Raw genomic sequence first — 112,146 nt, forward strand, 5'->3', positions numbered from 1 at the left:
AAGGCCGCACATAGAGCCAGTAACGGCTCAGCGGGGGCCCGCTCCATTGCGAAGATAGTAACGCAAGGTGGAACCCCGCTCAGCCGATACCGCGCAGGCCGCCGGATGAAACTATTGGGTTTGGAAAGCACTCAGGCTCCTTCCCATGCGTACAAAAAGGTGGAGCAGCCTCATGTCGATATTCCGAATCTGTTGGACCGGAAATTCGACGTCCAGAAACCGAATGCCGCCTGGGCCGGTGACATCACGTACATCTGGACAGGCGCTCGTTGGGCTTATCTGGCGGTGGTCCTGGACCTGTTTGCACGCAAACCCGTTGGCTGGGCATTGTCGCTGTCACCAGATGCGGAACTGGTAAAGAAGGCACTGACGATGGCCTATGAATCGCGAGGAGAGCCGGAAGGGGTAATGTTCCACTCAGATCAAGGCTGTCAGTACACCAGCCTGGGGTTTCGGCAATTGCTATGGCGTTACCAGATGACACAGAGCCTGAGCCGTCGAGGAAACTGCTGGGACAATGCGCCGACAGAGCGCTTCTTTAGGAGTTTAAAAACGGAGTGGGTGCCGGAGACTGGCTACCAGAGTTTCCCGGCTGCAAAGCAGGCCATCAATGATTACATCATCGGCTACTACAGCCAAATACGGCCACACCAGAATAACGACGGTTTACCGCCGAATGTGGCAGAAGAGAAATACTGGAATGCTCAAAAGACGGTGGCCAAAATAACTTGACCACTACAGTGAGAGCGATCTGATGCAGGAGCAGTTGGCGCAAGCTCAACAGGAACTCAAAGAAAATGCGCGTCGGCAAGCAGAGCTCGAAATTTCTCTCGCCGAGGCTCGGACCAGCTTGAGCCACTTCAAGGCGATCGCAGAGGCGAAAGACAGCAGTCCCGCAGAGGCGGAGGCTCAGACTCAGAAAAGGTCAAGATAAGGCAGCAGGCGGGCGATGTTTTTTGCGTCGTCCTCGCCGCGGTGTTGACGGCCCTCGAACTTCAGCCCAGCGGATGCGAGCGCGGCACCAAGCCCGGCGCGCCGTTTACTGCCTTTCTGTTGCTGCCACAGGGCCTTGAGATTGATATGAGGGGCGGTGAAAAATACTGGAGTAACGCCGTGCCGCTCACGCTCAACGTCAATCTGATTCAGATCGTACTGGCCCCAACTTGCCCAAGCGTCAAATCGCAGCTCGCCAATATATGCGTCTAGTCGTTGGACAGCCTCTTGATAGCCAGGAGCTTCATCCACCATGGCCTGGGTGATGCCGGTCAGAGATTGGCAGAAATCGCTGAGTTCAGGATTTAGAGTAGGCCTGACAAGCTGATGGGAGGTGCTGGTGACAGTACCCTCAATGGAGGCAAGGGCGCAGCCGAATTCGATGATCTCCATATCCTGTACGGTTTGCGGGCGGTCATCCCAACAGGTGGCTTCTAAATCAACAATAAGGATGGCTTGCAAGGGGTTCCCGTCAGTAAAAAACTTTATAAAAACAACAAGTTAACCCCATTTTGGCGAAAATTTCCAGAATCCCTGCCAACCTTCAAACAGTGTGGGCATTGGCTGCTCGCGCATAGGGATTTCTCTTCAGAAAAGAAAAGGCGACTAAAGATCGTCGCCTCAGCTTGTTGATAAACTCCAGGTCGTGTTCTAAGCGGGCACGGTGGCGAAGCACTAGTAGGTTGTTGAAAAAGGTCATCCCTGACCTTTTTCAACCCGGGTTTGCGGCGCATGTCCGCAAACCCTCAACGACAAATCAAGCACGTAAGTGCTTGATTTGCGGCCCGGCCGTCCACGACCGTCCTAGCAGGCTGTCGAAAAATACTTTTTCAACAGCCTGCTAGGACGGGTATTTCGAAACGCTGTGAATACGTCCCTGTAGGCTCCGTCGCCGACGGTTCGATATACCCGCCCTAGGGAGCCTCTGAAAGCCAGAGACATTACGGACTTAATCAGAGGTTCCCTAGTACTTCGCCTTCAATTCCGACTGCAGGACTTTGTCAGCAACCTGAGGTGGCGAAAGACCGCCGCTTACCAGTGTAAGTGCGCCGATAGAAATTACACGAGCTGCGCTATGCGCTCGCGGGCCGCACCCAGTGCGTTTTCCCTGGACTCGTCGCCGATGGCCAGGCCCTCGGCGTGGACGATTTCGACATCGGTGATACCGATAAAGCCGAGGAACTGGCGCACGAATTGGGTCTGCCCGTGATCCTCGCCGTACTGGCCGCCGCGGGTGATAAACACCACCGCCTTCTTGCCTTTCAGCAGGCCCTCGGGACCGTCCGGCGTGTAGCGGAAGGTCACGCCGGCGCGGGCGATATGGTCGAAGTAGGCGCGCAGTGTCGACGGGACGCCGAAGTTGTACATCGGAATGCCGAGTACCAGGGTGTCGGCGTCGGCGATCTCTTCGATCAATGCATCGGAATAGCCGACGACGGCCCTCTGTTCCGGGGTGCGCTCCGCCTCCGGGGTGTTAAAGGACTGGAAGCGCGCCAGGTCCAGGTGGGGCACCGGCTCCGCCGCCAGATCGCGCCTGACGACCTGTCCGTCCGGATGGCGCGCCAGCCACTGTTCGACGAACTGCTCCGCCAGCTGCGAGGAGGCGCCGTCGTTCTGGAAGATGCTGGTCTGGATCTTGAGTAGCTTTGCCATGGAATACCTCCGCTCGGGCTTGTGTTCAGATGCGGCGATTAAAGCATTGAATTATCCGATTAAAAATTATAAAAATACGCTCAAACCTATCTATTGGGTCGATAATATGGGCGCTAATGGCAGTATCGAGCCGGCACCGCGGATCAGCCTCGAGCAGTGGCGCTGTCTGGTGGCGGTGGTGGAGGAGGGCGGCTACGCCCAGGCCGCGGAGCGGTTGCACAAGAGCCAGTCGTCGGTCAGCTACGCGGTGCAGAAGCTGGAGTCGGTGCTGGATATCGAGGCGTTCGCACTCGAGGGGCGCAAGGCGGTACTGACGCCGGCCGGGGAGATGCTGTACCGGCGCGCCAAGCTGCTGCTGGAGGACGCGGCCGGCCTGGAGCAGGCCGCGCACAAGGCGTCCGCCGGCTGGGAGGCGGAGATCGCGGTCGCGGTGGAGGCGCTGTTTCCGACCTGGCTGCTGCTCGACTGCCTGAACCGCTTCGGCGACGAGAGCCCGCAGACCCGCATAGAGCTGTATGAGACGGTGATCGGCGGCGCGCCGGAAGCGCTGCGGCAGGGGCGCGTGGATCTGGCGATCACCCCCCATATCCCCACCGGTTTCAACGGCGAGCTGCTGCCCAGGCAGGCGCGCGCCATCCCGGTCGCACACCCGGATCACCCGCTGCACCGGCTCGGGCGCGAGGTCACGCTGCGCGACCTGCGCCAGCACCGGCACCTGGTGGTGCGCGACTCCAGCTCCCAGCGCACCAGCCGCACCGTCACGGTGGATGTGGCGCAGCGCTGGACGGTGACCAATATGGCCACCTCCATCGGTGCCGTCTGCCGCGGCTACGGCTTCGCCTGGCTGCCGGAGGAGAAGATCCGCGCGGAACTGGAGGCGGGCATACTGAAGCCGCTGCCGCTGCGCGGCGGCAGCGAGCGCAGGATCCCGATGTACCTGATTTTCGCCGAGCGCGAGGCGCCAGGCCCCGGGGTGCGGCGGCTGGCGGAGATCATCCGCGAACAGATGCAGTCGATGTGCAGCGAGGGCGGCTGAATGGCAGGGCCTATTCTTTCTCTGCAGCCGGTTTGGCGCGTGTCTTCTCGTGCCAGAAGTTGAAGAAATCCTCGGTCACCCGCTGCTCTATCTCGTGGGCCTCCTCGCGCGGGCAGAAGACGGTGACCGTCAGCACATCGTGCCCCAGTTCGTTGGTGGCGATGGTGACCTCCGCATCGGGCCCCGACAGTTCCACCCCCATCCGATGCTCGATCAGCTTGCAGTAGCGCTCCGCCACTTCGCGGAATGACTCGCAGTGCTCGCGCACCCGCTCGGTGATAAATTGCTTCGCCTCAAACGGGTTTACGCCCTTGCTTTCCCGCACAATGGAAAAACTGTGCTCGATATAGCGGCGCATAAAATTCAGGTTCTTGACCGGCTGGGTGAAGAAGGCGCTGTTGGGGATGTACAGGGTCGCGCCGGTATAGCCGTTGCCGAGACCGTGCGGATCTATCTCCAGCAGGGTGGTGCTGAGCCAGTCGCTGTCGATGACCTCGCCGAACTTGTCGCCTATCTTGACCCAGTCGCCGACCGCAAAGGAGCGCATGCCGGCCTGGAAGACGCCGCCGACGAAGCACTGCACAAACTCGCGCAGCGCGATCACAATTGCCACGGAGAAGGCGGCGATGGACAGCGCGAACTCGCGCAGCTCCGCGATCCAGATGGCAATCACGCCGATTACCAACAGCAGGTTGCCGATATTGTGCACCGTGTTGATACGGCGCCGCTTGTCCGCCTTGGCCCAGCTGCTGCGGGCGATGGCAAACGATATCAGCCAGCGCAGAAACAGGACTGCGGCGATGACACATAAAGTAAGAACGAGTTTGTTGTCGAGGACCCGGTCCAGAATTTCTGATCCCATGCGTTGGAAGACCACTGTTGCCGTTGAGGTGAATTCCGCGCGCTCCGCAAGCTTAGCCGACCACGCTCCCCGGCCGGGGGCGGCTGAAGCATGGGGGTATGTGCGCTGCGATTTGCGGCGACACTGTAGCTTTTCGCGGCGGGGAATGTAAGTGGGGCCGGGCGCTATTGTCGCCGACCCGGCGACCTTAGCCGGCGACCTTAGCCGGCGGGCCTAGAAGGAGCGGGCGAGGAAGGTCGATTTCTTCTCTGCGGAGACAGCGCCGCCGCTGAAGTGAAAGGTAAGCTCCGCACTCGACCGCTTCGATCCGCGGCTGCAGACCCGGTAGGGCAGCCAGCTGGCGTTGTTCTCCGCCAGGTCGATCCGGCCGGGGCCGAACAGCGTATAGTCCCCGTCGGCGGAAACCGACACATCGACAAAGCGCTGCTCCTCGACAAATCCCTCCACCTTGATGCGATAGTTGTTGCACACCGTCTGTTCGTCCAGGCGCGTGAACAGCGCGCTGCGATCGCGCCGGATCTCCACCAGCAATTTGGTGGTGCCGGTAAATCCGTAGAGCACCGCGGCGAAGGCGCAGGCCATCACGGCGCCATAGCCGGCCAGCCGGGGGCGAAGGAAGCGGCTGGCCCCGCCCAGCAGCTCGACTTCGGAGGCGAAGCGGATCAGACCTGTGGGGCGATCAACTTTCCGCATCACGCCGTCGCAGGCATCGATACAGGCGCCGCAGTCGATACAGGCGGCCTGTAGGCCGTCGCGGATATCGATACCGACCGGGCACACCTGTACGCACAGGCCGCAGTCGATGCAGTCACCGCTGTCCGCACCGCCTTTGCGCCGGTTCGCGCGGGGTTCTCCGCGGCGGGCGTCGTAACTGACGGTGCGCGTGTCCCGGTCGAACATGACGCTCTGGAAGCGCGAGTAGGGGCAGGCGTGCAGGCAGATCTTCTCGCGCACCAGCCCGGCGTTGGCGTAAGTCAGGCCCGCCATGATCGCCAGCCAGGCGGCAACGGGCGCGGACAGCTGCAGCTGTAGCGCGTCCGCGATCAGTTCGCGGATGGGAATGAAATAGCCGGTGAAGGTGACCGCGGTGGCGAGGGCCAGCAGTAGCCACAGCAGGTGCTTGGCGATCCGGCCGAGGAGCCGCCGTCCGCTCAGCGGGCGCCCCTCCTGCGCGGCCCTTCTGTGCGCTTTGCCCTCGGTCAGGTCCTCGATGCGGATAAACAGCCAGGTCCATATGCTCTGCGGACAGGCGAAGCCGCACCAGATGCGCCCCCAGGCGACGGAGAGAAAGAACAGCAGGCTGGCCGCGGCGATCAGCAGGCCGGCCAGCAGCGACAGATCGCGCCAGGACAGCGCGCTGCCAAACAGGATGATGCGGCGCTGCTCAAACGAAAACAGCAGCCACGGCTGACCGTCGAACTGCACCCAGACGAGGCCGAAGAACAGGGCCATCAGTGGCCAGCTGATCAGGCGCCGCAGGTTCTGGAAGCGGCCCTCGATGAGCCGCACGTGAAACTTGCCGTCGCGCGCGGGAGCGGGCGGGTCGACAGGTACAACGGGAATTTTTTCCATGGTGGCGCAATCCGCTAGACATCTGACGGGCGGCAGATTACGCCAGCGGCGCCAATAGGGTCAGGCATAAAAAAAATAAATATAATAGGTACAGATTTGGTGTGGGGGAGAAAACGGTGGCCGCGGAATTTCGCTACCAGCAGCTGGAAGCCTGGCTGCTGCAGGGTATCAGGGCGCGGCGCTGGCGCCCGGGGGAGCGCTTGCCGTCCATCCGCTCTCTGTGCCGGGAACTGTCGGTTTCGAAGGCCACGGTGCAGCACGCGCTGCAGAGGCTCGAGGCGCAGGGGCTGGTGGAGGCCCGCCCGAAGGCGGGCCATTTCGTGCGCCCGCAGGCCGCCGCAGTCAGGCAGCCGCGCGGCCGGGCGCGGGTCGCGGCGCCGGCGCCGGTGACCGTCAGCGAGCTGTTGCAGGACATTATGGGCAGAAGCGCGGCCTTCGACCTGTTGCCCGACCTGGAGGCCGGAGATCTCCCGCCCGGTATCGTCGCGTTGAACCGCGCCATCGCCCGCTCACTCAGGCGCCAGAAGGGCGATACCTTCCAGTACTACGACGACCCCGCCGGCGACCGCGGACTGCGCGAGCAGCTGGCGATACACCTGTCCCGGCGCGGCTGGGCGGCCGAGCCGGAGCGGCTGTGCATCACCTCCGGGTGTCAGCACGCGCTGTTTCTGGCCCTGATGGCCTGCTGTCAGCGCGGCGACGTGGTCGCCGTCGAGTCCCCCGGCTTCTAGGCTATTTGACTAAATCGAGAGAAATGTTGCGTAATAAACCGCTAACCTATTGATTTATATGAATTCGCTCGGTGTAAATTTGACTCATGGCTTTTAGGTGGAATGCGGCTATGAGAATCATTCTCACATGTGGCGTCATCAAATTCTCGTCCTAAATGCTCGCGCCACTGACCGAGGCTTCCGAGGATTCGATCTCCATCTGTAGATGGAGATGATCCAAAAGGGCTATACCCCCGCTGCTCAGTACCAGCCGTTCTTTCCCGTTCCAGTGCGCCAGTTTGCGCGCGATCAACACGTTCTCTAGTTCTTTGGCAAAGCTGTTACGTAATCCCACAGCCCGCATGATGTGCTGATATTCTTCGTTCTCCCCAATCCTTTCCAGGTGCTCTTTACCGAGGCCTGCTGTGTACTCCGTCAAGATAGACGTCAACAGTGGTATTTGTGTCGTTCCTCGCACCAGGATTACTAGTATGGCCTGTATCTTCATGGCCGCATCTGAAAGTATCTCGTTTTTCCCGATTTCGTTCAGGAAGAAGCATTCCCCAAGCTCTTTCAGCTCGTATCCAATACAGCGGTACAGCAGGTCGTAATGGGGGCGGTTGTCCGAGGATGCCAGTTCGTCATACAAGGGATTGTCCACCAAGTGGCCGTCGGCTGGCGTCTTCTTGTTGATGACCCCACCGTTGATGAGCTCTTGGTAGATTCTTTGGCTTGCTCCGATATCCATAGTTACTGATTCTCCCTTGCTTGCTCTTCTCTCTTGGCTAGATATACGCGTTTGCGGTAGCGGAGTCGCATATCCTTGTGATCAATTTCGGAAAATTCCGCCGGTTGGTGCGTCTGCAGTTGGCCCTTGGCACCTAGAAAGGGCAGGGCATCAAGCAGCAGGTTAAGCCTGTATCCTGGCATGGTCGCACACAGGTATTCATGCAGCACCCGGTATGCATCTTGGTAGTCTGCATCAAAGCCGAACCCTTCCATCGCCTCCATGATCCTACTGACCGCATTGCGCTTGGCAATCTCCGCGGCGCTGGGAGGTTCTTGTACGGGCTTGCGTCCGGCCTTCGGGTGCAGCGTCTCGTTTTTAAGGCGGACCCGCAACAGCTCGTTGAACTCTGCGAGTCCCCGGGATTCGGGCCAGTTCAGTTTCGCGTTGTAGCTACGGTTGTAGCTTTTCAGTCCACCTAGTATCCGCACTGGATTGAATACCGGATCATCTGCGCGTAAAGCCCAGTTTCGCAGTTGCCCAGTCTGGCGCTCTTGGACAGCATCTTTCAGCACATTGAATAACTCTTCGGTGCGGTTGTAGCGGCGACGTTCGTCCTGCGCATACTTTATGTAGGTTTCCAGGCTGTTGGCTATTTCGCCCACATCCTGTGAGTTACCTAGAATATGCAATTGAATCCTGTTGAGCCGGGCCACGTGTTCGGTTTGATTGTGCTGCTGGAAGCGCTCGACAATCTTACGTACCAGCGCCATCGGCGCATAGCTACCGTCGAGCTCTGTGTCCAGCCGGCGTATATCCAATCGCTCATCCAGAAACTGCAGTGTCGGTGTCACATAGCGCTCGTGGATTTTCAATATGGAATCCAGCGCCTCGCGCACTTGATCGGTATGCTCAAGGTCGTTAAAAGCCTGCTCATCCACCTTGGCTGCCAGTGTCTCTGCCTGTCCTTTTAACGCGCGCACCGCGGAGCGGATGCGTGAGTCCACCCCGTGCAGGGTCTGATAGACCTGCTCGAGCATCTCATCAAACTGAGGAATTCCCACGACCCATGGGATCAGGGGGTTGCTGACCTGCTTGTAACACTGCTCAAGCTGCGCCATAAGCTGGTTTAGCTCTGCCGACGACAGCTCCCGGAGCCGGGAATTGTCCAGGTGACGCAGCATCTCCAATACGAAGTCTTTCAGACGGAAGCGGCCAGACTGGGGATCCCGGTAGTTGAGCAGTCCGCAATGCTCCAGATTGTCCAGAGACAGGGCGTCCAGTTGCTTCTGCCGCTCCACCACCTCCAGCCCGGCGACTGATTGCATCAGCAGCTTGTCGTAATCGCTGGTGGTGAACTCCATCGAGGGGTTTTTCTGATCCCGCTCTACCCGGTCCATCAATGTGAAGAACAGGTGCTTGTTCTGCAGCACCTGGATGAGCGTGATATCGACTCTGACTGGCATAGCGCGAGACCTCAGTGCGCCGTCACGACGTCGTGATCGGCTTTGGCTGTGTAAAGTGTCTCGGCCTGCCTGGAGTCGTCACTCTCACGTCCATTTAGGTTATCCAGAGGCCCGGATATCTCCTCCGTTTCCTCTTCCATGGCGGTAGGCGGTATGACGGTGAGGGATTCTTCCTCAGACAGATATACCGCATGGCATTTGCCCACCGCAGTGCCTTCAGTTAGATACTGCAGGTAGATATCGTGCCAGCGCCCAATGTGCTCGGCGATATATCCGTTGTTGTTGGGGTTGGCTACCAGCAGTACAAAGCGGTTCTGCTCCACCACTCGGCGCAGCTCCGGCAGGTTGTCCTCATCCAGACTGCCGATTTCGTCGAACACCACGGGGAGGGTGAAGGTGACGTCCTCCGGTACCAGTCTGCGCATCAGGATCGACAGCAGGACTGCATTGACCATGCCGTTGGTGCCATTGGACTGGGAGGTGGTTTCCTCCTGGCCATTGATCTCGTAGATGAAGTCGACCCCGGTGATGATCCGCTCAAGGTCCAGCTTTGCATATTGTCCCCGTGATGAAACTAAGTACTCCTGGCTAAACGCCAGCAGCCGTCGGTAAAAGGAATCACTTTTCAGATCAGTGCTGCTAACCCGGTAGTCTTTCAGTTCTCGGCGTAGAACATTGAATGCCTCTAGCGTCTCTATTTTGATTTTGACACCCGTCAAGTTGGAAATTTTCACTCCGGCCAGGGTTTCATTGATCCGCTTCTCGAAGCTCTCAATGGACACACCCATGCTATCCAGCATGCTGAGTTCGGCGCTGGTTTTGTGGTTGTGGTTGCTGATACGAACCTGGTGTTCCTGTTCCTTTTTAGCTAGATTTTCGAACTCAGAGCGCAATCTTGAAAACAGCCCGGCGAAAACCTCTGAATCCAGACTCACTTGGTGAAGGGTTTCTGGGTCCACTTCAATGATGCCGGCTTGGGCCAGCTGTCGGTATCTGCGCTCTGCTTCCTGCTGGGCGTCGCGGTATTTGGTGATAGAGCGCTGCAACGGACCATGTTCATCGGCGAGGGCGTTGTAGTCGGTGATCAACTCTCTTTCTAGAATGGTGGCTTTGACCATTTTCGGGAGTTCTGGTGCGGAGCGTTCCGTTAATCGGAGTTCTTGTTCCGTGTCGCGGACCTTGTTCTGCTGCTGCTCGAGCGCGTTCAGCTTCTCCTGCAGTTCCGCCATCGCCTGCATGATTTCATGATGGTGGGCGTTGGCTTCGGCCAGCTCTTCCTCAAGCTTCGCGATCTCGCTTTGCAGATCGAATTCTTGAGCCCGTTTTTCTTCGCGAGCTGCCATATCGCCCTCGTAGCGGTGGAGGCAGGTGAGTTCGCTTTCCATTGCAGTGATTTCTGCCTGCTTATTGGCAACCATCTCCTGTGTGAGTGGACCGCTGGATTTGATAAACCTGTTCAGCTCGGTAATCTTGTCGTCGCAGGTTTTCAGTTTCCCCGTAAGGTCCTCTTTTTCCCACTCTGCTTCTTCGCGGGCGCGGTCGGCGTCGAAGATCTTGATGGGCGTGCTGGGCAGGGGCTCACCAATGAATTCCAACTGGTCACTATTGACTTCAAACAGCAGTGAGAATTCATTGATGGCATCGATGTGCTTACTCATGGGTTCACCGGTCAGCCGCTGGAAGCCTGGGTTTAGGCTGTGTAACACGGTGGCGCTGTGAGAGGGCAGATAACCGAGTAAGGGTTTTTTGTTATCCTGGAGCTGTTCGGTGAGTTGTACCAGGCGCGTTTGGTAGCTCTTCTTATCATCCAATCGACTTTGTAAGGCCTGGTTGGCTTCCTCCCGCGACTTCAGAGCAGTGAGTTCCTCCCTGGTTTCAGACAAGACGTCGTTGAGATAACTGATGATTTGCGACAGCTCTGTGGTCTTACACACCAAGCTGGTTTGCTTTATAGCCTCCTCGGAAGTTACTATGCGCCTATCTATCGACTTCAGGTCATTTCTGACTGTGCTAAGGCTGGATTTTCGGCCAGTCAGAGATTCGCTCACAGCCTTGCGCGCGGACTTGGCACCATTCAGCTGTCCTTCGAGCCCGGTTTTTTCGCCATTGAGTTGTTCCTGCTTTGGTGCTTGGCCTTCTTTTATGGCCTGAATAGACTCTTTCAGCACCCAGTATTTCCGGTGTGCCTTGATGCGTTCCGATTGGTAGGTGCCTTCTGAGGACTTCAGGACTTTCCAGTGATCCATGTTGTTCTTGATGGCCTGGATCAAATCTGCTTCTCGGCGCAGTTGTTCTCTCTCTTCGTGAATACCTTTGATATCGATATTGATGGATTTTTTGTTGATGGAGATTTCACTGTCGATGATATTGGCCATCGCCAGGGGCAGGTTGGCGGTGTCGGCACCTTTGATGTCGAAGGAAAGCTGCAGCATGGCCTTGATGGACTTGAGTAGTGATGGTCCGGGAGGCTGTACTGTGGGGACGATGCAGAAACGAGTTTCGGGGCGTGCCGGATTGACGCGAGTGAACATCGCGGTACGGATACTCTCCGAGTCCGTGAACAGCCGGCCGCCGAGATCAAGCAGGCTTTTGGTGACCTCTGCCAGTGACAGTCCTGGGGGATGCTGTCCCAACCCCTGATTGGCAGAGGAATTGTAATCCCAGAACAGGTGACGAATGGCTTCATACGGGTGCGGGACGTTGATCCGACCGTAACCTAACTCCTCTCTGCTTTGGTGTAGGACGATGCAGAACTGCCCGTGTACGTTCTCTGCTTCCAGGATCAAGAAAGATGCATCGCAGGGAAAGTAGTAGTTGTAACTCTCAATACCGGTATATACCTTACCAGCAGATTTGAACTCGAACTTTTTCTCACAGTTTCGGAAGTTCACCTCTGGCAGCAGGAACAGCTTCAGGGCGTTCAACGCGGAGGTCTTGCCCTTGTTGTTCTTGGATAGGAGGGCAGAGCTCTCGTCAATGGGGATTTCCACATAGGCGCAACTGCCTGAATTGACCAGAATCAGTTTCTTCAGACGGTAGATGTCGCCTTCGTCCAGCAGAGTGAGGGTGTTATCCATGGATTCTTTCCAGATAGGTTTCCTGTTCCAGTTTCTTGCCTTTGGTGTACATGCAGGTTAATAGCGGTGCCAACTCCGGGTGCTTGGCTCTGGCAAGGTGTATGGCGCTACGCTCATCTTGTGTCAGGTGCCACCGGGAGCGTTCGAGGTATTGCTCAAAGTTGCTGGGTGCCAGGAAGCGGGGCGTCATGTCCGCCGGCCCCAGCAGGCTTTTGAGATTTGCGTAGGTCTTTATCCCTCCCATATCGAGATCAAAGAGGGTGTAAACATTTCTGAATTGTCGGTAGTAGGGAAGGTTGCAGGCTTTGGCCGCAGCGTTTCCAGCACCAAAGGCCAGTACCAGCTGTTCGGGCTGGTCCTCTATATCGCAATCTGCAGTGATCAGATCGAGGGTTTCCCGGTACCGGAGAAAGTTCTGCAGGTTTTCCACGATAACCAGGCTGGTATTTTCCGGCGGCGGAGGCGACCAGCGTCTACCGTCCCAGCTCACTGCGACTTCGGGCCTTTGCCATGGGTGATACTGAATCATCAGAGCATTACCTTCCACAGACTGGCTGTGAGATTTACCGGTGTGGGAGGCAGATACACGATCTGTGATCGGAGTAGGGGAGGGGAATTGGGATTCGATGTCGGTAAACAAGGACTCGTCGACGATTCGGACTTGGGTTCTCTGTGCCAGCGGGGATTCAGGAGCCAGGCAGAGAATCAATGTACCCGGGGGAATGCCATTTTTTGACATGGCATTGAGGAGCCGGCGCCAATCTATTGGGGTGCCAGCTCTGATTGCGCTCAGGAACTCGTGGGGTTTGCGCATTTTTTAGGCATTCCTGGGGCTGTTTGAATAGAAGTCACATTCTAAACAGCGATCAAATGATTCGCTAGTAATAAAACATACAGTTCTTTATGATAGCTACGATCATATGATATAGAATCGAGCTATGCTTGAATTGTCACAACATGCACTGAAGCGGTTACGTCTGATAGACCTATATTTGGCGTTTTCAGGTCGTGTCACCCGCGGAGATCTCATTGCGCACTTTGATGTGGGTACCGCAACGGCCAGCCGAACGTTTAAGGAGTATCGCGATCGATATCCTGACAATCTTACGTATTCCGTCAACGAGCGAAGGTATCTGGCTGCCCCTATGTTCAGACCGGCTTTTGAACATGATGTGGATAGGGCCCTTTCCCTTCTGGCTTATGGAGTGGATTATCACGAGATTGCCGGGGTCAGATTTGGCGCCCATGTTCCGACCAATCTCACCGCACCGCTGGACCCATTTGCTGTCAGCGCTATCACGCGCGCCCTAGTATCTGGTACTGGGGTGGACGCGGCTTATGCCTCTGGCAGCTCCGGGGAAACCTACCGGACCCTCTTTCCTACCTCATTATTTCAGGGGGGCGGGGCCTGGTATTTCCGGGCTTTTGACCCGGAGAAAGATGGGTATCGCACATTCCGTTTCAGTCGTGTCAGCTCAGCAGAACCTTCTAGGCGCGATTGTAGTGGTGATCGGATAGCGCCTGATCCTGAATGGGCTCAGCAGGTGACCGTCACAGTAGCCCCTCATCCATCGAGAGAAAATCAGGTTGCGCTAAGGGAGGACCTTGGCCTCTCCGACAAGCCTGTAAAGAACATCATGATCAATGCGGCGGTGTGTGGTTTTGTGTTGACGGATTTACGGGTGGATTGCTCCTTGGGCGGGGACATGAATGCGCTTGAATATCCCTTGCGGCTGATGAACCGCCATGAGCTGATGGGTATTGGCAGCATGGCCATTGCGCCTGGTTTTCGGCAGGACTGAATTCAGTGAATCGTCTTAATAAAAATGTCCCTTGACGTGTTCTGGGAAGGTGGTGTCAAAGCCGCCGTCCAGATTTCGTAGTGATAATCGTTCTCAAATGCACCAGCTCACCGGCCATTGCGCTTTGCGGTTAATTTTTGAACGATCTTTGATGGCTGGGGGTAGCTGGTGGGCTGAGAAGAATCTATATCTTTTTAGCGCTCTTAAGGGAGCTAATCAGAACATCTAACCCTTCGTGGGGGTCAGCATTCAGGACCGCGCAGTACTCCACGAAATCAACGATATCGATCTTCTTACGTTCCTGTTCGATCTTGCCGATGATCGAATGGTGACGGCCGAGCATCCCGGCCGCGGCACGGATAGAAAGCCCCCGCTCTTCGCGTTGTTGCTTGAGCCACTTGCGGAGCTTGTCAGCATCGGGTGAATAGGGGGAGGACTTCATTGTCTCGATAGTAGAGACGAAGTACAATGGCGCGAAATTCGAGACAGCTAGATGTACTATGAAAGCTTTGAGGGTAAAGCCCGAACTCGTCTCACTACTGAAGACCGGGAACTTTGATACCTTTTCTGTACCCCGTTTTAGGGATGCCTACCAGGAACTGGTAGGTGAAGCTTCCAAACCCAAGAAAGTGGTCAGCCAGTTGGTCAAGCGGCACTTGCGCAAGCTGGAAGAGCGGGGAGTCCTGGAACGGATCAATACCGGTAAGCCCCATCCGATCGAGTATCGGATAAAGGATCTCACCCAGCTGGATCCGGTACCTTCCGTTCCAATGAATCTGGATGCTAGGCCCGAACGGGCTGACGAGCCACTGTCCGGCGAGGTAGTTCGTACGCTCAAAGTGAAGTTGAACAAATATCGAACAGATATGCTTTCGGCAACGGGCGCGCTCGAAGAGTATGAGGCAATCGTTCAGGCTCAGCCCGGCCTAAAAGGGGCGATCCAGAAGAAGTATGATCAAACTCGTGAGGAATATGCCAAAACTCTCGGTAAAGTGAGAGCTCTCGAGTCCCTGATCGACCTCCAGCCTAGTCCTTACTCGCTATGAACTTACGCCGTTGGCAGGCCGAGAGCATCTCTCGGGCCTATGCACAGTATTGCTCAGATATTCGCCACTTCATGTGCCTGGCCACTCCTGGGGCAGGGAAAACAATTATGGCGGCTTTGTTGGCCAAGCGGCTGTTTAAAGCCGGAATGATCGACATGGTGTTGTGTTTTTCCCCTGCGATCGTCGTGGCTGAGGATTTTCGGAAGGAGCTGGAAGTACGGACAGGTAAAAGACTGAATGGGCGGCTCGGCGCCGATGGTTGCTCTTTGACCTATCAGGCCATGAGCTCTTTGGATGCTTCCTTTTGGGAAATTCTGGAGAATTATCGAGTCTTCGTGATATTTGACGAAATCCACCATTGCGCGGCCACGGAGGAAGGTAAAAGCAATAGCTGGGGAGAAACCATTTATCGCCATATCCGCGGAAAGTCAGCTTATTCGTTAGCGCTCACTGGCACACCGTGGAGGTCTGACAATATCCCTATCGTACTAGCGGACTACTGCAGGGAATCCGGCAAGGTACATTGCGACTACCGTTATGGATTGGGCCAAGCCATTACCGACGGCGTTTGCCGAGAGCCAAGTATCACCGCTGTCGACAATTCACAAATCTGGGTCACTGAAGGCGCGGAGACCCATTGCTACCGCTCCTTCAAAGAGCTGTTATCGCAGTCAGATTGCAGTTACCAGGATCTCTTGGATAACGATGTCCTGATTACGGAAGTCCTGCGCCGAGCGACGCGTAAACTCGATAGTCTGAGGAAAAGAACTCCAAATGCCGGGGGACTGATAGTCGCGACCTCCGTTTCTCATGCACGGAAAATCGCGCATCTACTGCACGCGGAGTTCAATGAAGCTGCCGAGATCGCCACTTACGCCGAGGACAACCCGCCAGCAACCATCCGCCAGTTCCGCAATAGCACCAGCAAATGGATTATTTCTGTTGGGATGATCAGCGAGGGCACCAATCTGCCGCGACTGCAGGTCTGTTGCTATCTGACGCGCGTTAAGACAGAACTCTATTTCCGCCAGGTGTTGGGGCGCATTCTTCGCGCTACGGGGCAGGAGGGCGAGAAAGGCTATCTATTGATGCCCGCTGAACCGACCCTGATCGAGTATGCCCTGCGCGTATCGGAGGATATTCCCGAAACCAACATTCTGACATTCGAATCGATAGAACCCGCAACCGAGGTCGATGTTGGTTCGAGTTCATCCTCAGATGAGCAAGAGAGGGAGTGGTCAAATACCAGCCCAGCGATCGATATCAGCACCGGCTCTGCTGGTGGAGAAAGCGTCCCTGAAGAGCTAGCCGGTACCCAATCGGCGCTAGCGCAGTCCTACGAAGCCTGTATAAATATTTCTGGGTACTTCGTACAGAAATTGCTGGAGATAAGCGGAACTGATCTTGGTGGTCGCGGCTCTCCATCTGGCAGATTACAGGCTCCCCTGTAAATTTGCGATGGCGAGATTTCAGGTTGAGAGCAGGGGAGTTGACGTGCGTTTGATGCAGGAAGGCGTTTCATAACTTGGGGAAGAGAATTCTTCGGTCAGCCTGGCTAAGGCTACCCGGTTCCAGGCGAGCCACGTCTGATCCTACTCCGATACCCCCTTTGTCTCGAGATTGTGACCACCGCGTTATCAGAGGTAATATAGTGCCCAAACGACACTATATGAGCTCTGAATGAACGAGGAAGAGTACCTACAAGGCTATGACAAGGGGGCATTCGAGGCCCCTTTGCTCACGGTGGACGCAGTGCTGTTCACCTACCATCAAGACGAGCTGAAGGTGCTTCTGGTGGAGCGCTTCAACCACCCGCAGAAAGGGAGGTGGGCCCTGCCAGGAGGCTTCGTCGCAGAGGACGCCGATAAGACCCTGGAGGATACAGTCGTCCGCAAACTCAAGGAAAAGACTGGAGTAGAGCCCCCCTATGTCGAGCAGCTGTATACCTTCGGCGGCGACGACAGGGACAAGCGCGGCTGGTCGGTTACCGTCTGCTATACCGCCCTGATCGCCCACCAGGACTGCCAGACTCATATTGATACGGTTTCCGACGTAGCCTGGGTGAAGGTCGCCCGCGCGGAGAAGATGGATCTGGCGTTCGATCATAGCAAGATCTTGCGCTACGCCCAGGAGCGTCTTCGCCAGAAGGCCCTGTATAGCATCGTACCCGCCTATGCGCTGCCCAAAAAATTCACTCTGCCGGAGTTGCAGCGAGTGCATGAGGCGATCCTCGGCAAACCACTGCAGAAGAAGTCCTTCCGGCGCCGGATCGAGCAGGCGGACCTGCTGATCGATACCGGAGAGAAGCGTTCGGAGGGCGGACGGCCGGCGACGCTCTACCGGATGCGGGCGAAGTCCGGGGACTACACCTTCGTGCGCAATCTGGAACAGTAGTCGCCGCAATCGGTGGCCCGACGGTAAGAGGTAAACGATGTCTTGGCAAGATAAGACCGTAATCTACGTGGACATGGATCGCACCCTGTGCGATTTCGATGGTGCCTATCGGTATTACCAGTGCGAGCGGCCGGACGTCGCCTTTCCGCAGAGTATCCCCGGCTTCTACGCCGGACTGCAGCCGCTGCCCCACGCAGTAGAGACCTATCGCTGGCTGCACGAGCAGGAGGCGTTCGCCGTGTTCGTCCTGACCGCACCCTCGACCATGAATCCCCACTGCTACACGGAGAAGCGCCTTTGGGTGGAGCAGCATCTGGGTTCCGACGTGGTCGACCGTTTGATCATCAGTGCGCACAAGGGGCTCAATCGGGGCCACTACCTGATCGATGACAATGCCGAAGGACGGGGGCAGGAGTATTTCGAGGGAGAGCTGATCCACTTTGGACAGACTCCATTCCCGGATTGGCTGGACGTTAGGCGCTTCTTTGAGCGCCTGTCGGCTGGTGCCGAGGTGGGCGCTTAGATCAAGTCGTACGTCACGTGAGTCATAGAATGGGTTTCTATGACCCATTCTGCGGGCAGATTGTGAGTCATAGAAATCGTTCGGTGGGCGTCGAACAATTTTTGCGCCGTGAAAACCCCGTACCGCCTCAGTTTTCACGGCGCCGGTGGGATGCGATCAAGAGGCGGCGGCCATTGCCATTTCGCTGCGCGGAATGGCCGCGCGCTCGCGGATTGCCTCCAGGTCCTGCTCAACCAGCAGCTCCCCGTTACGGAACACCGGCTGCAGTAGGTTAGGGCGATCTCCCAGATCCTGTTCGCGAATTGTCCCCAGCGTGCCGTCGCCACGGCGGATCAGCGCCAGGCGGCCTTTCTTTGAGCGCTTGCCGATATCGGTCACCGGATCCTTGTAGACATCCCGCCACAGGCCGTTCACCCTGACCGCGCTGGCCTTCATGGCGAACTTCATGGTGTCCCGGTTCACCTTCTGCAGCAGCTCGGCGCCCATGCCGAAGGCAATGTTGTCGGCGCTCTGCTTGCGGGCCTTCATCGCCGCCAGGATGCCCTCGATGGTGTGCAGAGAGATGCCATCACCCTGGATCACCCGGATATAGTTCGGCAGCACCCGGTAGCCCTTGTCGTTGATCCGGGCCCCGAAGATACGCATCAGGCGCTCGATGGTCTGGGTGACCACGTCCACCGGATCGCCGCTGTCCGGGCGGATTACCAGGGCGCCGCCGCTGTTCTCCACCCGCTCCTTCAGTTTGCCGCCCCAGATGTTGTCGATCGCGTTCCACAGATCGTAGCTGTCGCTAACCACTGCCACCAAACGCCCGTCGCCGGCAAACTGGGTCAGCATATTGGCGTAGGCTTCGGTCTCGTGTTCCCGGCCCCAGCTGGTCATGGTGCTGTGCTCTGCGGCTGGAATAGAGAAGCCGGCCATGGGGGCGTTGTAGAAACGGCGGCCGGCGATCAGCGCCGCGATGGTGTCGGTACCCCGGAAGTTTACCAGGTGGGCCAAGCCGCCCAGGCCGGCGGTCTCCTGACTGCTGGCGCCACGGGCGCCGAAGTCGTGCAGCTTGAAGGGCAATCCGTCCAGGTCGTCCGCAGTTTCCTCCAGGTAGCGCTGGATAACCTTCTTTGCCTCGCGGCTCTGGGTGGCCACGGTGGTGGGGTACCAGACGGCTCGAAGCAGGGCGGTCTCCACATAGCTGGTGAGCCAGAAGCACTTGGGATCGGTGTTGATCACCTGGGCCAGTACGTTCCGTACCGGCACCACCATACCTTCCGGTACTGCCTGGACTTCGATAGGCAGGTAGCCCCGGTGCTCCTCAAGAATGTACTCCCAACCCTCGCGATTGAAGGGCACCCCGTGGGCCAGGCAGAGGTCCTCCGCCTCGTCCACGTCGGCTCGGGTGATGGGGCGGGTCAGGTACTGCTTGATAAAGGCCTGCAGGCCGAAGAAGACCGCCTCCTTGAACTGCCCGCCGCGGCTCTCGATATAGCTGCTGACGTACTGGGTGCCCTCTGGGTACTGGAGGTAGTGGCTGGTCTTGTAGCTGTCTACGTTCAAGATCGGGTTGTAGTCTTGCATCGCGGAAATCCTCCGTCGAAGTGATGTTGGTGCCGGTCTGTCCAGCACATTGAGCAGCAGAAGCTGCTGATCATTAGTGACGTTTCGTCTCCAATGATTGGATGGTGTCTTATCGACACTATTATGTCAAGCTCTGATCCATGGAGTTTCGCGTTGAGAAAGCTGAAAGAAGTAACAATCTTTGGATTCCATGTTGCCAAGCCATCATCACATCGATCACATTAGTATCGGGCGCAGTCTTAACAGTGGTCCCCACTCGTAGGGCATATCCATCCTTCGTGTACCTACAGCGAATCTGAGCAAGGGCCGCTATTAAGGGCAAATAGTCCGTGCTAGCATCCGCGCAGCCGCTACATAACAACAAAGTCCGCGGCTGCCGTTCTCCCAGCCATGCAATGTCATGTCCCGAACCATTCTCGGGACTCTTGAATTCAACTATTCGATGTTGAACTGCAATTGCTGGAGGAATTCCCCATGAACGTCAGTCATTTCACCGATCCTGGTGTCGCCGAAAGCTGCCCGACGGCCAGCACCGCAGGTCTCTCCATGCCATCCGAGGAACAGCTGGAACTGCTGTTTTCCCGCACGTCCAACGGGCGTCTCAATCCATCCCTGCGCGACGATTCCCTGGTGCAGTGGGGCAACCCGGTTGGTACCCTCGCTGTTGCCGCGATGTTCCGCCTTTTGGAAACCGGCGATGCCACGGCCGCGCTGGGCTTCGGTGGCGCTGGTAGTCCAGTTGTCTCCCTGGCCATTGCGGATTTGTGCGTCACCGGCGTCGACAACCTGGCGCAATTCCGCCGGGCGGCCATCGGCGAGGGTGGTGAGGTCGATATACCTCGAATGAAGGGGTTTGTGGCCTTGGCCGTACACGGAGCCGCGGAAGACCGCGGCGTTACCATCCTCCCCGACCGGTCGCGCCAGGCCTTCGAGGCGGCCGAGTACGTGGTGAACCGTGCCATGTCGGTGCTCTGGGCGCTACATGGGCCCGTGGAGCACCGTGTGGTGGCTAGGGAGCCCTTGGGGTGGATCGCGGTCAACGCAGAGCGGGACCCGCCCCCGCGCCCGGTCAATATCGGCGCCACCAACTGGCCCTGCGCGGATCTGGATGTCACTGTCAGCCACGATGGGCGCAGTATTCAAAGCCGCATCCGCTACGCCATCGCTGGCGCCACGGATGCCGATCCACGGGTCTCGGTCTTCGACAGCCTGCCGGAAACCCGCCGCCCGCCGGTGATCCCCGACGACTGCCTGATCCTGGTATTCCTGCACGGCCACAGCTCCCGGCTGGAGGAGGCTGGCTCCTTCTATCAGGGGCTCCTCGATGAGCAGGACTATTCCAGTTTCAGCAGGCCTTTTGCGGTGATCAGCTTCGACTTCCCCACCAACGGCTATTCTGAATACCTGGATCACGAGGATATCTCCCCGCTGGAGACGACCACCCGATTCGTACCGGATCACCCGGAGGAACGGCGGTTCGGCATGCTCGAGTACTACGAAAAGCTGGTGGTGGAATTCGTGGAGGAACTGGATCGGCAGATAGTCGCCGACGGCCGCACCAGCATCCTGGATCGCATCGCCGCGGTGGTGGGCGGTAGCATGGGAGGCAACCTGGCGTTGCGCCTGTCCGAGCGGCTGGTCACCAGCGCCAGCTGGCTGGATGCGTTGGTCAGCTGGTCGCCGGCGAGCTCTTACGTGTCCTTCGGCCGATCCGACTATTTCATTCCCAGCCCGGGGGAGCACTTCGATCCCATCGCCAAAGAGGCCCTGGAGCGGCCGCATCAGCGCTGCCAGCATGCAGAATCGGACGATTCCAGGGCGGACTTCATCGGCCTGCAGATGCAAGGTGAGCGGTTGATAAACGACGGTACCCCTGAGTTCGAGGCTGGGGTGCGCCTGCTGTCCTTCTTCCTGCAGCCCCTGGTCGCGGGGCTGGCGCCGGCGATCCTCGGGCCAGGACTCGGTCCGCTGGTTTCGGGGCTGCTCGGCCCCCAGGTTCTGGGTTCGATCGTGGTGGAGGGGGTGGCAAACATCACCACCATCAAGCAATCGGACGAGTGGTTGCGGGATGAGTGCCGGGCCGGCTACGACTCGGCCGCGGCCGCCCAATCCGCCCTGATGACCCTGAACGAAACCTACAACAGCCGGCGCCGGCGCATGCACTGGCGCATCGCCTATGAGCAGCTGCTGTTCAGCCACCAGGACGAGGTGGCCGATAGCCGGGGCCTGCCCTGCTACAACGCTTCCGATATCGCTACCCTGTTGATCGCCGGGGCCAATGACGTGGTGGATGAGCACCGCTTCAATATCTTCGGCGGGGTTAGCCTCATAGCGCCGCTGATGGAGAACAACCCTGGGTATGCGGTGCTGGTGGACAACACCGGCCACTCGATCCACGCGGAGCGGCCACGCTGGCTCGCCCAGCGCATCCTTACCTTCGTCGCCGAGCGTCGGCCGGCGCGGGAAGTGCTGACCGCGCGCAGGGAAGGCGGCCGGTTTACTGAATTCCACTTTGCGCCCCTGTGGAAGCCGCGGAGCTATGAGCAGGTGCTTAACCTGGCTCGAGGCCGTGGTGGGGTGACTCCCTATGAAATTGCAGACAGTGCGGGTAACCGTACCTCGATTATCGGTCGGCGTTACCTGGCCACCCGCCCGGACGATACTCCCGACAACAACCTGCGCGCGCTTCCCCGGACCCGGTTGCCGGTGCCGGAAGAGGCCGTCGAAGGTCCCCCTGGAGGGTTCCAGGTCACCCATGTGCGGATCCGGGAGGCGACCGCCGGGCCGGCCAGTTCCTGGGTCACGCATTTGTGCAATGACGCGCTGGGGCTGCAGGTGTCTAACTTCCATGCGGAAAACGCGGTAGTAGAAGGGCGCGCTCGGTACTTTATCGCGACGGAGGAAGGAGAGATTGATCTGCGGTTGGTAGAGTATCTGACCACGTCTCCGGATGGGATTGAAGAAAACAACCTCAGCAATTTACCCGAGGCGGAAACTGCGTAAGTGGAATGAGACCGGCTCTGGATATCCAGAGCCGGCGTTTAGGTGCCAGAGCCGCACAGCTCCTGTGCACGGAATTTCTCGTTGCGGATGCAGGAAGAGGGCGGACGGGTAAGATCAGCGGCTCAGATCAAAGAATTGTTGAGACGGGAACAGTCGGCGCACGAGGGAGGTTTCACGGCCTTAGTCGAGACAACTCGGAACTGAAGAGAAGGCCCTTCAACCCGGCGCTATCGATTCTCGATACGACTTCGTCGGAGCAAAACAGATCGAACGACACTTCATTCTGGGCCTTGAAGACGTGGTCCTTCAGGGACTCCGGGAAGGTCAGGGATTCGACTTCCACATGGGTTTCGCCGTGCATCCGGTAGGAAATCTGATCGGCCTTTATCGGCCTGCTGTTGAGGCAGTGATACAGGTAACAGCGCCCGCCCGGAAGGTTGCACGGCAAGAACTCTCCGAAGGGGGACAGAAGGTCGTGCAGCACTTCCTCGGCTTTCTGGTTCAGAATCAGGAAGCCGGGTCTCCACATGCCGATGTCCGGCAGCGCTACAGTGTCTTCGTTTTGAAAATAGGCAGCTTCCAAAGGCTTCCAGAAGTCCGCGACCGGCACATCCAGGGTGCCCAGCTGCATTGCGGCCTGCTCCCCGATGTCCGGGTCGAGCAAGTCCAGATAGTCCTCGACGTCCAGCGTAAAGCTCTGGTAATTCTGGCTGTCTTCAAAGATCTTATAAATCATGGCCTTCGTTACCTTAGCGGCGGCTGGGTGACGTAGTCGGGCTGCTGGCCATCGCGCAGAATGTTGCGCAGGGCTATCAGCTTGGCCTGGAATGCCTCGCTGTCGGCGATGACGTTCGTCGAGGTGTGGACCCAGTGCTCATAGTTGTGTGTATGTATCTCGGAGTGCGCAGCGGCATGGGGCATGGCCCAGTGCCCTTTATCCTGCTTCTGCCGGGGCATCCAAACGCCGTTGTCGGGGTCATTGATGCGTATGCCGTGAAAGTGCAGATCGATTCGGGATTGTGCCGCGTATTGGGTTCTCCCCTTGCCCAGCACGATGTGGTGCGCCGTGAAGCGCGGGCCCGGCTGGGGCCGACCATCCGCGCACATGAACCTGGCGAGTGTCTCAGTAGGATGATGTTTTTCAAGTGCCATCGCCCCGCGCAAGGCCCGCTTTTCTTGGCGGGTTGCGCCGTCTCCGGGCCGAAGGGCTGCGCGATATTCTTCCAACTTGGTCTGCACCTGAACCTGCGTCAGGGTGGCCAGCCGCTGGGCCTTCAGGTGTGCGAGCGCCTTATCAAGCTCCTTCTCTCGCTTCCCGCGTTGCTCGGGCGTCTCGTTGGCCGATGCCATGGTCTTGCGATAGTAGGACTTGGCCTTCTCCTCGAAACCGGCGATCGCCCGTTCGAGAGGGCTCATTTCATGGTAGTGAGGCGTGATCCGTCGTCCGTGATCATATTCCATCGCAATTACTCCATTGCTGCTTGATGCGAAGAGCGCATTCTTCAAAACGGGATGTTACAACATTCTCCGAACGCGGAGGAAAGCCTTCCGGCGCGTCGTGATGATCGGCGCTACAGATCCAAGTTCGGCAATAGCCGGGCAATGTTGCGCGCGTCGTCTTCCCCGCGATGTTGCTGCCCCTCGAATTCCAAACCGAGAGACTGTAGTGCGCTGCCGAGGCCCGAGCGGCGCTTCTTGCCGGTTTTCTCCTGCCACAGCGCCTTGAGGTTGATATGGGGCTTGGCAAAAAATGCCGGCGCGCAACCGTGGCGCGCCTGCTCGACGCGGATCTGGTTGAAGTCGTACTGTCCCCAACTGGCCCAGGCGTGGTATTCGAGCCCCTGCAGCCAGTCGTTCAGCAGCGCTGTCGCCTCTGCAAAGTCCGGCGCCACCGCCACTTGTCCGGAATCTATGCCGGTGAGCTGGCAGCAGAAATCGCTGAGTTCGGGGTTGATGGTGGGCCTCACTAATTGGCTGTGGCTGGCCAGGACTTCTCCCTCCAGGGTGGCCAGGGCTAGTCCGAACTCGATCACTTCCATGGTCTCGGCGGACTGTGGGCGATCGTTCCAGCAGGTGGCTTCGAGGTCGACGATCAGCAGGTGACGGATGGGATCCGCATTCGGCGGTGTCATGAAAGGGGCTCCGTTGTTCCAGGGGATTCGCTGAGGCACACCAGGGCGAGCCGCTCGCCTTCCTCTCCGCGATAGGTATCCAGGAAGTGGCAGTTGCCCACGGCGACCGGCCTGGGTACAAAGTTGTGGCCGAGGTAGAGTGCGTCGATGCCGTCGATCCGGAAGGGGGCGAGGGCTTTCGGTTCGGCCTGGGCAATCGTGTCCAGGCGCTCCAGAAATAGTCGTCTGTATTCGGCCGGGGTGCGTTTCGCATCGCCCAGCCCGAGCAAGCGCCGGTACAGCTGGCTGGCCAGGGAGCGATCCCATAGGAACTGCTCCGCGGTATTCGCCACTCGCTCGTCTTCTTCCAATGATACGCCAGAGGACCAGGACTCCTCGATTACGGCCAGGGCGCGCAGCGTTCGCGGCCAGCTGCCGCCGAGGACGTTGGCGTGGATCAGGCCGATGTGCCGGCCGCCGGCGTCTAGCTCGATGGCCCAGGGCCATCGCCTAACTTGGCTCACTAGGTACTGCTGTTGTGCCTGCGGCAGCCTGTAGAACCAGTCGCCGCCGTTGGCACGGTGCCGGAGTGCAGTTTCCGGATTCTCGGACCCGGCGATCATCATCGCTTCGTGGTTGCCGAGAATGCCGAAATAGGTCTTTTGATCGACCATTGCGAGCAGAGATTCGCTGTCCGGGCCTCGGTCAACCAGGTCTCCGAGACAGAAGAGGCGATCGCAAGCAGGATCGAAGGCAACCTCCCGCAATTGCTTATTGAGCTGCTGCAAATGGCCGTGCAGGTCCCCGACGACGAAGTCACGTCCGGCAAGATTCCTGTCGACATTGAGGAACAGACTCATGGAAGACTCACATGATTGACCATAGGCCGCGTTGCCGGCATCGGAGAAGCCGTTGTTTCCGGCCTCATTGCCGGCACTCAGGTGGCCGACGGCTTCCCGGATGGCGAAGTTATCAAAATCACTTATAACTCCCTAAACTCGCTATAAATCGACCGCGGTGGGGTGCGGGTACCTGCGAGCACATCTCATGATGCCGGAAGGTTACGCTGTCCCTACCAAGGATTGGATTATGTAGTAGTGGTCCTCGAACATCTCCTGGGGATCCAGTGCACCCAGTGGCACCCACCTGGCATGGCGGGCGTCGTCGCCGCCCTTTACCTTGGGCAACTGGCTGCAGGGTTCCAGTTCAATATAGAAGGCGTGGGTAATGGTCCTGCCACGGGCGGAGCGATAGGGCTCGTCGAAGACGTCCTGGCGGCGGATCGAGCCCTTGAGGACCGGAGCCGGCACCCTAAGCCGGGTCTCTTCGCGCAGTTCCCGCAGGCAGGCGTCCACCAGCTTCTCGTGCGGATCGACAAAGCCGCCGGGCAGGGCCCAGAGGCCACGTCCCGGGAAGGCGCGCCGCTCCACCAGGAGCACGTGCCCTGACTGAACTACCACCGCATCCACCGTCACATGCGTGGGCGGGTAGGGCGCGGCAGTCCAGGAGGCCTTGTACTTGGTCACGAACTCAGCCTCCTCGCGCATTGCCTGGTAGGCCGGATCAGAGTCCACGAAGCTGTGCAGAGTTTGCGCCACCGGCGGCGGCAGCAGGTGGGAATCCTCCAGATCCCGCAACTGACCAGCCGGATTATCGCCGAACACCCGCTCCCGGATGGGCGTCGCGCTGATGCTCTTGAAATTGTCGACGCCCAGAGAATCCCACTGGGGGAAAAGGTTCAGGTAGAAGCCGGTGTGATCCTTGCGGTGACCGATCAGCGCGATCTTCGGAGGCTTGTGCGGCACCGGGTGATGCGCGGTCACTATTCCAGAGACCGAAGTCTGCACGTTGCGTACCCACAACTCATCGTTATAGGGCACGTCCATCAGCGGCAGGCAGATGAGACGTCGGTTGTCTGCTTCCGGCAAGCAGGCCCGGATATGCGTCTCCCGCTCGACGTGCGTCCAAGGGTTGCGGGGATTGCGTGGTTGGAAGGCTGAGCCGATCAGGACGATCAGACGCGCTGCCCGGGACAGCCCTTCCTCGACCACCTTGAGGTGACCTGTATGAAATGGCTGAAAGCGGCCGATAAAGACGGCGAAATCGTAGTCTTTGGACATGGCAGCAAGCTCCTTGCTGGGGTGAATGACTCTGGTCTATCCAGTGCCGTGATTATTCATCCTTACATTATTGACTTTTAGACACTAATGGTCAAGAAGCAGATACCTTGTTAGCCAACATGCTATGCACGAGATTACATTATTATATCGCTAGATGTCTTGAGGATCTTGGGCTTCAACTCTAAAAAGAATCTGTGACGCTTGGACCTTTTTCTATCCATGGTTCGATATGCAAAATCCGCGCTATTTCTTTTTCACGGCATTGTAGTATTCGGCTTTAGTAGAGCAATACAGATTGAGCAGTTACTCCATAGGGACAAGCACAGAACCGCGCCCTGAACTTGGCACCAATTCTACATATAGAGATTTTCGTCCAACGATGGCAGCAAGCATTAGCCGCTTGTCCTGGCGCTTCTCTGATAAGCGGTTCCACTCTGACCTATCGAGAACAGAAGGATGAGGATTGTCTTCCGGATGGGTGTGCCATTCACCCAGATAACGGACGGTCCCGTGACTCATCGTCCATCGTGACATGGCGATGGTTTCGTGGCCAAATGGCATCCGCTCGAAAAGATAAGGAAACCGCTTATCCAATGCCGTGGGAACCGTGGCTTGCTCAATGAGCATATGGGTTCCATGGACAGAACCGAGCAGAAGCCCACCAGCTTCGCAGTCGGTATCATTGCTCTGAATATGCTGACAAAAAGTTTCCAACGTGGCCTTCGAAAAATGCAGCAGCGTTCTTTTGTCGTTGGTCGCCCAAGAACTCATGAAGTGCATAGGGGACATTCCCGATCCCGCAGCGGATCGCAATCGGGTGTAGCAAGCTGTTGGGTGCGGTCGATCAATCTGGTTCGCAACGCGGGGGAATAAACGCCGTTGATCCAGTCAAGGGTCATCTCAGCACCTAGGCTGGCAGCATGCACCGACACCGAAGCGGGGAATGGCACGTACAAGCCCTCGCATCCATGCCCTGCCAAAATGGCAGGTAGAGGATCAAGGGTGGAACGGAGTTCATCTCTCCTGTTGCTATGCCAAAGACATCGGAAGCACGCACCAGATGCGTTCGTTCTCAGGAGCGCACGGACGGCCGTTCCCGGCCCCTCGATCCAGACCGAGAGCATGGGCATCGGAGGCGGATAGTGGCCGCACAGCCAATGTCCAAGCGATTCTTCTCCAGTGGCGTCTATGAGTAAATCCAACTCTCCCAACTGGGCTTGCCTGACATCCACAGGGAGCGCACGAATCTCGGCACCTGGCGCCAAGCGTTTGAGTTCCTTCGCCATAGCTTCGGCCTTGTTCGACAGCAAGTCTGGAAAACCCAGGCGATGCCGCCCGATGTTCTGCGGGAGAAGGTAATCGAAATCCACCAATGTGAGTTTTCCGCCGCGTGTCCCCGCCCCAGCCTTGACCAGCATGTCCGACAGATATCCGCCGATCGTGCCGCATCCCACAACGGCAAGGTTTTTACCCGCAAGCGTCTTCGACTTTGGTATGTTCCGCTGGGCAAGGTACCGATCGTCAATTCTGACCACCGAGATGGGCTTCGCCTTCAATCCATAGCTCAAATCCTTGCGATCTGCGAGTTGTTTGCTCTTTTGGACCGGACGTTTTTTGCGGTCATAGAAAACCACGAAGCCATACGTCATCAACGGAGACTCGATAATGATCAGATTGCCGTTGGCCTTTTTCCTTTCTCCCTCCTTGATGCGCTTGTGAATCTTGCGCCGGCATTGAGGGTCAAGGGTGCCTTGCCATGCCAAGATGTCCCCAACGGTTTCGGGGGGCCAATGGCCGGTCAGAGGACGGGGTTGGGTGCCAGTCCTTATCCGATAAGTCAGCACAGTGCTATCGGTGACTTGGAAGCCCAGCGACTTCAGCTTCTCAGTTGTTCGGTCTTCGTTGTCGGTGATAAACCAAAAGGGGCTCTCGTTGGCCTGTGCGACTATGCAGTTCTGTTGCCCTAGGTCCTCGCTCTGCATGTCCACGAAGCAAAACCAGCCACGCCAATAAGCGAAGAACTCTTCCGCCAGGTCTTCAATCATCTCCCCCTGCATGATCTGCCCAAAAACAGCCGCTGCACGTTGCAGGCACGCCAGCGACTGTCCGACAGGATCGTAGATATCCAGAACGACAGTACCCTTGGCGAGATAGCAAAGCTCGCCATCTGCACCAAGATGAGGAACCGCTGCGGGCAGCTCAGGAGGGATTTCCAGCAGCCGGATGCGGGGCAAGTCGAAGAACGTGGGATCGAGCTGCACTTCGCATGGACAACCCTTGTCCGCTTGGGGCGGAATCAACCGCCCGTGTAGTCGGAACCAGCCGTCCTTCTTCATGCCGACAAACTCAAAGCCTCGCTGCTTGAAGGCCTCGATCACGTCTGCGACTGCTGCAACGCAGCTCATCCAGCCTTCGTTCGCCCGACAAGTTCGCTCGGACCAGCAGTGGCGGGCGCTGCGGAAATGGTGGCGGCAACGGATACCACCTTGACCCGATCCGGCTCGTTGGGAAAGCGCGGGCCAAACTTACCTTGCATCCAAATGCAGGCCTGTGAAGGGCTGCCGGCGTCGGTGGCTCCGCGCAGCACCTTCTCAAATTCTTCAAACGCCTTGGCCGCTTCTTCGACCCCCGCGTTGCCGAGCCGTTCAGTGAGCGACTCGGACTCTTCCACTGGGTTGTTTACACCCTCCCGTAACTGGGTCGGCAGTGCCGCGACGACATCCAGCAGCGCGAGGTCGTCGCGCCGATCACGTTTCTCAAAGACAGGTGCGGCGGCGGCCATCAACAGGATCGAAGCGGGGCCGCCGTTGGGCCAGCTCCAATCGCGGTATGCCTTCAAATAACGAACCACGCGGCGGAACTGCTCCCCCTTGGCTTCCACTTCGCCCAGGAACCATTCCTTCACAGGCCTGGGGTCAGAGGGCTTCCAGTTGCATTCACGATGGGCCAACAGCACCTTGTCAGCGGGGAGCGCCGTCCAGATATCCTGCTCCGCCATGTTTACAGCTTCTGATAGCGAATCGTAGCCACGCATTTCCATTGACGCCTTTAGAAGCGCAAACTCTTCGTCCGGGATGGCATACAGGGGAATATCGATGTGGGCGAATGTAGCAATGACGATGCGAATACACGTTGGCTTATCGGTGACAAGACTCCAGCTATTTTTTTCGACCAGCGGCTTCAAGGCTTCTTCCGCTGCTGCAAAGAATACCGTCGCTGCAGTGCTAGGGCGCTTAGTCTGAGAGACGAAGCTCATTGGCAGATAGCAGCCATCATCGACATCCGCCTGCTGCGGGTGCTGTGCTGGGGAGTTCAGCGTCTTGTATGCCCACGACCCTTGTGTGAAGAAGCGGGGCTTGGGGACGTTTTCTGTGTATCCGCCTGCCTTCAGCACCCGAGGGATCCCCGAACGCAGGCAGTCTCTGACATCAGAGCGTGCGCTGGCGATACAGGCGCGCTGCTCAGAGGTGAGGTCCAGCTCGTCATGCATGCAGGATTCGTCATCAACGGTGGTAAAGAAAAGTGGGCTCAGGTTCAGCATGCGGTCTCCGGAACATTTTTGTTGGGGCCGTGATAGAAAATGGGTGCGCCGGCTTGGTGCGCTCGAAATGGTTGGAAAAGAGGATCGCCGAGCGCACGCTGCGCCGCATGATTACCGCGATCCTTGAGCGTATTCGTGGCGGCAATGGAAACCCGATCCAGCGCTTTCACGTCCTTGCTTTGATCCGGCGTCGCCTGGTCGTCGATCTGGAAATAATCGTTACCCAACGACTGCCGCAGCATGTAGTCCACGGACGACTCCTGAGCGGAGATCACCAAATCAAAGAGCCCTCCACCCCACTTGCCGAATCCACGATCAAGGCTGGCACCGCCGCGAACGGTTGCACCGATGGTCATCGTGCCGATGGCGAGGACCCGAACCAGCGCATCCGGGTTCGGCGCCAGGAACATCTTGACTTCGTGCAACCCGAACAGGCCGGGGGCGTTGCCCACTAGCCCCCCGTCCGCGAAGACACCGCGGTTATTGCGAGCCAGCGGAAAGTAGACAGGCGCGGCCGCGGTCGCCAACGCAACGTCGACGATCTTCATCCGGTGATCCAACTCAAAGGATGGATGGTGCGGGGTCTTGAAAAACTGCCCACGTCCCGTCGAGTAGTTGACCGCCGGCACAAGAACACGATGCTTCAGGTCACCGATCGTGGATCCTTGAAAGCGCTCTGTCAGCACTTCATTCAATCCCGCTGAGTCATGCTTTGCGGTCAACCAGAATCCCAGGAGCCGTCGCGGAAGGTTGCGACAACCAAAGATGCGGCTGCCCTCGTCTTCAAACAGTGCTTTGAGTTCATGGGCCGGAATTTCTGCAGCCAGCCCCAAAGCCAGCATCCCGCCCGCCGATGTGCCGCAAATCAGATCAAAATGTGAAGCGATAGGGCGACCCAGCACGGCTTCAAGTTCGGCAAGAACCGTAGCCGTATAGAGGCCGCGATAGCCTCCGCCCGACAGGGCGAGCACATGGTAGGTAGGGATGTCAGTCATGGCACCTTAACCTCTCGGGGGAAAGGAGTCGTTGCCATGGCTATCCTTGTCGCGGATACGGCCATCTGGACGATGGATGACGAGTTCGGAATTCTGGTTGCGTGCAATATCCCGCGCAGCATCTATTGCCTGTTGCTGCGTGTCATGCACAGAGGTCGCTCGCTGGTTGCCAGCGCCTTTGACGGCCCAACCGTCTTGATGAGGAACAACATGCTGATTTTTTCCGGCCATGATGGCTCTCCTACAGTGGGGCTAAGGAAGTCCCAGCCCATCGGCTGGGTTGTCAATGGCCGTCCACTGCAGCACAATACGTTGCTCAGTCAGACAACAGGAGGGCCGAGCCAATCCAAGCTGAAGCGACCGTAAAGCCCGCCTCTGTTGTCTGGCTGGACAACAATGTATCAGAGCATGCGCGCCGGTGCAACCCCTGCGCCACATGCGCCTTTTAACTCGACTGGATGCGGGATTGGTGCAACCGAGGGCTACGACCTTCTTCCCGCAACCGCAAGGATCAGAACTCATGCCGCAAACAGGTTTGGGCGTCGCTATCAAGACGCTACGCGAACGCAGAACCCTTTCCCTGCGTGAAATTGGCCAGCTATCGGCAGTGGACCATGCGTATATCCACCGTCTCGAAACGGGCGAAAAAACAAACCCCTCTCCAGACCTGGTTGAAAAGCTATTGAAGGTTCTTAAGCCGTCGGAGAGAGATGCTGTACTCGTAACTTGGCTGGTTGATCATGCAGGAGCTGACCCGAGCCTCGTCGAATATGTGCTGCAAGATCCTTCTATCAGTATCGACGTATTTACGGCTGCGGCTGGAGTCAGGCATAGGGGTAATGCAAGGCCTGATCCTGCAACATTGATTGCCCGAATTAAAAAGGCCTTCGAGGATGACGACGAGGACGATTGAGTATGGATGAAGCGAATGTCAGGCAGAAGGCGCGTGCGTTTATCGCGAAAGTCGATGTTTCTAACATCCAAGAAGATCTTTCCCCCTACGTGACCGCAGCTAACGCCAAGGTCAAGAAAGATGAGCTTGGCGAGGGGGAATCTGGATACACCATTACCAAGCCAAACGGGAAGCACATTATCACGGTGAACTCGCTGGAAACTAATGAACGCCAGCGCTTCACCATCTGCCATGAAATAGCTCATATCGTGCTCGGTTTGGAGTCGAGCCACGAGGAAGTCCCGTCCTGGTCTTATGCCAAACGACATCCTAACGAGATCGCCTGCGACACATTTGCCGCTGAACTGCTGATGCCTTATCAGCTTTGGCTTTCTGCCGTACCCAGGGAAGAGCCTTCCCTAGAGCTTCTCCAGCATATGGCTGATTTATTCGGTGCTTCGTTCCCTGCCGCTGCGTCAAGATTTGCCAGTCTCAGCGATATGCCGTGTGCCTTCGTCACCATGGAGCGCGGTGCAGTACGGTATGCCGCACGCTCCACGTCTTTGAGGCAAGTCGGGGCCTGGATATCGCCGAGATCGGTGATCCCGACCGGCTCAGTGGCTCATCGACTCAGATCTTCCGGGACCAGTACAACTGAGACTAGGGAAGTTTCGCAGGACTTGTGGTTCGATAACTGGGAAAAGGGCCTTGATCTCTGGGAGCTTTCGAGGCATTACGCACGCGTTGACACTACCATCTCGCTGCTATGGTTTGACAGCGAAGATCTGCCAGAGGTCGAAGTAAACCGCTTCGGCGCGCGAATCGAAGACGATGGTGGCTTGCCCGAACTTACGGGCGAGCTTCCCTGGCCAGGGCGAAACCGGCGCCGCTAGCAAAGCCAGACAGCCACGGTTTCCGAACAGTAAACCAAGCTTTTCCCTTGCTGTCAGTTTCGTTGGCCTTAAGGGGGTTTTGCTAGGCTCCGCTCAATGAGTTGCCGGGAAAAGGGGTCCGGAACATCGATGTATCGCATTGCAGATTGAATATCCTTCCAACCGACATGCTCCATCAGAGCCTTGGCATCCCAGCCGTTGCTGTTTGCCCAGCTGGCAAATCCGCGACGCAAGGAATGACTGCTAATGCCAGCATGCTTTGAGGTCCCGGATTCATCGAATACGCGCCGGAGTAGGGCAGAGACACTGTTAGGCTTCAGGCCTTGCTCGGAAAGATGACCCCAACGGTTAATGCCGCGGAAGACCGGACCTTCGCCAATGTCGGCCAAGTGAATCCACTCTTCATAGGCAGAAACGGGGCATAGCCGGCTTAGCGCCGGTACCCTGAACTCCCTTCCCGCATTCTGTCGATCGCCCTTACTCCTGGGCAAGAAGATTGTCAGTCCCTCGCCGGGACTCACCGTCACAAACTCCGCTTGTAGGCGGCAGAGTTCGTCACCACGAAATCCGCGCCAAAAGCCCAATAGCAGCAGTGCTTTGTTGCGGGCATGTGCGAGTGACGACTTGTGATCTCCCCCGGCTGTTGCGGCTTCGCACTCCCGTTCAAGCCAGGAGGTTAGGGCGGTCAACTCCTCCAGCTGCAGTGGGCGCGCCCGCTTTTCTTGTGCCGGGTGCAACTCCCGAATGCCCTTGAGAACCTTCTTGACGATTGGCGCCTTGGTGGGATCTGGGAATCCCTGATCATTGTGCCACTGCGCCAGTGCGGCGAGGCGCAATCTGAGCGTGTTGACGGCCAGGGTCTCCGCATGGTCCACCAGATACCGAGCCACGCTGTCGGCGGTCGCCGGCAGGAAGCCACCCCAGCTCACCTCGAAGTGGTGGATCGCTGCCTGGTAGCTGCGCCGCGTGTTGTCACGGGTGGCCGCGTGGATGTACTGCTCGATCTTGCTCATGGCGATTTCTTCCCGGGTTGCCGGGGTAGGGGTGCTGCTGGATTCACTAGGAATTAACCCGGCGACAGGGCTTTCGTACTGAGAAGTGGTCATTTTACGGCAAAGATGGCATCTAACAATGGATAATTCCTTATTATCTATTTTTATAAAAGTTAGAATGTTGCTCCGGTTCATGGTCTGATTTAGTATGTTTATACATAGTACATACCACAGTACAAAATAATCGGAGATCCCAATGGCGCGCTCAGGTATCAACAAAGTCCAGGTCCAGCGGGCCCGCGATGCGGTGCTGGCCCGAGGCGAGAATCCTTCCTTGGACGCGATACGCATTGAGCTCGGCAATACCGGTTCCAAGACCACTATTCACCGGTATCTCCGGGAGATCGAGGAAGCCGAGAGCACTCGCCTCGACGACGAGCAGCTCCTCAGCAAGACGCTGCAGGAAATGGTGGTCCGGTTGGCGGCGCGCTTGCGGGAGGAGGCAAAAGAACTGGTCTCGGCAGCCGAGAAGCGCCTCAAAGACCAGGAGTCTCAATGGCAACAGGAACGTGAACGACTCGAGCGCTTGCTGACGGAGAGCGGCGAGAAAGCGCATCGTCTGGAGCAATATTTGGCGGACTCCAAGAGTTCACTGGAACAGGCGGCCGCGGAGTTGCAATCCGAAAGGCTCCAAGCGCAACGGCAGGCCCAGCAGATCGAAGACCTGGAAGTGCGCCTGGCGGACAAAGACTCCCACCTGAAATCCCTGGAGGATAAGCACCAGCACGCCCGAGATGCCCTTGAGCACTTCCGCCAGGCCAGCAAAGAGCAGCGGGATCAGGATATCCGCAGGCACGAACAGCAGGTGCAGCAATTGCAGGCCGAACTGCGCCAATCGAACCAGTCCATCATCGTCAAGCAGGGTGAGGTCACTCAGCTCAACAAGGACAATGCCCGCCTGGCCAGCGAGCTTGGCGCAGTTCGCAAACAAGTAGGCAGTCAGGAAGATGCGCTCCGGAAGTCGGAACAGTTGGTCGCCGCCCTGCGCGAGCAAATAAGCCAGGCCAACACGGACCTGAGCGCAAAAGCCAAAGAGCGAGATCTGTATTGCGAGCAATTGGAGCGGGCTCAATTAGAGCTGAAAGAATGTGCGCATCGGCAAACAGAGCTGGAAGTCGCCCTCGCCGAAGCCCGCACCAGTCTGGGCCATTTCAAAGCAGCTGCAGAGGCAAAAGGTGACCTCCCCGGAAGACCTCAATCGGAAGAGAAATCCAGGTAAGGTAGCAGACGGGCGATATTCTTTGCGTCGGCCCCGGCGCGGTGGTGGCGTCCTTCAAACTTCAGCCCGGCAGACGCAAGGGCGGCGCCGAGGCCGGCGCGCCGCTTACTGCCCTTCTGCTGCTGCCACAGGGCCTTGAGATTGATATGGGGAGCGGCTGCAAACACCGGCGAGACCCCATGCCGCGCGCACTCGACATTGATCTGGTTGAGATCGTATTGGCCCCAGCTACCCCAGGTCTCAAATGGCCATTCACCGACAACGGTATTCAGGTGCCGGACTGCTTCGAGATACCCGGGGGCATCATCCACCATTGCCTGTGTGATCCCGGTCAGCGATTGGCAGAAGTCGCTGAGCTGCGGGTTTAATGTGGGCCTGACCAACTGATGAAAAGAGCGGGTCACGATACCGCTCATAGAGGCGAGCGCGAAGCCGAACTCAATGATCTCCATACCCTGCACTGTCTGGCGGCGATCATTCCAGCAGGTGGCCTCCAAATCGACAATGAGGATATTTTGGAAAGCTTGCACGCGGTTTTTGCCGGTAAAAAATGTCGTAGAAACAAATAGTTCACCTTAGTTTGACGAAAAATTCCAGAATCCCCTCCGGTCCGCGTATCAAACTGTTCATTGGCGCATTACTCTCAATCCGTTAAATACCACAAGTAGGCTGGTTCCCATATCGGCGAAAACGGCCATCCACATGGAAGCCTGGCCGGCAAAGGCGAGCAGCAGGAAGATCGCTTTTATGCCCAGAGCCAGCGCAATATTTTGCCTCAGTATGAGGGCAGTACAGCGGGACAGCCTTATAAAGGTGGCGATCTTGCCCAGGTTGTCGTCCATCAGGGCGACGTCGGCGGTTTCGATGGCGGTATCGGTGCCGGCCGCGCCCATGGCGAAACCTATGTCGGCACGTGCGAGCGCCGGCGCATCGTTGATGCCGTCGCCGACCATGCCCGTATGGCTGTGTTCCGTCAGCGCTTCCACCTCGCGCAGCTTGTCTTCCGGCAACAGGTTGCCCCGGGCTCGGTCTATACCGACCTGGACGGCAATGGCCTCGGCGGTATGCGGATTGTCGCCGGTGAGCATCAGGGTTTTCACGCCCAGGTCGTGCAGTTCGGAAATCGCCCTGCGGCTCGTGTCCTTGACCGTATCTGCCACTGCAAACAGCGCCAGTACGCCCGCATCACCCACCAGCATAATGACGGTTTTTCCCTGGGACTCCAGCGCATCCAGGCGCCGCTCCAGCTCCGGGGTGCAGAAGCCCAGTTCCTCGACGAGGCGGTGGTTGCCGAGCTGAAAGCTCTCACCACCGATATTGCCTTTAACGCCGCGCCCGGCCAAGGCGGTGAAATCTCCGACTTCGCGCAGGGTGATACCATCGTTCCGCGCAGCCTTTGCCACGGCAATGGAAACCGGGTGATCGGAGCGGACGGCCAGGCTGGCGGCGAGTGTGCGCACCTCAGGGGCATCGCCGCCGGCCCAGGGCTCAAAATCGGTCTGCGCAGGCTCGCCGCGGGTAATGGTGCCGGTCTTGTCCAGTGCCAGCCAGCGCAGCCGCCGGCCGTCTTCGAGGTAGACACCACCTTTGATCAGGATACCGTGCCGCGCGGCGGCGGCCAGTCCGCTGACAATGGTCACCGGCGTGGCGATCACCAGTGCGCACGGGCAGGCGATGACGAGCAAAACCAGGGCGCGGTAGATCCACTCAAGCCAGGCGCCGCCAAATAGCAGTGGCGGAAACACAGCGGTTGCGAGGGCCACCGCGAATACCAGTGGCGTGTACCAGCGCGCAAACGCATCCACGAAGCGCTGGGTCGGCGCGCGGCGGCCTTGGGCGGCTTCCACGGCGTGAATGATCCGCGCCAGGGTGGAATTATCGGCGGCAGCAGTGACCTGGTACTCCAGCGCGCCGGACTCGTTGATGCTGCCAGCAAACAGTGAGTCGCCCGGTGCTTTGTCCACCGGTAAGCTCTCACCGGTGATCGGGGCCTGGTTCACGGCGGATTGCCCGACGACGACTTCGCCGTCGAGCGCGACGCGCTCCCCAGGCCGTACTCTTACCCGGCTACCGACAGCCACCTGTTTCGCCTCTATTTCTTCCCAGCGACCGTCATCCAACTGAACAGTTGCGGTCTCCGGAGTGAGTGCCAGCAGTTCGCGGATGGCGTTGCGCGCCCGATCCAGGGACTTGGCTTCGATCAGTTCCGCCAGGGTGAACAGCACCATCACCATGGCCGCTTCCGGCCAGTGTCCGATCAGTACTGCACCGGTAACGGCAATGGACATCAGCGCGTTCATATTCAGGTTGCGATTCCTGAGCGCTATCCAGCCTTTCTTGTAGGTTTTGAGGCCGCCGCCGGCGATCGCTGCGAGAGCCAGGAGCATCACCAGCCAATTGTTGCCGCCCTGCAGCCAGTAGACCAGCTCAGAGGCCAGGGCCGCGGCTGCGGCGGCCGCCAGCAGCCACCAGTTTGCGGCAGCGGCCGGTGGCGCCTTATCCGTATCGGCGGCAACCGCCAGCCGTGCATCCAGATCCAGCGGTTCGAGCGCCGATAGCAGCTGCGCCTGCATGCCCTCTGCGTGACGCACCTGCAGTGTGCGCTGCACCAGGTTGAAGTCGAGCTGGTAGATGCCCTTCATACCGGACAGTTTGCCGCGGATCAGGCTCTCCTCGGTCGGACAGTCCATCTTGGCGATCGACAGCAGCGTCGTCTCACCGCTACCGTCCGGCGAGGGGGGTAGCTCCTCCGTCGCCATGTCGGTTGGTTTTGCGCAGCCGCAGCATTTGGCGGGATCGGGCCTGTCCATTGGGTGTCCTCGGTAGCAGATCTGTGATACGGGGATTAGAATCCCTCTAGTCACTATAGGGTCAAGGGGGTAAGGGCATGAGCTACAGGATCGGCGAGGCCGCCAGACTTGCCGGCTGCAAAGTCGAAACGGTGCGCTTTTACGAGCAGATGGGGTTAATGCCTGCACCGGCGCGTTCCGGAGGCAACTTTCGTCTTTACAGCGATTCCCAGTTGGAGCAACTGCGTTTTATCCGCCACTGCCGCTCCCTGGATATGCCTCTCGAGGACGTCCGCGACCTCCTCCTGTTCCGGGACAAGCCGCGCAAGAGCTGTGCCGGTATCAATCAATTGGTCGACGAACACATAAACCGGGTGGAATCCCGGATGGCGGCGCTGAAGCAATTGAGGCAACAACTGCAGGCACTGCGCAGCCGGTGTTCTGGGGAAAACTCCGTCGAGTCGTGTGAAATACTGCAGGGGCTGTCTGATTGCGCCTGTCATTCGGCCCGGGCGGATTAGCCGACGTTGAAATTTCCATCCGGATGCTGTTAGATTGGCGGCCATTCATGGATACAAAAACTGACTTTCTGCAATGAACTTCGCCCGTGTCTGCTACCTGCTGATCGCTCTGCTGGTCTTCCAGACCGCAGTGGCGTTCTACGATAGCCATGAAGCGCTACAGGATGTCGCCACCCATGTGCCGCCGCACCACCTGGACGGGGAGGAAAGCGTAGAGTTTACCCCCGAGCCAGATCAGGGTGCCGCGGGGCCCGCATCACCCTTGCATCCGGACGGTCCGGATTTCTGCCACCACTGCTGTCACTGCCACGGTGTCGGCGTGGTCGGCATACTCGGCCAGGCGCCGCGCTTTTTCGACCCCGGCGGCCGTGTGCTGCGGGACGCAAATAATCCCTCCTTTTCTGCCGGCTATTTTTCCGCGCTTTTCCGCCCTCCCATAGCCTGAGTTGCGCCCTGAATCCGCGCGCGCATACGAACTATTAGTCTCGCGCGCGCTCTTCACGACATGACTTGGGAGTACCTTATGTATTTCTCTTTCGCGCGCGTATTTTGCGCGCACTATCGGCGTGCCTCGCTGCTGGCGCTGGCGCCGCTGATACTGTGGATGTCGCCGGTCCTGGCCCAACAGCCTGTGCCGGTGGCGCAACTCACCCTCGCAGAAGCCATTGAGCGCACGCTGTCGCAAAACCCGGAGCTGGCGGTATTCCACCTGCGCGACGCGGCGCTGGCTGGCCGGGCACAGACCGCTGCGCTGCGGCCGCCGCTGGAGCTCAGCACCGAGCTGGAGAATTTTGCCGGCGAAGGTGGCGCCGACGAGGCGGAGCTGACCGTTTCCCTGTCCTCGGTGATCGAACTGGGCGGGAAGCGAGCGGCGCGGGTAGATGCGGTCTCGGCCCAGCGCGACTTGGTGCTGGCGGAGGAGCAGGCCAAGGCTCTAGACCTTCTTGGCGAGGTGATCCGCCGCTATGTGGAAGTGCTGGCGGCCCAGGAGCGGCTGGCTCTGGCGCGGGACTCGGTCGCTCTCGCCGAGGACACCCTTAGCGCAGTGGAGCGCCGCGTAAAAGCAGCGGCTTCGCCCAGGGCCGAGGCGCTGCGCGCCCGCGCGGCTGTTTCCCAGTCGCGCCTCGCGGCCCGGTCGGAGGAGCGTCTGGTGGCATACCACAAACTGGCGCTGGTCTCCTTGTGGGGCGGCGAGAACGCCTCCTTCCGTCTGGACTCCGCCGAACTCTACCGCTTTCCCTCCGCTGAAGGCTTCGCCGAACTCTACAGCCGCGCCCAGCAGAACCCCGCCATAGCCCGCTTCGCGTCGGAGGAGCGGCTGCGTGCGGCTGAACTGCGCCTGGCCGAGACGCAATCGAGCCTGGACATTGGCTGGTCCGCGGGTATACGCCGCTCGCGCGAAATCGATGAGACCACTTTGGTGGCCGGATTCGAGCTGCCGTTGTTTCCTAAGCGCCGCAACGCCGGCGCCATCGCCACAGCCCTCGCGGAGCGGGAGCGGGTGGCGGTGGAGCGCGAGGCGGCGCTGCTGCGCTTGAAGAGCCGCCTGTACCGCGCGGTCAGCGGCCGCGAACAGGCTTTGGTGGCGGTAGAGACGCTGGGCAGTGAGGTGGTGCCGACCCTGCGCGAGGCATTAGTGGAAGTAGAGCGGGCCTACAATCGCGGTCGCTACTCCTACCTGGAGTGGGCCTCGGCGCTGGAGGAGCTGATCGGTGCCCGTCGCGCGCTGATAGAGGCCGCCAGCGCGACGCTGCGCTTTGGAGCTGAAATCGAACAGATGACCGCCGCCCCCCTACTACCCGCGGGCGCAGAACCGAGCAAATAGAAATGATCAGACTAACGATGAATAGAAGAATCAGATTGCAAAATACTTTCGCGGCGCTGCCGTTTATCGTGCTGCTATTGTGCACCGTCGGCCTGACGACACCGGTTCCGACCTTCGCCTCCGGTAGTGAGGGTCATGGCAGTGAGGACCATGGCAGTGAGCACGGCGAACACGCGGAAGCACGTGGTCCCCACGGTGGCCGCCTGCTGGAGGACGGCGACCTTACCGTGGAGTTGCTGATCGTCGAGAGCGGCGTTGAGCCTGAATTCCGTGCCTGGATCAGTGACAAGGGTGAACCACTCACGAATGCCGGCGATGCGCGCTTGGCGGTAGAACTTACACGCCTGGACGGCAAAGTGGACCGTTTCGAATTCACGCCGGCAGGAGACTACTGGCGCGCTGAAGGCGCGATCGAGGAGCCACATTCCTTCGACGTTAAGGTATCGCTGGCACGCAATGCCGAGCGCGCCGAGTGGCACTACGAATCATACGAGGGGCGGGTAGAAATCGACGCCGATATGGCCGCCAAAGTGGGGATCGTGACCGCCGTTGCGGGACCCGGTGAAATCAGCCAATCGCTCACCGTCTACGGTGATACGGCGCTGGCCCACGGCAGCCTCAGTCATGTGCGCGCGCGCTTTCCGGGTCCGATCAAGGCGGTCGCGGTGGAGATCGGCGACCGGGTGCGCAAGGGACAGAAGCTGGCAGAAGTGGAGTCCAACGAAAGTTTGCAGGTCTACCCGATTACTTCGCCCATAGACGGGCTGGTTGTCGACAAACAGGCGAGCAGCGGCGAGTACAGCGGCGAGCGCGAGCTATTCACCATTGCCAACTATGACCAGTTGTGGGCGGAGCTGCGGCTGTTTCCCGCGCAGCGGGCACAGGTCGCCCGCGGCCAGAAGGTGACGCTGAGCGCCGACGGACAGCAGGTGGAGACACAGATCGCCAATCTCGTGCCGGGCACGCCGGGGCAGCCCTTCGTGCTCGCCCGCGCTCCCATCGACAACCGCAAACTCAACTGGCCGCCGGACCTGATACTGGAGGGGAAGGTGCTCGTCGACCGGGTGCGCGTGCCACTGTTGGTGGAAAACCGCGCGCTGCAGCCGCTGCGTGACTCGGTGGTGGTGTTCATTAAGGTCGGCGACAGCTACGAGGCGCGCCCGCTGCGACTGGGCCGTTCCGATGGTCGCGTGACCGAGGTGCTGGATGGCCTGGAGCTCGGCCAGCGTTATGTCACCGCCAACAGCTACCTGATCAAAGCCGACATCGAAAAGTCCGGCGCAGCCCACGCCCACTGACGGAGGACAGTCATGATTGAAGCCATACTGCGCCTCTCGATTGAGCGGCGCTACCTGATGCTGTCCCTGGTATTGGTACTGATCGGCGCGGGCATCTGGAGCTACCAGAAGCTGCCCATCGACGCGGTGCCGGATATCACCAACGTACAGGTGCAGATCAATACCGAGGCTCCGGGCTACTCGCCGCTGGAAGCGGAGCAGCGCATCACCTACCCGGTGGAAACGGCCCTGGCGGGGCTGCCAAACCTCTCCTACACGCGCTCACTTTCCCGTTACGGTTTGTCGCAGGTGACGGTGGTATTCGAGGAGGGCACCGACATCTACTTCGCCCGCAACCTGATCGACGCCCGCCTCGGCGCGATCAAGGGCGCGCTGCCGCCGGGTCTGGAGCCGGAGATGGGACCCATCGCCACCGGACTCGGCGAGATATTCATGTATACGTTGGAGGCACTGCCGGGCGCGATACAGGCGGACGGCCGTCCTTATGACGCGACCGCACTGCGAGAGATACAGGACTGGATCATCAAACCACAGTTGGCACTGGTTCCTGGCGTCATCGAGGTGAACACCATCGGTGGCTTTGACAAGCAGTACCACGTAATGCCGAACCCGCGCAAGATACTGGCCTTTGACCTCACTATGGAAGAGGTGATCGAGGCTTTGCGGCGCAACAATGACAACCGCGGTGCAGGTTTCGTGGAGTCGAACGGCCGCCGCCTGCTGGTGCGATCGCCGGGCCAGCTTAAAGATATCGCCGATATCGAAAATGTCGTCGTGGCCAACCGCGATGGCGTACCCGTAAAAGTTGCCGATATAGCCGAGGTAGCCATTGGCAAGGAGTTGCGCACCGGTGCCGCCACCCGTGACGGCAAGGAGACGGTGCTTGGCACCGCGATGATGTTGGTGGGGGAAAACTCCCGTGCCGTGGCCCGGGACGTGGCCGCAGCACTGGAGAGTATCAAACCGTCCCTTCCCGAAGGCGTGCGCCTGGAGGCGGTCTACGATCGCACAACACTGGTGGACAAGGCCATACGTACGGTGCAGAAAAACCTGGTCGAGGGAGCTCTGCTGGTGATTGCGGTGCTTTTCCTTCTGCTGGGCAATCTGCGCGCGGCATTTATCACCGCAGCGGTAATTCCCCTGTCAATGCTGGCCACCATCGCGGGTATGGTGAAGACGGGCGTGTCCGCTAACCTGATGAGCCTGGGTGCGCTGGACTTCGGCCTGATTGTAGACGGTGCGGTGATCATTGTTGAAAACGCCATTCGTCGGCTGGCGGAGGCTCAGCGCCGCAACGGTAATACGCTTCCGCTTCAGGATCGGCTGGAGCTGGTGTTTCACGCCACTAACGAGGTGATTCGCCCGAGTCTGTTTGGGGTGCTTATCATTACGGTGGTCTATATCCCGCTCTTCTCGCTTACCGGTGTGGAAGGAAAAATGTTCCATCCGATGGCGGCCACAGTGGTGATGGCGCTGCTGGCGGCGCTGGCGCTGTCGCTGACGGTGGTGCCGGCGGCGGTGGCTGTGTTCCTGACCGGCAGGATCAGCGAGAAGGAAAACCGCCTGATCGTTGCCGCAAAAAACCTGTATCGGCCACTGCTGCTCGCGGCAATGAAAGTGCGCTGGCTGGTACTGTCCGCAGCCGGCGGGCTGGTGGTGCTCTGCGCCTGGCTCGCCACCACCCTCGGTTCTGAGTTTGTTCCGCAGCTCAACGAGGGGGATATCGCCCTCCACGCACTGCGCATTCCCGGCACCGGCCTGGAACAGTCGCTGGAGATGCAGGAAATCCTCGAGCAGCGCATCAAAGCCTTCCCCCAGGTGGACAAGGTGTTCGCCAAGATTGGCACGCCGGAGGTGGCCACCGATCCTATGCCGCCGAACGTGGCCGACAACTTCGTGATGCTGAAACCGCGGAATGAGTGGCCGGATCCCGACAAGCCCCGTGATGAATTGATCGAGGAAATCGAGGCCGCGGTGCGTCAGCTCCCCGGCAACAACTACGAGTTCACCCAACCGATCGAGATGCGCTTCAACGAATTGATCTCCGGCGTACGGGCAGATCTCGGCATCAAGGTGTTCGGCGATGACCTGGATCAGTTGGTGGCCTCGGCGAAGGAGATTCTCGCCGTGCTGGAGGGCATTGATGGCGCCGCCGACGCACGTGTCGAACAGGTGGAGGGGCTGCCGGTACTATCGGTGGTGCCGAAACGCGTTCAGCTGGCACGCTACGGCCTGGACCTCCAGACACTGCAGGATCTGGTGGCCACCGCCATCGGCGGAGAAAGCGCAGGGCTGATCTATGAAGGCGACCGCCGTTTTCAGCTGGTAGTACGCCTGCCGGAAGACATTCGCCGCGACCTGGATCGGCTCGGCGAATTGCCGGTGCCGCTCCCCGCTGGCGGCTTCGTGCCGCTCGCGGAGGTCGCCGACCTCGAGATGGCCCCGGCCCCCAACCAAGTCAGTCGCGAGAACGGCAAGCGCCGAGTGGTGGTTACCGCCAATGTGCGCGAGCGTGACCTCGGCTCTTTCGTCAAGGAAGTTAAGCAATGGATTGCCAGGGACGTGCAATTGCCGCCGGGCTATTGGCTGGATTACGGGGGCACCTTTGAGCAGCTGGAGTCCGCTAGCCGGCGCCTGTCGCTGGTGGTGCCAGTGACCCTGCTGATTATTCTGGGCCTGCTGGTGACCGCCTTCGGTTCATTGCGGGATGCGCTGATCATCTTTACCGGCGTGCCCCTGGCGCTGACCGGCGGCGTGCTGGCACTCTGGCTGCGCGGCATGCCGCTCTCCATTTCCGCGGGGGTGGGTTTTATCGCACTCTCGGGCGTTGCCGTGTTGAACGGCCTGGTGATGCTGTCGTTTATCCGCGAACTCTGGCGGGAGCGCGGCGACCTGCTGCCGTCCATCGTCGACGGTGCCCTGATCCGCCTGCGTCCGGTGCTGATGACCGCACTGGTGGCGAGTCTTGGCTTTGTGCCCATGGCGCTCAACACCGGCACTGGCGCTGAGGTGCAGCGGCCGCTGGCTACGGTGGTGATCGGCGGCATCATCTCTTCCACGCTGTTGACGCTGTTCGTGCTACCGCTGTTGTATCGGATTGTCCATGGCGGTCGCAACGCCAAACACGATTAGCCAACCAATTACTACAAGCGTCTCAGCGCCAGACTGGGGCGCTTGCTGTCAAGGATTCTTGATTCAAGAGAGAGTGAACCATGAAAAAGATTGAAGCGATAATCAAACCTTTCAAGTTGGCTGACGTGAGAAAGGCTGTCGTTCTGTGCGGCGCACAGGGACTTACCGTAACCGAAGTAAAAGGTATCGGAAACCAAATGGGGCATGTTGAGTTAAGTACTGATCGCGACGACATGGCGGATCTCGTGCCTAAGTTGAAAGTGGACATTGTCATCAGCGATGACCTGGTGCAACCCTGTGTAGAGGCTATCGAAAAAGCGGCGAAGACCGGGAAAATAGGCGACGGCAAGATCTTCGTATCAGACATCGAACAGGTCGTTCGGATCCGAACCAGTGAGCGCGATCACGACGCTTTATAAGCCGGCTAATCAACCTCAGTTTTTTGAAGTTGAGGTTGAATGCGGCAGACGTATTGGTGATGCATGATTATCCTATACGACGTACATCGCCTGTAGCGGCCACTGGATGGAGAACAGTGCCTACAGGTCATGTTGTCCTTGACCGCAACTCAATTGACATCGCCAGCCATCAGAAATTTCAGGGCGTAACTGGAGGTCGCCCTTGCCAAGCGCGCATCTGTCTGGGCCAAAGCCGCTGCAGAGGTAAAAGGAGGCCTCCCAGGGAGATCCCGGGCAGAAGACAAGTCCAGGTAAGGCAGTAGGCGGGCGATATCGAACTCAGTTGAGGATACTGGGCAATGGCCCGCTATGCTTCGCCGTGCCAGCCCAGAACTATGATTGACATGCCGAGCAACGCGACTCCGGCGCCCACCCAATCGAGGACGGACAGCTTTACCCCATCTACGACCCGAAGCCAGACCAGCGCAGTAGCCACATAGACGCCACCGTAGGCTGCGTAGACGCGACCACTTGCGGCTGGGTGTAATGTGAGCAACCAAACGAAGATCGCCAGGCTCATCGCTGCCGGAATCAGCAGCCATATTGGCCCGCCTTTCCGCAGCCAAAGGTAGGGCAGAAAGCAGCCGATGATCTCAGCGAGGGCTGTTACTACGTAAATTCCCGTTGTTTTCAGAATCAAGATCGATAGCTCCACCGTTGATTGACCTCAAAAAGACGTTGGCAGCGGCGTCTGCCCGGAGCGTTTATTATGCTGACATATATAGTCTCGGGTCTAATCAATGTATTCCCAGCAGAACGGCGAGAGAGGGGTACTCTACGGAGTTTTTGCCAAAACCCGAAAGCGGTTGGCTCATCCTTTCCAGGGAAAGAGCGTCCAACTGGATTGTGCGGTCACAGATGCTTTCAACCGCAGTGCGCTACTTCCTGGCCGAACTGCCGCTGTTTTTGCACTCTGCGGATATCGCCGGCAGTGCGTCCGCCTGTTTTTGTTACCAGAGCTGCCCGGACTTCCTGGCCCGGCTGATTGCGCGGGGATTTCCGCAACTGGTGGACGGACGCCACGGTTTTGCCATCGTGCAGCAGAAGAAAGAGGAGCATGTGGAACCATGTCTGGCAACGAAGCGCTGACCATTGGCCGCTTGGCGCGGGCCGCTGGCGTGCATGTGGAGACGGTGCGCTACTACGAGCGGCGGGGTCTGATCGAGCAGCTGGCAAAGCCCGCACAGGGCCACAGAGCTTACCCGCGGACGACCCTCGAGCGCCTGCTGTTTATCAAACGCGCCCAGGAGCTGGGGTTCACGCTTCAGGAGATCGCGGGTCTGCTGGCGCTGGGCGGCGGGCAATGCGCCGAGGTGCAGGCCATGGCCGCGGAAAAGCTGGCGGCAGTGGAAGCCAAGATCACCGACCTCCAGCGCCTTCAGGCGGTCCTCGACAGGCTGGTGCGTAGCTGTAAGGCCAATCGCAGCCATGGGCCTTGCCCCATCGTCGAAACCCTGTTGCCGGACGCTTGACTCCGTACGGTGGTACGGCCTCTAAACTCTGCACATGAGTTCCTAAGAGGGAGAGGCCGTGCCCGCCGGCAACACCAGATTACCCCTGATCGGCGGCATCGCCGCCGCCTTAGGCGCCGGACTTTGCTGCGCCGGTCCATTCGTATTGCTGTCCCTGGGCATCAGCGGCGCCTGGATCGGCAACCTGACCCTGCTGGAGCCCTACCGCCCGCTGTTTATCCTGGCGGTACTGACGCTGTTCGGCTGGGCAGGCTGGAAGGTGTTTGGGCCCTGCGCGCCGGGCAGCGCCTGTGCCGCACCGCGGGTGCGCCGTCGCCGCCAGATACTGTTCGTGCTGGCGGCACTGGCCGCGGCCCTGCTGGTGACCAGCAACTACTGGATTCCGTGGATCGCCTGATCCGCCCATCGTTTCAGACAACACCGAGGAGAAGATACCGTGAAAAACATCCTGATCGCCCTGACCCTGCTCACCGCCAGCCTGTCCGCCCAGACCGCAACGCGCACCGTGACCCTGGATCTGCCCAGCATGAACTGCGCCATGTGCCCCATCACCGTAAAAAAGGCACTGGACAAGCTCGAGGGTGTGCGCAAGGCGGAAGTCAGCTTCGACGACAAGCGCGCGGTGGTGACCTTCGACGACACTGCCACCAGCACCGCGGCGCTGGTGGAAGCCACCACCAACGCCGGCTATCCGTCCACCGTCGTGGAGTAACGCCGTGAAACCGGGCCCGCTGCTGGCGCGTATCGGCGACAAGCTCGGCGCCTTGGGTGCACTGGTATCGGCGGCCGGCTGTGCCGTCTGCTTCCCGGCCATCGCCAGCCTGGGGGCGGCGGTGGGCCTGGGCTTTCTCAGCCGCTGCCAGACCTGACGAGAGGAAAATGTGAAACCTGTATCCATTGTCATCATCGGCAGCGGCTCCGCCGCCTTCGCCTGCGCCATTCAGGCCGTCGACCGCGGCGCGCGCGTCACCCTGGTGGAAGCCGGCGAAGTGATCGGTGGCACCTGCGTCAACGTGGGCTGCGTGCCTTCGAAGATACTGATTCGCGCCGCACAGCTGGCCGAGCAACAGCGCCGCAATCCCTTTGCCGGCATCGCCGACGCCGAACCCGCCGTCGACCGCCCGCAGCTGATCCGCCAGCAGCAGGCGCGGGTGGAGGAGCTGCGCGCGGCCAAGTACCAGCACATCCTGGATACCAATCCGGAGATCCACCTTTTGCGCGGCCGCGCCCGCTTCGCCGACGCCCACACCCTGTCGATTGCGCGCGCGGACGGCAGTGAGGAGCGCCTCAGTGCGGACCAGTTCCTGATCGCCACCGGCGCCAGCCCGGCGCTGCCGCCCATCCCGGGTCTGGCGGACACTCCCTACTGGACTTCCGACGACGCCGTCTTCGCCGACCAGGCGCCGGAACACCTGGTGGTGATCGGCTCCTCGGTGGTGGCCGTGGAGCTGGCCCAGGCCTACCGCCGCCTGGGGTCCCGGGTTACCGTGCTGGCGCGCAGCAGCCTGCTGTTCCGCGAGGAGCCGCTGCTGGGCGAAGGCCTGACCCGCGCTTTCGAAGACGAGGGCATCCGCGTGCTGGGGCAGACCCAGGCCAGCCACGTCGATTACCGGGACGGGGAGTTCATTCTCGACACCAACAGCGGGCAGATCCGCGGTGACCGGCTGCTGGTGGCCACTGGGCGCAACCCGAATACCTGCGGCCTGGGCCTGGAAGCCATCGGCGTGGAGACCGAACCCGGCGGCGCCGTTCGCGTGGACGAGACTCTGCGCACTTCCATGCCGCATATCTATGCCGCCGGCGACTGCAGCGACATGCCCCAGTTCGTGTACGTGGCCGCGGCGGCGGGCACCCGCGCGGCCATCAACATGACCGGTGGCGAGGCCCGTTTGGACACTTCCGCCATGCCCGCGGTCATCTTCACCGACCCGCAGGTGGCCACCGTGGGCCTGTCCGAGCAGGAGGCCCATGTGCGCGGCATAGAGACCGACTGCCGCGTGCTGGAATTGGAAAACGTGCCGCGTGCGCTGGCCAACTTCGACACCCGCGGTTTTATCAAGCTGGTGGCCGAGGCCGGCAGCCACCGGCTGCTCGGCGTCCAGGTGCTGGCCCACGAAGGCGGTGAGGTGATCCAGGCCGCGGCCCTGGCCCTGCGCAACCGCATGACGGTGGAGCAGCTGGCGGACCAGCTATTCCCCTATCTGACCATGGTGGAGGGGCTCAAGCTCTGCGCGCAAACCTTCGCCGGGGATGTGAAGCGCCTGTCCTGTTGTGCCGGCTAATCCGTACATCGGCATCTTAAGGAACAAGGTCGGGTACAAGGTGGGCGTCGGCGCCGGCATCCGCCTCCCCAACAGAACCCTTGACCTGGAGTCGGCTCCAGCTGCTAGCCTTCCCAGGCTTTAACGCAAAACCAAGGAGACTGACAATGAAAATCGCAACTGCAGTGGTCTTAGTACTGTCGCTGGCTGGCGCTGTCGCCTGGGGCGCACAAGCCGGTTCCTGCCCCCTGTGTCCGCCCGCCGAGGCAAACTCCCAGCAGTGACGGCGCGAGTCCCGGAACCACCGGCCAGGGAAGTGGTGCGAACCGATGCCTCCCTGGCCGGTGGTCTCGGGCTGGCGCTGCTGGGCACCAGCTGCTGCGCCCTGCCCATCACCCTGGTGGCGCTGGGCTTCGGCGGCGTGGTGGCCTCGCTGGTGGCGGGGGCCCCCTGGCTGGTGTGGCTGTCCCACTACAAGGGGATTACCTTTACCTTCACCGCGCTGGTGCTGGCCTACAGCGGCCGGCGCCTGCGCAAGGCGCGCCTGTGCGATCCGGCATCGGGAAGGCGGCGCAAATGGCAGCAGCGCATCCTGCGGCTTAACGCCGCGCTGCTCGCGGCGTCGCTCTTCGCCGCCTACGCTTTGCTGCCACTGGTGCAATGGCTGAAAGGATAAGCCGATGAGGATATTCAGATTTCTACTGTTGGGCGCCTGCCTGTTGGCCGCCGCTGCCCGGGCCGACGGGCCGCAATATCGCCTGGGCGTGGACGGCATGGCCTGCCCCTTCTGTGTCGCCGGGGTGGAAAAGCGCCTCAAGCGGATAGACGGCGTTGAGTCGGTCGATGCCGACCTGGACAAGGGCCTGCTGGTCATCCACATGCGCGAGGGCGCATCGCTGACGGAAGAACAGGCGCGCGAACAGGTGGAAAAGGCCGGTTTCAGCCTGCGCACCTTTACTCGCGGTGAGACCCGCGGCGAGGAAAAGTCGTGAACGGACTGTCGCTGCCGAGGCAGCTGCTGCCGCTGCTGGCCGGGCTGCTGCTGAGCCTGCCGCTGCTGGCGGAAAGCCGGCAATATGAACTGGGCGTCGACGGCCTGGCCTGTCCCTTCTGCGCCTACGGCATAGAGAAAAAACTGCGGGCAATAGACGGCGTGGCGCAGGTCCGGGTGGATATTGCCAACAGCCTGGTGCGGGTCACCATGCGTGAAGGCGCCACCCTCAGCGAGGCGCGCGCACGCCGCGCCGTGGAGCAGGCGGGCTTCACTCTGCGCTCCTTCCGGGAAGCCGGCGGTGGCTAGGCACACCGCGGCGCTGTGCCTGCTGCTGTCGCTCAGTGGCGCGGCGCAGGCCGCGCCCATCACCTTCAACACGGCGCTGCCGGTGGCCGAGGGCGAGTTCGTCTGGCGCGAGCAACTGATACGGCGCCGGCGCTCGGACGACGGCCCACTGAACCGAGAGGTGTCGGTAGATGCCCTGGGCAGCGTGCTGGGCTACGGCGCCAACTCGCGCCTGGCACTGTTTGCCGCGCTGCCATACTTCTTTGACAGGAAGTTGCGCCTCACCACCCCCGGCGGACGTCTGCAACGCGACACTGGCGGCATCGGCGACCTGGCCCTGTTCGCCCGCTACACCCTCTACAAGCGCGATTCCAAGGGCGCCACCTTCCGCATAGCGCCACTGCTCGGCCTGGAAGCGCCCACCGGCGACGACAGCGACCGCGATGCCGTCGGCCGCCTGCCGCGGCCGCTGCAGGCGGGCAGCGGCGGCTGGGACGTCTTCGGCGGTGTGGTGGTCACCTGGCAGACGCTGAAATACCAGATCGACAGCCAGTTGCTCTACCGCGAAAACGGCCGTCACGACGGCTTCGATCCCGGCAACCAGTGGCGCTTCGACGCCTCCCTGCAGTACCGCGCCTGGCCGCGCGAATTGACCGGAGGTACGCCAGCCTTCCTCTATCTGGTGCTGGAATCCAACCTGTCCCACACCGGGCGCGATATCGACGATGAGCGCGGCATAGGCCGCGACCCCAACTCGGGCGGCACCCAGTGGCTGCTGGCGCCCGGACTGCAGTATGTGACCCAGCGCTGGATCCTCGAGGGCGCGGTGCAGTTGCCCGTTGCCAGCAATCCCCACGGCGACGCCTTGGAGGACGACTACATAGTGCGCGCCGGCTTCCGTCACAACTTCTGAGAGCTTTCGGGGAGATGGAAATGGGCAGAGGTATCCACCGCCTGGTCGCGCTCACTGCGCTGCTCGTCGCGCTTCTCTTTGCCGTTCTTTACGCCGTTCTCTACGCCGGTGGCGCCGTCCACTGGGACCGCGAGCCGCCCTACCAACTGGTCGACAGTTGGGGTGGCAGGGGCAGCGATCCCGGGCAGTTCAACGACCCCACCGGCATTGCGGTCAGCGACGGCGAGATATTCGTGGCCGACGCCCGCAACCGCCGCATCCAGGTGTTCGACCAGCGCGGCAACTTCCGCCGCGCCTTCGGCAGCGGGGTGCTCGAACGGCCGATGAACCTGGCCATCGCCGGCGGGCGCCTCTACGTGCCGGATTACTTCAAAGACGTGATCCAGGTTTTTGCCCTCGACGGCAGGCACCTGCGCACCCTCGGCGCCGGCACCGGCCTCGACAGCCCCGGCGGCGTCGCCGTGCGCGGGGACGGCTCGCTGCTGGTGGCCGACACCTACGGCCAGCGCATTCTGCACCTGGATGCGGACGGCCGACTGCTGCACCGCTGGGGCGGCCGGGGCAGCGGCGCCGGCGAGTTCAGCTACCCCACCGATGTGGCGGTAGCCGGCGGCGGCTTCTACGTGGCCGACGGCTACAACGACCGCATCCAGCAGTTCGACGCCAATGGCGTCCTGGTGCGCAAGTGGGGCGGCCCCTTCGCCGCCAATATCTTCGGTCCCTTTCGCGGCTGGTTCGCCACCGCCACCTCGGTGGCCGCGGCCGCGGACGGCAGCGTCTTCGTCGCCGACTTCTACAACGACCGCATCCAGAAATTCAGTGCCGACGGCCGCTTCCTGACCGCCTTCGGCAGCCCTTCGCGCGGCCCGGGCCACACACAAATCGCCGTGGCCGTCGACGCCGATGGCAGTGTCTGGAGCGCCAACTACGCCGACAATCGGGTGGAGAAATGGCGCCCGCTGCCGCAAACTGAAGACTGATATCGAGCGGAGACGTCACATGCCAGTACAGGTGGAACTGCTCATCGCCAACGGTTGCGGCGCCTGCCGGCGGGCCAGGACATTGCTCGCGGAGGTGATCGACGAGCTGGATGACCCGCGGCTGGAGTACCGGGAGCTGGATTTGGTGGAAGAGATCGACTACGCGGTGCAACTGGGCGTCACGGCTTCCCCGGCGGTGGCCGTGGACGGGCAGCTGCTGCCGCTGGCTTTTTTTTCCAGGAAAAAACTGCGCGCAGCCATCGCCGCGCGCCTGGAGACTTTGCATCGTGAAACGCATCGGTGAAGTCGCGGCGGCGTTGGGTGTCGGCGTGGACACCCTGCGCTACTACGAAAAAATCCGCCTGCTGCCAGCGGTTGCGCGCGATGGCGCCGGCCTGCGTCTCTATTCCGAGAAGGACCTGTCGCGCCTGCGCTTTATCCGCCGCGCGCAGAAAATGGGCTTCAGTCTCGAGGAGATATCCCGGCTGCTCGAGTTCCGTGAAAACCCGCAGGGCGCCAAGCCCCAGGTGCGGCGCCTGGCGCAGGCCAAGCTGGAACAGTTGGAGGCGAGCCTTGCGGACCTGGCCCACCTGCGCGACGAGCTGCGCCTGTTGACCAGCCTGTGTCGCGCCGATGTGGACGGCTGCCCGATCTTGCAGAATATTGAGGGCAATCATGAAGAAAGGGAGCAGAATGGATAGCTGCCAATTCCTCTCTCTGGAAATGTAAAGTTTCCTAAATTCCTCCCAATTCCCTATTTGCTCGACCAGTGCACGTGCACGATTTTCCAGTCGCCGTCGCTGCGTTTGAGCACAAGGGTTTCCATGCTTTGCAGGTCCAGCACCGTATTCTGTTCCTACGGCTCTTTGCCCTGTCCGCCGGTGCAGCTGCAATGCTGTTGCTGTGGTGCCGCGGGGAATAATAAAAAATGAAACTGGACTTTGGTTTCCGAGCCCACACGACGATCGAATTCGAACTCAGCGAAGAGCTATGTCGAGATCAAATTGACAAGCAAATATCGACCGCAAGGGTTGATCCTCCGTAGCGTTTGAACCCTCGGACAACTGTTGCAATGTTTAGCGGTCCTCGAATTGCAATATGACGATGCCAAGCAGGATCACGGCGATACCCGCTGCTTGTCCGGTATCGAGTCGCTCACCGAAGTACAGGTAGCCAATGGCCAAGCCGAATGCCGGGGTGAGAAAGCTGAACACATTCAAGCGGCCCAGGGGCATCTTTGCCAGCAGCCAATACCAGAGAACTACCATCAACGCAGTAGCCAGGGCGGACAGGACCAGTAGCGAACCGCTGAAACCCAGCGTCCAGTGCACGCTCCAGGGCTCTTCGGCGATTGCCGAGGCGAGCAGCAGCAGGCCGCTGCCGATAACGAGCTGCACGGCCATGGGCAACAGCACGGCGCCCTGCGCGCAGCGCTTGAGCAGCACGTTGCCCGCGGCAGTGCCGATGGCAGCGACAAGAACCCAGGCCACTCCGGCGATATAGCCATTATCCCCGCCGTCCGTTCCCCCCAGGGACAAGAGGGTGACTCCGGCAAAACCAACGGTGAAACCGAGCAGGGCGCACCGCGTCAGCGGCTCATCCAGCCAGGCGGCCGCCATCAGCGCGGCTAGCAACGGCTGGGTGGATGCGAGCACCGTAGCCAGCCCGGGAGAGAGGCGGCCGGCGCCGAGAAACATCCCCCCGAACCCCATCGCAGTAAACGTAAGCCCGATAGCAGCGAGGGCTGGCCAGTCGCGCCGGCGGAGTCTCAAGCCGTGCCTGCGCGACTGCAATATCGCCACCAGTGCCAGGAGCAAACCGGACAGCAAGGCCCGCAGGGCCGCAAAAAACAGGGGAGGGGCGTGGGGAAGGCCGATGGTTATAAACGGAAAGCAGATGGCCCAGAGTAGGGCCACCACCGGCATCCATATCCAGGCGAGCAGCCTGTTTTCACGGCTTGCCGCCGGCATCAGCTGCGGTGCCTCGCGTAGCGCCGCCACGCCAGGTGCTCGTAGAGCGAACCCCACATCAGCCCCAGGGTTGCCGCGAACAGCAGTTCCTCGAGCGGTACGCCGCCGATCAGCAGTCCGCTGAGCCGCTCCAGCCGCCAGACCCGCGACACATAGTCCGGATAGACGGCGGCCAGTGATGCGAAGTAGAGGAAGTACAGTGCGGTAAACAGCAGCGCGGCAATGCACATCGGGCGCCACAGGTCCGGGCGACAGAGGCCGGTGGCCAGGCCGCCGAGCAACATTGCCAGGGAGGCGGTGTAGATGGGGTTCAAATCCGTCGCCAGGTACAGGATGGCGAAGGCGACAAAGGGCACCGACAGCATCAGCCGGTGCCAGCGGTGCCGCGGGTGCCGCCGTTCGCAGGGCTCGACGCCTTTCTCCTGCACCGGCACCAGCGCCGGGTAGAGGGTGCTGGCGATGCCGCCGGCGGCAAAGGCGAACAGCAGGCTCTCCAGGTCGAAGCCGGTGCGCGCAGCCAGGTCGAACAGGGTCGGCGGCTGCCAGTAGTCCGGCACGAACAGCGGCTCGGTGAGTCCCAGCGGCGCGGTGCACAGGCCGGCCAGCCACATCCTGCGGCGCAGCGCCGGGCGTGCGGCGTAGATCAGCGCCCAGATCCCCAGCAGGATCAGGCTCCAGGTCAGGTAGGCGAACTTCACCCCCGCGCCTCCAGCGCACGCACCCCGTCGGCGAGCAGGCCGGCGATATCGATGGCATTGCTCGGGTGGGGGATGGAGTTGCTGGTCACCACGCGCGTCGTGGCGGATGCCAGTTGGGTCGCGGCCTCCCCGGCAAAGACGCCGTGCACACCGATGCACACCGCCTTCGGCAGGCCGAGGCGCTGCAGCTGTTTCAGGGTTTCCAGCATGGTGTGGCCGCTGGAGACGATATCGTCCACCAGTACCGGCGTGTGCGATCGCCAGCGCGCGATATCCGGCGCGCTGACCTCCACGTCGCGATCGCCGTGGCGCACCTTGTGCAGGACCGTAAAGGGTGAACCGGCGCGTCCGGCCACCGCCTCGACCCACTGTGCGCTTTCGCTGTCGGGACCGATCAGCAGCGGATTGTCGATATTCGCCGCAATCCATTCGGCGATCAGCGGTGCGGCCTGCAGGGCCAGTGCCGGTATCGTGTAGATTTCCGCCAGCGATGCATAGCGGTGCAGGTGCGGGTCCACGGTGACCAGGCCATCGAAACTTGTTGAAACCAGTCTGGCGAAATAGCGCGAGGTGACGCCCTCGCCAGGGTGAAAGCGTTTGTCCTGGCGCATATAGGGCAGGTAGGGCGCGGCCAGCAGCAGGGATTCCGCGCCCAGGTCGCGCAGGGTGCCCGCCAGCAGCAGGGCGGGCAGCGTGTTGCGGTCAGGCCGGTGCAGGTCCGCCAGCAGCACCAGATTTTGCCCGCGCACCTCGTCGAGGACGCGGAAATAGCTTTCGCCATCGGGAAAATGCCGCGTATCCAGTCTCCCCTCGGCGGCGCCGAGTCGCTTTGCCAGTTCCGCAGCCAACGCCCGGTTGGGATGGAGGCTAAAAATTGTGCCAGCCATTTCTCTGTCCTCGCCGCTAACAGGGAGTGAAGCGCAGCAGCGGGCGCGGATCTGTGCGCCCTTCAAGGGCCGTAAGCTCGTCCGCGCCCAACCATTCGGACAGTAGAACGTCGAGAGCGCCAGCCAGTGACTGCAACAGATGCAGCCAGCTGCAGCCATTGGCGAACAGCATGCCCTCCGTATCCAGGGTGCCACCGCGGTTGCGGTAGCCGAAGAGGATCTGTTGCCCGCCGCCCGGCAGCAGCCCGGCGAGTGCCTCGGGGCGGGTGTGGCTGGCGACCATGGTGACGCTGGCGTCTGCGCGAAACAGTTCCTCTACGAGTGCCGTGTCCGTGCCCGCCCGCCGCTCCCATTCATCGCGAAAATCCCGGCGGAAGCGCCCCGGCTCCAACAGGCAGATGAGCGCCGCGTCGATCCCGCGCTCCGCCAGTCGCTGTTGGGCCAGCCAACACTGCTGCAACTGATAGGCGCCCACGGCCACCAGGCGTACGCTTGCGGTTGGGTTTCCCTCCACCAGCAGGGCGCCGTCGCGCACCAGCTGCTGTGCCTGCTCGCCGTCCAGCAGTACCGGCAGTTCCCGTTTCGGCACCACCAGCGCGTGCAGTTCCCCCTGCCGCCGGTAGCAGTCTGCCAGCGCCGCCAGGGCACTGTTGGCGTCCACCGGGAAGCGCACCACGCTGGTGTCGGACATCTCGCCGAGCAGCGCTTCGCACAGGGTGGGATCTTGATGAGACTGTTCGTTCTTGCCGTTCTCCCAGGTGTGCGAGCTGAGCAGGAAGGGCACCGACAGCCACTGCGGCGGCCGTCCCGCCTCCTTCTGGTGGCGGGCAAAGATGAGTTCCTGGCGCAGGATGCCGAGCATCTTCACCGCGAAGGCCTCATAGGTCACCACTAGGTTGATGCCGCCCTTGTTGCCCAGCGCTGCGCAGGCCACTGCCTCCTCGTTGAGGGCGGTGATCACCGCGCCGTCCACCGCCTCGTCGCTGCCGGCCTCGGGCACGAAGACCCGGTGGCGGAATTGTTCCAGGGTGCGGGTAAAGCGGTTGCTGTGCAGCTCGTCGGGATTGCCTACGCGCACCCGCCACTCGGGATTGGCGCCGGTGATGGCGACGAAATACTCGTCGAGTGCGGCCATCGGCGACTCGCGCCCGCCGACGGGGCGCCAGTCCGGTAGCAGCGGGTGCGCCAGAACGACATCGCGCCTGCCCAGCGGGTGGTCTTTTTCCCGCACGCGCCCCTGGGCGGCGTGGTCGGCGAAATAGGGCAGGGCCTCGCGCAGTTGCCGCTCCTCCACATAGAGTTCGGCGGCGCCGGCGGTAAACTCGCCGCGGGCGCTATCGTCCTGCGCTGGGTTGCCCGCCAGCGGCAGCCCGTGGGCGCGGTTGGTGCCGGCGCCGGGAAAGCCGTAGCCTTTCGGCGCCTCGGCGATCACATAGTGCAGCGGTACCGGATAGCGGGTGCTGCCGTTGGCGACCGCATCGGCGCAGCCCTGCAGGCGCTCCTCGGCCTCGAAAATGGCCCAGGCGAAAGCGGCGGGGTCGGTGCCGTCGATCAGCAGCGGATCGAAGCCGTTCAGGCGCAGGTGCGCGGCAAACCAGTCCACGCCGCCCTGCTGGAACAGGGTGGAGCGCTGCTCGATGCGCCGCCCGTTGGCGATCATGATCGGGGTGACCAGCCCGCAGTCCGCGGCGCGCCACCAGCGCGGTGCCCAGTCGCTGCCGCGCTGCTCCTCGAAGGCGCCGTCGCTGAGGAAAGCCACCAGCCGCTCGCCCGGCAGCGGCATATGTACATACTGCACTTCGGCGAAGCCGAGATAGCCGCCCTCGAGAATGCCGCCGGCGGTGTTCACATTCACGTGGCTGCCCAGTGGCGATTCGGGCCGGCCCCGGTTGTCCAGCGCGTAGGAGTAGAAGTCGCGCACGAACCGCGTCAGGCCCTCGTCGGTCCAGCTGTAGCGGGCGGCGTGCTCCGCCTCCATGTTGCCCACCAGCAGGTTGCAGGCGTCGATGGCGGCCACGCAGTGGCCCTGGCCCATCAGCCAGCTGCGGGTGAGGCCGCAGAGCGCATTGGCCGCCAGGTAGCCGATATAGCCCGGCACCATGTTCAGCGAGCCGCCGGTGTGGCCCTGGGGATCGGCCTTGAAATCCGCCGCGGCCAGTGGCCGCCCGTCGGTGCAGACGCGCTTCGCATAGGTCATGTGCACCACCAGCCACATGGCCGCCCGCGCCAGCCGGTCAGCGGCGCCTAACAGGCGGAACACCTGGGACCTGTCGGCCACCGCGCCGCGCTGCTCCAGGTCGCAGGCCATGCGGAAGACCTTGACCTGGGTGTCGGCGCGGTGGCGGATCACCCCGTATCCCGCCGCCCAGGCGGCGAAGTCGGTATCGTGCTCGCGATAGCTGCGCGCCTGGCGCTCTTGTTGGTGCCTCTGGTGCGTGCGCTGGTTCATGTCTCCTCTCCCTGTAGCAACAGTTCTGCGTTAAATAGCAGCTCGCGCGCCTCGTCCGCGGGCAGTACATGGATCTCCGCGCTACCCACGCCTGTGTCCCTCGCGCCTATGTCCGCCTCGCCGGCGCTCGCCGCCGAGTTGCGCGCGGCGTCCAGTTGAAGACCGAGCGCGGCCAGCGGCGCGAGTATCTGCGCGCGCACCTGGGGGCAGTGCTCGCCGATGCCGCCGGAAAACACCAGCGCATCGGCGCCGCCCATTTCCGCGAGATAGGCACCGATATATTTGCGCGCGCGGCGGCAGAAAATATCCAGCGCCAGTTTTGCGCTCTGGTCCTCACGCGCCAGCAGTTCGCGCATGTCGTCCGTGCCGGCGAGCGCCACCAGCCCCGAGCAGCGGTTCAGGATTTCATCGAGTTTGGCGGCGTTTATGCCGCCGTTGCGCAGCAGATAGAGCAGCAGCCCCGGGTCCAGGTCGCCGGCGCGCCGGCCCATGACCATGCCCTCCAGCGGGGTGAAGCCCATGGAGGTGTCCAGCGGCCTGCCGTCCAGGATGGCCGCGGCGGAACAGCCGGCGCCCAGTTGCAGGGTGATCAGCCGGCCGCGGCTGCGCCCGCTGATCTCGCACCAGCGCCGCCACATGGCGCTGTGGGCCAGGCCGTGGAAACCGTAGCGGCGCAGCGCCTGCGCGGAGACCAACTCCTGAGGCAGCGGGTAGCGCCGCGCCGCCTCCGGCAGGTCCGCGAAAAAGGCGCTGTCCGCCACCGCGACCTGCGCTGTCGAGGGGAGGAGCGCCCGGAACTCGTGCATCCACGCCAGTGCCGGGGGATTGTGCAACGGGGCCAGCGCCGCGGTGCCTTCCAGTTGGGCGAGCAGTGGTTCGTCCAGTATTGCACTGCGCGGCAGCACCGCGCCGCCATGCACATAGCGGTGGGCCACGCACAGCAGCCGGTGTTCGCGAATCCCGGCGACGGCGAGAAATTCCGCGATTTCTGGCGCTTCCGCCGTCGCTAGAGGCCAGTTGCGATACAGGCTTTGCCAGGGGCGGCCCGGTTCGCGGACAAAGGCGGTCACCTTCAGCGATGAACTGCCGACGTTGACCGCGATTGCCTGCTGTCCGGCGCCTTTTGCTGCGGTCATCTCAGGTCTCGACCTGGAAAATGTCGCTGTTGTCCCGCACATAGGAGAGGGCGTAGTCCAGCTCACCGGGTGTTTCCGCGTGCAGCTCGAACAGGACCTGGTCCTTTTCCAACCTGTCGCCGAGGGCACAGTGCAGCAACAGACCTGAGGCGGGGGAGGCGGGCGCGCCGGCGAGCTTGGCGGCGCGGGCCAGGCGCCGGTTGTCGATGGCGGCGACGCGGCCGGCCTTTGTACTGCGCACCTCCTGCCGCAGTTTCGCCACCGGCGGCGTGCGCATGCCGCCCTGCGCCGCGCAGATGCGCTGGAATTTCTCCCAAGCGCGACCGCTGGCGAGTGTCTCCTCGGCTGCGGCCCCGCCGCTGCCGGATGCGGCGCTTCCGGCCAGTTCCAGGATCTCTCCGGCAAGGAATACGGCGCGTTCGCGCAGGTCCCGCGGCTGGTCCGCGCTGTTCTGCAGTACCGCGAGCAGGTCGCGGGCTTCCAGTGCCGGGCCTATGCCGCGCCCGACCGGCTGGCTGCCGTCGGTAAACACCGCGCGTACGGACAGCCCGATCTGTTCGCCGGTCCACTGCAGCAGTTGCGCCAGCCGCTCGGCGTCCTCCCGGCTGCGCACCTTGGCCGTGGGGCCGACCGGGATATCGATCAGCACATGGGTGGAACCGGCCGCGGCCTTCTTCGACAGCACCGAGGCCACCAATTGGCTTTCGCTGTCGATATCCAGTGCGCGCTCGACGCGGATCAGTATGTCATCAGCCGGGCTCAGGTCCACCGCCGAACCCCAGACGGCACAGCCGCCCTCGCGCTCCACCACCCGGCGCATTTCCGCCAGCGACAGCCTGACCGGGGCCAGGGTTTCCATGGTGTCGGCGGTGCCCGCCGGGGAGGTGATGGCGCGCGACGAGGTCTTCGGCATCAGCAGCCCGTGGCAGGTGACGATGGCCACAATCAGCGGTGTGGTGCGGTTGCCCGGCAGGCCGCCGACGCAGTGCTTGTCGACGATGATACCCGGCGGCCAGTGCAGCTGTTTGCCCGCATCGACCATGGCGCCGGTCAGGTGCGCGACCTCCTCGCGGCTCATCCGCTCGCCGGTGCAGGCGGTGAGGAAGGCGGAGATTTCCACGTCGGTGTAACGGCCGGCGCAGACATCGGCGATGATGTCGTTGAACTGGGACCGGTTCAGGGGGTGGCCGTAGATCTTGGCGCGCACCGCGCTCATCGACGCCACCGGTGGCGCGTGGGAGAAGCTGGCCAGCTCCCCGTCGGACGCCGCCAGCGCGCGCCAGGCGGATTCCGACAGGCCGAATTCGTCGTGGGCCAGGCGTTCCCCCTCAACCGAGTTGAGGGTGGCGAGAATACTCCGGTCTCCCATCGTAATTTTGATGCGCGCCTGGGCACTGAAACCCTCGGCGCGGCACACGTGGCAGTCCTGGCGCATGTACACCACATGCTCCTGGTGGGTGTCTATGCCGAAGCGGCGGGCCTTCAGCCGGTAATCTCCGCGGTTCATTTTTTCCGGCCCCTTTGCGGCTGAGGTCGTTGCGGTCGGCGGCTGCGGGCGCGCTCCAGCAGCGACAGAAGATCCAGGGCATCGTTGCTGAAGCGCACCTGGCGCATCAGGTTCCAGTTGTCGTGCAGGTGCTTTTGCAGGCAGTCGACGATGGTTTCCAGTGAGACCACATGCCAATGCGGCGGCGGCTGTTCCGGCTCTATGCCGCCGAACGCGATCATGCGCACGATGTGGCCGCGCGCACTGGTTTCCTCGCCGCTGTGCACCAGCTTCTGTGCCAGGGAGTGAGCGTGTTTCGGTTCGCAGCAGCCGAAGCGCATCAATGCCGCGGCCAGCACTTCCGGTCGGCGCGCGGCGGAGTTGAAGCGCGCGCGGCCGCGCTTTACCTCGCCGACGATCATGTCCGGCTGGTCGGTTGGACTGTCCAGCGCCGGGTCCGGCTCGAAGCGCGTGTCGCCGACGATCTTGTCGTGTTTGTGCAGGCGCACCTCGCGCCCGGCACCGGGAAAGCGAAAGGCCAGTACATCCAAGTCGCTGACGGTTGTGATTTCGCCGCGCGACGATTCCAGCAGCGGGTATTCGGTGATACAGAAATAGCCGTTGACCTGCAGGTAGGCACTGACCAGTGCGACGGAGGTATCCACGGCTCAGTCCAGCTCGACGGTTTCGCCCGGGGCGGGGCAGTGGCTGGCCCAGCCCGACTCCGCGCCCAGGTGGTCGGCGAGGGCGGTGCGGCTATCCGCTTCGCCGTGCACGATAAAAGTGCGGCGTGGGGGCGGGGCGCTGTGCAGCCAGCCGGTCAGCTCGCGCTGGTCGGCGTGCGCGGAGAGACCGTCGACCGTCTCGATGCGTGCTTCTACCGGAATATCGGCGCCGAGAATTGGCGCCACGTCTATGCCCCGCTGCAGCTCGGCCCCCAGGGTCTTCTCGGCCTGGTAGCCGACGATCAGCACCGCGTTGCGGGCATCCGCCAGGTAGTGCTTGAGGTGGTGCAGCACGCGCCCGCCGGTCGCCATGCCGCTGGCGGAGACGATGATTTTTGGGCCGCTGTGCGCGGCGATATGCTTTGACTGCTCGACACTGCGCGTGTATTCGGCGATGCCGCACATGGCTTCGCACTGGGCTTCGCTCAAGCGGTGCTCCTGCGCGTGTCGGCAATAGAGGCGGGTGGTGTTGATGGCCATGGGGCTGTCGAGGAATACCGGCACCTGCGGCAGGCGGCCCGCGGCCGTGGCTTGGGCAATTAGGTGCAGTATGCTCTGCGCCCGCCCCACGGCGAAGGCGGGAATCACCAGGGTGCCGCCGCCGGCGATGGTTTCCGCCACCAGCTTTTCCAGCCGCTCTGCCGGGTCTTCCGGTGAGTGCCGCCGCCCGCCGTAGGTGGATTCCACCAGCAGGTAGTCGGCGCCATCGAAGGGTTCAGGGGCGCGCATGACCGGGTCCCGGGGGCGGCCTATGTCCCCGGATACGCAGATTTTCAGTCCGTCGACCTCCAGGTAGACGCTGGCGGCGCCGAGGATATGGCCGGCGGAGCGGAAGTGTGCGCTGATTCCAGGAGCGACGTTAAAAGGCCGGTGCAGGGCGTGCGGCTGCATGGCGGCCAGGGTTGAGTCCACATCTTCCGGTGAGTACAGCGGCGTATCGGCCACAGTTTCCAGACCGTGGCGCTGCAGGTAGCTGTAGTGCTCCTGCTGCAGGTGCGCGGAGTCCGGCAGCAGGATATTGCACAGTTCCAGCGTGCCCGAGGTGGTGTGGATGGGGCCGGTGTAACCGCCGGCGATCAGCGCCGGCAGCATGCCGCTGTGATCGATATGCGCATGGGTCACCAGCACGGCGTCCAGCGATGCGGGCGAAAACGGCAGCGGCGCGGGGGTGTGCGCCGCCGCGTCACCGCCGCCCTGAAAGAGGCCGCAGTCCACCAGCCAGCGCCGCCCGTCGTGTTCAAACAGAAAGCGCGATCCGGTGACCGTATCCGTGGCGCCGAAGAAAGTTAGTTTCACGAGTCCCTCCGATATTCTGATGCCTCTAAGTCCGGGTCGGCGGCCTCGTCGTCCCGCTGCCGCAGTTCCACCGCTTGTGCCAGCTGGGCGGTGAACAGCCGCAGCAGGGCCAGGCCACCTTTCATCGATGACTGGAGTATCTGCTTGTCGTCCCAGTATTCGGTGTGCGGAAACCTGCGCGCTTCGGCTTGCCAGAATTCCCCGATCTGGCAGGCGTCCGCGGTCCAGGGGCGGCCCTTGTCCCCGCGGTTGCGAATGGTCTGTTGGAAAGCGCGATAGTCGGCCTCGTCTGTGGCGTCGCCGCTTGAACCTTGCGTCGCTGTATCCGGGGAATTGTCCCCGCCCGGCTCGCTGGCCCACAGCGCCCGCTCCTGCTGCATGGCCAGCAGGCGCAGCAACCCGAGTCCGGTCTCGATCAGCGCTTGGATTTCCGGGTGCTCGAGCCAGTAATCTGTGGAGGTGTAGCGCGAGATATCCGCCGATTTTTCCCTGAGTTTCTCGTCTGTCTCTTCGCCCCAGACATAGGCCAGGGCCTTGAGTACCTCGCGGCGGAAACGCCGCTCTTCCAGGTCGTCGTTGGTCGGCACCGGGCCGGCGGGGGGAGTTTCTCCGAGCAGGATAAACTCGCCCAACTCGCCCCAGATGCGGTCGAGAATGCGGCGCGGCGTTGCCCGCCGGGCCAGTTCGCGCGCGACTATGGGGCGCGCCTCCTCGGTGAACTTGAAATCCGGGTAGAGCACCAGATCGAGCGCCTCGGCGGTGACCACGGCCTTGGCCTGCAGCATCATCTCCGGCGGCATCACGATGTTGCATTCGGCTGCCGCCAGCAGTATGTCCAGGTAGGTGCGCGCCATACTGCGCTCGAGCAGCGGGGCGCCGTAGAACTGGTCGAGAATAGCGTCGTAGCGCTGGCGAAACTGATCGAGGTCGGCGCCTTTCAGGGAAGAGGCCATCTGCAGCAGGTGATGTGCGGCTCTGTCCCGCTGGCGTCGCTCTATGGCCACCCAGTAACAGAGGAAGCGGTCCTGGGTGCGCGCTGCTATTTTGCCCACCATGCCCACATCCAGGATGACGATGCGGCCGTCGGCCTTGAAAAAGATGTTGCCCGGGTGCAGATCCGCGTGGAAGAACGCATCGGTGACGAGCATCTGCAGCTCTATCTCGGCCAGGCGCCGCGCCAGCCGGTGGCGCTCGTGCGGCTGCAGATTCGGCGTCACCTCTTGCACGCGCATGCCGCTGACCCGTTCCATGGTCAGGCAGCGGCTGGTGGTGTAGTCCCAGTAGATGCTGGGAAAGATCACGTCGTCCTGGCCGGAGAAGTTTCGCCGGAATTCGTCGTAGGTCTCACCTTCCAGGTGGAAGTCCAGCTCCCTGAGGGTCCAGCGGCCGAACTCCTCCACCGCTGCCTCGGGTTTGAGGTTGCGCACCCGCGGGTAGAGGCGCGCCAATTGCCGGGCCAGCCAGCGGAGTATCGCCAGATCCTCCTCGATGACGGCCCGGATCCCGGGGCGCTGGATCTTCACCGCGACCTCGGTGCCGTCGTGCAGCACGGCGAAGTGCACCTGCGACAGGGAGGCCGAGGCAATGGGCTTTTCGTCGAAGGCGCCAAAGCAATCGGCTGGCGGCTTGCCCAGTTCCTCCTCCAGGATCTGTCGCACTTCGGCAAAGGGGAAAGGCGGCACTGTCTCCTGCAATGCCTGCAGCGCCCGGCTGTACTCCTCCGGTATCAGGTCGGGGCGGGTGCTGGCTATCTGCCCCAGCTTGATAAAGGTCGGCCCCAGTTCTATTACCGTGTTCAGCAGTCGCTGCGGCAGCGGCAGGGCGTGCCCGCAGGGGCAGGCCCCTTTTTCCTCTTTGCAGCGACAGGCTTCGGCGATCTCCGCCCGGCATTCCCGCGTCACCAGTGGGGCGAGAGGGGTCTTGTCCACGAACGCCTCGAATCCCTGGTGGAAGAGGATATGGGCTATGCCGCGCAGCCGCCGCAGCGTGCGGCCGCGCGCGGGGACTCCTTCGAGGTCGATGGCCATGTTTACCTCGGTTTCGTGCGGTTGAACTGGCGCTGGCGCGTCCGTCTCTGGTCCCGCCACAGGCGGAAGAACTGGGGGTTGGGTATCGCAGCGGACATCACCTCGGTGACGACCACCGAGGCCTCCTCGAAGGTCAGTACCCTGTCGGGCTTCAGCGTCAGGATCCTGTCGGAATACGGGTGCGGCTGTCCCGTCTCCGTCGGCCAGTCGTGGGCGATGACGCTATCTTGCTCGAACAGGTAGTGTTGATCCTCTGTGGAAAATCCGCCGGCGCGGATGAGCCTGTTGATACCCCTGACCTCCTCCTGGATGTGCCAGGTCTCGTACTCGATATCGATGCCCGGCAGTGTTCCGAACCCGGAAAAAATGGGCAGATACTCCTGGGGGATGTCGACCCAGATAACGTGGTAGCCATGGGTCCCCCCATCCGCGCGCGGAGTCAGGTCGAGCGACGTGCCGATAAATACCTTTGGCCACTCGGCAAACGGTGCCCGCCAGGCGAAGTGCCGGTTGCGTTCGAACTCGGTGACCGTCGCGTAGTGCATCACGTGGCGATCGCCCGGTTTCTCCCAGATCAAAAAGCGCGAGCCGAGCCCGCCCCGGCGGACCCGGTGCCACTCGGCGCCGACGTGAATGGTGCGCGTCCAGTCGGCGTAGCGCGCGAAGCGGCTGAACACGTTGAACACCAGCTCTGGGGACGCCGGGAAGTCCACTTCGCCGTCGGCGTACAGCAGGCGCACCCATTCGCCCTCACTGACGCGCTGGGGCCAGTCGGCTGCCAGGACCCGGTTGTCGGTGAAGAGATAGGCGAGGTCCGGTTCTTTTATCTTTCCCTGTTGAATCAGCTTGTCCAAACCGCGCAGCCGCGCCTCGAGGAAATCCGCCAGGGTCTTTTGATCAAACCCGGACATCGCGGTGAATCCGGCGACCACCGGCAAGTGCTCCTCGCGGGCCTCGAAGTAGAGAGTCTCGGTTACCCGGCTGCCGCCGCCGGACTTGGGGGCGATTTCCAGTTGGGTGCCGATATAGGCGCGGTTCCACTCGCTGAACGGCGCCCGCCAGGCGAAGCGCCGGTTGCACTCCAGCTCGGTCACTTCCCCGAAGTGCGCCAGGTGCCGCGCGCCGGGTTTGTCGTACAGGATGAATCGCGAACCGGGTCCCCCCTCGCGGACGACAAGCCAGTGGCCCGCGCCCTGAACGTCCGGCGCCCACTGTTCGTACTCGGCCCAGCGACTGTACGCGTTAAAGAAAGTGTCGACCTCGGTCGCAACCTCCACCGTTGCAGCCGCGTGCTCTATGCGGACCATCGCCGGATCGATACGGCTGGGCCCGGTCGTATGGGAATGAGCTCCCGAGTGATGGTGCTGATCAGAACCTTTTTTCATCTCCTCGCCAGCCATTTTGAAGACGGTCAGCGGCTGGCGGTGCCGGGCAAGCGCCAGCGCGGAATAAAGCGCGGCGTCACTGCGGCGTAGCGGCGCCAGGTGTCGCCGAAGCGCGCCTCGGTTTCGCGCTCCTCGCGCTTGGCCAGGTGCACGTACATGTAAACCAGTATCGGGTACATCACCAGGGTCAGCAGCGTCGGCCACTGCAGCAGGAAACCGGTCATGATCAGGATAAAGCCCAAGTATTGGGGGTGGCGCAGGTGGCGGTAGATGCCGCCGGTGGCCAGGGTGCCGCTCTGCTGCGCCGCGTACAGCTGGCGCCAGCCGGCCGCGATCAGCCAGAAGCCGGCGCCGATCAGCGCGAAACTCAACAGGTGGAAGGGGCCGAAGTGGGGATTGGCCTCCCAGCCGAACAGCATCTCCAACAGGTGGCCGGCATCGTGGGACAGCCAGTCCACATCCGGGTAGCGGGACTGCAGCCAGCCGGACAGCAGGAAGATGGTCAGCGGGTAGCCGTACATCTCCGCAAAGAGCGCCACCACGAAGGCGCTGAAGGCACCGAAGCTGCGCCAGTCGGTGCGCGTCTGCGGCTTGAAGAAGCTCAGCGCAAAGAGGATAAATACCACCGAGTTGATGATCACCAGCCCCCAAAGGCCGTAGGCCTGTATTTCTCCGTGGCTCACCGCCGGTCCTCCCTGTCGTCCCGCTCCCCGCCGCCGTGGTGGTGCCCATGCCCTCCATGTCCTCCGTGACCACCATGGCCCCCGTGCATAAAGACATGCATCAGCGGGCAGACCAGCAGTATCAGGTAGGGCAGGGCGCCGAGCATGTGCGCGCGGTGCTCCTCCAGCAGCAGGAAAGCGGAAATGGCCGCGAAGGCGAGAAATACCAGCCAGAATTTCCATTGCATAGGCTTACTCTCCAAGTTTTAACGCTGTTGCGTCGGAAACCATCGCTCTGTGGGAGCCAGCCCTGCTGGCGATATGGGGGCTGCCAGCGGAACCTTCTTATTCGCCTGCAGGGCAGGCTCCCACAGGACACTACTTCCGCTCATCACTCCTAAACCTGCACGCGGTTCAGGCGCAGCGAGTTGCCAATCACCGACACCGAGCTGAAGGCCATCGCAGCGGCGGCGATAATCGGTGACAGCAGCAGGCCGAAGGCCGGGTAGAGCACGCCGGCGGCGATGGGCACGCCGGTGGCGTTGTAGGCGAAGGCGAAGAACAGGTTCTGCTTGATATTGCGCAGGGTCGCGTGGGAAAGGCCCCGTGCCCGCGCTATACCGCGCAGGTCGCCCTTGACCAGGGTGACGCCGGCGCTCTCCATGGCCACGTCGGTGCCGGTGCCCATGGCGATGCCCACTTGCGCCTGGGCCAGCGCCGGGGCGTCGTTGATACCGTCGCCGGCCATAGCGACTGTGCGGCCCTCCGCTTGCAGGCGCTTGATGGACTCGGCTTTCTCGTTCGGCAGCACCTCCGCGAACACCTTGTCGATCCCCAGTTTGCGCGCCACCGCCTCGGCGGTGGTGCGGCTGTCGCCGGTGATCATCACTATCTCCACCCCTTCTTGGTGCAGGGCTTCGATGGCCTCCGGCGTCGAGTCCTTGATCGGGTCCGCCACACCCACCAGCCCCGCGGCTTTGCCTTCCACCGCCACGAACATCGCCGTCTGCCCCTCGGCGCGCAGGGACTCGGCAGTTTTCAACATCTCGCCGATATCCACCTGCAGGTCTTCCATCAGCGCCTTGTTGCCGAGTGCCACTGCCTGGCCGTCCACGCTGCCGCGCACGCCCTTGCCGGTGATGGAGTCGAAATCCTCGGTCTTTGCCAGCTCCACATCGCGTTTTTCCGCGCCGCGCACTATGGCGGCGGCCAGCGGGTGCTCACTGCCGCGCTCCAGGGAGCCGGCCAGGCGCAGCAACAGTTGCTCATCGAAGCCCGCCGCCGGCACGACGCTGACCAGCTGCGGCTTGCCCAGGGTCAGGGTGCCGGTCTTGTCCACCACCAATGTGTCCACCTTGCGCAGCAGTTCAATCGCCTCGGCGTTCTTGAACAGCACGCCCAGGCCGGCGCCCTTGCCGGTGGCCACCATGATCGACATGGGCGTGGCCAGGCCCAGGGCGCAGGGGCAGGCGATGATCAGCACCGCCACCGCGTTGATCATTGCGAAGACAAAGCGAGGTTCGGGACCTATGGTGGCCCAGACAACAAAACTGATCAGCGCGATCAGCACCACCGCCGGCACGAAGTAGGAGGCCACTAGGTCCGCTAAGTTCTGGATGGGCGCACGGGAGCGCTGCGCCTCGGCCACCATCTGCACTATCTGCGCCAGCAGGGTTTCGGTGCCGACGCGCTCCGCCTCCATCACCAGGCCGCCGGTGCCGTTGACCGTGGCGCCGATGACCTTTTCCCCTGCGGTCTTCTCCACCGGAATCGGCTCACCGGTGATCATCGACTCGTCGACGCTGGAGCGCCCCTCCAGCACCACGCCATCTATCGGTATCTTTTCGCCGGGGCGCACCCGCAGCTTGTCGCCCGGCTGGACCCGGTCCAGGGGCAGGTCCTCCTCGCTACCGTCCGGGTTTATGCGTCTCGCCGTCTTCGGCGCCAGCCCCAGCAGGGCGCGGATGGCGGCATTGGTCGCGCTGCGCGCCTTCAGTTCCAGCACCTGGCCCAGCAGCACCAGGGTGACGATCACCGCCGCGGCCTCGAAATAGACGCCGACCATGCCGCTCTCCTCGCGGAAGGTCTCGGGAAAAAGATCCGGGAACAGCAGCGCGATCACACTGTAGAAATAGGCCACGGCGACACCCAGCCCGATCAGGGTGAACATGTTCAGCTTGCGGGTAATCACCGAACGCACGCCGCGCACAAAGAAAGGCCAGCCGCCCCAGAGCACCACCGGCGTCGCCAGGATCATTTCAAGCCAGCCACCCACCTTTGGCGAAATCCACTCGTCCAGCGGCAAAAAGGCAAAGTATTTGGACATCGCCAGCAGCACTACGGGCACAGTAAGCAGGGCGCTGATCCAGAAGCGCCGGCGCATATCCGCGAGTTCCGGGTTTTCCTCCTCCGCGAGTGCGCTGCGCGGTTCCAGCGCCATGCCGCAGATGGGACAGTCGCCGGGTTCGCTGCGCACGATTTCCGGGTGCATGGGGCAGACCCATTCGGTGGCAACCGCGGCCGGCGCCTTCGGCTCCAGTGCCATGCCGCATTCCGGGCAGCTGCCGGGTCTGTCCGACTCCACTTGCGGATGCATGGGGCAGGTGTAGACGGCGCCGCCGGCGGATTTACTGTGGGCGTCATCTTGCGGGCGGTGTTTGTGCTGCGGCATAAGGTGCTTTCCCTGACCTGATAGCGCTACTGACGGAAAATGTTGAATATCAGTAATAGTCCAGCCGGAGCCCTTGCTACTCTTTGATATAGATCAAGTGGCGGGCGAAAACGCTTCGCTATTTTTGTTGCACCGATTTCCTTTACCTGTGGAGACTGAAAGTGCAAGTCGAGACCCTGAGGGATGTGCTGGTGTGGACCCGCGAGTTTCACAAGAATTTATCCGCCTGCCTGCAGCACTGTGCGGGCAGGAACGAGAATGCCCGCTCCAAAATGCTGCTCGAATACCTGGCGCGGCACGAGCAGGACCTTTCGCAGACAGTTGCCGGCTTCGTGGAAACTGCCGAAACCAGGGCGCTGAACACCTGGTGTTACGACTTTCTGGAAAAGCATCCCATTTTGCACAGCGCGCAGTGCGACGCGCCTTTCCAGGATCTCGAACCGGATGACATCATGGCCGTCGTCACTGACCAGCAGGAGCAGGTGATCGATCTGTACCGCTACCTCCACGACAGGGCAGACATCGAGGCCACTCGGGAGCTGATGGAAGAGCTGCAGTCGCTGGAGGAGCAGGAGACCAAGCAGATGGTCCAGGGTGCCAACCGGATGCAGGAAATGTAATTCGCTTCATTAAACAGAGAGACTCGCAATGAAACTGCACGCGTGTAAATTCGGCATCGCCGCAGCGCTCAGCTTTGCCATCGCTTGGCTGCTGTGCAGCCTGCTGGTGATGTTACTCCCGGGCATGACGATGGGTCTGTCTGGCGACATGCTGCATATGGACATTTCCCAGATGGGTTGGCACCTCACGGTCAAGGGTGTGTTCATCGGTATGATTGCCTGGGCGGTGGTTGCCGGCTTTATCGGCTGGCTGCTGGCCTGGATCTACAACCGCCTGGTTTAGGTGTTGGCGGCTGTGGCGGCTAGACAATTGCAGGATCCTGTCTGCGGCATGATGGTGGCAGAGGACTCCTTTCCCCTCGAGCATCTGCACATCCACTACGCCTTCTGCTCCGAGCAGTGCCGGGAACGCTTTCGCCGCTACCCGCACCTGTTTGTCGGTGACCCGGCGCACGGCCCGTCGGAAAAACAGAAGGGCAGGGTAGAGCGCAAAGCGCACCGGATTAAACTGGTTGCCGCGGTGGAGGGGACTAAACGGGAGAGCCTGAGAAATGCCGTCGAGTCGCTGATGGGTGTTGAGACGGTGGATGTCGGCGGCGATCAGGTGCTGGTGGTCTACGATCTGGTGCAGGTTTCGCTGAACGATATCGAAGATGCCATCATTGCCGAGATCGGCGGTATACGCGAAGGGGTGACGGATAAAATCCGCCGTGCATTTATCCACTACAGCGAAGAGTGCGAGCTGGAAAATCTCGCGCATCTCTCCGGCCACCACCACCATTGAGAAACACCGTCCCGCAATCCGCCACCAGGCAACACCGGCCCTCAATGAGGCTAACCCTCCCTTGCCTGTGAAGCCGGGCGCGCGCCGGTCTTGGCGCATGAAAGCTAACGAATTCTAACGAGATGCGATGTCCTATTTTATTCTGCCGGTAGTGGCACTGGCGGTAGTGGCCATGTTGTTCCGCCCGGCGTTGCGCAACTTGCCGCTGTGGCGCGCCACGCTAACACCGCTCGCATCCATTATCGGCAGTGGCTTCCTTATTTCCGGACCCCTGCTTACCCATATCGTGGAAGTCTGGGCGCCGCTGGCAATGCTCAGCATTCTGCTGGCGGCCTTCGCCATCGGCGCCGTCATCCGATTCAATATCATCTATGCAGAGCCGCTGCTGGCAGGGAGAGATCGTCCGACTGCTGCAATAGCGCTCCAGCGCATATCGGATCTGGCGCTCGGCTTTGCCTATATCGTATCGGTGGCTTTCTACCTGCGCCTGTTGGCGTCTTTCGTTGCACGAATTGGCAGCTTCCGCGACGCTGCGATCGAGAATGCGCTGACCACAGCCGTGCTGTTATTTATCGCCGCAGTCGGTTGGTTGCGCGGTCTAGCTGGGCTGGAAAAAATGGAAGAGGCGGCGGTGGTGGTCAAGCTCGGCATTATTGCGGCGCTGCTTTTGGGGCTGGCCGAATTCGACATGTATTGGCTCGCTGCCGATGAAGCGCTTGTGATTCCGGGTGTTGACCTTTCCGGAGTGGAGCGTCTGCGACTGCTGGCGGGGTTGCTGTTGATTGTGCAGGGCTTCGAGACCTCGCGTTATCTGGGCAAGGCCTATGACCAACCCACGCGTGTAAGGTCGATGCGGAATGCCCAGCTGATTGCCTGTGCCGTCTACCTGCTTTTTGTGATGCTGGGTTTGCCTCTCTTATTGGTGTTTCACGGCATCGCGGATGAGACGGCGATTATCACCCTGGCAGAAAGAGTCGCGGCAATACTGCCCGCGATGATTGTCGTGGCCGCGGTGATGAGCCAGTTCAGCGCCGCGGTGGCCGATACCGCCGGGGGAGGGGGGCTGTTCAACGAGGTTTCCGGCGGCAGAATCCCGCCCCGGATGGGCTACCTGTGCCTCGTCACTGCGGCGATCGTCCTGGTGTGGAGCGCAAATGTGTTCGAAATCATCACCTTGGCATCGCGCATCTTCGCGCTCTATTACCTGCTGCAGTGCCTGGTGGCGATAGCCGTATGTGTTACGGAAGGTTCAGCAGGATCGAAGCGCCACCTGCTGATTCCGGCTATTTCAGCAATGGCCATCTTGTTGGCGCTCGTCGTTATTTTCGCTATTCCTGTGGCGTGAATCTAATAATCGCGAGGCTAACCTGAATGTTGCACCGCGCCGCGCAGCTTGTGCTCTAAAATTTTTCAGTCAAGCCACTTTCCCGAATTATTCCCGGGTTACAGTTTTCTAGCCACCACCGCTGGCCGCACCGTCCCCTGGTCTCTGCACTGAGCGCGCAGATCTCGATGCAATCATCGCGGCCCGCGATGCAATATCCGGGCTAGGGTGAAATAAATATTCGCATTTGCGGTTTTGTTTCAAGGCTCTCTGGCTCTTACCGCAGTGTGCGAATGCTGTTGCGTAAAACCGGCGTCTAGATAGTCCAGTGTCCTTTTCCTTGAGAGGTGAGTTTCTACTACTTTATGCGGTGGTTGTTAATAGATATGGGTGTCATTTCTGTTTTAAGCCATTCATATGCCTCCGGATGAATGGCGCAGGTCGAAGCTAAGGCCGGTCATATCCTGTGTTACCTGAAATCAACTGCTAAAGGATCTCAGATGAAGAGATCAAGAACTTTATATTGTCTCTCCGGCCTCCTTTTTGCTCAGACTTTGCTCAGACAGCGTTGGCACAGTGGTCGCTGGGGGAAAATGGTTTCGAAGATTTCGGATACGGGCGCTTCATGCTTGTCGGTTATGGCAACGCTATGTACGAAGATGCAGATCTCGCGGACAACGGCGTGTTCACAACTAACTTCGTGCCCATTTTCCTGTTCAATCTGAGTGACAAGCTGCATGTGGAGGCGGAGACGGAGTTCAGTCTCAACGATCTGGGGGAGACCGAGGTAGAACTTGAGTACGCCAACGCGCATTATTTTCTGACGAACACGACCACACTGACGGCGGGGAAGTTTCTGCTGCCCTTCGGCCAGTTCAGTGCCAACTTTCACCCGAGCTGGATTAATCGCTCACCCTGGACTCCGGGAATCTACGGTCCTCACGACGGCAACCAGGCCATGGAGCCGCTGCTGCCGGTATTGAGCGATGTGGGCCTGGCCCTGCAGCAGGTGATTCCGCTCTGTCCCGACAGAAAGGTATTTATCGATCTGTATGTCAGCAACGGAGCCCGGGAAGAATTAGAGGAGAACGGCGTGGACCCGGATGCGCCGGACGAAACGCTGGACGAAGAGTTGCACGAAGAGTTACATAGCATAGAGCCCGAGGTGGAATTCGAGGCGGCGAGCGTCGACAACAACAATAACAAGGCAGTCGGTGGGCGCCTGGCCGTCGCGTTTTTGCCACCGCTGGAAATAGGGGCGTCCTACTACAAGGCCAAATACGACGACGAGGGCGATTTCGAAGTGATCGCCAAGGGGCTGGATCTCAACTGGGTGGGCCGGCACTTCATAGTCCGCGGCGAATATATTCGCAAGGAAACCGAGGGCCTGGAGGAGATCGAAGAAGACGTATTCCGTGAACATACCTTTAAGCGCAATGGCTGGTATCTGCAGGGCACCCTGCAGCTCGGACGAATCTGGCCGGTCCTCGGCGGCACCGAGTTTCTCCTCGAACGCTCCGTTACCAGCAAGCTGGATAAGGCGCACCGCTGGGTCTACGGATTCAACTATTGGCTCGACCCCCGCACGGTGATCAAGCTCGCCTATGAGGATACCGATGTCAAAGACGGGGAAGACGACAACCGCGTTGCCCTGCAATTCAGCTACGCATTTTGAGAGGCAGAGCCATGAAAATTCCACACACTGCTTCCGCGCGCCGCCTCCTGTTCATGCTGGTGATTTCCTCCTCTTCTTTTGCAGGCGGGGACGGATTTCCGGCGAGTGGCGCCGAGGTCATCAACAACAACTGCTCGCGCTGTCACAATGCGCGGCCGGTGCAGGAGTTCAGCCTGGAGGACTGGTCGGTGATAATGCCGCATATGCGCGAGAGGGCCCATCTGACCGGCGAGGAAACGCGGGCGGTTATGGACTATTTCCGGACGCTGAGCCGGCGGCCGCCGGTCGCGGCCACTCCGGTGCCGTCGAAAACGGCGAGCGGCAAGGAGTTAATGGTCCGCTACGGTTGCCTGGGGTGCCACAGCCTGGGCGGCCAGGGCGGCAGCGCCGGTCCCGCATTGGATGGTGTGGTCCAGCGACGGGGAGCGGACTTCGTCAAGAAAAAACTTGCGAATCCCCAATTCGACAATCCGCAATCGACTATGCCGCGAGCGCCGCTCTCGGGAGCGGAGATCCAGGCAATCGTCGACTATCTCGCTAGAAAGTAGCGGGTGAAGCGGACAGCCTTTTTAAAACTCTGCATTACCTGGTAAAGGCCTCTATAGCCGAACCACAGGTGTTTAAATCGGGTACTGCTGCTGCAGTACCCGATTGCTGTTGGCGGATCAATAAGCCAGGTAGACGTAGTGCACTGTGGCGCTGCCGTCGGCTTGAGTTTCTATCCAAACTTCCATGTGGTCTGTCTTATGCACCCGGTGGCCCAAGCCGAAGTTCCGGCTATTGCCCACCGCGCTGCTGGCGCTGCCCGTAGCGTAGCTGTTGTAGCCATCCGCGTGGTCATACATGGCCATCAGCGTGTCGTAGTCGTGCTGATTGGGCCACTGACTGTTGGGGTCGGAGGAATAGTCCATGCAAGTCTGCTGGCTGGAGCCGTCCTCACTGGTGTGGTCCAGACCCAGCACATGACCGATCTCCTGGCACATCACGTGGTTTTTTTCTGCCGGGTCTTCCCAATACGAGGAATAGGAGTCGTTCATCTTGGCAGTGCCCTGGGTGATGTGGCTGTTGCTGTCGATGTTTATGCTGGCGAGACCCAGCCAGCCATTAAATCCGTAACTGGCATTGCAGACGCGCATCTGCCCCGAAACCATCTTGCACTGCTTGCGCGCTCTCCTGGAATCATCTGCGGAAGTAATCGCCATATTGAACACATCGGAAATGTTCCACATGTTCAGTGAATCGTTCAGTTCGTTGTCCCAGAATGCGGTGGTGCTGTCGACTACCTGCAGGGGAATGGGTGTGCTGGTGGACATTCTGGCCCAGTGGTAGTCATTCCAGGAATTGTTTGCCTGGGAGATGGAAGGGATTGCCACGCACGCAGCAAAGGAAATGGCCCAAGCGATACGGCTGACAGCATTTGTTGGAAGATTCATGACTTCTCCATTGATGTCTGTTTATTAGGGTTTTGTACATCAGGAGATTGATATGCTTCGACGACTACGGGTTTCCGTTATTATCAATCGCCGCGATTTATCACATGGAGTTCGCACGGGCGTCAATTGCCGGCTTTGCAATTTGTGGCTTCGTTTTGATGGCTGGCGTTTTTCTCAACCAGTGCCCTCGGCAGAAAATGCAGGAAATTTATGAATGGCGGGATGAAAAAATTTCCTGGGGAAGATTTGGCGGGTTGGCGTACGGTATCGCCGGGATAAATATTTCGGTATCTGCTCTTTTGGGAGTTCGGTGATGCTTTTTCTTGGCAGTCTTTCGTTTTTTCGAAATATTTATCCCGATTTGTTGATGTGAATACGAGCGCGGCCGGCGCGACTACTTATTCGACCAGTGCACGTGCACGATTTTCCACTCACCGCCGCTGCGTTTTAGCACAAGGGTTTCCATGCTTTGCAGATCCAGCGCCTTGTCCTTGTAGTCCCCCTGCAATCGCGAGCGGCCGTAGGCGTAAGCCAGGTCGCCGACCTCTCGCACCTGCAGCTCCTGCTGGTTGATCTTCATCTGCTGCAGAAAGGCGATATCCGCGGGCAGGTGGTGGCCGGCATACTCCTGTGCAGAACGCTCGACACCGCCGCCCTCGAAAATTACCACCGCGTCCGCAAGCGCATTTAACACGGATTGCTGATCACCCTCGCGCAGCGCGCGGTGGAACATCTGTACGGCTTTGCCGGCGCCCGTTTCCAGCCCGGAAAACATTTCCGGGTCCCTTTCTTGATGCGGCTTGTCGCCGTGTGCCATGGCCAGCGAGGCGGCGCTGAGCAGGATGCTGAGCCCTAATGCGTGAATGGCCTTGAACAGTTTTTGCATTGTTATTTTCTCGGGTTAGTGGTGGTGGCCGGAGTCTTCTTCATCGCGCGCCGTGATGATCTGGTACTGCTGTGGTGTGAGTTCGGGTAGTTTCTGCAGGAAGGCCACCATGGCCCAGATGCGCTGGTCGTCGTGGGTGGGTCCCCAGGCGGGCATGCCGGAGGCCTTGATGCCGTGCTTGATGACCCAGAACTGGCGGCGAGGGTCACCGGCTTTTTCGGTGAGATTGGGCGGTGTCGGGTAGAGGCCGAGGGTAAAGTCGCTCTCGTCTTTGCCCGGCTTCAGGTGGCAGCCGGTGCACATCTCGTTGTAGTCGGGGCCGCCCGAAAGCAGCAGTTCCGGGTCGTCCAGCGCGGGCATGGCGATCTGCGACGCGGCCTTGTCGATGGATCTGTCGCGCAGGGTTTCCAGCAGCCAGTGGGTGAATTTCGTGTGCGGCACGTCGGCTCCCATCGGATAAACGCCGGAGTAGACGAACGCGATGAATCCACCGGCGGCAATCAATACGGCCAGCAACAGCGTTTTTATTGTTTGCAAAATATTCCTCCAGAAAAAAAGGGGCCGGCGGCCCCCAATCCTTATTTCTCCTGCGGCTCCTGCGCGGCGCCGTGGTCGTGGCCTTCCCCGTGGCCGGCGTGTTCACCGTGCTGCATTTGCTCGGCGCACTTCTTCATCATCGCCTGCATGACCGGATCATTGGCATCCATTTTCGAGTGGTCCATGCCTTTCATCGCCGCACAATCGGCCTTTTCTGCCTTTTCCTTGTGCATACTGGGGTCGTGGGCCTGGGCGCCGCTGGCGGCGATCAGGGTGAGGGCGATAAACAGCTTGTTAACATTTTTCATGGTGATCTCCAAGGTTTGCTTTTTTGTGGGCCAGCGGCCCGCTTGCCGAGCCGGAGCTTGGCGTTCCCAACGGCGCGGCCGGCGGCCGCTTCTTTGCACGATACTGCTAGTGCAGAATCTCGAGTCCCGACTTCCCAACTAGAACCAGGCGTGCAGGCCGATCACCCAGCTGGTGATGCTGGTGTGTTCGCCCTCGTCGCGGGCGAAATCGGCGGCGTTGCCGAATTTCCGTTCGTAGTGCACGCCGATATAGGGCGCAAACTGCGGGGTGAATTCGTAGCGCAGGCGCAGGCCCAGTTCAACGTCGGACAGTCCGGAGCCGGTACCGGCGTCGCGGTCGTTCTGGCCGAAGAAATCCGCCTCGATCTCCGGGCTCAGAATCCACTGCTGGGTAAACAGCAGTTCGTACTCTGCCTCCAGGCGCATGGCAGTGTCACCGTCTTCGCCGACAAACAGCGCCGAGTCCACTTCGAAGAAGTAGGGCGCCAGGCCATTGAAACCGATGACTCCCCAATTGCGGCTGTCGCTCTCGGTTTCAAAGTCGTGGCGTACGCCCATCTGCAGGTCCCAGTAAGGCGATATGGCCCGACTGTATAGGGCGTGCAGCTCGGCCTTTTCCGTTTCCCCTTCGTCCCTCTCCCAGTCGGCCTTGAGCCAGAATTTGTTGCGGTCGCCGCCGAACCAGAGATCGCCTTTCACCGCGCCGCCATCGTCCTCGCGCACTTCCAGCTTGTCGAAAGTGACCTTGGTCAGCAGCACCTCGTGATCCATCACGTGATCCGGGGAATCCGGCGCGTGCTCCAGGTTTTGCGTCGCACCTTGTTGGGCCGGGTAGGAAGGCGCGGGCGCGGCCGGATAGGAATCCATGGGCGCGCTCTGGTCGCCGTGACCGTGGTGGGGCATGTCCTCCTGGGCCAGCGCCGCGTTGGCGGCGAGTGCGGCACATAAAATAATTACAGGTTTCATCGTCGCACTCCTTAAACAACGCGCACTTCACGGAACATGCCGGGCATGTGATACAGCAGGTGACAGTGGTAGGCCCAGCGGCCGTAGGCGTCGGCGGTGACCAGGTAGCTGATCTGCGAGCCGGGCTGCACGATGATTGTGTGTTTGCGCGGAATATATTCGGCATCGCCGGTTTCCAGCTCGCTCCACATGCCGTGCAGGTGGATCGGGTGCGTCATCATGGTGTCGTTCACCAGCGTGATACGAATGCGCTCGCCGTATTTCAGCATCAGCGGTTCGGCGTCATTGAACTTGATGCCATCCATGGACCACATGTAGCGCTCCATATTGCCCGTCAGGTGCAGCTGCAACTCGCGGGTCGGTTCGCGCCTGTCGATGGTCGGGGTCAGGTTGCGGATGTCGCTGTAGTTCAGCACGCGGCGGCCGTAGCGCTGCATATGATCGCGCAGGCCGATGCCGGGGTCGTGCAGGCCGCTCATCGGCATTTCCGAACGCATGTCGACGCCGTAACCGTATTCGCTGGGCAGGTGCACGATCTGGCTGTTGCTGCCGTGGCCGGCGCGGCCCAGGTTGTCGGTGAACCAGACGCCCTGCATGCCGCCGAGTTCCGGGCGGCCGCCGTGCAGGCTGTAGCCCTGTGGGCCGGCCTGGTGCTGGCTGTGGTCCATGCCGCTCATATTGTGCTGGCTGTGGTCCATGCCACCCATGTCGTGCTGGCTGTGGTCCATGCCGCCCATGTCGTGCTGGCTGTGGTCCATGCCACCCATGTTGTGTTGGCTGTGATCCATGCCACCCCTGTTGCCCATGTCGTGCTGGCTGTGATCCATGCCGCCCATACCCGCCATGCCGGCGTGGGCGCCGTGGCCCATGCCCATATCGCGGTGGGTGAGTACCGGGGCGTAATCCATGGCGGGAACCGGCGCGCGCAGGCTCGGGTCTGCCGTCAGGGTGCCGCGGGCGAAGCCGCTGCGGTCGATAGTCTGCGCGAACAATGTGTAGGCGCTGTCGCCGTCGGGCTCGACAATCACGTCATAGGTTTCGGCGACGCCGATGCGGAATTCGTCCACGGTGACCGGCTCGATGTTCTGGCCATCGGTGGCCACCACGGTCATCTTCAGGCCGGGGATGCGAATGTCAAAAATCGACATGGCCGCGCCGTTGATAAAGCGCAGCCGTACTTTTTCGCCCTTGCGGAACAACGCGGTCCAGTTGGCATCCGGCGTCTGGCCGTTCATCAGGAAGGTGTAGGTGTAGCCGGTTACGTCGGAAATATCGCGATCCGACATGCGCATCATGTTCCACATCTCGCGGTCGCGCCAGGTCGCCGCCACGCCCTTTTCCTTGACCTCGCGCCACAGGTCGCCGGCGGTGCGGCGGCGGCGGTTGTAATAGTGGCCCTCTTTTTTCAGCTTGGCGTAGATGTCGTGGGGAGATTCGTCGCTCCAGTCGGACAGTAGCACGACGTAATCGCGGTCGTAGGCCACCGGGTCCGGTTCCGCCGGGTCGATCACGATACTGCCGTACAGGCCCTGCTGTTCCTGGAAGTCCGAGTGACTGTGGTACCAGTAGGTGCCGCTCTGGTTTACCGCGAACTGGTAGGTAAAGGTTTCGCCGGGCCGGATGCCGTTAAAACTGAGCCCGGGCACGCCGTCCATATTGCTCGGCAGGATGATGCCGTGCCAGTGGATCGAGGTGTCGTGGGCGAGGTGGTTGGTGACGTTCAGCGTCACCGTCTGTCCTTCCTTCCAGCGCAGTATCGGGCCGGGCACGCTGCCGTTTACCGCCACCGCAGTGCGCTCGCGGCCGGTGTAATTCACCGGCAGGTAGCCGATATTCAGGTCGAACTGGTTGCCGCGCAGCGTCTGCGGTGCCGCGCCCGCACGCGGTGCGCTGGCGGAGAGCCCCGCCGGCATACCCAACAGCGCTGCGCCAGCCGCCATACCGGTGACAAAGCGTCGCCGGGACAGTTGCGGCAGCTCAAATTGGGGGCTGTTTCTTCTTTTCATTGGTACCTCAGTGCTGTTGTTCGATGCTGTCCATGCGCGCGTAGACGCTCTCGCTGCCGTCGCTGTTCAGCTGCATCACGTTATAGGGGGTAAAGCGGCCATCCACTTCCATACCCGGGCTGCCCAGCGGCATGGCCGGCACGGCGAGGCCGCGGGCGCCCGCCGGCGGGTTCTGCAGGAACTGGCGGATGAGCTTGGCCGGAACGTGCCCCTCGAAAACATAGCCCTCGCTCGACACGCTGGTGTGGCAGGACTGGTGGCGGGGTTCTATCCGGTGACGGTTCTTGATGTTGTTAAGGTCGTCGACATCCTGTGCGGTAATCGCGAAGCCGTTATCGCGCGCGTGATTCACCCACTTCTTGCAGCAGCCGCAAGTGGCGCTCTTGAAGGTGGTCAGTTCGATAGTGGCGCTGTCGGCGGTCTGTGCCGCACTGTTTCGCGCGTTGCCGGACTCCGCGTCCGCACAGGCGGTCAGGGCCAGCAGGGCGCACGCAACCAGGGCAGAAGTCATGGACTTGATGGTCATGGCAGTTCTTTCAATTTGTATTTGCAGTTTGTTCGGGTGCAGTGAATTGCAGTCGTTGTCCGGATTGCTAACCGGTTCGCTACCGCGGAGCAAAAAACGACACCGCGGAATCAGTCCAATTGGGGAGGGGGGAGCGTTCGCTCTGGACGGATTGACCCCGTATCAGCCAACTCTCGGCGGCTTGATCGCGGATTCCGGGTTCGGAGAGGAGGTGATATCGCGATAGGTATTGATCGCGAAGGCCGGCGGCACGGCATTGCTGCCGAGCTCGGTGGTGGGCAGTACGGAGGCGCAGTGACCGGGGCAGCAGGTACAACTCTGCCCGCAGTCGTCCGCAGCGCTGGGGGCTTCGCCACAGTGGGACTGCAACTCGGCAGCCATCGCCATACCGTCGCCGCAGTGGGCGTCGTGCTCGTCACCACCGTCTTCCATCCGGTGGTCGCCAATCATTTCCGTGCTGCTGGTCAACATCTGCGCATGCATATCCGCGCACGGCTGAGCCATCACCTGTCCGAAAACGGTGATCAACATCAGCAACAGCAGTGATTTCGCGATGATCTTTTGCATATGCGGCGCTGGGTGAAATCTGGTCCCGAAGGTTAGAGGTTGCACGGCGGCTTGGCAAGCGCCGGCGCCGGGAGTTCCGGCGGCCGGCACCAGCCGCGCAATCAGCAGCCGAAGTCGTCGAATGCGATCCTGTCTTCCGCGACCCCCAGTGCCGTGAGCATGGCGATACAGGCTTTCAGCATCGGCGGCGGGCCGCAGAGATAGAACTCACAGTTGCCGATTTCCGGGTGACTGCGCAGGTACTGTTCCGCGACGATATCGCTGATGAAGCCGCTGGCTCCGGACCAGTTGTCCTCCGCGCGCGGCTCCGACAGGCCCAGGTGCCAGGCGAAATTGCCGTGCTCGGCGGCCAGCTGGTGGAACTCCTCTGCGTAGAACACTTCGCGCAGGCTGCGCGCCCCGTACCAGAAACTGATTTTGCGGCCGCTGCCCCGATTGCGCAGCTGGTCCACGATGATCGAGCGCAGTGGAGCCATGCCTGCACCGCCACCGATAATCACCATCTCGCGGCCAGTCTCCGCAGCATGGAAATTGCCGAAGGGCCCGGATACTTTCACGCGGTCACCGGGCTGCAGGTTGAACATGAAACTCGATCCCACGCCACCGGGCACCGTGTGGTCGCTCTGGGGCGGTGGCTGAATACGCACGTTCAGTACGACGCTGTTGCCGCTCGCGGACTGGTTGCCGGGCATGACTTCGCCGGGCGCGTTGGCCATGGGCTCGCCGGGCGCGTTAGCCATTGAGTAGGAGCGCCGCACGGGTTCGCGGTGTCCGGCGTTGGCCGCAAGCTGCCACTGGTGCCAGTCCGCGCGGAACTCGGTATCCACCGGCAGGTCTGCCAGCCGCAGCTGGTGTGGCGGCACTTCAATCTGCACAAAACTACCGGCGCGAAAGGCGAAGTCGGCCGTATCGGGCAGGCGCAGGTGAATTTCCTTGATGAACGGCGTCAGGAAGCGGGTTTCCACCACTTCGGCGGCGTATTGGCCGGCCTGCAGCAGGCTGTCATCCAGGGTGACGCGCGTCGCGCCGGCGGCGCGCTGCTGGCAGGCCAGGCGGTAACCAGCGTCCAGCGCACTGCGGGACAGCAGCGCCTTTTCACTGGCACTGACCGGTGCATCCGTGTCCATGCGCACCTGGCACAACCCGCAGCTGCCGCCACCGCCGCAGTTGGACGGCAGCTGTACGCCATTGGTGGCGAGACCGTCGAACAGGTTGCTGCCACTCGCCAGGGCCAGCTGGTTGATCGGATTGGCATTACTGTCAAACAGTTGTACCGCCACGCGGCTGCGGCGCAGCTTCGCCACCAGGTTGAAGTCGTGACGGGAAAAACTGCTGAACAGCAGCAGGCAGCCGGACAGGGACATCAACAGGGCGCCGAGACCGAATGCAATCACGAACGGGTTGTTGAAGTCCTGCCGCTCGGTGTAATCCATGATGTGCAGCATCCAGAAGATGTCGAACAGCCGCCAGCTGTCGTTGCGGCGTTCCAGCACCCGGCCGTCCTGCGCGGAGATATACAGGCTGGTGGCAAAGTCGTCCGCGACGTCCACGCGCCACATGGCTCCCCGGTGTCGGCGCGCTTCCATATTGGCTGATTCCATAGGCACCGGCTCGCCAATCAGGCTGTCGTCGCCGGCGTAATCCCGTGCGGCGATGGCCGCGGCGCGAGCGCTGTCGATCACCACCGGTGCGCCACTGCCGGCATCGCGCAGCTCGACGCTGTCTTGGGTCTGTACCCGATAGACCGGGTGCTCAAAGCCAGGCTGCAGGCGGATATCGATGACCGAGCCTGGCGCATACAGTCGCGCAATGGCATCGTGACCGACAGTCACTTCGGCGGCGCTGAGTTCGGCGGCAGCCGGGCTGGCGGCCAGGTGGCGGCCACTGACAATTTTGGAATCGAGCAGGTTGAAGGCCAGTCCGCTGGCCAGCCACAGTGCCAGCTGGAGTCCGATAACGAGGCTGAGCCACTTGTGGGCTACTTTGACAAAATTCATGCGGTGGCCTCCTGCTGTCGCTGTGCGCTCGCGCTCCTGCGCTTGCCGAAGCTGTAAAACAGCAGCACCAGTCCTGCCAGTACGCTCACCAGGCTGAACAGGGTGGCGATCAAAAGCAGCGGGTTGTGGATATTCTCGCGCGCTTCGTAATCCATGATGTGCAGCATCCAGAAGAAGTCGAAGGCGCGCCAGTAGTCGTGGCGGCGAGTGGCCAGGGTGCCGGTATTGGGATCGATATAGAAACTGGTGCCGTAGCGATCATCGAAGTTCACCCGCCACAGGGGCAGCGGGCGGGACTGCAGTTCGGTTGGTGGGTTTTCGCTGATCAGTTCCGCGGTGGCCGCCGGCAGGTCGCCGCTGTAGTAGTACTCCGCCAGTGCTATCGCCGTCTGTCGATCGAGCGGGGAAACCTCGATACCGCTGTGGGCGTCGAGCAGGTGGGCGCCGTCGCTGTTGCGCACCACATAGAATAATTTTTCGCGAATAGATTTCAGTTGCACCGAATCTACACCGCTGCGATCACGCAGCAGCTCGCTTGTAGGAAATAATTCTGCTGTTGCGGCGGGCAGTGGTTCATTCAGGTTTTTCACCAGATGGTCGCCATGGATGAAGTCCAGGTCCATCACCACCATGTAGGCGCCGCTCAGGGTCCACAACAGTGCCTGGACACCGACAAACAGGAAGATCCATTTGTGGATCTTTCTGGTCATAGAAGCTGTTTGCATTGTGTTTTTTCTCTTGGTTACCGCTGCTGAGAAAATAAACAGCAGGCGGGAGTCTAACCCCCGCCGCCGTGAATGTCTCCGCTAGCTCAGTCGAAGCGGTAGGTCATGCGCACGTAGCTGCGCATGCCGGCCAGATCGTAGGTCATGGTATCCGTATTGCCATCGGTCCAGCTGGCGACACGGGGTGCCTCCTGATCGAACAGGTTGTCCACGCCAACGCTCATCCGCAGTGCGTCGCTCATTGCATAGGAGAACTGCACATTGTGATAGAAGACGTTGGGCATGCTGGAACCGATGCCGCTGTCCGCGTTGAAGTCATCACCTTCGCCGATCATGCGAATCGAGTAGGTGCCGCTCCACTGGTTGCCGCGCGTGGTCAGAGACGCGTTGGCGCGCCAGTGCGGGTAGCCACCATTGCCACTGCCGATGAAACCGTCGAGTACAAACGGCTCGTCGCCTTCGAAGGCGGTGGTCTCATATTTCTTCAGGTATGAGGCCTTGAAGTCGAAAGTGTGCGACAGGCCGGCCAGCTCGAAGTCATACAGTGCACCGAAATCGATACCCTGCATCACTTCGTTACCGGTGTTGAACTTCTGCGTAGACAGGTAGTTCACGTCGCCGTTGACCGGGTTGCGGGTGTGCTGGTCCGGTGCGCAGAAAGCGTGTCCCAGATTGGCGGACTCGTAACACATGGCCAGCTTGGTGGAACCGGACACTTCGCGGATGGCGTCGTCGATCTCGATATCGAAATAATCGAGTGTCAGCGACAGGCCGTCCAGCGGTTGCAGCACCAGGCCGAGGGTGAAGCTTTCGGCACTCTCCGGCGTCAGGTTCGGGTTGCCGCCGCGGTCGGTCAGGATGGTAGTGCCGAGCTGGGTGTAATTCAGCGGTACGCCCGCGGCCTGGCAGTTCTGGTACACGGTGCTGGACGGATCCAATGATGCATAGTTGGAGCACGGGTCGGTGGTGGTCAGGTTGCCCTCGGACACGCCGCCGAACAGTTCCGGCACATTCGGCACGCGGAAGGCGGTGGTCATGGTGCCGCGCACTTTCAGCATGTCGTTGACCTGCCAGTTGAGGCCGGCCTTGTAGGTATCATTGCCGTCGAACAGGTCGTAGTCGGAGTAGCGCAGGGCCAGGTCGAGTTCCAGCGACTGCACCAGCGGCAGATCGGCCAGTACCGGTATCAGCAGCTCGCCGTAAATCTCGCGTGCCTCGGTGGAGCCGGAAATGGGGTCTTCCTGGTTGCCGAGTGCATAGCCTGCCTGTACCAGCGAGTCTGGCTTGCGCCAGCCGCTGTCTTCGCGCCACTCCACACCCGCGGCCACACCCACGGTACCGGCCGGCAGTTCGAACAGGGAACCGTTGATATTCGCGCTCACGCTTTTCTGCTCGTTGCCACCGGTGCCTTCCTGGTTGAAGACGATGTAGTCGAGTACTTCCGGGGTGACGTCGCCGTAACCCAGGTAGTCGGCACAGGGAATACCGTTGCTGCCGCACAGGTTGGTGTCGATGGTTTCGCCCACGCGCTGCATATTGATGTTGTTGGCGATGGCGTCGGTGGCGGTGTTGCGGCCCCAGTTAAACGCGACGTCGTAACCCCAGTTGTCGTTGATGTCACCCTCGATGCCGGTGACGATGCGCCAGGTGTCCACTTCCTGGTAGAAGTCCCGCGCACCGTTTTCCAGCAGGCGGCGGCGCTCCAGCACGAAATCGCTGCCGGTGGGATTGGATGGGTGATCGGCGCTGTAAGAGAGGTCCGCCAGGCTCGCCGGGGAGGCGGGCTGCATCGACTGGCGGTTGGTGAACATCAGTTCCGTAAACAGCGTGGCCGACTCGGAAATCTCGTAGTTGCCGAGGGTGGTAAAGCTGAAGCGCTCGATCGGCTGCACGGCATTGAAATACGGGTTGTAGTTGAACCCGTGCTTCAGCCCGTCGTAGGGCTCGTAGAAATCGCCGTTGCCGCCTGGATCCTGATTGAAGTTGACGCGGGTGGGTTCGGTCAGCACTGTGCCGTCTGCCAGGACGGCGCCGGCAGGCAGGGTGGTGCGGCCACCGATGGTGGACGAGCTGCCGCTGCACTGGCTGTCATCGTCCAGCGGGCAGGGCACGCGGTCGGCCAGCGGTGAGGGCTCGTTGTTCTGGTAGCTCATATTGACCATCAGGTTGCCGCGATCGCCGGATACGCCCCAGGTCAGATCGAGTACCGTCTCCTCGCCGTCGCCGAGCGCGGTCTGGCCATATTTGCCCTCGATTTCGAGGCCATCGAATTCCTTCTTGGTGATCAGGTTAACCACGCCGGCCACGGCATCGGCCCCGTAAGTGGCGGAGGCGCCGTCTTTCAGTACTTCGACACTTGAAACCAGTGACATCGGGATCATGGACAGGTCGACACTGCTATTGGCGCCGGTGCCGCCGTTGACCACCCGGCGGCCGTTGACCATCACCAGGGTGCGATTGATGCCGAGGCCGCGCAGGTTGATCTGCGGGGTGCCCCAGCCGTTTGAAGTCCAGTAGGCGTTGGTCTGGTTGCCGCCGAAGCCGGCCGCCGCGGGCAGGGACTGCAGCAGGTTTTCCAGCGAGCTGATACCGGTGGCTTCAATGGAGGCTTCATCGAGTACGGTAACCGGGCCGACGCCCTCGATATCGGCCCGCTTGATGCGGGTACCGGTGACATTGACTTCTTCGATCTGCGACTTGGCGCCGGCATCTTCTGCCTGGGCGAAAGTCAGCTGGCCGTAGCCGCTGGCGGCCGCCGCCAGCGCGATAAAGAGTGGTGTTCTGGCGATCTTGTTGCTCGGACGAGTCATCTCGAGTTCCTTTATTTTCTAATTCTTCGAGTCCCGCGCGATGGTCGTGCAGGGACGACAGCACAGGCGTATGCGATGTACACCGTGCAAAATTGGACTTGAGTGGTCAGCGGAGGGACTGAGTGCGATACCCCGGGCCTATCCAGAAAGGTCTATCTGCTTTTGAGGTGGCAGATTGCGCTTTCAGTAGGCGCACCTATCCCTTATCAGGCGACAATGGGAGGGCGCAGGGCCGCTTCGGGAAGAGGAGAGGAATGGAGTTCTGTGTAGATGGCTTTTGCCGTTACGGGCAGGCTCGCTGCACCATGGATTTCACTGCCGGGCATGGCGCTGGCGCAGTGACCGGGGCAGCAGCTGCAGGCCTGTTCACAGGCTTCGAGCGTTTCGCCCGCATCGCCGGAATTGCAGTGATGGGCGGTCACACCGGCAATGCAGTGATCGCTGGTGGCCAAATCGGTATTTTGGTGGTGGCTATCATCACCTTTACGAGTAGACGCGCAGGGTGCTGCAAAAGCCTGACCGTTAAGGGTCAGTAGCAAAATTAGCAACAGTAAGCGGGATAGCGCGTTGTTCATGAAGGAATGCGGAAATGGCCCCGATGTTTTTATTGTCTGATTTCTGTCTGAGATTACGTGCGAATGCTCGTGAGCACAAGCCCCGATGCTGACGTTGGTCTGTTCGACAGTCACCGTGCAAACTGCCGGCGAGGGAATTTTTCGGGGTAAAAAGAATGATGAATTGCGCGCAATTGCCCATACTGCGGATCGGTATCCGCAGAGACTATAGTTTGCCGATATGGCCCAGCGGGGGCATTTGAACAGAAACTTACGGTTTCGCCCTGTCTGTCCCACCTCGAACCGTAAAATCCTGCGCAAAATCACCCCGCCTAAAATGTAGCCTGCGATGCCTGCCAGGCTACCCCTCATCCCCTTCCCCCTCTACAAAATAGGTCCCATTCGGGAGGACGTGCTTGTAGGGCAGCAAGGAGATATGGGATAGGGTCTCGTCGTCGACGGTCTCACCTTGTTTCCGGAGTTCCTCCACGATGTTGCTGATTCTCGAGGTATTCCAGTACAGGATGGCGTTGGATACGAGGCTGAGGGCGGTAGCCTTGTTCATAATCTCTTCATAGTCGCCGGTGGTGAACTCCCCCTGGTTGGCGAAGAAGATCCACCGTGGCAGGTTATGCCGGTACTCCCCCTTGTTGAGCTGTAACTGCACGGTTCGGCGCAGCTTCTTGTCGGTAAGATAGCGCAGGATGTATTGAGTCTTGATGATCCGCCCCAGGTTGGTGAAGGCCTTGGACAGCCGGTCGGAGGGAAAGCTGTTGGTGAGCCGCTGCACGATGACGTGGGCCGGTGCCGTGCGTTCCTTGAGGGACTGCGCCACATGGATCATCGCGTCCCATTGCTCCTCAACGATGTCCAGGTCCGCCGTCTTGTTCAGCAGTGGCGTAAACACTCCGTAGTTCACATTGCGGTCAACCCGGTAAAGCTGCTGGTCCTTCAGGTCGCGGATGCGGGGCATGAAGTAGTAGCCCAGCAGGTAGCACAGGGCGAAGATGATTTCGGTATAGCCGTGTGTGTCGGTGGTGTGTTCCCGAATCTTCAGGATGGTGTCGTTTTCCAGCAGGCCGTCGAGTACGTACAGGGCTTCCCGCGGGTTGCAGGAAATGGCCTTGGTGCTGTACACCGAGTACTGATCGGACACATGGGTGTAGATGCCGATCGCTTTTTCATAATAGCCGTAGTAACGGGGATAGTAGGCCGCCAACAGGCTGTCGGCCCGGATCTTGAAGCGCTGAGCGTCGGAGGAGGATAAGCCCCCGGAACCGTGCACTGCGCTGAAGGACAGTTGATGATGCTGGTTGACGATCTCGGCACTGGCGGTCTTGAGGGTTTCTTCCCGCACGTAAAACTGCAGCACATGGCGCAGCATATCGACGCTGACGCCCTTGACGCTGGCACTCATGGCTACGACGCCCAGATTGGTGGCCTGGGAGATCAGCGCGGAAATCAGGGTCTTGTAGAAGTTCTTTGGCCGGGAGTGGTGTTGTTGGACTGGAATGAAGTGACGGCTGAAATTGGTGTCCTTATCCACCTCCATCAGGAGTTGCTCGATGCGGATGGAGGGCATACTCGCATCGATAACTTTCTGTAGATTGGTCACGGCTTCCGGAATCTCGGCCTTGTCGTCCCGCTTCAGTTTCAGCTTGCCATCCTTGATCGTAGCGAAGCTGTCTCCCTCAAACCGTTTCTCGGCCTCTCCCGCGCTCTGGTGGAATTGCAGTACCAAGGTGGCTTTCACCTGATGCTGGAACGGCTGTTGGAGGTCCTCGTAGGCGGACTCGCGGGTATTCTGCCAATGCTGCTGATTCAGCATCATGTCCCAGAAGGAGACGTGCTGCCTGCTCTGGGGCACGAAAAGATCGCCGGAACGCAAGGCCACTTTCATGGCAATGGCCAGCCCGAGCTCCCAGGCATTGCGCTGTACCTTGCCGTTCTTGTCTTTCAGACAGCGCCGCAGTTCCTTGGGGATGAAGTGGGTCGGGACATTGCCGGGCAGCTTCTTCCGTTTGCCGGCGTCGAGCTCCCGGATCAGCTGAATGGATCTCAGCAGTGGCTCGGTGCCGGGCTTGACGTTGAATGGCAGCTGCACGAACTCGGCAAAGTATTTGCGGAGGCTGGGGTAGCGCGCCAAAAGGATATCCCCATAGCCGCGCTCCTCCAGCCGCTTGAAGATATGGAGGTCATTGACGGATTCCTTCAACAGCTTCTCATCGACGCGGTGCCACAGATCCCCCTTGCTCAAGGGGCGGTCATCCGGCCAGTCGATAATCAGGTGGGTGGCGTCCAGTACGGTGTCGATGGCCCTCTTTTGCCGCTTGCGCAATTCGCGATGCCGTCGCTCATAGATGCGCTTCCCCTTGCGCAGCAAGTCCATGATGAACTGGTCGTGCATGGTTACCAGGTGATCGAGCAAGACCTTGCGCGCTTCCAGCAGAAAACACAGCATCAGGGAATAGCGCTTGTGATCCCTGAAGCGTTTGATGTCCTTGGCGCTGTAGCGGAGGGTCAACTTGTAGAGATAGTCCATGAAAGACGGGTCCGCGACCTGGGCTTCAATCGCATCGATCCCGGTCCCGTCCAGGGCGCGGTATCTCTCCAGGTAACTCCGAATGGAGGTGATGGTGGCCGACGGTGGGTATTCTTTCAGCAGGAAGAACAGAGAGTGCTGGCCCCCCGGACTGACGATCAGCAGATCGTCTATCGCACTTTTGAGTTCAGGGGAAAGCTGTTGGTGCAGAGACTCGAACAGCCGTTCATGTACGTCGGCGCAGACGCTGATGATCAGGCGCTCCAGCACGCTGGGCCCGGGCAGGATCACCTTCTCGGAAAGCAATACCTGTTCGGCCCGCAGGAACAGCTCATCAGGCAAAAAGCCCTTTTCAGCCTGCCGTGCCAGCCAGGCCTGAAGCCGGGACTGGGCCGTGTCGTCGTACTTGGAGAAGCCCAGGTAGGCCAGGATTTTTCTGCGCTGTTCGGAAAGCGTGGCATCCCGGCTCGGGATTTTGGTCGTCAGGGAAGGTGCCAACTCGAGCTGGCTGCTCAGGTAGTTGACGATGCGCGGAGACAGATCGTTGACTTGGACGAGGAAGCGGCCGTAGAGGCGAACCGCGCAGATCTGGATAGCGATGAATAGCCGGGAACCGGTGCGGTAGCGGCCGATCTCCCGTCTGTCCGCCTCCGACAGGGTCCAGTCCCGGGCCATTTCCTCATCGGAGAAGTCCTGAGGCAGCGTTACGGGCTGGTAGCGCTGGCGTGGTGTCAGGAAGTTTTCACTAGCGGTCACAGTGAAGCCCTGCGATTATCGTTATGATTTGAAAGCGAGACTCCACACACTGTCAAAGCGCTTCTGCAACAGTGGTTCCGGCACATGGGGCGCGAACGGCGCAAACCGCTTCGTAAACTTTCCCTTTGTCCTTGCGCTAGATTGTCTTTAGCAGCAAGACGGCATCCCGAATGCCCTTAAACATATCCAAAGATGAATGCAATATACAGTTTAATAGCGAGGTGCTTAAGGGATTCGATAAATTGCGGGAATTCTGGAGGTTTTCATTATTTCAGGAGACTTTCAGGGGCCGATGCCGACACAAATTGCTCGGAATGGCCCCGGAAAGGTCGATGCGTGGATCAACCGGCACAGCAGGAAAGACGCTTCACATCCCCGGCGAAGGTCTGCGCACAGAGCTTGAGCCCCTCCACCATAGTCAGGTAGGGGAATAGCTGGTCCGCCAGTTGTTCCACCGTCATGCGGTTGCGCAGGGCCAGGGCCGCAGCCTGGATCACCTCGCCGCCCTCGTGGGCCAGCACCTGGACGCCGAGCAGCCGGTGGCTGCCGGCCTCGGCCACCAGCTTGATGAAGCCGCGGGTGTCGAAGTTGGCCAGCGCACGCGGCACGTTTTCCAGTTCCAGCACGCGGCAATCGGTCTCTATACCGCGCACATGTGCCTCCTGCTCGGACAGGCCCACGGTGGCCACCTGCGGGTCGGTGAAGATGACCGCGGGCATGGCGGAAGTGTCCAATCGGGCCTCCCCACCGGTCATGTTGATGGCCGCGCGGGTGCCCGCCGCCGCGGCCACGTACACGAACTGGGGCATGTCACTGCAGTCGCCGGCGGCATAGATATGCGGCACGGAAGTGCGCAGGGACTCATCCACGCGAACGGCGCCGCCGGGTCCGGTCTCCACGCCGATGGCTTCCAAACCCAGGCCGCCGGTATTCGGGTTGCGGCCGGTGGCCACCAGCAGCCGGTCGCCGCGGATCTGCCCGCTGTTGGTGTCGAGAATAAATTCCCCGTCCCGGTAGTCGGCGCGGCTGGCCTGGGTCTGCCCCAGCACGCGGATGCCCTCGTCTTCGAAAGCACGGGTCAGGCCTTCGCCCAGCAGCGGCTCCTCGCGGAACAGCAGGCTGCTGCGCGCCAGCACGGTAACCCGGGACCCCAGGCGGCGGTAGGCCTGGGCCAGCTCCACGGCCACCACCGAGGAGCCGATCACCACCAGGTGCTCGGGCGCCTGGTCGGCGAAGACGGCGTCGTCGGAAGTCCAGTAGGGCGTATCCGCCAGGCCCGGGATGGGCGGCAGCGCCGGGCTGGCGCCGGTAGCGATCAGGAACTGGTCCGCGCTGAGGCGCTCCTCGCTGCCGTCCGCGCGCGCAATCGACAGGGTGTGGGCGTCGGCGAAGCGGGCGCGGCCGCGTAGCAGCTGGATGTCCGGGGTGGTGTCGAGTATGTGCTGGTACTTGGCCGCGCGCAGCTCCTCCACTCGCGCCTGTTGCTGGCGAATCAGCTGCGGGCGGTCGACGGCGGGCTCGGCGTCGGCGATGCCGGCAAAGGGATTGCGGCGCTGTTGCTCGGCCAGCTGTGCGGCGCGGATCAGTATCTTCGAGGGCACGCAGCCCACATTGACGCAGGTGCCGCCGATCACTTCGCCGGCTTCCACCAGGGTGACCCGGGCGCCGCGGTCGACCGCCTGGATGGCGCAGGCGAAGGCGGCGGAGCCGCTGCCGATAATGACGATGGATACAGGTTTCACATATTCCTCTCTTCAGGTCTTACAGTGCCGCCGCGGCGGGTACTTGAGATCGAAAATTGCCACAGCCACCATCAGCGCGAGGGCGCCGTAAGTCACAGTGCTGCTCCAGGCGTACTGGAACCAGGGATAGAGGGACAGAAGCAGCAGCGCTGGCCCCAGCATGCCCAGGGCGGCGCGGCGCCAGCGCCGGTGCCAGAACCAGCCAAGGGCGTTGGCGACGAGCGCCAGGCCGGCGAAGAGCGGCAGCAGGGTGTTGAGCAGCAATGGCTCCCAGCGGCTGAGAAAGCCCAGGCCCACCGCCGCCCCCAGGCTGGCAATGGCTGGGAAGCAGATGGCGCAGCCGGCCGCGGACACCAGCGCGCCCAGGGCACCGAGCTTGTCGCCGATACGGGCCAGCAAGCCGGTGAGATTTACCATAGGAGCATCTCCGATTCACTACTGTAATGAGTACTCATATCTACCTCCTGTTCGTCCCATATGACCGTGAAACTATTGCACGCCCTCGATCCACGCCTGAGCTGCCAACCTCAGCCGTCAGGGTGCTCCCTGCAACTGATTAGTTGATATGTCAACGGGCTGAGTCGGGGCTTTCGCCCCCATCGTCTGGGCTCTGGACAAAGACTTTTTCAGGCTTGCTGTGGGGATGTTTCCGCAACCATTTGCGATAACAATCAGAATCGCAAAAGTAGATCACGTAGTCAGCATTCTCCGGACTGTAGGGAATCTCTCGGCAGCATTGTTCGCAACTGAGCTTGGGATTGCTTTCGGATTTCTCAACCATGGCAGTCAACCTGTGTAACAGGAGAGTTGCTTGATTTCCTTGCCGACGACTTGCGCTCTAAGCTTCAGACCCTCGACGCATGCCGAAGGCAGCGGCCTTTCTTCCAGGCAGAGAAGTCCGAACCAACAACCGCGCGCTCGGGCAGCGAGTCGGTCACCGATATGGGTCAGTAGGCCTGTGTGATTGCCACAGCCCCCTCTACTTCAATACAGTAGACGGATAGCCGGCGTTGGTGGTGGCCTCGACCAGCGCCTCGGCGCTGGTGGCACTGTCGTCGAAGGTCACCACCGCGCGCTTGTCGTCGAAGCTGACTTCCGCCTTACTCACGCCCTCGAGCTTGTCCAGTGCCTTTTTTACGGTGATGGGGCACATGGCGCAGTTCATGCTGGGCAGATCCAGGGTCACGGTGCGCGTTGCCGCCTGGGCGGACAGACTGGCGATGAGCAGGGTCAGGGCGATCAGGATGTTTTTCACGGTATCTTCTCCTCGGTGTTGTCTGAAGCGATGGGCGGATCAGGCGATCCACGGAATCCAGTAGTTGCTGGTCACCAGCAGGGCCGCGGCCAGTGCCGCCAGCACGAACAATATCTGGCGGCGACGGCGCACCCGCGGCGCGGCACAGGCGCTGCCCGGCGCACAGGGCCCGAACACCTTCCAGCCTGCCCAGCCGAACAGCGTCAGTACCGCCAGGATAAACAGCGGGCGGTAGGGCTCCAGCAGGGTCAGGTTGCCGATCCAGACGCCGCTGACACCCAGGGACAGCAATACGAAGGGGCCGGCGCAGCAAAGTCCGGCGCCGATGGCGGCGGCGATGCCGCCGATCAAGGGTAATCTGGTGTTGTCGATAGGCACGGCCTCTCCCTCTTCCAGGAACTCATAGGCAGAGTTTAGAGGCCGTACCACCGTACGGAGTCAAGCGTCCGGCAACAGGGTTTCGACGATGGGGCAAGGTGCACTGCTGCGATTGGCCTTACAGCTGCGCACCAGCCTGTCGAGGACCGCCTGAAGGCGCTGGAGGTCGGTGATCTTGGCTTCCACTGCCGCCAGCTTTTCCGCGGCCATGGCCTGCACCTCGGCGCATTGCCCGCCGCCCAGCGCCAGCAGACCAGCGATCTCCTGAAGCGTGAACCCCAGCTCCTGGGCGCGTTTGATAAACAGCAGGCGCTCGAGGGTCGCCCGCGGGTAAGCTCTGTGGCCCTGTGCGGGCTTTGCCGGCTGCTCGATCAGGCCCCGCCGCTCGTAGTAGCGCACCGTCTCCACATGCACGCCAGCGGCCCGCGCCAGGCGGCCAATGGTCAGCGCTTCGTTGCCAGACATGGTTCCACATGCTCCTCTTTCTTCTGCTGCACGATGACAAGACCGTGGCGCCCGTCCACCAGTTGCGGATATCCCCGCGCAAGCAGCCGGGCAAGGAAGCTCGGGCAGCTCTGGTAACAAAAACAGGCGGACGCACTGCCGGCAATATCCGCAGCGTGCAAAAACAGCGGCAGTTCGGCCAGGAAGTAGCGCACCGCGGTTGAAAGCATCTGTGGGGTAATCTGCCTTCCGGCGAGGTGATTGTTCAACACCCAGCGACTGCTCTGCAGGCACCCGGCGCGGAACTCGGCGTCCTCGTCAAAGAGACGCTCGATGCGCTCCAGCTTGCGCGCATAGACTTCCGATTGCGCCAGCCAGCTGGAATCCATCAACTCCCTGTGCATGGAGCCGGTATCCGCTGCGCGGAAAATCTTGTTGCGCAGATAGTTGCATTGGCGTCGTGCCTTCTTGCGCGCCTTGTCCGCATCGTAGCCGAGGGCTCGCAAGGTGTATACGGTCGGGCCATCCGGCAGGTAGAACATGACCTGGCGGAAGTGGCCGCGGGCCCAGGTGGCGAGCCTGGCGATGCGGTCTTCGGAAAAATAACTGTTGAAGGGGCTGATACCGATCACCGCGAGATCCCCACGGGCGAACAGGTCCCGGCACCTGTCCGAAACAAATTCCACTTGCATAACTTTGTTCCAAATCAAAACCACTACAGCCACCCGCAGTAGCCGCGGGCAGCGCCGATTCAATGACTAAGGGGGAGGGAAAGTTATGCGCGCCGGGGTGGACGCAGCGGCGGTTCAGAATACGATGGGAGGGGTGTCAGCCGGTACCGGATGGCCACGCCGCGCACGGGCGAGTGAAAAACGTGGTGATAACCGGAGGTCACCGCGGGAAGCTGCAGACATACCACCTTTGCCTCCGGACAGGGTGGTTTGTCCGGGTTGGCGGGGGCGCTGCCGGCGGTGTGGCAGGGCGTTTCTTCCGGCGACGGCAAGTCGATTGCCAGGGGCCCCTGCCCGGAGAGGCCCTGCGCGAGCGCCGCGCCACTGATCAGCAGTGCGCCCAACACCACGACTACCGCCGCGAGGCAGAGAGGTTGGGATCTTTGGGTGAAACGCTGGAGCATGGCTCTGTGAGGGACTCTGCTTTAGTCCCAAGCATTAAACCGTACCGGAGAGGGGTAGGCAAACTCGAGGGGGTGATGGAGGTTTTGGAGAATCCCCAAAACTAGGGTTAACTTTCTGTTTCTATGTGAGTTTTCGTTGGCAGCAACCCCGTGCAAAGCATCCTTATTGTCGATTTGGAAGCCACCTGCTGGAATGATCGCCGCCAGACTGTGCAGGATATGGAGATCATTGAGTTCGGCTTCGCGCTCGCCTCTATGAGCGGTATCGTGGTCCGCTCTTTTCATCAGTTGGTCAGGCCCGTGTTAAACCCGCAGCTCAGTGACTTCTGCCAATCTCTGACCGGCATCACACAGGCAATGGTGGATGATGCCCCCGGGTATCTCGAAGCCGTTCGGCACCTGAATGCCGTTGTCAGTGAATGGTCATTTGAGACCTGGGGTAGCTGGGGCCAATACGATCTCAACCAGATCAATGTCGAGCGCGCGCGGCATGGGGTCTCGCCGGCGTTTGCAGCCGCTCCCCATATCAATCTCAAGGCCCTGTGGCAGCGGCGGAAGGGCAGCAAGCGGCGCGCCGGCCTCGGCGCCGCCCTCGCATCTGCCGGGCTGAAGTTTGAAGGACGCCACCACCGCGCAGAGGCCGACGCGAAGAATATCGCCCGCCTGCTGCCTTACCTGGATTTCTATTCCGGTTGAGGTCTCCCGGGGAGGTCACCTTTTGCCTCTGCAGCTGCTTTGAAATGGCCCAGACTGGTGCGGGCTTCGGCAAGGGCGACCTCCAGCTCTGTTTGCCGGTGCGCACATTCTTTCAGCTCTAATTGAGCCCGCTCCAACTGCTCGCAATACAGATCTAGCTCTTTGGCTTTTGCGCTCAAGTTGGTGTTGGTCTGGCTCAATTGCTCGCGCAGGGCGGAGACCAGCTGTTCCGACTTCCGGAGCGCATCTTCCTGACTGCCTGCCTGTTTGCGAGCTGCACCAAGCTCGCTGGCGAGGCGGGCATTGTCCTTGTTGAGCTGAGTGATCTCACCCTGCTTGACGATGATGGACTGGTTCGATTGGCGCAGCTCGGCCTGCAATTGCTGTACCTGCTGTTCGTGCTTGCGGATATCCTGATCCCGCTGTTCTTTGCTTGCCTGGCGGAAGTGCTCGAGGGCATCTCGGGCGTGCTGGTGCTTATCCTCCAGGGATTTCAGGTGGGAGTCTTTGTCCGCCAGGCGCACTTCCAGGTCTACGATCTGCTGGGCCTGCCGTTGCGATTGGAGCCTTTCGGATTGCAACTCCGCGCTCGCCTGTTCCAGTGAACTCTTGGAGTCCGCCAGATACTGCTCCAGGCGGTGCGCTTTCTCGCCGCTCTCCTTCAGCAAGCCCTCGAGTCGTTCACGCCCCTGTTTCCATTGAGCCTCCTGGTCTTTGAGGCGTTTCTCGGCTGCCGAAACCAGTTCATTTGCTTCCTCCCGCAAGCGCGCCGCCAACCGGGCCACCATTTCCTGCAGCGTTTTGCTGAGGAGCTGCTCGTCGTCGAGGCGAGTGCTCTCGGTTTCCTCAATCTCCCGGAGATACCGGTGAATAGTGCTCTTGGAGCCTGTATTGCCCAGTTCGATGCGTATTGCGTCCAGGGATGGATTCTCGCCGCGGGCCAGCACGGCATCGCGGGCCTGCTGAACCTGGACTTTGTTGATACCTGAGCGCGCCATTGGGATCTCCGATTATTTTGTACTGTGGTATGTACTATGTATATACATACTAAATCAGACCGTGAACTGGAGCAACATTCTAACTTTTATAAAAATAGATAAAGCGGGGTTATCTATTGCCATGACCAAAATCGGTCGTAAAATGACCTCAGTTCGGTATGAATCCCGGATATCCCCATACATCCAGCCCGCCAGATGGGCAGGCCAGCCCAGCCACGGAATGCCACACAATGAGCGATATCGACCGATATCTTCACGCGGCCACCCGCGACAACACACGACGCAGCTACCAGGCCGCGGTACACCACTACGAAGTCAGCTGGGGCGGCTTCCTGCCCGCCACTGCCGACAGTATCGTCCGCTACCTGGCCGATCACGCGAAGACTCTTTCGGCCAACACCCTTCAATTGCGCCTCTCGGCGATTGCGCAGTGGCACGTTGACCAGGGCTTCCCGGACCCAACCAAGGCCCCATTGGTCAGAAAGGTCCTCAAAGGCATCCGGGAGCTGCACCCGGCACAGGAGAAGCGGGCACGGCCGCTACAGGTGGAAGAACTCACCGCGTTGACAGGCTGGCTGGACAATGCCTGCGAGCAGGTGAAAGCCGCGGGCGATCGCAAGTCGGCACTTGCCCATACCCGCAACAGGGCTTTACTCCTACTCGGCTTCTGGCGCGGATTTCGCAGCGATGAACTTTGCCGCCTGCAGGTGGAATTCATCAAGGCAGCTCCCGGGCAGGGGATGACGATCTTCCTTCCCAGGAGCAAGGGCGACCGCCAGAATGCGGGAAAGGAATTCAAGGTGCCGGCGCTGAGCCGCTTGTGTCCGGTTGCGGCCTACGGAGAATGGGTTGGCCTGGCTGGAATCACAGAGGGGCCTGTGTTCCGCGGAATCAATCGCTGGGGACATCTGGCAGAAAAGGCACTGACGGCGAACAACCTGTCCGCGCTGCTCAGGCGTATTTTTGTAGAAGCGGGTCTCGAGCAGCAGTCAAACATTACCAGCCACTCCCTGCGTAGAGGGTTTGCCAACTGGGCGAATACCAATGGCTGGGAAGCAAAGGCCTTGATGGAGTATGTCGGGTGGAAGGATATCCACTCAGCCATGCGCTATATCGAGGCTCCTGATCCCTTTTCCCAGGAACGTATTGAACGGGGCCTCACGTCTTATCCTGGCCCAGCCGCTCTGGAGCGTGTCGACGATCAAGAAATTTGACAGCGGTCGCACCCGAACAGCAGTTTAGGAAGCGTTGTGGGGGAGATAGCTGAAGTGGTCAAACTGAGACATCCGCTTGCCTCTACGGCAGCGCTAATGGTTACGTTCAGCCTTGGGGGAGATTCTTACAGGGATTTACGGTTTGGAGAGGGTCTGAAAGGGCGAAACCGTAAGTTTCTGTTCAAATGCCCCCGCTAGGCCGATATGGAATTGCTATGTCGGTAATTTCAGTGGCAGGCCTGGATAGTTGCCAGCGGAAGCCCGAGTTCGATTGAGAGGCCTGTGTTGGCGATACGTTGCATAGCGAGGGGTGAATCTTGAGCGATCCAAAAGGGTATAAGCAGGTACTGCGCGAATTGCAGGTCAAGCTGGTGACACTGCAGCGCCACCTGATCGAACACGATCTGCAGATTCTCGTATTGTTCGAAGGACGCGATACGGCCGGCAAGGACGGTACTATCAAGCGTATTGTCCAGCACCTGAGCCCGCGGGAGACGCGCGTGGTGGCACTGGGCAAGCCTTCGGACCGGGATAGCGCCAGCTGGTATTTCCAGCGTTTCATTCCCCATTTGCCATCGCGGCAGGAAATGGTGCTGTTCAACCGCAGCTGGTACAACCGCGCCGGGGTCGAGCGGGTCATGGGATTCTGTACCGACCAGGAATACCGGGACTTTATGGACTCGGTGGTGCCTTTCGAGACGATGCTGGTGCGCTCCGGTATTCAGATCATCAAGTACTATCTGGATATCGACAAAGAGGAGCAGCGGAAGCGCATGAAGGATCGCAGGGTGGACCCGCTCAAACAGTGGAAAATCAGCCCGGTCGATGAGGTGGCGGTAAAGCACTGGCAAGAATATAGCGTCGCCCGCAACGAGATGTTTGCCAAGAGCCACAGCGAATTGGTGCCCTGGTATGTGGTGCGGGCCAACAATAAGAAAATCGCGCGACTGAATGTGATCCGCCACCTGCTCACCGCCGTTCAGTGTCCGGAGTGCGACCAACGCGCAGAGGCTCCAGATCCGGATATTGTCTTTCCCTATGACGGAACTCATCTGTTGAACGGCACTATTGCGCCCTAAAACTCAACCAGCAAAGGCTGCTCGGGAGTACGGCTAAATACCGCCGTACTCCCGCTAGCCTCTACACGAGCGATTATTGCCTCTACAGGTTTCGCCGCCGGCGTCGCAGTCACGCCTATGGAACTTCCCCGTGCGACGTTAAGCTAGAAGTCCGGGAGGTGATTCAATGCGCCCGAACAGCCAGTACAGTCCATTTATCGCCGCGCTGGTAATGTGCTTCGTCGTCCTGCTGCCGGCTCCGGCACAGGTCTTTGCCGATACGGTCGGCTGGTTTGACGACGAGGCAGCGGTTGACATCTCGCGGGCGCCATCTATTCGAATTTCCCTGGGTGAGCAGCGCGCTTATTTCTATATGGGCGGAGAGCTGGTGGGGGTTTCCCGGGTCTCGTCCGGTCGCGCCGGCTACCGCACACCCAAAGGCAGCTATCGGGTCAGGGGCAAGAAACTCAGACACAGATCCACGCTCTATGGCAGTTATGTCGATCGGAATACTCACCGCGTGGTGCGTGCCGACGTAGATACCCGCAAGCACCGCCGCCCGCCGGCACTTACTACCGCGGCGCCAAGATGGATTACTTTATCCGCTTCAATGGTGGTATCGGACTGCACGCGTCCGGAGACGTACCCAACTATCCCGCATCGCACGGCTGCGTGCGCATGCCGCGGCACATGGCACAGAAATTCTTCCGCTATGCTCCGGTGGGTACGCCGGTCATCGTCACTGATTGAGGTATGCGCTGGTTCTAACCGTTCAGTCCATTCCAGAGCCAGTAGGCGACAGCGGCGAGCGCAGCGATCCACAAGATCGCGATGACGACGCTCGCGCGAAAATTTCTCGGCAATGACAGCGGCTGCGCCTCGGCGCGGGCCTGCAGTTCGTGCCACAGCTCGGCCGGCACCAGCTTAATCGCCAGCCAGATACCCAGCGGCAGCAGTAACAGGTCGTCCAGGTAGCCGAGCAGGGGAATAAAGTCCGGGATCAGGTCGATCGGACTGAGTGCATAGGCGACCACGACAATCACGATCAACTTGGCGATCAGCGGCGTCCTCGGGTCGCGGCTCGCGAGGTAGAGCACCTGCAGCTGCTGTTGCATTCGCCGTGCAAAGCGCCTCAGCCGCTCGATCATTGCGATCAATCCAGCTTGCGGCAGAAACAGTAGACGAAGCGCTGCACCACACCCGCCGGCGTATGGTGCTCCTCCCGTTCCTGCCCGAGCAAATCAAAAGGCGCGCCGAACTCGCCGTGCAGCTGGTCGGCGCTGTAACGCACCACCGGCAGGCCGCTGCATTTTTCCGGGCCGTCTTCGGCGAAGGTGGCCACTATCACATGGCCACCGGGTTTTACCGCGCGCAGCACTGCATCCACATACGCCTTGCGTTCCCGTTCGTCGGTCTGGAAGTGGAACACCGCGCGGTCGTGCCAGACGTCATAGGCCTGTTGGGGCAGGTCGATCTCCAGGATGTTGCCTTCCAGCCAGCGCACCTTATCCGCTCTAGCGCCCAGTCTGCGTTGCGCCTTGGCCAGTGCTTGGCCGGACAGATCGAGCACGGTGAGGTTGTCGTAGCCCTTGTCCAGCAGATCGTCCACAAGCTTGGAGGCGCCGCCGCCCACATCGATAATATTTGCGGACTTGGGCGCGCCCGTCTGTTCGATCAGCCGGACAGACACCTCGGCGTGCTCCTGGAACCAGCTGACTTCGTCTTCCGATTTTGAGCTGTAGATCTTTTCCCAGTGGTTTTTATTTTGCATAAGGCGCGCCATTAAATTTAACTGAGAGACTGTTGATGGTTTGGAGTGTTCGCCGCAATAAGCGCGTGGCGTTTCCACAAATAAAATACTGCGGGCAGCACCAGCAGTGTCAGCAACAGCGCACTCAACATACCACCGACCATCGGCGCGGCAATGCGGCTCATGACTTCGGAGCCGGTACCGGACCCGAACAATATCGGCAGCAGGCCGACGACGATGGCAGCGGCGGTCATCATCACCGGCCGCACCCGCAAGCCGGCGCCGGCCAATACCGCTTCGCGCAGAGACTCCGCGTCGGGGATTGCGCCCTCATGCTCGCTGTCACTGTGCATTTTGGCGTAGCTCTGATTGAGATACACGAGCATGATCACGCCGATTTCCACGGCCACCCCAGCGAGCGCGATAAAGCCGACGCCGACGGCGACGGAAAAATTGAAATCGAGCAGGTAGATAAGCCACAGGGAGCCGACCATTGCCAGCGGCAACGTACCCATAATGATGGCCACTTCCTGAACGTTGCGGAAATTCATATATAGCAACAGCGCGATTATCAGCAGCGTCAGCGGGACCACGTAGGTGAGTTTTTCTATCGCCCGCTGCATATATTCGTACTGCCCCGACCAGGTCACCGAGTAGCCGGCCGGCAGCTGCAGCTTGTTGTCGACGGCGATCCGCGCCTGCTTCACATAGCTGCCTATATCGACGCCCTCGATATCCACGAAGCTCCAGCCGTTCAGTCGCGCGTTTTCACTCTTGATTGCCGGCGGGCCATCTTCCACCGCAATTTTTGCCACGTCGCCGAGGGCGATGCGCTGTCCCGCCGGGGTGACGATCGGCAGCTGTGCAAGCTGTTCGGGCGAGTCGCGGTAATCCTGCGGGTAGCGCAGGTTGACCGGGTAGCGCTCCAGTCCCTCGACAGTCTGGGTGACATTCATACCGCCGACAGCGGTGGCGACAACCTGCTGCACGTCGGCGATATTGAGCCCGTAGCGGGCGGCGCGCTTCCGGTCTATATCCACGGTGATATAGCGGCCGCCGGCAACCCGCTCGGAATACACGGACGCGGTGCCGGGCACCTGTTGCAGAATCTGCTCCAGCTGCTGTCCTATCTGCTGTATCTGTTCGAGATCCGGGCCCGCGACCTTGATGCCCACCGGTGTCTTGATGCCGGTGGCGAGCATGTCGATGCGGGTCTTGATCGGCATTACCCAGGCGTTGGTGACGCCGGGCAGCTTGACCAGTGCATCCAGTTCCTTCTGCAGTTTTTCCGTGGTCATGCCGTCGCGCCACTGGTCGCGCGGCTTCAGCTGGATAAAGGTCTCGATCATGGTCAGCGGCGCCGGGTCGGTGGCGGTTTCGGCGCGACCGATTTTGCCGAACACGGTTTTCACTTCCGGCACGGTGCGGATCAGTTTGTCGGTCTGCTGCAGCAGCTCGCGCGCCTTGCCGATCGAGAGACCGGGGTAGGTGGTGGGCATATACATCAGGTCGCCCTCATCCAGTGGCGGAATAAACTCGCTGCCGATTTTGCCGAGTGGCCACAGCGCGGTGAGCAGCAATACGAGTGCCAATGCGAGGGCGGTTTTCGGAAATTGCAGTACCCGCTTGAGCGTCGGCATATAGGCGCCGATCAGCCAGCGATTGAGCGGGTTCTTGTGCTCGGGCAATACCCGTCCGCGAATGAAGTAGCCCATCAGTACCGGCACCAGCGTCACCGCCAGCGCCGCGCTCGCCGCCATCGCATAGGTCTTGGTGAATGCCAGCGGCGAGAACATACGCCCCTCCTGTGCCTCGAGGGCGAATACCGGCAGGAAGCTGACGGTAATGATCAGCAGGCTGAAGAAGAGCGCCGGGCCCACTTCCGCCGCTGATTCGGCGACGATCTGCCAGCGGTTGGAGTCGTTGAGCGGTGTGCGCTCCATATGCTTGTGCATGTTCTCGATCATTACGATCGCGCCGTCGATCATCGCCCCGATGGCGATGGCAATGCCGCCCAGCGACATGATGTTGGCGTTGAGCCCCTGCAGGTGCATAACGATAAAGGCGGCGAGTATGCCTACCGGCAGGCTGATAACGGCGACCAGCGACGAGCGCAGGTGAAACAGGAACACCACGCACACCAGCGCGACCACAATGAATTCCTCCAGCAGCTTGTGCCAGAGGTTGTCCACCGCGCGCTCGATCAACGCCGAGCGATCGTAGACGGTGACTATCTTCACGCCCTCGGGCAGGCCCGCCTTGAGTTTTTCCAGCTTGGCCACAACGCCGTCGATGGTCTTCTGGGCGTTTTCACCGAAGCGCATCACCACGATGCCGCCGACCGCCTCGCCCTCGCCATTCAGTTCGGCGATACCGCGGCGCAGTTGCGGGCCCAGGGCGATATCGGCAACATCTTTGAGCAGAAGGGGTGTGCCGTTGACATCCATGCCCAGCGGTATTTCGTTCAGGTCGTCGATTGCCTGGATATAGCCGCTGGCCCTGACCATGTATTCGGCTTCCGCCATTTCCACCACCGAGGCACCCACTTCCTGGTTGCCCCGCTGTATCGCCACCTGGATTTGGGACAGCGGAATGCCGTAGGCGCGCAGCTTTTCCGGATCCACCTTGACCTGGTACTGCTTGACCATGCCGCCGAGTGCCGCCACTTCGGAGACGCCGGGCACGGTCTGCAGTTCGTACTTCAGGAACCAGTCCTGCAGGCTGCGCAGTTCGCTGATATCGTGTTTACCGCTGCGGTCGACCAGCGCATAGATATAGACCCAGCCGACGCCGGTGGCATCCGGCCCCAGTTGCGGCCGCGCATTGGCCGGCAGCGTCGGCGCCACTTGGGAGAGATATTCCAATACCCGCGAGCGCGCCCAGTAGGCATCGGTGTCGTCGTCGAAGATGACATAGACATAGGAATCGCCGAAAAACGAAAAGCCGCGCACGGTGACCGCACCGGGCACCGACAGCATCGCCGTGGTCAGCGGGTAGGTAACCTGGTCCTCGACCACCTGCGGTGCCTGGCCCGGGTAGCTGGTCTTGATAATCACCTGCACATCGGACAGATCTGGAATTGCATCCACCGGTGTCTTCTTCAGTGAATAGATACCGGCGCCCACTAGGAACAGTGTGGCCAACAGCACGAAAAGGCGGTTGTTGACCGACCAGCGGATTACGGCGGCAATCATGGCTGCTCTCCATGCGTTCCGTGGTCACTATGTTCGCCATGATTCATCTGACCCCGGGGGGCCATGCGCATGAAATCCGAGGTCTTGCTGGATTCGGAGTCGATCAGGAATTGCGCCGAGGTAACGATGCGCTCGCCCTCCCGGAGTCCTGCCAGTATTTCCACCTGCCGTTCGCCGATGCGGCCTGTCTGCACGTTGACCGACTTGAACCTGCCGTCGCCGAGTGCGAGTACCACGCGCGGCTTGCCACCGGTGCGGATCAGTGCCTCCGCCGGAATCAGCAGTGTCTCCTCTCCGCGGCGCGCGTGAATGGCCAGTTGCGCAAACATATTCGGCTTCAGCTTGTGGTCCGGGTTGCCAAAGCGAGCGCGTATTCGTGCCGTGCGCGTCTTTTCATCCAGCGTCGGGTAGATGTAATCGACGGTGCCGGTCCAGCTCTGTCCGGGCAGGTAGTCCAGCCGCATGGTGACGGGGTCGCCCTCGTTTACCTGTGCCGCCTGGCGCTCGAAGACTTCGCCAATGACCCACACCTGATCGAGCGCGGCGATGGACAGCAGCGCCATGCCCGGCTTGACGAAAATACCCTCGCGCACATTGAGCTTGTCCACCACGCCGGACTGGGGCGCGTAGACGGTGACGGTGCGCTGGACTTTGCGGGTTTTGATCAGCTGCTCGATGGCACTTCGCGGCAGTTGCAACGCGCGCAAACGCTCGCGCGCCGCGTCTATCAGGACGCGGTTATTGTGCTTCAGCGCCAGCACCAGCTCCTCCTGGGCATTGACCAGTTCCGGCGAATAGAGGGTGTACAGGGGCATACCGCGGTTCACCGGATCCCCCTCGGCATTGACGTAGAGTTTTTCTATCCAGCCCTCGACCCTGGGGTTTATCTGTACCAGCTGCTTTTCATCGTACTGCACGTAGCCGACGGTCCTGATTTCCGCATCGAAGCGGCCGCGCTCGACGGCGACGGTGCGCACGCCCAGGTTATTGACCACTTCCGGAGAGATGCGCACCGTGCCCGGCGAATCTTTTGTGCCCTGTTCCTCTTCGTACACGGGGACCAGGTCCATACCCATGGGCGACTTGCCCGGTTTGTCCCGGCGGTAATTCGGATCCATCGGCGCGACCCAGTACAGCGGCTTGCGCTCGCCGCCGCTGGCCGCCTCTTCCCGGTCGCCGCGCAGCAGCAGTGCGATGGCGATGCCGACAGCGACGCCCAGCGCGATCAGCAGTGTCGTTTTGATACGGTTATTCATTTCTGCGGGGCTCCTGTTTCCGCGGGAACCTGCGCGAGCAGGTAATTCAGCTGCGCGATGATTTTCAGGCGCTCGACCTCGATATCGAGCGCGTCGATTTTGGCGTTGAGTTCGGCGATGCGTGCGCGCACCGCCTCGGCGAAATCGCTCTCATCGTTGTAGTAGCCGGCCAGGGAGGCCTCGGCCTGTTCGCGCATTTGCGGCAGTAACTGTTGCCGATAGAGGGCGCGGCGCTGATCGAGGCGGATGAGTTGCAGGCGCGCATTTTCCAGCTGCGCCAGCAGTTGCCGGAGCAACAGGGATCTCTCGGTTTCCGTGGCGGCGGTGCGCGCCACTGCGGCACTGAGGGTTTTGTCCTGCCGTTTTTCGGTGAACAGCGGCAGATCGAAACTGACGCCGACGGTGAATAGGTCTGTCCTGTCCTCTCCCTGAGGGTCTTCGCCGCGGAGGCCATAGGCGGCCTTGAGGCCCCACTCGGGTTTGTATTGCTGTTTCGCGAGATCGATGCCGGTGGCCACCGCATCTATCTTCACGTCCAGCGCCAGTACCGCCGGGTGCAGGCGCAACTGCTGATACCAGTCGGACGGGGGGCGCTTGTCCGTCACCGGCACTAGCGGCTCCAAGCGCGGCAGGGCGCCGCCGGTAGCCCCGGCGTCCTGCACCCATTCCGCCAATCTGCGCTCGGCGCCGTCCTGGCGTTGCCGCAGCATCGTCAGGCGGTCGTCGAGACGGGTCAGTTCCAGTTGCGCGCGGATGACATCCGGCTGGCGCGCGCGGCCGCGGGCCGATGCATAGCCGGCCACGGCCGCATCCACCAGCTGCTCGAACAGGGCGCGGTCGCCCTCGATCAGCTGGATGCTCTCGCGCGCGCCGTAGGCGTCCAGCCACAACTGCGCGACCGTGGCGGTCACCCTGGCGCGCCGGTCCGCGCGCAGCAGGGGTTCGCGGGCGGCCAGCTGTTCTTTCTGCTGGCGGGAGAGAGCACGGCTGGCCCCGCGTGGAAACATCTGGTTGATGCCGACGGCGAACTGAGTCATTGGCTCCTGGCCGAAATTGAAGGTATCCGTGGGAAAGTTGAGCGCGGAGACTTCCATTTTGGGGTCCGGCAGCTGAGCCGCTGCCAGGGCCTCATCCATCAGCGCCGCCTCGGTATGGCGGCTTCCGTCCAACCAAGGGTCGCTTTGGATAGCGATGTCGATTGCCCGGCCGAATGTTAGCCCGGTACTTTGCTGCGCCAAGCTCTTGGGAGCCAGTAGGGCAGTGGCCAGGGCCAGCGCGGCCGGAAAAGTCTTGCCAGTCACAGGGGGAACTCCTCGAACATGCGGGCGCGTGAAAGCGCCGCTTTCTTTATCCAGTGCGGGAAATCAGTATTTTAGTGGGAGGACTGGCTCAGATACGCAAACGCAGTGTAGTCAGCCAGGTACGGTTACCGGGGGTGGCGGGATTAGAATGGGGATAAATGGCGGCGAGGGGCACTGGCGGGGCTAGTATCGACGGCCACTCCACACCAGGCAGCGCGCCCAGTTGCGGGAGGTCCGGCCCCAAGTTCGTCTGTGGAAGTAGAGCCTGTTGCTCCCGGCAGTCCACCTTCAGCGATACCGACAGCTCCTCAGTGCAGCAGTCACAATCCGCTTGCTGCCCCTCAACCATTGCCATCGCCATTGCGGAAACGGTATGCCCAGGCATGGTGCAGGCAAACACCACCTGCACCTGCAGCAACAATAAAAGTATTGCAGCAAGGGAGATTGATCTCGAGGTGTTGGAAGGGTTTGCTATCTTCATCGCCCGCACATATTAGCAGAGACCCCACTGACTGGAAACTGGGGTAGCCTACGGAGGCTAGAGGCTTTCATCATGCACTTACTCTTGCTTTACAGCCATTTCCTATCAATAGATCCGCTATTCTGCCGCACACGCAAGGATTCGGACACAGGGGAGTGAGTAAAAAGACCTCCATATTACGTATCTGTCATGTTGGGGTCATCTCGGCGTCAGGAATGCTTCCTTAACATCTCAATTAGTGCCCAATCACTCGCGATTGAAAGTGACTTGACCCATGTGCAGCACATAGGTGTAGTCTGCGGACGAAAAAATCTCACTGTGGTTAGTTCTTGTCCTAGGTTTTACTCCGGCGCTTGATCTATATCAAGATAGTAGTGATCGTATTTCCGGTACGCTGTACCTCAGTGCTATCAGCTTGTGCCGGAGCAAGATTATGAGAGTAATGGAAATCGCCAAGCGCTTAGATGTCACGGCGGAAACGGTCCGTTTCTATACGCGGATTGGAGTTTTGCAGCCGACAAAGAACAAGATCAACGGCTACCGGGAATTCAGCGAAAAAGATTTCATCCGTTTGCGATTCGTATTGAATGCCAGGCAGCTGGGCTTTTCGGTAGGCGATATCAAGGAAATTCTCGCCCATGCGGATAAGAAACAATCGCCTTGTCCAACGGTGCGGCGACTGATCGATCAGCGCCTGCATGAGACCGAGCGGCGGTTTACGGAAACTCAGAAGCTGCGGGACCGCATGCAACAGGCGGTGGCGCAGTGGAGCCAAAGGCCGAATAAAGCCCCGACCGGGAATATGATTTGTCACCTGATTGAAGAATTTGCCGCGGAAGATTGAGCATGACGACACCAAAAGTGAAGCAGGATCAAGGTCACGGGGGTTGCTGTTGCACTGGCAAGTCAACCGTTTCCACCAACGAGCATGAAGCTGGAATCGACCGCCCTGAATCCCTTCCTCTTCAGCAATTAAGAGTGAAGGGTGCGCACTGTGGCGGTTGTGTGAAAAATATCGAGCAGACGTTACGCTCCGTTGCCGGGGTCAGTGAGGTGTCTATGGACCTGGCGACCGGCATCGCTTCGGTTGTTGGCATTGTCGAGCCAAACGACCTGATTGAAGCGTTGGACCGAGTGGGCTTCCCTGCGGCGGCTATCAATTAAATCAGGAGCGATTGTATGAGTTCAATAAACATGGAATCCGGCAACTCAAGATGCCATGTAGACGCCGAGACACGTCAGAAGCATCACCATCACGGTCATAACGACAGCTCGGCACAGCAGGAACTGATTATCGAAGGTGCCGGTTGTGCCAGTTGCGTGGGAAAGATCGAAGCGGCGTTAAAGGCAGTGCCGGGAGTGGAAAACGCTGAGATGAATTTCGCTCAGCGCACAGTGAGCGTGACAGGTAATGCCGACGCGACTGCTTTGGTTAAGGCGGTGGAGAAAGCGGGCTATAACGGCAAAGTCGCCGCTGCCGCGAGCGAGGATGATGCGCTGACAGAAAAAGAACAAGCAGACTGGGCCTACTACAAACGGCTAATGCGTGAGATGTCGATCGCATTATTACTGGGTGTGCCCTTGATGGTCTACAGCGTTGTTGTTGGCGAAATGACGGTTAGCACGACGGGTGAACGCCTAGCGTGGCTGATAGTTGGGCTACTAACCCTTGGCGTTATGGTGTTTTCTGGCAAACACTTTTTTGTGGGTGCCTGGCAGTCCTTTAAAAATCATTCGGCCAATATGGACACCCTGATTGCGTTGGGTACTGGTACAGCATGGGTTTACTCCATGGTCGTAGTGTTTGTGCCACACGTTGTCCCGGAAATGGCGCGCCATGTCTATTTCGAGGCAACGGCCATGATTATTGGTTTGATTGATCTTGGTCTCGCTCTCGAACTGAAAGCCCGTGGACGAACATCGGAAGCCATCAAGCGGCTTATCGGTCTGCAGGCCAAAACCGCCAGGGTAATTCGCGACGGCAAGGAATTGGATATCGCCATCGAGCAGGTGCTGATGGATGACGTTGTGCGTGTGCGTCCGGGTGAAAAAATTCCTGTCGATGGTGAAGTTATCGAAGGCCATACCGCCATTGATGAATCCATGTTGACCGGTGAGCCCATGCCGGTGGAAAAAGCCGTTGGTGATAAGGTCGCGGCTGGGACCATCAATAAAACGGGTTCCATTTTGTTTAAGGCAACCCGCGTGGGTAAGGACACGGCACTGGCACAGATCATCAACATGGTCAAACGCGCGCAGAATTCCAAACCGTCTATCGGCCGCCTGGCGGATGTGATCTCAGCGTATTTTGTCCCCGTGGTTATGATCATTGCGGTGGTGAGTGCGCTTGCCTGGCTGAACTTTGGGCCGGCGCCAGCGGTGGCATTCGCGATTGTATCGGCGACGACCGTGCTGATTATCGCCTGTCCCTGTGCGCTGGGCCTCGCCACACCCATGTCCGTAATGGTCGGCGTGGGTAAAGCCGCAGAGGCGGGCGTGCTGATTCGCAACGGAGAAGCGCTGCAAACCGCGTCAAAGATATCCGCGATGATTTTGGATAAAACCGGCACCATCACTTTAGGCGCCCCCAAGGTCACCGACGTGTTGATCGCGGGTAGATATGACGAGGATGCCATTCTTAAACTGGCGGCAACGCTCGAATCCGGTTCCGAGCATCCGTTGGCGCTCGCCATTGTGGAGTCTGCTCAGGAAAAGGGGATCGAAACCGGAAAGGTCGCCAACTTTAACGCCATTGCTGGCCACGGCGTGCAGGCCGAGGTCGAAGGTAAAACCCTGTTGTTCGGCAATGAAAAACTGATGCGTGAGCGCAATATTGAACTCGGGGATTTTGTAGAAAAAGCACAAATCCTGGCAGCCGAGGCCAAAACGCCAATGTATTTCGCCGTGGATAATACGCTCGCTGCGATTATCGCAGTGGCAGACCCTATCAAGGAGGACTCAATTGCCGCCATTAAACGATTGCAGCACAACGGCATTCGCGTCGTCATGCTGACCGGGGATAACCGCGCCACGGCAAAGGCGGTAGCGGAAAAGGCGGGTATCAAGGAATTTTTCGCCGAGGTGTTACCTGAAGATAAATCCAAAAAGGTTCAGGAACTGCAAATGGAAGGCGAAGTGGTCGGCATGACAGGCGACGGTATTAACGATGCTCCGGCGCTGGCGATTGCCAATGTGGGTTTTGCTATTGGTACTGGCACGGACGTCGCTATTGAGAGCGCGGATGTCACCTTAATGCGTGGATCACTGCATGGTCTCGCCGATGCGATTGCCGTGAGCAAGGCCACGCTGCGTAACATCAAGCAAAATCTATTCGGTGCGTTTATTTACAACGTGGCAGGCGTTCCCTTTGCGGCGGGTGTTCTGTATCCATTTTTTGGTCTGCTGTTAAGTCCCGTGATTGCCGGTGCCGCGATGGCGTTCTCTTCGCTTACTGTAGTGACCAATGCTAATCGGTTGCGCCTGTTCAAGGCGCAGGATAATTAAGAGCAACCCGATCAGGAGAGTAGAAATGTTAATTATCAATGTCGCCGGTATTGTACTGATCGCATTAATCGTGTGGTGGTTTTGGCTCTATAAGCCTAAAGAAGCGGAGCTGGGTGAAAACGATCTGGTCATTACCGTGGAAAATGGCACTTACTCGCCCTCGCGTATCAAAATGCCTGCTGGAAAACCGGTGGAAATAAAGTTTATACGCAAGGATCAGTCGCCCTGTTCTGAAACATTTCTCGTGCCGGAGCTGGAAATCAGTGATACCTTGCCGCTCAACAAGCTGAAATCCATCCAGTTGCCTGCATTGAAGTCGGGAGAGTACGCCTTTCATTGCCAGATGCAGATGTACCGCGGGCAGATCACCGTTGACTAGGGATAGTGCCGCCGCCAGCCGCAGGCTGGCGCGAGACCTTGAAATACCGGCAAATCCGCGCATTTGTGAAGACCATCCCTGAGCTTTGCCCTGCGGGCCAGCGATAGCTGGCCAAAACCGCTCCCAGCGGTTTTGTGCGCCAGTATTTCAAGGGCGACAAGCAAATAATTCAGGAGAATTATTTGTTTGCCGGGTTAATGGGAGAATTATTTGTTTGTCGGGTTAATAAATAGGAGGAAAGTCTACGCCTATGCGAAGCGCTGGCTTGTATTGTCCAGATAAATGAACTCTTTTGAATTCAAGACAAATGCAGTGCTGAAGACAATAATTTTAATTTTCATCAGTGATGGGACATGATATGACAACTCAAAAATCATCATTCTGGTTTACCCCTAAAGGTCTGGCAGCGCTGGGGATTATCGGTGCGGCCACATACTTTCTACTAATCGAACACCGTGAGCATGTCTCACAATTTTTACCCTACCTGATTCTCCTGGCATGCCCCTTTATGCATCTTTTTATGCATGGAGGGCATGGTGGTCATGGCGGTAATGGAACACACGGCCAGAACGAGGGCGAGTCTGAACAGGATGCCTATCAACGTGGCCTGGAAAAGGGGCGTAGGGAAAGCCAGCACCGCCACTAACATTAAACTGATTCATAACAGGAGAACGACAATGCACGGTGATTCCGCTTACGGGCTCTGGACGCTGGTGATACTTAATTCGGCGATATTTATTTTCTTTGCCTTTAGTTTCGCCAAGCC

General features: G+C 60.5%; 112 protein-coding genes and 1 pseudogene (1 of these 113 only partly in view). 49 read left to right on the forward strand and 64 right to left on the reverse strand.

The window, feature by feature from the left end; all coding sequences use genetic code 11:
* A partial coding sequence (locus ACXAF3_RS01705) for an IS3 family transposase (RefSeq protein ID WP_475110580.1) occupies positions 1 to 732 on the forward strand: 732 nt, incomplete at its 5' end.
* 183 nt (positions 733 to 915) lie between these two features.
* On the opposite strand, the gene ACXAF3_RS01710 is transcribed toward ACXAF3_RS01705, so the two are convergent.
* Positions 916 to 1,455, reverse strand: coding sequence for a 3'-5' exonuclease (locus ACXAF3_RS01710; protein ID WP_475110581.1), 540 nt, complete (start codon positions 1,453 to 1,455; stop codon positions 916 to 918).
* Between the two features lie 597 nt (positions 1,456 to 2,052).
* Positions 2,053 to 2,646 carry an FMN-dependent NADH-azoreductase gene (locus tag ACXAF3_RS01715; protein WP_475110582.1) on the reverse strand — a complete coding sequence of 198 codons (594 nt, stop codon included), beginning with the start codon at positions 2,644 to 2,646 and terminating at the stop codon, positions 2,053 to 2,055.
* Between the two features lie 106 nt (positions 2,647 to 2,752).
* Between ACXAF3_RS01715 and ACXAF3_RS01720 the strand changes: the two genes are divergently transcribed.
* Positions 2,753 to 3,682: a LysR family transcriptional regulator gene (locus ACXAF3_RS01720; protein WP_475110583.1), complete on the forward strand. Its 930-nt coding sequence runs from the start codon at positions 2,753 to 2,755 to the stop codon at positions 3,680 to 3,682.
* A gap of 10 nt (positions 3,683 to 3,692) precedes the next feature.
* Here the strand turns inward: ACXAF3_RS01720 and ACXAF3_RS01725 are convergent, their stop codons facing one another.
* Both ACXAF3_RS01725 and ccoG read right to left on the reverse strand, forming a co-directional pair.
* A complete protein-coding gene (locus ACXAF3_RS01725; RefSeq protein ID WP_475110584.1) occupies positions 3,693 to 4,544 on the reverse strand; it encodes a mechanosensitive ion channel family protein in 852 nt (283 codons plus the stop codon).
* A gap of 213 nt (positions 4,545 to 4,757) precedes the next feature.
* Positions 4,758 to 6,116, reverse strand: coding sequence for a cytochrome c oxidase accessory protein CcoG (gene ccoG, locus ACXAF3_RS01730; protein WP_475110585.1), 1,359 nt, complete (start codon positions 6,114 to 6,116; stop codon positions 4,758 to 4,760).
* A 116-nt stretch (positions 6,117 to 6,232) separates the two neighbouring features.
* Between ccoG and ACXAF3_RS01735 the strand changes: the two genes are divergently transcribed.
* Positions 6,233 to 6,847 carry an aminotransferase class I/II-fold pyridoxal phosphate-dependent enzyme gene (locus ACXAF3_RS01735; protein WP_475110586.1) on the forward strand — a complete coding sequence of 205 codons (615 nt, stop codon included), beginning with the start codon at positions 6,233 to 6,235 and terminating at the stop codon, positions 6,845 to 6,847.
* A 151-nt stretch (positions 6,848 to 6,998) separates the two neighbouring features.
* On the opposite strand, the gene ACXAF3_RS01740 is transcribed toward ACXAF3_RS01735, so the two are convergent.
* The 4 genes from ACXAF3_RS01740 to ACXAF3_RS01755 are packed head-to-tail and all read right to left on the reverse strand — an operon-like array spanning position 6,999 to position 12,910.
* On the reverse strand, positions 6,999 to 7,574 hold the full coding sequence (locus tag ACXAF3_RS01740) for a condensin complex protein MksE (protein ID WP_323844371.1): 576 nt from the start codon (positions 7,572 to 7,574) through the stop codon (positions 6,999 to 7,001).
* Between the two features lie 2 nt (positions 7,575 to 7,576).
* Positions 7,577 to 9,019, reverse strand: coding sequence for a hypothetical protein (locus ACXAF3_RS01745; RefSeq protein WP_475110587.1), 1,443 nt, complete (start codon positions 9,017 to 9,019; stop codon positions 7,577 to 7,579).
* Between the two features lie 11 nt (positions 9,020 to 9,030).
* Positions 9,031 to 12,096 carry a hypothetical protein gene (locus ACXAF3_RS01750; protein WP_475110588.1) on the reverse strand — a complete coding sequence of 1,022 codons (3,066 nt, stop codon included), beginning with the start codon at positions 12,094 to 12,096 and terminating at the stop codon, positions 9,031 to 9,033.
* Positions 12,089 to 12,910 carry a Wadjet anti-phage system protein JetD domain-containing protein gene (locus ACXAF3_RS01755; protein WP_475110589.1) on the reverse strand — a complete coding sequence of 274 codons (822 nt, stop codon included), beginning with the start codon at positions 12,908 to 12,910 and terminating at the stop codon, positions 12,089 to 12,091. Before ACXAF3_RS01755 ends, ACXAF3_RS01750 begins: the two co-directional genes overlap by 8 nt.
* 124 nt (positions 12,911 to 13,034) lie before the next feature.
* On the opposite strand from ACXAF3_RS01755, the gene ACXAF3_RS01760 reads away from it, so the two are divergent.
* Positions 13,035 to 13,898 (forward strand): helix-turn-helix transcriptional regulator, encoded by an 864-nt coding sequence (locus tag ACXAF3_RS01760; RefSeq protein ID WP_475110590.1) that lies wholly within the window; start codon positions 13,035 to 13,037, stop codon positions 13,896 to 13,898.
* 184 nt (positions 13,899 to 14,082) lie between these two features.
* Here ACXAF3_RS01760 and ACXAF3_RS01765 read toward each other — a convergent pair whose 3' ends face one another.
* A complete protein-coding gene (locus ACXAF3_RS01765) occupies positions 14,083 to 14,340 on the reverse strand; it encodes a helix-turn-helix domain-containing protein (protein ID WP_323844366.1) in 258 nt (85 codons plus the stop codon).
* Positions 14,341 to 14,398: 58 nt separating this feature from the next.
* Between ACXAF3_RS01765 and ACXAF3_RS01770 the strand changes: the two genes are divergently transcribed.
* From ACXAF3_RS01770 to ACXAF3_RS01785, 4 genes are all read left to right on the forward strand, one after another.
* Positions 14,399 to 14,944: a hypothetical protein gene (locus ACXAF3_RS01770; protein WP_475110591.1), complete on the forward strand. Its 546-nt coding sequence runs from the start codon at positions 14,399 to 14,401 to the stop codon at positions 14,942 to 14,944.
* Positions 14,941 to 16,395 carry a DEAD/DEAH box helicase gene (locus ACXAF3_RS01775; RefSeq protein WP_475110592.1) on the forward strand — a complete coding sequence of 485 codons (1,455 nt, stop codon included), beginning with the start codon at positions 14,941 to 14,943 and terminating at the stop codon, positions 16,393 to 16,395. Before ACXAF3_RS01770 ends, ACXAF3_RS01775 begins: the two co-directional genes overlap by 4 nt.
* A 229-nt stretch (positions 16,396 to 16,624) precedes the next feature.
* Positions 16,625 to 17,338, forward strand: coding sequence for an NUDIX hydrolase (locus tag ACXAF3_RS01780; protein ID WP_475110593.1), 714 nt, complete (start codon positions 16,625 to 16,627; stop codon positions 17,336 to 17,338).
* A gap of 37 nt (positions 17,339 to 17,375) precedes the next feature.
* Positions 17,376 to 17,861: a 5' nucleotidase, NT5C type gene (locus ACXAF3_RS01785; protein WP_475110594.1), complete on the forward strand. Its 486-nt coding sequence runs from the start codon at positions 17,376 to 17,378 to the stop codon at positions 17,859 to 17,861.
* Positions 17,862 to 18,017: 156 nt separating this feature from the next.
* Here ACXAF3_RS01785 and ACXAF3_RS01790 read toward each other — a convergent pair whose 3' ends face one another.
* Positions 18,018 to 19,433 carry a nicotinate phosphoribosyltransferase gene (locus tag ACXAF3_RS01790; protein WP_475110595.1) on the reverse strand — a complete coding sequence of 472 codons (1,416 nt, stop codon included), beginning with the start codon at positions 19,431 to 19,433 and terminating at the stop codon, positions 18,018 to 18,020.
* Positions 19,434 to 19,979: 546 nt separating this feature from the next.
* Here ACXAF3_RS01790 and ACXAF3_RS01795 point away from each other — a divergent pair.
* On the forward strand, positions 19,980 to 22,436 hold the full coding sequence (locus ACXAF3_RS01795; RefSeq protein ID WP_475110596.1) for an alpha/beta fold hydrolase: 2,457 nt from the start codon (positions 19,980 to 19,982) through the stop codon (positions 22,434 to 22,436).
* Between the two features lie 172 nt (positions 22,437 to 22,608).
* On the opposite strand, the gene ACXAF3_RS01800 is transcribed toward ACXAF3_RS01795, so the two are convergent.
* The 10 genes from ACXAF3_RS01800 to ACXAF3_RS01845 all read right to left on the reverse strand — a co-directional run bounded on the left by ACXAF3_RS01800 (position 22,609) and on the right by ACXAF3_RS01845 (position 31,434).
* On the reverse strand, positions 22,609 to 23,172 hold the full coding sequence (locus ACXAF3_RS01800; RefSeq protein WP_475110597.1) for a hypothetical protein: 564 nt from the start codon (positions 23,170 to 23,172) through the stop codon (positions 22,609 to 22,611).
* A gap of 8 nt (positions 23,173 to 23,180) precedes the next feature.
* Positions 23,181 to 23,897: an AHH domain-containing protein gene (locus ACXAF3_RS01805; RefSeq protein ID WP_475110598.1), complete on the reverse strand. Its 717-nt coding sequence runs from the start codon at positions 23,895 to 23,897 to the stop codon at positions 23,181 to 23,183.
* A 110-nt stretch (positions 23,898 to 24,007) separates the two neighbouring features.
* Positions 24,008 to 24,568, reverse strand: a complete 561-nt coding sequence (locus ACXAF3_RS01810; protein ID WP_475110599.1) for a 3'-5' exonuclease — start codon at positions 24,566 to 24,568, stop codon at positions 24,008 to 24,010.
* Positions 24,565 to 25,407 (reverse strand): metallophosphoesterase, encoded by an 843-nt coding sequence (locus tag ACXAF3_RS01815; protein ID WP_323844357.1) that lies wholly within the window; start codon positions 25,405 to 25,407, stop codon positions 24,565 to 24,567. Before ACXAF3_RS01815 ends, ACXAF3_RS01810 begins: the two co-directional genes overlap by 4 nt.
* A gap of 201 nt (positions 25,408 to 25,608) precedes the next feature.
* Entirely contained in the window at positions 25,609 to 26,694 is a 1,086-nt protein-coding gene (locus ACXAF3_RS01820) for a bifunctional nicotinamide-nucleotide adenylyltransferase/Nudix hydroxylase (RefSeq protein WP_323845585.1), read from the reverse strand.
* Between the two features lie 276 nt (positions 26,695 to 26,970).
* Positions 26,971 to 27,447 carry a Mov34/MPN/PAD-1 family protein gene (locus tag ACXAF3_RS01825; RefSeq protein WP_323844356.1) on the reverse strand — a complete coding sequence of 159 codons (477 nt, stop codon included), beginning with the start codon at positions 27,445 to 27,447 and terminating at the stop codon, positions 26,971 to 26,973.
* Positions 27,435 to 29,072 (reverse strand): ThiF family adenylyltransferase, encoded by a 1,638-nt coding sequence (locus tag ACXAF3_RS01830; protein ID WP_323844355.1) that lies wholly within the window; start codon positions 29,070 to 29,072, stop codon positions 27,435 to 27,437. The genes ACXAF3_RS01825 and ACXAF3_RS01830 overlap by 13 nt, the downstream gene beginning before the upstream one ends.
* Positions 29,069 to 30,208, reverse strand: a complete 1,140-nt coding sequence (locus tag ACXAF3_RS01835) for a CBASS cGAMP synthase (protein ID WP_323844354.1) — start codon at positions 30,206 to 30,208, stop codon at positions 29,069 to 29,071. The genes ACXAF3_RS01830 and ACXAF3_RS01835 overlap by 4 nt, the downstream gene beginning before the upstream one ends.
* Entirely contained in the window at positions 30,202 to 31,203 is a 1,002-nt protein-coding gene (locus ACXAF3_RS01840) for a CBASS cGAMP-activated phospholipase (RefSeq protein ID WP_475110600.1), read from the reverse strand. Before ACXAF3_RS01840 ends, ACXAF3_RS01835 begins: the two co-directional genes overlap by 7 nt.
* 6 nt (positions 31,204 to 31,209) lie before the next feature.
* Positions 31,210 to 31,434, reverse strand: coding sequence for a DUF2188 domain-containing protein (locus ACXAF3_RS01845; RefSeq protein ID WP_323844352.1), 225 nt, complete (start codon positions 31,432 to 31,434; stop codon positions 31,210 to 31,212).
* Positions 31,435 to 31,723: 289 nt separating this feature from the next.
* Between ACXAF3_RS01845 and ACXAF3_RS01850 the strand changes: the two genes are divergently transcribed.
* Both ACXAF3_RS01850 and ACXAF3_RS01855 read left to right on the forward strand, forming a co-directional pair.
* Positions 31,724 to 32,116 (forward strand): helix-turn-helix domain-containing protein, encoded by a 393-nt coding sequence (locus ACXAF3_RS01850; protein ID WP_475110601.1) that lies wholly within the window; start codon positions 31,724 to 31,726, stop codon positions 32,114 to 32,116.
* A 2-nt stretch (positions 32,117 to 32,118) separates the two neighbouring features.
* Complete coding sequence (locus tag ACXAF3_RS01855; RefSeq protein ID WP_323844350.1) at positions 32,119 to 32,988, forward strand: ImmA/IrrE family metallo-endopeptidase; 870 nt, start codon at positions 32,119 to 32,121, stop codon at positions 32,986 to 32,988.
* Positions 32,989 to 33,056: 68 nt separating this feature from the next.
* On the opposite strand, the gene ACXAF3_RS01860 is transcribed toward ACXAF3_RS01855, so the two are convergent.
* Positions 33,057 to 34,001 carry a site-specific integrase gene (locus ACXAF3_RS01860; protein ID WP_323844349.1) on the reverse strand — a complete coding sequence of 315 codons (945 nt, stop codon included), beginning with the start codon at positions 33,999 to 34,001 and terminating at the stop codon, positions 33,057 to 33,059.
* A gap of 235 nt (positions 34,002 to 34,236) precedes the next feature.
* On the opposite strand from ACXAF3_RS01860, the gene ACXAF3_RS01865 reads away from it, so the two are divergent.
* Entirely contained in the window at positions 34,237 to 35,259 is a 1,023-nt protein-coding gene (locus ACXAF3_RS01865; RefSeq protein ID WP_475110602.1) for a DNA-binding protein, read from the forward strand.
* Here the strand turns inward: ACXAF3_RS01865 and ACXAF3_RS01870 are convergent.
* Together ACXAF3_RS01870 and ACXAF3_RS01875 are read right to left on the reverse strand one after the other, a co-directional pair.
* Complete coding sequence (locus tag ACXAF3_RS01870; RefSeq protein ID WP_475110603.1) at positions 35,235 to 35,789, reverse strand: 3'-5' exonuclease; 555 nt, start codon at positions 35,787 to 35,789, stop codon at positions 35,235 to 35,237. The genes ACXAF3_RS01865 and ACXAF3_RS01870 overlap by 25 nt on opposite strands.
* Before the next feature lie 96 nt (positions 35,790 to 35,885).
* Positions 35,886 to 38,069: a heavy metal translocating P-type ATPase gene (locus tag ACXAF3_RS01875; protein WP_475110604.1), complete on the reverse strand. Its 2,184-nt coding sequence runs from the start codon at positions 38,067 to 38,069 to the stop codon at positions 35,886 to 35,888.
* 77 nt (positions 38,070 to 38,146) lie between these two features.
* Between ACXAF3_RS01875 and cadR the strand changes: the two genes are divergently transcribed.
* From cadR to ACXAF3_RS01905, 6 genes are all read left to right on the forward strand, one after another.
* Positions 38,147 to 38,569 (forward strand): Cd(II)/Pb(II)-responsive transcriptional regulator, encoded by a 423-nt coding sequence (cadR, locus tag ACXAF3_RS01880; RefSeq protein ID WP_475110605.1) that lies wholly within the window; start codon positions 38,147 to 38,149, stop codon positions 38,567 to 38,569.
* 73 nt (positions 38,570 to 38,642) lie between these two features.
* The gene (locus ACXAF3_RS01885; protein WP_475110606.1) at positions 38,643 to 39,014 is read left to right on the forward strand and encodes a hypothetical protein; all 372 of its coding nucleotides are present in this window, start codon (positions 38,643 to 38,645) and stop codon (positions 39,012 to 39,014) included.
* Between the two features lie 78 nt (positions 39,015 to 39,092).
* A complete protein-coding gene (locus tag ACXAF3_RS01890; RefSeq protein ID WP_475110607.1) occupies positions 39,093 to 40,394 on the forward strand; it encodes a TolC family protein in 1,302 nt (433 codons plus the stop codon).
* 35 nt (positions 40,395 to 40,429) lie between these two features.
* A complete protein-coding gene (locus ACXAF3_RS01895) occupies positions 40,430 to 41,692 on the forward strand; it encodes an efflux RND transporter periplasmic adaptor subunit (RefSeq protein ID WP_475110608.1) in 1,263 nt (420 codons plus the stop codon).
* Positions 41,693 to 41,704: 12 nt separating this feature from the next.
* A complete protein-coding gene (locus ACXAF3_RS01900; protein ID WP_475110609.1) occupies positions 41,705 to 44,824 on the forward strand; it encodes an efflux RND transporter permease subunit in 3,120 nt (1,039 codons plus the stop codon).
* 80 nt (positions 44,825 to 44,904) lie between these two features.
* Positions 44,905 to 45,243 carry a P-II family nitrogen regulator gene (locus ACXAF3_RS01905; protein WP_475110610.1) on the forward strand — a complete coding sequence of 113 codons (339 nt, stop codon included), beginning with the start codon at positions 44,905 to 44,907 and terminating at the stop codon, positions 45,241 to 45,243.
* 346 nt (positions 45,244 to 45,589) lie between these two features.
* Here ACXAF3_RS01905 and ACXAF3_RS01910 read toward each other — a convergent pair whose 3' ends face one another.
* Positions 45,590 to 45,925 carry a YnfA family protein gene (locus tag ACXAF3_RS01910; RefSeq protein WP_475110789.1) on the reverse strand — a complete coding sequence of 112 codons (336 nt, stop codon included), beginning with the start codon at positions 45,923 to 45,925 and terminating at the stop codon, positions 45,590 to 45,592.
* 143 nt (positions 45,926 to 46,068) lie between these two features.
* Here ACXAF3_RS01910 and ACXAF3_RS01915 point away from each other — a divergent pair, with 143 nt between their 5' ends.
* From ACXAF3_RS01915 to ACXAF3_RS01975, 13 genes are all read left to right on the forward strand, one after another.
* The gene (locus ACXAF3_RS01915) at positions 46,069 to 46,371 is read left to right on the forward strand and encodes a tRNA-dependent cyclodipeptide synthase (protein ID WP_475110611.1); all 303 of its coding nucleotides are present in this window, start codon (positions 46,069 to 46,071) and stop codon (positions 46,369 to 46,371) included.
* Positions 46,350 to 46,754: an Hg(II)-responsive transcriptional regulator gene (gene merR / locus ACXAF3_RS01920; RefSeq protein WP_475110612.1), complete on the forward strand. Its 405-nt coding sequence runs from the start codon at positions 46,350 to 46,352 to the stop codon at positions 46,752 to 46,754. The genes ACXAF3_RS01915 and merR (ACXAF3_RS01920) overlap by 22 nt, the downstream gene beginning before the upstream one ends.
* 58 nt (positions 46,755 to 46,812) lie before the next feature.
* Entirely contained in the window at positions 46,813 to 47,151 is a 339-nt protein-coding gene (locus tag ACXAF3_RS01925; RefSeq protein WP_475110613.1) for a mercuric transporter MerT family protein, read from the forward strand.
* Positions 47,152 to 47,190: 39 nt separating this feature from the next.
* On the forward strand, positions 47,191 to 47,466 hold the full coding sequence (gene merP, locus ACXAF3_RS01930) for a mercury resistance system periplasmic binding protein MerP (protein WP_475110614.1): 276 nt from the start codon (positions 47,191 to 47,193) through the stop codon (positions 47,464 to 47,466).
* 4 nt (positions 47,467 to 47,470) lie between these two features.
* Positions 47,471 to 47,623, forward strand: coding sequence for a hypothetical protein (locus ACXAF3_RS01935; RefSeq protein WP_475110615.1), 153 nt, complete (start codon positions 47,471 to 47,473; stop codon positions 47,621 to 47,623).
* Between the two features lie 12 nt (positions 47,624 to 47,635).
* Positions 47,636 to 49,036: a mercury(II) reductase gene (merA, locus tag ACXAF3_RS01940; RefSeq protein WP_475110616.1), complete on the forward strand. Its 1,401-nt coding sequence runs from the start codon at positions 47,636 to 47,638 to the stop codon at positions 49,034 to 49,036.
* A 298-nt stretch (positions 49,037 to 49,334) separates the two neighbouring features.
* Complete coding sequence (locus ACXAF3_RS01945) at positions 49,335 to 49,691, forward strand: hypothetical protein (protein ID WP_475110617.1); 357 nt, start codon at positions 49,335 to 49,337, stop codon at positions 49,689 to 49,691.
* A 4-nt stretch (positions 49,692 to 49,695) separates the two neighbouring features.
* A complete protein-coding gene (locus tag ACXAF3_RS01950; protein ID WP_475110618.1) occupies positions 49,696 to 50,007 on the forward strand; it encodes a heavy-metal-associated domain-containing protein in 312 nt (103 codons plus the stop codon).
* Positions 50,004 to 50,315 carry a heavy-metal-associated domain-containing protein gene (locus tag ACXAF3_RS01955; protein ID WP_475110619.1) on the forward strand — a complete coding sequence of 104 codons (312 nt, stop codon included), beginning with the start codon at positions 50,004 to 50,006 and terminating at the stop codon, positions 50,313 to 50,315. The genes ACXAF3_RS01950 and ACXAF3_RS01955 overlap by 4 nt, the downstream gene beginning before the upstream one ends.
* On the forward strand, positions 50,308 to 51,207 hold the full coding sequence (locus tag ACXAF3_RS01960) for a transporter (protein ID WP_475110620.1): 900 nt from the start codon (positions 50,308 to 50,310) through the stop codon (positions 51,205 to 51,207). The genes ACXAF3_RS01955 and ACXAF3_RS01960 overlap by 8 nt, the downstream gene beginning before the upstream one ends.
* A 20-nt stretch (positions 51,208 to 51,227) precedes the next feature.
* Positions 51,228 to 52,187, forward strand: coding sequence for an NHL repeat-containing protein (locus tag ACXAF3_RS01965; protein WP_475110621.1), 960 nt, complete (start codon positions 51,228 to 51,230; stop codon positions 52,185 to 52,187).
* A 19-nt stretch (positions 52,188 to 52,206) separates the two neighbouring features.
* Positions 52,207 to 52,491, forward strand: coding sequence for a thioredoxin domain-containing protein (locus ACXAF3_RS01970; RefSeq protein WP_475110622.1), 285 nt, complete (start codon positions 52,207 to 52,209; stop codon positions 52,489 to 52,491).
* Positions 52,475 to 52,888 (forward strand): heavy metal-responsive transcriptional regulator, encoded by a 414-nt coding sequence (locus tag ACXAF3_RS01975; RefSeq protein WP_323844328.1) that lies wholly within the window; start codon positions 52,475 to 52,477, stop codon positions 52,886 to 52,888. Before ACXAF3_RS01970 ends, ACXAF3_RS01975 begins: the two co-directional genes overlap by 17 nt.
* A 53-nt stretch (positions 52,889 to 52,941) precedes the next feature.
* Here ACXAF3_RS01975 and ACXAF3_RS01980 read toward each other — a convergent pair whose 3' ends face one another.
* The 14 genes from ACXAF3_RS01980 to ACXAF3_RS02045 all read right to left on the reverse strand — a co-directional run bounded on the left by ACXAF3_RS01980 (position 52,942) and on the right by ACXAF3_RS02045 (position 69,579).
* A complete protein-coding gene (locus ACXAF3_RS01980) occupies positions 52,942 to 53,031 on the reverse strand; it encodes a nuclear transport factor 2 family protein (RefSeq protein WP_422732604.1) in 90 nt (29 codons plus the stop codon).
* A 232-nt stretch (positions 53,032 to 53,263) separates the two neighbouring features.
* Positions 53,264 to 54,187: a DMT family transporter gene (locus tag ACXAF3_RS01985; RefSeq protein WP_323844327.1), complete on the reverse strand. Its 924-nt coding sequence runs from the start codon at positions 54,185 to 54,187 to the stop codon at positions 53,264 to 53,266.
* Entirely contained in the window at positions 54,157 to 54,855 is a 699-nt protein-coding gene (locus ACXAF3_RS01990) for a lycopene cyclase domain-containing protein (RefSeq protein WP_323844326.1), read from the reverse strand. The genes ACXAF3_RS01985 and ACXAF3_RS01990 overlap by 31 nt, the downstream gene beginning before the upstream one ends.
* On the reverse strand, positions 54,852 to 55,742 hold the full coding sequence (locus ACXAF3_RS01995; protein ID WP_323844325.1) for a ribose-phosphate pyrophosphokinase: 891 nt from the start codon (positions 55,740 to 55,742) through the stop codon (positions 54,852 to 54,854). The genes ACXAF3_RS01990 and ACXAF3_RS01995 overlap by 4 nt, the downstream gene beginning before the upstream one ends.
* Positions 55,743 to 55,758: 16 nt before the next feature.
* Positions 55,759 to 58,191, reverse strand: a complete 2,433-nt coding sequence (locus ACXAF3_RS02000) for a phosphoketolase family protein (RefSeq protein ID WP_323844324.1) — start codon at positions 58,189 to 58,191, stop codon at positions 55,759 to 55,761.
* Entirely contained in the window at positions 58,188 to 59,327 is a 1,140-nt protein-coding gene (locus ACXAF3_RS02005) for an acetate/propionate family kinase (protein WP_475110623.1), read from the reverse strand. The genes ACXAF3_RS02000 and ACXAF3_RS02005 overlap by 4 nt, the downstream gene beginning before the upstream one ends.
* A 1-nt stretch (position 59,328) precedes the next feature.
* A complete protein-coding gene (locus tag ACXAF3_RS02010; protein ID WP_323844322.1) occupies positions 59,329 to 60,834 on the reverse strand; it encodes a thymidine phosphorylase family protein in 1,506 nt (501 codons plus the stop codon).
* Positions 60,831 to 61,478, reverse strand: a complete 648-nt coding sequence (locus ACXAF3_RS02015) for a hypothetical protein (RefSeq protein ID WP_323844321.1) — start codon at positions 61,476 to 61,478, stop codon at positions 60,831 to 60,833. Before ACXAF3_RS02015 ends, ACXAF3_RS02010 begins: the two co-directional genes overlap by 4 nt.
* A 3-nt stretch (positions 61,479 to 61,481) precedes the next feature.
* Positions 61,482 to 62,834, reverse strand: a complete 1,353-nt coding sequence (locus ACXAF3_RS02020; protein WP_475110624.1) for an MBL fold metallo-hydrolase RNA specificity domain-containing protein — start codon at positions 62,832 to 62,834, stop codon at positions 61,482 to 61,484.
* Positions 62,831 to 64,861 carry an ABC1 kinase family protein gene (locus ACXAF3_RS02025; RefSeq protein WP_475110625.1) on the reverse strand — a complete coding sequence of 677 codons (2,031 nt, stop codon included), beginning with the start codon at positions 64,859 to 64,861 and terminating at the stop codon, positions 62,831 to 62,833. Before ACXAF3_RS02025 ends, ACXAF3_RS02020 begins: the two co-directional genes overlap by 4 nt.
* 2 nt (positions 64,862 to 64,863) lie before the next feature.
* The gene (locus ACXAF3_RS02030; RefSeq protein WP_475110626.1) at positions 64,864 to 66,168 is read right to left on the reverse strand and encodes an SRPBCC family protein; all 1,305 of its coding nucleotides are present in this window, start codon (positions 66,166 to 66,168) and stop codon (positions 64,864 to 64,866) included.
* Positions 66,169 to 66,272: 104 nt separating this feature from the next.
* Entirely contained in the window at positions 66,273 to 66,929 is a 657-nt protein-coding gene (locus ACXAF3_RS02035; protein ID WP_323844317.1) for a methyltransferase family protein, read from the reverse strand.
* Positions 66,926 to 67,156, reverse strand: coding sequence for a DUF2933 domain-containing protein (locus ACXAF3_RS02040; RefSeq protein WP_323844316.1), 231 nt, complete (start codon positions 67,154 to 67,156; stop codon positions 66,926 to 66,928). The genes ACXAF3_RS02035 and ACXAF3_RS02040 overlap by 4 nt, the downstream gene beginning before the upstream one ends.
* A gap of 149 nt (positions 67,157 to 67,305) precedes the next feature.
* The gene (locus ACXAF3_RS02045) at positions 67,306 to 69,579 is read right to left on the reverse strand and encodes a copper-transporting P-type ATPase (protein ID WP_475110627.1); all 2,274 of its coding nucleotides are present in this window, start codon (positions 69,577 to 69,579) and stop codon (positions 67,306 to 67,308) included.
* Positions 69,580 to 69,740: 161 nt separating this feature from the next.
* Here ACXAF3_RS02045 and ACXAF3_RS02050 point away from each other — a divergent pair, with 161 nt between their 5' ends.
* The 6 genes from ACXAF3_RS02050 (at position 69,741) to ACXAF3_RS02075 (ending at position 74,530) form a co-directional block, all read left to right on the forward strand.
* Positions 69,741 to 70,199, forward strand: coding sequence for an ATPase (locus ACXAF3_RS02050; protein WP_475110628.1), 459 nt, complete (start codon positions 69,741 to 69,743; stop codon positions 70,197 to 70,199).
* Between the two features lie 28 nt (positions 70,200 to 70,227).
* Complete coding sequence (locus tag ACXAF3_RS02055; protein WP_323844313.1) at positions 70,228 to 70,482, forward strand: DUF5676 family membrane protein; 255 nt, start codon at positions 70,228 to 70,230, stop codon at positions 70,480 to 70,482.
* Positions 70,483 to 70,494: 12 nt separating this feature from the next.
* Entirely contained in the window at positions 70,495 to 70,983 is a 489-nt protein-coding gene (locus tag ACXAF3_RS02060) for a hypothetical protein (protein WP_475110629.1), read from the forward strand.
* A gap of 127 nt (positions 70,984 to 71,110) precedes the next feature.
* Entirely contained in the window at positions 71,111 to 72,328 is a 1,218-nt protein-coding gene (locus tag ACXAF3_RS02065) for a hypothetical protein (RefSeq protein WP_475110630.1), read from the forward strand.
* Between the two features lie 628 nt (positions 72,329 to 72,956).
* Positions 72,957 to 73,982 carry a porin gene (locus ACXAF3_RS02070; RefSeq protein WP_475110631.1) on the forward strand — a complete coding sequence of 342 codons (1,026 nt, stop codon included), beginning with the start codon at positions 72,957 to 72,959 and terminating at the stop codon, positions 73,980 to 73,982.
* An 11-nt stretch (positions 73,983 to 73,993) separates the two neighbouring features.
* Complete coding sequence (locus ACXAF3_RS02075; protein ID WP_475110632.1) at positions 73,994 to 74,530, forward strand: c-type cytochrome; 537 nt, start codon at positions 73,994 to 73,996, stop codon at positions 74,528 to 74,530.
* A gap of 117 nt (positions 74,531 to 74,647) precedes the next feature.
* Here the strand turns inward: ACXAF3_RS02075 and ACXAF3_RS02080 are convergent, their stop codons facing one another.
* On the reverse strand, positions 74,648 to 75,355 hold the full coding sequence (locus ACXAF3_RS02080) for a zinc metalloprotease (protein WP_475110633.1): 708 nt from the start codon (positions 75,353 to 75,355) through the stop codon (positions 74,648 to 74,650).
* A gap of 164 nt (positions 75,356 to 75,519) precedes the next feature.
* On the opposite strand from ACXAF3_RS02080, the gene ACXAF3_RS02085 reads away from it, so the two are divergent.
* Entirely contained in the window at positions 75,520 to 75,729 is a 210-nt protein-coding gene (locus ACXAF3_RS02085; protein WP_323844307.1) for a hypothetical protein, read from the forward strand.
* An 80-nt stretch (positions 75,730 to 75,809) separates the two neighbouring features.
* Here ACXAF3_RS02085 and ACXAF3_RS02090 read toward each other — a convergent pair whose 3' ends face one another.
* The 19 genes from ACXAF3_RS02090 to ACXAF3_RS02180 form a co-directional block, all read right to left on the reverse strand.
* Positions 75,810 to 76,301: a YybH family protein gene (locus ACXAF3_RS02090; RefSeq protein WP_475110634.1), complete on the reverse strand. Its 492-nt coding sequence runs from the start codon at positions 76,299 to 76,301 to the stop codon at positions 75,810 to 75,812.
* A 15-nt stretch (positions 76,302 to 76,316) separates the two neighbouring features.
* Positions 76,317 to 76,838 (reverse strand): c-type cytochrome, encoded by a 522-nt coding sequence (locus tag ACXAF3_RS02095; RefSeq protein ID WP_475110635.1) that lies wholly within the window; start codon positions 76,836 to 76,838, stop codon positions 76,317 to 76,319.
* 41 nt (positions 76,839 to 76,879) lie between these two features.
* Positions 76,880 to 77,146, reverse strand: coding sequence for a hypothetical protein (locus ACXAF3_RS02100; protein ID WP_475110636.1), 267 nt, complete (start codon positions 77,144 to 77,146; stop codon positions 76,880 to 76,882).
* Between the two features lie 138 nt (positions 77,147 to 77,284).
* Entirely contained in the window at positions 77,285 to 78,112 is an 828-nt protein-coding gene (locus ACXAF3_RS02105) for a copper resistance protein B (protein ID WP_475110637.1), read from the reverse strand.
* Between the two features lie 11 nt (positions 78,113 to 78,123).
* Positions 78,124 to 80,118: a copper resistance system multicopper oxidase gene (locus tag ACXAF3_RS02110; protein ID WP_475110638.1), complete on the reverse strand. Its 1,995-nt coding sequence runs from the start codon at positions 80,116 to 80,118 to the stop codon at positions 78,124 to 78,126.
* A gap of 7 nt (positions 80,119 to 80,125) precedes the next feature.
* Positions 80,126 to 80,644, reverse strand: coding sequence for a DUF411 domain-containing protein (locus ACXAF3_RS02115; RefSeq protein WP_475110639.1), 519 nt, complete (start codon positions 80,642 to 80,644; stop codon positions 80,126 to 80,128).
* 162 nt (positions 80,645 to 80,806) lie between these two features.
* Positions 80,807 to 81,211: a hypothetical protein gene (locus ACXAF3_RS02120; protein ID WP_475110640.1), complete on the reverse strand. Its 405-nt coding sequence runs from the start codon at positions 81,209 to 81,211 to the stop codon at positions 80,807 to 80,809.
* A 101-nt stretch (positions 81,212 to 81,312) separates the two neighbouring features.
* The gene (gene nqrF, locus ACXAF3_RS02125; RefSeq protein ID WP_475110641.1) at positions 81,313 to 83,208 is read right to left on the reverse strand and encodes an NADH:ubiquinone reductase (Na(+)-transporting) subunit F; all 1,896 of its coding nucleotides are present in this window, start codon (positions 83,206 to 83,208) and stop codon (positions 81,313 to 81,315) included.
* Positions 83,205 to 83,918: a PepSY domain-containing protein gene (locus ACXAF3_RS02130; protein ID WP_475110642.1), complete on the reverse strand. Its 714-nt coding sequence runs from the start codon at positions 83,916 to 83,918 to the stop codon at positions 83,205 to 83,207. Before ACXAF3_RS02130 ends, nqrF begins: the two co-directional genes overlap by 4 nt.
* A 101-nt stretch (positions 83,919 to 84,019) precedes the next feature.
* Positions 84,020 to 86,743, reverse strand: a complete 2,724-nt coding sequence (locus ACXAF3_RS02135; protein ID WP_475110643.1) for a TonB-dependent receptor domain-containing protein — start codon at positions 86,741 to 86,743, stop codon at positions 84,020 to 84,022.
* Between the two features lie 206 nt (positions 86,744 to 86,949).
* The gene (locus ACXAF3_RS02140; RefSeq protein ID WP_475110644.1) at positions 86,950 to 87,318 is read right to left on the reverse strand and encodes a hypothetical protein; all 369 of its coding nucleotides are present in this window, start codon (positions 87,316 to 87,318) and stop codon (positions 86,950 to 86,952) included.
* Positions 87,319 to 87,658: 340 nt separating this feature from the next.
* Positions 87,659 to 90,595, reverse strand: coding sequence for a Tn3 family transposase (locus ACXAF3_RS02145; protein ID WP_475110645.1), 2,937 nt, complete (start codon positions 90,593 to 90,595; stop codon positions 87,659 to 87,661).
* A 341-nt stretch (positions 90,596 to 90,936) separates the two neighbouring features.
* A complete protein-coding gene (merA, locus tag ACXAF3_RS02150; RefSeq protein ID WP_475110646.1) occupies positions 90,937 to 92,337 on the reverse strand; it encodes a mercury(II) reductase in 1,401 nt (466 codons plus the stop codon).
* A 12-nt stretch (positions 92,338 to 92,349) separates the two neighbouring features.
* On the reverse strand, positions 92,350 to 92,754 hold the full coding sequence (gene merC, locus ACXAF3_RS02155; protein ID WP_475110647.1) for an organomercurial transporter MerC: 405 nt from the start codon (positions 92,752 to 92,754) through the stop codon (positions 92,350 to 92,352).
* Positions 92,755 to 92,905: 151 nt separating this feature from the next.
* Positions 92,906 to 93,118, reverse strand: coding sequence for a DUF3330 domain-containing protein (locus tag ACXAF3_RS02160; protein WP_475110648.1), 213 nt, complete (start codon positions 93,116 to 93,118; stop codon positions 92,906 to 92,908).
* Positions 93,119 to 93,316: 198 nt separating this feature from the next.
* Entirely contained in the window at positions 93,317 to 93,592 is a 276-nt protein-coding gene (gene merP, locus ACXAF3_RS02165; RefSeq protein ID WP_475110649.1) for a mercury resistance system periplasmic binding protein MerP, read from the reverse strand.
* Positions 93,593 to 93,631: 39 nt separating this feature from the next.
* On the reverse strand, positions 93,632 to 93,970 hold the full coding sequence (locus ACXAF3_RS02170) for a mercuric transporter MerT family protein (RefSeq protein WP_475110650.1): 339 nt from the start codon (positions 93,968 to 93,970) through the stop codon (positions 93,632 to 93,634).
* 60 nt (positions 93,971 to 94,030) lie between these two features.
* Entirely contained in the window at positions 94,031 to 94,435 is a 405-nt protein-coding gene (merR, locus tag ACXAF3_RS02175) for an Hg(II)-responsive transcriptional regulator (RefSeq protein WP_475110651.1), read from the reverse strand.
* A complete protein-coding gene (locus ACXAF3_RS02180) occupies positions 94,414 to 95,106 on the reverse strand; it encodes a tRNA-dependent cyclodipeptide synthase (protein WP_475110652.1) in 693 nt (230 codons plus the stop codon). The genes merR (ACXAF3_RS02175) and ACXAF3_RS02180 overlap by 22 nt, the downstream gene beginning before the upstream one ends.
* A 593-nt stretch (positions 95,107 to 95,699) precedes the next feature.
* Between ACXAF3_RS02180 and ACXAF3_RS02185 the strand changes: the two genes are divergently transcribed.
* On the forward strand, positions 95,700 to 96,245 hold the full coding sequence (locus ACXAF3_RS02185; protein WP_475110653.1) for a 3'-5' exonuclease: 546 nt from the start codon (positions 95,700 to 95,702) through the stop codon (positions 96,243 to 96,245).
* Here the strand turns inward: ACXAF3_RS02185 and ACXAF3_RS02190 are convergent.
* Positions 96,233 to 97,243, reverse strand: a complete 1,011-nt coding sequence (locus ACXAF3_RS02190) for a DNA-binding protein (protein ID WP_475110654.1) — start codon at positions 97,241 to 97,243, stop codon at positions 96,233 to 96,235. The genes ACXAF3_RS02185 and ACXAF3_RS02190 overlap by 13 nt on opposite strands.
* 230 nt (positions 97,244 to 97,473) lie before the next feature.
* Between ACXAF3_RS02190 and ACXAF3_RS02195 the strand changes: the two genes are divergently transcribed.
* The 4 genes and pseudogenes from ACXAF3_RS02195 (at position 97,474) to ACXAF3_RS02210 (ending at position 100,265) form a co-directional block, all read left to right on the forward strand.
* Positions 97,474 to 98,457, forward strand: a complete 984-nt coding sequence (locus ACXAF3_RS02195) for a site-specific integrase (protein WP_475110655.1) — start codon at positions 97,474 to 97,476, stop codon at positions 98,455 to 98,457.
* A gap of 317 nt (positions 98,458 to 98,774) precedes the next feature.
* Positions 98,775 to 99,536: a polyphosphate kinase 2 gene (gene ppk2, locus ACXAF3_RS02200; RefSeq protein WP_475110656.1), complete on the forward strand. Its 762-nt coding sequence runs from the start codon at positions 98,775 to 98,777 to the stop codon at positions 99,534 to 99,536.
* Positions 99,537 to 99,888: 352 nt separating this feature from the next.
* Positions 99,889 to 100,014: pseudogene (locus ACXAF3_RS02205) on the forward strand (L,D-transpeptidase family protein); the annotation flags it as partial.
* Positions 100,015 to 100,103: 89 nt separating this feature from the next.
* On the forward strand, positions 100,104 to 100,265 hold the full coding sequence (locus ACXAF3_RS02210) for a L,D-transpeptidase family protein (protein WP_475110657.1): 162 nt from the start codon (positions 100,104 to 100,106) through the stop codon (positions 100,263 to 100,265).
* Between the two features lie 14 nt (positions 100,266 to 100,279).
* On the opposite strand, the gene ACXAF3_RS02215 is transcribed toward ACXAF3_RS02210, so the two are convergent.
* Genes ACXAF3_RS02215 through ACXAF3_RS02235 form a run of 5 tightly spaced genes read right to left on the reverse strand, consistent with a single transcriptional unit; the run spans position 100,280 to position 106,884 of the window.
* The gene (locus tag ACXAF3_RS02215) at positions 100,280 to 100,663 is read right to left on the reverse strand and encodes a YkvA family protein (RefSeq protein ID WP_475110658.1); all 384 of its coding nucleotides are present in this window, start codon (positions 100,661 to 100,663) and stop codon (positions 100,280 to 100,282) included.
* Between the two features lie 5 nt (positions 100,664 to 100,668).
* Complete coding sequence (locus ACXAF3_RS02220) at positions 100,669 to 101,286, reverse strand: class I SAM-dependent methyltransferase (protein WP_475110659.1); 618 nt, start codon at positions 101,284 to 101,286, stop codon at positions 100,669 to 100,671.
* Between the two features lie 17 nt (positions 101,287 to 101,303).
* Positions 101,304 to 104,459, reverse strand: coding sequence for an efflux RND transporter permease subunit (locus ACXAF3_RS02225; protein WP_475110660.1), 3,156 nt, complete (start codon positions 104,457 to 104,459; stop codon positions 101,304 to 101,306).
* On the reverse strand, positions 104,456 to 105,715 hold the full coding sequence (locus ACXAF3_RS02230) for an efflux RND transporter periplasmic adaptor subunit (protein WP_475110661.1): 1,260 nt from the start codon (positions 105,713 to 105,715) through the stop codon (positions 104,456 to 104,458). The genes ACXAF3_RS02225 and ACXAF3_RS02230 overlap by 4 nt, the downstream gene beginning before the upstream one ends.
* Entirely contained in the window at positions 105,712 to 106,884 is a 1,173-nt protein-coding gene (locus ACXAF3_RS02235; protein ID WP_475110662.1) for a TolC family protein, read from the reverse strand. Before ACXAF3_RS02235 ends, ACXAF3_RS02230 begins: the two co-directional genes overlap by 4 nt.
* A gap of 1,055 nt (positions 106,885 to 107,939) precedes the next feature.
* Here ACXAF3_RS02235 and ACXAF3_RS02240 point away from each other — a divergent pair.
* From ACXAF3_RS02240 to ACXAF3_RS02265, 6 genes are all read left to right on the forward strand, one after another.
* Positions 107,940 to 108,341 carry a MerR family DNA-binding protein gene (locus ACXAF3_RS02240; protein WP_323844288.1) on the forward strand — a complete coding sequence of 134 codons (402 nt, stop codon included), beginning with the start codon at positions 107,940 to 107,942 and terminating at the stop codon, positions 108,339 to 108,341.
* A gap of 2 nt (positions 108,342 to 108,343) precedes the next feature.
* Positions 108,344 to 108,661, forward strand: coding sequence for a heavy-metal-associated domain-containing protein (locus tag ACXAF3_RS02245; protein ID WP_323844287.1), 318 nt, complete (start codon positions 108,344 to 108,346; stop codon positions 108,659 to 108,661).
* Between the two features lie 15 nt (positions 108,662 to 108,676).
* Positions 108,677 to 111,001, forward strand: coding sequence for a heavy metal translocating P-type ATPase (locus ACXAF3_RS02250; RefSeq protein ID WP_323844286.1), 2,325 nt, complete (start codon positions 108,677 to 108,679; stop codon positions 110,999 to 111,001).
* Positions 111,002 to 111,026: 25 nt separating this feature from the next.
* Entirely contained in the window at positions 111,027 to 111,380 is a 354-nt protein-coding gene (locus tag ACXAF3_RS02255; RefSeq protein WP_323844285.1) for a cupredoxin domain-containing protein, read from the forward strand.
* 358 nt (positions 111,381 to 111,738) lie between these two features.
* Entirely contained in the window at positions 111,739 to 112,026 is a 288-nt protein-coding gene (locus ACXAF3_RS02260; protein ID WP_475110663.1) for a DUF2933 domain-containing protein, read from the forward strand.
* Between the two features lie 31 nt (positions 112,027 to 112,057).
* Positions 112,058 to 112,146: the start of a methyltransferase family protein gene (locus tag ACXAF3_RS02265; RefSeq protein WP_323844283.1), read on the forward strand. The gene runs 562 nt beyond the window's last position; the window shows 89 of its 651 coding nt (coding positions 1-89); the start codon lies at positions 112,058 to 112,060; its stop codon lies off the right edge, out of view.

Source organism: Microbulbifer sp. ABF4_143 (assembly GCF_056160225.1).

What these genes read in the sequence shown, in the direction of transcription:
- ACXAF3_RS01805 (WP_475110598.1), bottom strand. Translation starts at nt 23,897, where the DNA reads ATGGAATATGATCACGGACGACGGATCACGCCTCACTACCATGAAATG.
- ACXAF3_RS02195 (WP_475110655.1), top strand. Translation starts at nt 97,474, where the DNA reads ATGAGCGATATCGACCGATATCTTCACGCGGCCACCCGCGACAACACA.
- ACXAF3_RS01785 (WP_475110594.1), top strand. Translation starts at nt 17,376, where the DNA reads ATGTCTTGGCAAGATAAGACCGTAATCTACGTGGACATGGATCGCACC.
- ACXAF3_RS02105 (WP_475110637.1), bottom strand. Translation starts at nt 78,112, where the DNA reads ATGAAACCTGTAATTATTTTATGTGCCGCACTCGCCGCCAACGCGGCG.
- ACXAF3_RS02250 (WP_323844286.1), top strand. Translation starts at nt 108,677, where the DNA reads ATGAGTTCAATAAACATGGAATCCGGCAACTCAAGATGCCATGTAGAC.
- ACXAF3_RS01860 (WP_323844349.1), bottom strand. Translation starts at nt 34,001, where the DNA reads ATGAGCAAGATCGAGCAGTACATCCACGCGGCCACCCGTGACAACACG.
- ACXAF3_RS02135 (WP_475110643.1), bottom strand. Translation starts at nt 86,743, where the DNA reads ATGACTCGTCCGAGCAACAAGATCGCCAGAACACCACTCTTTATCGCG.
- ACXAF3_RS01790 (WP_475110595.1), bottom strand. Translation starts at nt 19,433, where the DNA reads ATGCAAGACTACAACCCGATCTTGAACGTAGACAGCTACAAGACCAGC.
- ACXAF3_RS02115 (WP_475110639.1), bottom strand. Translation starts at nt 80,644, where the DNA reads ATGACCATCAAGTCCATGACTTCTGCCCTGGTTGCGTGCGCCCTGCTG.
- ACXAF3_RS02065 (WP_475110630.1), top strand. Translation starts at nt 71,111, where the DNA reads ATGTCCTATTTTATTCTGCCGGTAGTGGCACTGGCGGTAGTGGCCATG.
- ACXAF3_RS01810 (WP_475110599.1), bottom strand. Translation starts at nt 24,568, where the DNA reads ATGACACCGCCGAATGCGGATCCCATCCGTCACCTGCTGATCGTCGAC.
- ACXAF3_RS01970 (WP_475110622.1), top strand. Translation starts at nt 52,207, where the DNA reads ATGCCAGTACAGGTGGAACTGCTCATCGCCAACGGTTGCGGCGCCTGC.
- ACXAF3_RS02160 (WP_475110648.1), bottom strand. Translation starts at nt 93,118, where the DNA reads ATGGTTGAGAAATCCGAAAGCAATCCCAAGCTCAGTTGCGAACAATGC.
- ACXAF3_RS02045 (WP_475110627.1), bottom strand. Translation starts at nt 69,579, where the DNA reads ATGCCGCAGCACAAACACCGCCCGCAAGATGACGCCCACAGTAAATCC.
- ACXAF3_RS02240 (WP_323844288.1), top strand. Translation starts at nt 107,940, where the DNA reads ATGGAAATCGCCAAGCGCTTAGATGTCACGGCGGAAACGGTCCGTTTC.
- ACXAF3_RS01995 (WP_323844325.1), bottom strand. Translation starts at nt 55,742, where the DNA reads ATGGCTGGCACAATTTTTAGCCTCCATCCCAACCGGGCGTTGGCTGCG.
- ACXAF3_RS01800 (WP_475110597.1), bottom strand. Translation starts at nt 23,172, where the DNA reads ATGATTTATAAGATCTTTGAAGACAGCCAGAATTACCAGAGCTTTACG.
- ACXAF3_RS01745 (WP_475110587.1), bottom strand. Translation starts at nt 9,019, where the DNA reads ATGCCAGTCAGAGTCGATATCACGCTCATCCAGGTGCTGCAGAACAAG.
- ACXAF3_RS01780 (WP_475110593.1), top strand. Translation starts at nt 16,625, where the DNA reads ATGAACGAGGAAGAGTACCTACAAGGCTATGACAAGGGGGCATTCGAG.
- ACXAF3_RS01840 (WP_475110600.1), bottom strand. Translation starts at nt 31,203, where the DNA reads ATGACTGACATCCCTACCTACCATGTGCTCGCCCTGTCGGGCGGAGGC.
- ACXAF3_RS02005 (WP_475110623.1), bottom strand. Translation starts at nt 59,327, where the DNA reads ATGACCGCAGCAAAAGGCGCCGGACAGCAGGCAATCGCGGTCAACGTC.
- ACXAF3_RS02210 (WP_475110657.1), top strand. Translation starts at nt 100,104, where the DNA reads ATGGATTACTTTATCCGCTTCAATGGTGGTATCGGACTGCACGCGTCC.
- ACXAF3_RS02100 (WP_475110636.1), bottom strand. Translation starts at nt 77,146, where the DNA reads ATGAAAAATGTTAACAAGCTGTTTATCGCCCTCACCCTGATCGCCGCC.
- ACXAF3_RS02255 (WP_323844285.1), top strand. Translation starts at nt 111,027, where the DNA reads ATGTTAATTATCAATGTCGCCGGTATTGTACTGATCGCATTAATCGTG.
- merR (WP_475110651.1), bottom strand. Translation starts at nt 94,435, where the DNA reads ATGTCTGGCAACGAAGCGCTGACCATTGGCCGCCTGGCGCGGGCCGCT.
- ACXAF3_RS02085 (WP_323844307.1), top strand. Translation starts at nt 75,520, where the DNA reads ATGGAGTTCGCACGGGCGTCAATTGCCGGCTTTGCAATTTGTGGCTTC.
- ACXAF3_RS01740 (WP_323844371.1), bottom strand. Translation starts at nt 7,574, where the DNA reads ATGGATATCGGAGCAAGCCAAAGAATCTACCAAGAGCTCATCAACGGT.
- ACXAF3_RS01900 (WP_475110609.1), top strand. Translation starts at nt 41,705, where the DNA reads ATGATTGAAGCCATACTGCGCCTCTCGATTGAGCGGCGCTACCTGATG.
- ACXAF3_RS01715 (WP_475110582.1), bottom strand. Translation starts at nt 2,646, where the DNA reads ATGGCAAAGCTACTCAAGATCCAGACCAGCATCTTCCAGAACGACGGC.
- ACXAF3_RS01770 (WP_475110591.1), top strand. Translation starts at nt 14,399, where the DNA reads ATGAAAGCTTTGAGGGTAAAGCCCGAACTCGTCTCACTACTGAAGACC.
- ACXAF3_RS01765 (WP_323844366.1), bottom strand. Translation starts at nt 14,340, where the DNA reads ATGAAGTCCTCCCCCTATTCACCCGATGCTGACAAGCTCCGCAAGTGG.
- ACXAF3_RS02030 (WP_475110626.1), bottom strand. Translation starts at nt 66,168, where the DNA reads ATGGTCCGCATAGAGCACGCGGCTGCAACGGTGGAGGTTGCGACCGAG.
- ACXAF3_RS01725 (WP_475110584.1), bottom strand. Translation starts at nt 4,544, where the DNA reads ATGGGATCAGAAATTCTGGACCGGGTCCTCGACAACAAACTCGTTCTT.
- ACXAF3_RS02220 (WP_475110659.1), bottom strand. Translation starts at nt 101,286, where the DNA reads ATGCAAAATAAAAACCACTGGGAAAAGATCTACAGCTCAAAATCGGAA.
- ACXAF3_RS02040 (WP_323844316.1), bottom strand. Translation starts at nt 67,156, where the DNA reads ATGCAATGGAAATTCTGGCTGGTATTTCTCGCCTTCGCGGCCATTTCC.
- ACXAF3_RS02245 (WP_323844287.1), top strand. Translation starts at nt 108,344, where the DNA reads ATGACGACACCAAAAGTGAAGCAGGATCAAGGTCACGGGGGTTGCTGT.
- ACXAF3_RS02090 (WP_475110634.1), bottom strand. Translation starts at nt 76,301, where the DNA reads ATGCAAAAACTGTTCAAGGCCATTCACGCATTAGGGCTCAGCATCCTG.
- ACXAF3_RS01830 (WP_323844355.1), bottom strand. Translation starts at nt 29,072, where the DNA reads ATGAGCTGCGTTGCAGCAGTCGCAGACGTGATCGAGGCCTTCAAGCAG.
- ACXAF3_RS02120 (WP_475110640.1), bottom strand. Translation starts at nt 81,211, where the DNA reads ATGCAAAAGATCATCGCGAAATCACTGCTGTTGCTGATGTTGATCACC.
- ACXAF3_RS01885 (WP_475110606.1), top strand. Translation starts at nt 38,643, where the DNA reads ATGAACTTCGCCCGTGTCTGCTACCTGCTGATCGCTCTGCTGGTCTTC.
- ACXAF3_RS02215 (WP_475110658.1), bottom strand. Translation starts at nt 100,663, where the DNA reads ATGATCGAGCGGCTGAGGCGCTTTGCACGGCGAATGCAACAGCAGCTG.
- ACXAF3_RS02025 (WP_475110625.1), bottom strand. Translation starts at nt 64,861, where the DNA reads ATGGCCATCGACCTCGAAGGAGTCCCCGCGCGCGGCCGCACGCTGCGG.
- ACXAF3_RS01760 (WP_475110590.1), top strand. Translation starts at nt 13,035, where the DNA reads ATGCTTGAATTGTCACAACATGCACTGAAGCGGTTACGTCTGATAGAC.
- merR (WP_475110612.1), top strand. Translation starts at nt 46,350, where the DNA reads ATGTCTGGCAACGAAGCGCTGACCATTGGCCGCTTGGCGCGGGCCGCT.
- ACXAF3_RS01965 (WP_475110621.1), top strand. Translation starts at nt 51,228, where the DNA reads ATGGGCAGAGGTATCCACCGCCTGGTCGCGCTCACTGCGCTGCTCGTC.
- ACXAF3_RS01855 (WP_323844350.1), top strand. Translation starts at nt 32,119, where the DNA reads ATGGATGAAGCGAATGTCAGGCAGAAGGCGCGTGCGTTTATCGCGAAA.
- ACXAF3_RS01950 (WP_475110618.1), top strand. Translation starts at nt 49,696, where the DNA reads ATGAGGATATTCAGATTTCTACTGTTGGGCGCCTGCCTGTTGGCCGCC.
- ACXAF3_RS02260 (WP_475110663.1), top strand. Translation starts at nt 111,739, where the DNA reads ATGACAACTCAAAAATCATCATTCTGGTTTACCCCTAAAGGTCTGGCA.
- ACXAF3_RS02075 (WP_475110632.1), top strand. Translation starts at nt 73,994, where the DNA reads ATGAAAATTCCACACACTGCTTCCGCGCGCCGCCTCCTGTTCATGCTG.
- ACXAF3_RS01720 (WP_475110583.1), top strand. Translation starts at nt 2,753, where the DNA reads ATGGGCGCTAATGGCAGTATCGAGCCGGCACCGCGGATCAGCCTCGAG.
- ACXAF3_RS01775 (WP_475110592.1), top strand. Translation starts at nt 14,941, where the DNA reads ATGAACTTACGCCGTTGGCAGGCCGAGAGCATCTCTCGGGCCTATGCA.
- ACXAF3_RS02010 (WP_323844322.1), bottom strand. Translation starts at nt 60,834, where the DNA reads ATGAACCGCGGAGATTACCGGCTGAAGGCCCGCCGCTTCGGCATAGAC.
- ACXAF3_RS02130 (WP_475110642.1), bottom strand. Translation starts at nt 83,918, where the DNA reads ATGACCAGAAAGATCCACAAATGGATCTTCCTGTTTGTCGGTGTCCAG.
- ACXAF3_RS02225 (WP_475110660.1), bottom strand. Translation starts at nt 104,459, where the DNA reads ATGATTGCCGCCGTAATCCGCTGGTCGGTCAACAACCGCCTTTTCGTG.
- ACXAF3_RS02180 (WP_475110652.1), bottom strand. Translation starts at nt 95,106, where the DNA reads ATGCAAGTGGAATTTGTTTCGGACAGGTGCCGGGACCTGTTCGCCCGT.
- cadR (WP_475110605.1), top strand. Translation starts at nt 38,147, where the DNA reads ATGAGCTACAGGATCGGCGAGGCCGCCAGACTTGCCGGCTGCAAAGTC.
- ACXAF3_RS02230 (WP_475110661.1), bottom strand. Translation starts at nt 105,715, where the DNA reads ATGAATAACCGTATCAAAACGACACTGCTGATCGCGCTGGGCGTCGCT.
- ccoG (WP_475110585.1), bottom strand. Translation starts at nt 6,116, where the DNA reads ATGGAAAAAATTCCCGTTGTACCTGTCGACCCGCCCGCTCCCGCGCGC.
- ACXAF3_RS01890 (WP_475110607.1), top strand. Translation starts at nt 39,093, where the DNA reads ATGTATTTCTCTTTCGCGCGCGTATTTTGCGCGCACTATCGGCGTGCC.
- ACXAF3_RS01850 (WP_475110601.1), top strand. Translation starts at nt 31,724, where the DNA reads ATGCCGCAAACAGGTTTGGGCGTCGCTATCAAGACGCTACGCGAACGC.
- ACXAF3_RS01750 (WP_475110588.1), bottom strand. Translation starts at nt 12,096, where the DNA reads ATGGATAACACCCTCACTCTGCTGGACGAAGGCGACATCTACCGTCTG.
- ACXAF3_RS02190 (WP_475110654.1), bottom strand. Translation starts at nt 97,243, where the DNA reads ATGGCGCGCTCAGGTATCAACAAAGTCCAGGTTCAGCAGGCCCGCGAT.
- ACXAF3_RS01825 (WP_323844356.1), bottom strand. Translation starts at nt 27,447, where the DNA reads ATGCACTTCATGAGTTCTTGGGCGACCAACGACAAAAGAACGCTGCTG.
- ACXAF3_RS01815 (WP_323844357.1), bottom strand. Translation starts at nt 25,407, where the DNA reads ATGAGTCTGTTCCTCAATGTCGACAGGAATCTTGCCGGACGTGACTTC.
- merC (WP_475110647.1), bottom strand. Translation starts at nt 92,754, where the DNA reads ATGGTAAATCTCACCGGCTTGCTGGCCCGTATCGGCGACAAGCTCGGT.
- ACXAF3_RS02070 (WP_475110631.1), top strand. Translation starts at nt 72,957, where the DNA reads ATGTACGAAGATGCAGATCTCGCGGACAACGGCGTGTTCACAACTAAC.
- ACXAF3_RS01905 (WP_475110610.1), top strand. Translation starts at nt 44,905, where the DNA reads ATGAAAAAGATTGAAGCGATAATCAAACCTTTCAAGTTGGCTGACGTG.
- ACXAF3_RS01795 (WP_475110596.1), top strand. Translation starts at nt 19,980, where the DNA reads ATGCCATCCGAGGAACAGCTGGAACTGCTGTTTTCCCGCACGTCCAAC.
- nqrF (WP_475110641.1), bottom strand. Translation starts at nt 83,208, where the DNA reads ATGAATTTTGTCAAAGTAGCCCACAAGTGGCTCAGCCTCGTTATCGGA.
- ACXAF3_RS02140 (WP_475110644.1), bottom strand. Translation starts at nt 87,318, where the DNA reads ATGAACAACGCGCTATCCCGCTTACTGTTGCTAATTTTGCTACTGACC.
- ACXAF3_RS01835 (WP_323844354.1), bottom strand. Translation starts at nt 30,208, where the DNA reads ATGCTGAACCTGAGCCCACTTTTCTTTACCACCGTTGATGACGAATCC.
- ACXAF3_RS01845 (WP_323844352.1), bottom strand. Translation starts at nt 31,434, where the DNA reads ATGGCCGGAAAAAATCAGCATGTTGTTCCTCATCAAGACGGTTGGGCC.
- ACXAF3_RS01875 (WP_475110604.1), bottom strand. Translation starts at nt 38,069, where the DNA reads ATGGACAGGCCCGATCCCGCCAAATGCTGCGGCTGCGCAAAACCAACC.
- ACXAF3_RS01865 (WP_475110602.1), top strand. Translation starts at nt 34,237, where the DNA reads ATGGCGCGCTCAGGTATCAACAAAGTCCAGGTCCAGCGGGCCCGCGAT.
- ACXAF3_RS02055 (WP_323844313.1), top strand. Translation starts at nt 70,228, where the DNA reads ATGAAACTGCACGCGTGTAAATTCGGCATCGCCGCAGCGCTCAGCTTT.
- ACXAF3_RS02110 (WP_475110638.1), bottom strand. Translation starts at nt 80,118, where the DNA reads ATGAAAAGAAGAAACAGCCCCCAATTTGAGCTGCCGCAACTGTCCCGG.
- ACXAF3_RS02000 (WP_323844324.1), bottom strand. Translation starts at nt 58,191, where the DNA reads ATGAACCAGCGCACGCACCAGAGGCACCAACAAGAGCGCCAGGCGCGC.
- ACXAF3_RS01755 (WP_475110589.1), bottom strand. Translation starts at nt 12,910, where the DNA reads ATGCGCAAACCCCACGAGTTCCTGAGCGCAATCAGAGCTGGCACCCCA.